Consider the following 114,429-nt stretch of genomic DNA (forward strand, 5'->3'; position numbering starts at 1 on the left):
CGGCGGGCGAGATCGCGCAGCTTGATGTTCTCCCGCTGCGAGGCCCGTACCAGGCTGTCGAAGGCCTCCGCCGCGTCGATGTTCAGGCGCTCCATGAGGATGCCGGTGGCCTGGCCGATGAGGTCCCGGGTGCGCATGGCCTCGGTGAGCTGCTCGCGCACCGTCGCCGAGTCGAGGGCCAGACTGACGTGCGCGGTGAACAGCCGCCCGATGCGGGTGGCCGCCTCGTCGAAGGCCCGCGGCTTGCGGGCGTACGCCGTGAGGACGGTCAGGCGGCGGCGGTCGGCCCGCAGCCGCAGCGCGAGCGCCGAGCGCAGCCCGAGGTCCGCGAGGTCGCCGTCGCCGTCCTCGCTCTCGCTGTCGTCCAGGTGTACGACGGGCGCGTGCCAGAGCTGGTCCCAGTAGGGACGCGCGGCGCGGGCCCCGTTCGGGGACTCGGCGGCGCGGACGACCTCGTCGGACCAGGCGACCGTACGGCGATGGTCGGAGCGGTCGAGCACGGAGATCCCGGCGTGCTCGGCACCGGGCAGGAGGTGCACGGCCAGCCGCACCGCGGTGCGCAGGGTGTTGTGCGGGGTGATCGTGTCGTGCAGCTGCCGGGCCGCCACCGTAAGTGCCTCGGCCAGCTCGAAACCGACCGGAAAGCGGGGCAAATCAGAAAACTCGGACGCAGTCACCACGAACCTCTTCGGCATGCACGACCGCCACGGCCATGCGCAGGAGAGCTCCGCAGCACATTCCCGACTGCGAGCAAAGGACGGAGAGCACTTTATCTGCTCCGTTGCGCGGAGGTGACGCCTGGCTGACGGCCCGTCCGAACAGCTTTCGCATGCGCCGTGGGCGTGGTCGAATGGACCACAGGTCAGGAAGTGGCCACCGAAACCCGGACGAGTACGCCCTCTGCCAGGTGAGTGCCGTGACCTTCCTCCCGACGTCCTGCCGGGTGCACGACCTTCCCGGCTGCACCCTGTTCACCCTGCCCCCGGAGATCGACTTCTCCAACGCCGGCCCCCTGTTCGACGCCGTCGCCGCCGCCGTGCACGTCCGCCGCGGCCGGCTGCCGATGCTGGTCCTGGACCTCACCGAAACCCACTTCATCGACTCCCAGGGCGCCCGCCTCGTCGACGACGTACGCCGCCTGCTGGGCCCGCGCACCCCGCTCCGGGTCGCCGCGTCGCCCCGCGGACTGCCGCGCCGTGTCCTGGAACTGACGGGCGTACGACGCGACGTCCCCGTGTACGACGACCTGACCGAGGCCCTGTCGGCCTAGGCTGGCGCCATGGCACCGAACATCGCGACGAACACGCCCGTGGCACTGGAAGAGTTGCTGGACTTTGTACGTCCCCGCCACCGCGCCATCCTGCTGACCCGGCGGGCCGACGGCAGCCCCCAGGGATCGCCGCTGACCTGCGGCGTCGACGACTCGGGCCGGATCGTGGTCTCCACGTACCCGGAACGGGCCAAGACCCGCAACGCCAAGCGGGACCCCCGGGTCAGCGTCATCGTGCTCAGCGACGACTGGAACGGACCCTGGGTCCAGATCGACGGCACGGCCGAGGTCATCGACACGCCCGACTCCGTGGAGCCGCTGGTGGAGTACTACCGGAACATCGCCGGTGAGCACCCGGACTGGGACGAGTACCGGGCGGCCATGCTCAAGCAGGGCAAGTCGATCATCCGGGTCACCCCGGAGCGGTGGGGGCCGGTGGCGACGGGCGGGTTCCCGGCGCGGCTCGTGTCCGAGGAGTAGAGGAGCCGGAGACGCCCGAGACGCCGGAGACGCCGGAGACGCCGGAGACGCCGGAGACGCCGGAGACAGGAGCGTCAGCCGCGCTCCACCATCGCCTCGATCCCCGCCACCAGCAGGTCCAGGGCGAAGGTGAAGTCGCGGTCCAGCATCTCCGCGACCGTGTCGCCGCCGCGGGCCGCCATGATGTCCTTGGACTCCTGGATGACCTCGGCGGTGTCCGGTGACTCGGTCACCGCGCTCATGGCCTGCTGGAAGTAGTCGTCCGGGGTCACACCGGCATCGGCGACACGGGCAAAGAAGTGGCCCTCGATCGTGCCGTAGCCGTACACGAACTGGAAGACGGCGGAGATGGCGCCCGTGACGCCGTGCGCGGGCAGCCCCGTACGGCGGATGACACGCTGCACGAGGCGGGAGAAGGCCAGCGCGTTGGGGCCGATGTTGAGATACCGGCCGGCGAGCGGCGACAGCCAGGGGTGGCGTACCAGCAGTGCGCGGTACTCCGTGGCCAGCGCCCGCAACTGGTCGCGCCAGTCCACCGCGTCCGCGGCGTCCCCCGCGTCCGCGGCCTCCGGACCGGGCAGGCGCAGCTCGCCGAAGGCCGCGTCCAGGGCGAGTTCGAGGAGGTCGTCCTTGGTGTCCACGTACCAGTAGACGGACATCGCGGTCACGTTCAGCTCGGTGGCGAGCCGGCGCATGGAGAACCTGTCGAGCCCCTCGGCGTCCAGGAGACGGACCGTGACCGTGGTGATCCGGTCCCGGTCGAGACCCGACGGCTGCCCGCCACCGCGCCCGCCCCGGCGCGCCTTGTCCTCCAGCCACACGCTGCTCCGCGCGGCCCGCTCGGCTGCCTTCACCGCCTTCACCATGGCGCACCTTCCTCGACACTCCTGCGGCCCCCGGTCACGATGCTAGGTGCAGCCACCACCGGCCGAGCTCCCAGGTCGACAGGGCAATACACCTAGGCCACCACCACCTCGGAGTCTGCCCGCTCCGCCCTGCGCAGCAACGCCGCCGCCAGGAACCCGCCGAGCAGCACGGCCACCGCCCCCACCAACTGACTGGTCTCCAGTCCGGACGAGAACGCGTCGGTGATACGGCCCCTCTCCCGCTCCCCGTCGGCGGACGCCAGCGCCGCCGGCAGCGAACTCGCCGCCACCGGAATCAGCGCGGCGAACCGCGCGTTGAGCACCGCGCCCAGTACGGCGACTCCCAGCCCGTTGCCGAACTCCGCGAGCGTGCCGTTGATTCCGGCGCCCACACCGGCCTTGTCCGGCGGGATCGCGCTCATGATGGCGTGCGCCATGGCCGGGTTCGCGACCGCGCAGCCCGCGCCGATGAGCAGGAGGCCCAGCAGCGTGCCCGTGTACCCGTGCTCCGCCAGCGTGGCGATCGACACCAGGCCCCCGGACATCAGCACCATGCCCAGCGCGATCGACACCGGCGTACCGAGCTTCACCGTCCACTTCGCCGACAGGCCCGAGAAGTTCAGGACGACGACGGACAGGGCGAGCGGCGCCGTCCGCAGGCCCGCCTCCAGAGGGCCGTAACCGAGCACGAACTGGAGGTGCTGGGTGAGCAGGAACAGTGCGCCGCCCATGCCGAAGGTGATCAGGACCGCGCCGGCGACGGCGCCCGTGAAGCGGCGGTCGCGGAAGAAGTGCAGGTCGAGCATCGGGTACGGGATACGGCTCTCCCAGTAGGCGAACAGGGCGAGGACGACCACCGCGACGGCCGCGCCGGCCAGCACCCGGGCCGACGTCCAGCCGTGTACCGGGCCGGAGATGATCGCGAATACCAGCGTGGCCATGCCGATCGTCGACAGCAGGGCGCCGAGCAGGTCCGGACGGTCGCCCCGGGGGTTCTTCGACTCGGGGACGAGCGCCACGACCGCGGCCAGGCCCAGCGCCGCGACCGGCAGGTTGATCAGGAAGATCGCGCCCCACCAGAAGTGGTTCAGCATGAAGCCGCCGATGAGCGGACCGATCGCGAAGCCGAGGGCGTTGACCGCGGCCCAGATGCCGATCGCCTTGGCGTGCTCCTCGGGCGCGAAGATCTGCATCACCACGGCCAGAGTGGTGGTCAGCAGGAGCGCGCCGCCCACGCCCATGCCGGCCCGCGCGGCGATCAACTGGCCGGTGGAGTCGGCGAGGCCGGCCACCAGCGAGCCGGCACCGAACAGGGCGAGCCCGGCGACCAGCAGCTTCTTGCGGCCGTAGCGGTCGGCCGCACTGCCCGCGGTGAGCAGCAGACCGGACTGCACCAGCGAGTACGCGTTGATCATCCACTGGATGTCGGAGGTGGCCGCGCCCAGCTCACGGGTGAGTGAGGGGATCGCGACGTTCAGCACGGTGTTGTCGAGCAGCACGGTGAGCTGCGCCAGACAGATGACGCCGAGGATCAGCCAGCGCTGGGGGTGGCCTTGGGGAATGGGGGTGGGGGTGGGAGTGGGATCAGAAGCGGGAACGGGCATGCTCTACACCGTAGAGCAGCTCCTATACGGTGTACAACGCAGATATGAAGAAGGGCGGTGCCGTGAGCCACCGCCCTTCGTTCTGCGCCGGCCGTCAGCTGCTCGCCGCCTGCGTGAGGTCGTAGAAGGTGGCCGAACCGACCGTGACCTTCTTGAAGTTGCTCTCGACCCACGAGGTGATCTGCGAGGAGGTGCCGGTGCTGCTGCCGCCCATGCCGCCGCCGGAGCCGCTCGAGATGAAGTAGTGGATCCTGCCTTCCTCCACGTACTTCTTGAACTGCGCCAATGTCGGGGACGGGTCGGTGCCGTTGAAGCCGCCGATCGCCATCACCGCGTCGCCGGTGGAGAGCTGGTAGCTCGCGGCGTTCTGGGCGCCGATGGCCGCGGCGGCCCACGTGTACTTGCCGGAGTCGGTCTCCAGCAGCTTCTTGGCCTCGGAGCTGACGCTCGCGCCGTTCAGCAGGCCGCCGACACCACCGCCGCCGCCCATGCCGCCGCCTTCGCCCATCTGACCGCCGCCGGGGAAGCCGTTGCCGTTCTGGGGGGCGCCCTTGCCGTTCTGCTGACCCTGGCCCTGGCCCCCCTGGCCCGGCATGCCACCGCCGGGGAAGCCGCCGGTGCCGCCCGTGCCGCCGCCCGGGAACCCGTTGCCGTTCTGGGTGGTGCCGTTGCCCTGCTGCCCCTGGGTGTTGCCGCCGCCGGGACCGCCGCCGTTACCGCCGAAGCCGCCCCGGCCGCCACCGCCGCCCGGACCGCCGCCGCCCATCATGCTCGCGCCGGACGGACCGGCGGTGACGATGGATCCGGTGTGACCTTCCTGGAGCGTGCTGAGGGTGTACGCCGTCGGCCCGGCCAGCGCCGCCACGACGCTCACGGCCACCGCCGCGAGGGCCGGCCGCCGGTTCAGCCGGCCCGCGAAGACCAGGCCGAGCGCGCCGACCAGGCCGCCGATCAGGACCAGCCACTTCAGCCAGGGCAGGTAGTCCGAGGTGCGGTCGAGCAGGACGTAGCTCCACACCGCGGCCGCCACGACCGAGGCCGCGAGGGTGATCGACGCCCAGATCTCGCCGCGCTTCTCCCACAGGATGCCCGCGCCCATACCGATCACGGCCGCCATGTAGGGGGCCAGGGCCACCGTGTAGTACTGGTGGAAGATGCCCGCCATGTAGCTGAAGACGACCATGGTCATCAGCAGCGAGCCGCCCCAGACGAGGAACGAACCCCGGGTCACGGACGTCCGCGCGAGCTTGCGCGTGGCCACCAGGCCCGCGACCAGCAGGATCAGCGCGGCCGGCAGCAGCCAGGAGATCTGGCCACCGATCTCGGAGTTGAACATCCGGTCCCAGCCGGTCTCGCCCCACTGGCCGGTACCGGTGCCGCCACCGCCGCCGCCGACGCTGCCGGTCTCGTCGCCGCTGAGACGGCCCAGGCCGTTGTAGCCGAAGGTCAGCTCGAGGAAGCTGTTGTTCTGCGAACCGCCGATGTAGGGGCGGGAGGACGCCGGCCACAGCTCGACGATCGCGACCCACCAGCCGCCCGAGACGACCAGCGCGACCGTCGCCAGGGCCAGCTGCCCGAGGCGCTTCCTCAGCTTCACCGGCGCGCAGACGCCGTACACGATCGCCAGCGGCGGCAGGATCAGGAAGGCCTGCAGGGTCTTGGCGAGGAAGGCGAAACCGATCGCCGCACCGGCCCACAGCAGCCACTTCGTACGGCCGTCCTCGAGGGCGCGGACGACGAGGTAGCAGGCTACGGCCATCAGCAGCGCCAGCATGGCGTCCGGGTTGTTGAACCGGAACATCAGCGCCGCGACGGGGGTGAGCGCGAGCACCGCACCCGCGATCAGACCTGCCTGCGGGCTGAACCGGCGGCGCACGGACGCGTACACGACGGCGACCGTCGCGACGCCCATGATCACCTCGGGGACGAGGATCGCCCACGAGTTCAGGCCGAAGATCCGGACCGACAGCTCCATCGGCCACAGGGCGGCCGGGGGCTTGTCGACGGTGATGGCGTTGCCCGCGTCCAGCGAGCCGAAGAAGAAGGCCTTCCAGCTCTTGCTGCCGGCCTGGACTGCCGCGGAGTAGAAGGAGTTGGCGTAGCCGGAGGCGCTCAGGTCGTAGAGGTAGAGCAGACCGGTCGCCAGCAGCAGGCCGAGGAAGGCCGGGCGCACCCAGCGGGGGTCCTCGGGGCGGCCGCGCCACAGTCTCCGTACGAAGGGCTGCTCGGGTTCGCCGGCCTCGGGGGCGGGCGACTGCACAGCCGCCGGCTCCTGGGGCGGAGCGGTCGGGGGCGGCCCCCAGGAGGTGGGCGCACCCCCCTGGTCGATCGTCCGGTCGTACTGGGTGGTCATCGTGAGTCCCCCGGGTCGGTGTCGTAAGGGCGCACCGGCTGGAGCCGCATGGTCGCGTCCCTCCCCCACTCTCGGCTTCGCTCGAGCGGGGGCACCCCCACGGTGCCGTCCGCGGCTTCGCCGGCGCGGAACCGGGTCGTGTCGTGCGTGGAGGGGTACGGCTGCTGCGCCACCGGGCGCTGGGGCAGCGGTGCGTACGGGCCGCCGGGCTGCTGCGGGGCCCGCGCCGTCGCGCAGGTCGGCGAGGACGGGGTGTGGGAGGCGACCACGGTCGAGTGGGCGCAGGCGTCGGCGTCGCGCCGGTCCGGGAACACCCACGCGCGGAAGAGCAGGAAGCGGAGCACGGTCGCCGCGAGGTTGGCGGCGATCAGCACCGCGAGTTCGGTGGAGTGCGCGGGGCTGGCGGTCGCCGTGTTCAGGGCGGCCAGCGAACCGCTGGTCAGCGCGAGGCCGATACCGAAGACGACCAGGCCCTGCGCCTGGTGCCGGACGGCGCCACCGCTGCCGCGCACCCCGAAGGTCAGGCGACGGTTGGCGGCCGTGTTGGCGACAGCCGAGACCAGCAGCGCGAGCGCGTTGGCGATCTGCGAACCGCTGAAGTTGCGGAAGGCGCTGTAGAGCAGCAGGTAGAAGAGGGTCGACAGAGCGCCGACCACGCAGAAGCCGACGAGCTGGCGGGCCAGCCCCTTGGGCACGTCCTGGATGTCACGGTCGCGCGGATCGTCGCCGAACGGGCGGGCGAGCCGCTCCAGGGACAGCGAACCGGTGGCCAGGGCCTTGCCCACACGCCACACCCCCTTCAGGTCCTCGGTCGCCGTCTTCACGATGTGCACCGTGGAGTCGGGATCGTCGACCCAGTCGACGGGCACCTCGTGGATACGGAGCCCCGCCCGCTCGGCGAGCACCAGCATCTCGGTGTCGAAGAACCAGCCGGTGTCCTCCACCAGCGGCAGCAGCACCTGGGCGACGTCACGGCGGATCGCCTTGAAGCCGCACTGCGCGTCCGAGAAACGGGCCTGGAGGGAACCGCGCAGGATGAGGTTGTACGCCCGGCTGATGAACTCCCGCTTGGGTCCGCGTACGACGCGGGAGCTACGGGCCAGCCGGGAACCGATCGCGAGGTCCGAGTGGCCCGAGATCAGCGGGGCCACCAGCGGCAGCAGCGCGTTGAGGTCGGTGGAAAGGTCCACGTCCATGTAGGCGAGGATCGGCGCCTCCGAGGCCGACCAGACGGTCCGCAGCGCACGACCGCGGCCCTTCTGCTCGAGGCGGAAGGCCTTCACCTCAGCGATCTCTGCCTCCAGCCGCTGAGACACCTGCGGCGTCGTGTCCGTCGAGGCGTTGTCCGCGATGGTGATGCGGAACGGGTACGGGAACGTGCGCTCGAGGTGCTCGTGCAGTCTGACGACGCACGGCCGGAGGTCCTTCTCCTCGTTGTAGACGGGGATCACTACGTCCAGGACAGGCGTACCGGCTGCCGCGGCCGGGAGGTGCTCCCGCGCCGGCAGGTTGCCGGGAGAAGAGTCGGTTCGCATGACAACGACTGTTGTCAAGCGCCCTGTTGCACCCATGTGGTGGCACTGTGCTGTACCTGTGAGTCGAGTTGCCAGTTCGTTTCGGGCGCCGGCTGGGGGACGGCCGGGGCAAGGGCGGGCAGATGCACGGTGAACACCGTCCGCCCGGGCACGCTGTCGACGGTGACGGCACCGCCGTGCGCGGTCGCGACGGCCTGCACGATGGCCAGGCCCAGACCGGTCGACCCGGTGGCGCGCGAGCGCGCGGAGTCACCCCTCGCGAACCGTTCGAAGACATGCGGGAGCAGGTCCGGCGGGATGCCCTGGCCGTTGTCCTGGACGTCCACGCACAGCCACGGTCCGCGCCGCTGCACACGTGCGGTGACGGTCGTACCGGGCGGGGTGTGGGTGCGCGCGTTCGCCAGCAGGTTGACGAGCACCTGCTGCAGCCGGGCCGCGTCCGCGGACACGAGGGCGGGCTCGTCGGGCAGCTCCAGCCGCCAGACATGGTCCCGTCCCGCGGCACGGGCATCGCTGATGGTGTCGACCACGAGGGGTACGAGGTCCGTCTGCTCGAACTGCAACGGCCGGCCCGCGTCGAGTCGCGCGAGCAGCAGCAGGTCTTCGACGAGCAGCGTCATGCGCCCGGCCTCGGACTCGATACGGCCCAGGGCGTGCCGGGTGTCGGGCCCGACCTCCTCACGTCCGCGTCGGGTGAGCTCGGCGTACCCGCGGATCGACGCGAGAGGTGTCCTCAGTTCATGGCTGGCGTCCGCGACGAACTGCCGGACCCGCGTCTCGCTCTGCTGGCGGGCGTGCAGGGCGCCGTGGACGTGGTTCAGCATCCGGTTGAGCGCGGCACCGACCTGTCCGACCTCGGTGTGCGGGTCGGTCTCGGACTCGGGCACCCGCTCGCTGAGGTTCACCTCGCCGGTGTGCAGGGGGAGTTCGGAGACCCGGGTGGCGGTGGCGGCGACCTTGCGCAGGGGGCGGGTGGCGACGCCGACGAGCACATAACCGGCGATGCCGGCGGCGACGAGACCGGCGGCGGTGATGCTCACCTCGACGAGGAGGAGGGTGTTGATGGTGTTGTCGACGTCCGCGGTGGGCAGCGCGACGTAGAACGCTCCGCGGCCGTTCTGGCTCTCGATGTACTTCACCAGGTAGCCGCCCAGACCGGGAATGTCCACGGTCTCGGTTCCGGTCTTCGACGCCTCGGCGAGCGCGGCCTTCTGCGCCGTGCTGAGCCGCGTGGTGGTCATGCCGCCCTGGTAGCTCTTCTCACGGGCGACGACCGCCTCGGCGATCCCGTTGCCGTCGTCGTTCATGACGGCGACGACGGTGCCCGGCTGCGTCGGGCCCCGGCTGGTGAACTGGAGCTTCTCGTCCGTCGTCAACGAGGTGCCGGACGTGCCGTCGGCGTTGCCGTTGCCGTTCAGACCGCCAGGAGTGTCGACGCCCGGCTTGGGACCGCCCACGGCCCGCATGGCGACGTCGAAGACCTGGTCGTCCAGCTGGTCGTACAGGTGGGAACGCAGGGCGAGCGTCGTCACCGTGCCGATCACCGCGCACACGACCGCGATCAGCGTGACGGCGGAGACGACGAGCCGCGACCGCAGGGTTCGTGGAGTCCGCTGCCTCTTCGGCTTCTGCCTCTGCTGCTGTCGCTGTCTCTGCCTGCTCATCGCGCTGCCTTCACCGAAGCGTCCGCAAGGGTCTCGGGGTCGCTGCGCCAGGGCTCACGACCAGGTGGAGGAGCGACACGGGGACGCTCCTCCACGACACGGGCGGCAGGCACGAAGACCGACGGCCCCACCGGATACCCGGCCTCAGCCGGCCGGCTTGATCAGGTAACCGGCGCCGCGCCGGGTGTGGATCATCGGCTCGCGCCCCGCGTCGATCTTCCTTCGCAGGTACGAGATGTACAGCTCGACCACGTTGGCCTGACCGCCGAAGTCGTAGGACCACACCCGGTCCAGGATCTGCGCCTTGCTGAGTACACGACGAGGATTACGCATGAGGAAGCGCAGCAGTTCGAACTCGGTGGCGGTGAGGTGGATGTTGTCCCCGGCCCGCGACACCTCGTGGCTGTCCTCGTCGAGGGTGAGGTCACCGACGACGAGCACGGAGTCGGAGCGCCGGTCGGCGGCACCGGAACGGCGGATCAACCCGCGCAGCCGAGCCACGACCTCTTCGAGGCTGAACGGCTTGGTGACGTAGTCGTCGCCACCGGCGGTGAGCCCGGCGATCCGGTCCTCGACCGCGTCCTTGGCGGTCAGGAAGAGAACCGGCACGTCGGGCAGCTCGCGGCGCAGCCGCCCCAGGACGGTCAGGCCGTCCATGTCGGGCAGCATCATGTCCAGGACGACGGCGTCGGGCCGGAACTCGCGGGCGGTCTGGATCGCCCCCGTCCCGTCACCCGCGCTCCGGATCTGCCATCCCTCATAGCGAAGGGCCATGGACAGCAGTTCGGTGATCGACAGCTCGTCGTCCACCACAAGCACTCGGACGGGGCTCCCGTCCGGCCTCAGCAGTTCGGTGCGCCCCTGGGGCGAGGTCGTGGTCATGGTGGACACCATGTCGGGGTCCTCTGAGAGCACGCTTTCACTAATCTGTGATTTCCCTGAGAAGCTCACAGGAGCCTCTCAGGGCAGCCCTGGGCAATTCCTACTCTGGGGACGGGGCCGACACCGCCCGTTCGAAGCCGTGGCTGTGCTCGACCCTGGCGATGTGCAGGGAGTACCGCTCGTACCAGTGCGCCCGGCCGTACTCCTTGGCCGCACGGTGCTCCGCATGGGTACGCCAGTGCTCGATGCCGGCGAGGTCCCGGAAGTAGGCGACGGTGACGGCGAGCCCGCCGGGGGTACGGGCCGAGTCCTCACCGAGGAAGCCGGGGATGTCCTTGACCAGCTCACCGAGACGCTCGGCGGTGTCTGCGTACGAGTCTCCGCCGCCGCCGTCTCCGTCTCCCTCGGTGCGTACCGAGGTGAAGACGACCGCGTAGTAAGGGGGTTGATGGGCCGGGACAGGTGCAATGCGCTGATCGCTCATGTCACCCACGATCACCCGTGCCGCCCACGGCCTCCACCCCCCTTACCGAAAGGGATCCCGCAGGGATCCAACTCTTTACCGACACGGCCCACTTCACCGCACGACCCGTCAGAAGAGCCCTTCCTGAACACTCGGCGTTCGCCTGAACTCCCGTACAGGAACGTCGAGTACGCGTGCGCCACTCTCCGCCGGGACCAGCCCCCACCCGGTCATCAACCGTGTGTCGAGCACCACGACGGCCCCGCCGCCCTCGCCCCCGCTCATCAGATGGAGATCAGGTCCGGCGGCAGCCACCAGCTCCCCCCTCACCACGCCCCCGGCGACGAGCTCTCTCACCTCTCCGACGGCGGCGGGCAGCCCGGCGAGCCCGAACACTCCCACGTGATCCACAGGCCGGAAGGGCTCACGCGTCAGCGACTCGGGCCACTCACGGAGCGCCACCGCCCGCGCGTGCAGCTCGGCGATCTCGGCGGCCCGCTCGTCCTCCGTACCGGGCAGCGCGGACCGCACCGCGCGCTTGTCGGCGTACGGAATGCGGTCCGGCACCCCTAGCGCGGCGCGCAGCAACTCCTCGGCCCGCCGCGCGGCCATCAACGGCCCGGCACCGAGCCAGCTGAAACAGACGGCCCCCTGCTCCAGCAGTCGCGCCGGCCCCCGCTCGAGCGCCGTGATGCCGACCTTGACCATGCCGGGCCCGAACCACGCCAGATATACGTGGTACGGCCGCGGGTCGTCCGCGATGGTGTCGGCGGCCACCGAGTGCGCCCGGTCCAGCCGCGCACACTCCTCGCACCGCGCCCCCGTACTCCGCCCCGACACGACCGCCCGTACCGCACACGGATGCCCGCGCGCCCCCACACACGTCCGCACACCCCCGTCCGCGACCCCGAAGGCCACCTGCTTCCCCCGCGACAGCGCGCTGCCCCGCCCGCCGTCCCACATCAGCACGGGACCGTCCGCCGACCACCGCAGTCCCGAGCACTTCCATGCCTGTGCCATCACCTTCGAGCGTAGGCGCAGCCACTGACAACGGCGGACCAAGGCCTGAGCCTTGACGCCGACGTCCAGAACTCCGCCGTCGCCCACCTCCGCCGCCGCCCCGGGCCGCCGAAATCGGCGGCTTCGTCTCCGGGTTCGGCCCCGCGATCAGCAGCCCCGAAGCAAAAGCCAGAGGCCCCGTGGATCGCTCCACAGGGCCTCTGGTCTGGTGTGCACTCGGCAGGATTCGAACCTGCAACCTTCTGATCCGTAGTCAGATGCTCTATCCGTTAAGCTACGAGTGCTTGTCTTTTGTTATTTCGTCTTCGCTCCCGGCCCTTCCGGCCCGCTCGCGGCGACAGGAAGAACATTACATGACTGCCGCCGACATGTGAAATCCGTTAGCCACACCCCTTGTGACCTGCGGAAACGCGCTTTGGAGCGGTTCTGGAGGACATACGGAACAACGAAGCCCCGGTCCAGTGGACCGGGGCTTCGTTGATCGCGCGGAGGCGGAGGGATTTGAACCCTCGATGGGCTTTAAGACCCAAACCGCATTAGCAGTGCGGCGCCATAGACCGGACTAGGCGACGCCTCCCGCACAACCGCTCACGCGAGCGCGAGTGGTGCGTGCAGATGATGACACAGTCGAGCGTCGTGTCACCAATCGGCCTCTACGGTACTAGGCAGGTGGGCCGTAGAGCAAAGCCATTCGCACCGGTGAGGCGGACGCGCAACGTACCGACGTGCACCGCGTTAGTCAGGTCATGTCGCAGGTCACCTCCGGCGGTCTCCGCCGGCTCGTCACCGCCGCCTCCCTCGCCGCGGTCACCTCCCTGTCCGGCGCGCCCACGGCCGCGTACGCAGGGGTCATCACGGAAACCGGCAGCGCCGGCGTCCGTGTCATGCCCCCGCCCGTCCCGGACGAGGATCGGGCCGGCGGCGGCGATCACCTCACTGTCACCGTGCGCCACGCGGGTGGCGGCGCGGACGGGACGTACGAGTTGTACTGCCACCCCGGCGGCGGCAGTCATCCGGACGTGGGAGGCGCCTGTCGTGCGGCGGAGCGCAATACCCGATGGGGCAGAGAGACCTTCGCGCCCGTGCCCGAGCGCAGCGTCTGCACCATGGAGTACGGCGGGCCGGCCACCGCCCATGTCGCCGGAACCTGGGCCGGGCGGCCCGTCGACGCGACGTACGACCGCAGCAACGGGTGCCAGATCGCCCGCTGGGACCGGTTCGTGCCGCTGCTTCCGGACCTGGGTCCGTAGAGGTCCATCACAGGCCCCGGCAGTGGTTCCGTCGGTGGTCCCGCCGGTCGTCCCGCCAGAGGTCCCGGCGGAGGACGATCGGAGGCCCGTCGCGGAGGGAGGTCGTTCACAGGGGTCTCCCGGTGGAGACAACGGTCTCGTAAAAGTCCCGCGAAGGTCCCGCGAAGCCCGAGGATGCGGTCACACGTTCTGTGTCACTTCGTCGTGCGAGCTCCCTCCCATCCGGCGCCGCGAGCGCGATCCCAGCCTTTAGACTCCCTCGCGTGACACGTCGCGGGCCGGTTGGCAAGATGGCCCGAGCGGTCGGCAAGGTGCGGTAACAGGGAGGAAGCGTCTCGTGAGCAGCAGGCCATCCCGAGGCGCTGCTCGCCTCGCAGCCATACTGGACGCGCTGCCCGATGCGTTGGTGCTGGTCAACGCCAACGGGACGGTCGTCAACGCCAACACCATCGCCCTGGAAGCCTTCGAGGCTCCGGGCACCGCCCTCGTCGGACGCGGGCTGCTCGATCTGCTGCCGCAGTTCGACTCCAAGCTGATCCCGGGCTCCATGCGCCGCCCCGACCACATGGACCCGGTCGGACGGACCAAGCCGACCAGGATGATCGCCCGGCGGACGGACGGGGTGGAGTTCCCCGTCGAGGTCACCAGCGCCAACCTCGAGAACGGGCAGCAGGCCTACGACGGTTACGGCTACACCGGCGACGAGCTGCTGATGCTCGTCGTACGCGACCTGTCCGGCACCGTCGACACCGAGGCCGAGCTGGCGCGTTCGCAGCGGCAGACCGAGATGATTCTGCGGGCCGCGTCCGAGGGTGTGGTGGGGACCGACACCGACGGGCGGATCGTCCTCGTCAATCCGGCCGCCGCCCAGATACTGGGCTACCGGGCCGGCGACCTCGGCGGCAAGGAGCTGCACGACCTCGTACTGCACTCGCGCGCCGACGGCTCGCCCTTCCCGTACGACGAGTCCCCGCTCGCCGACACCCTGCGCTCCGGGCGCAAGCACCGGGTGCGCGGGCAGGTGCTGTGGTCCAAGAGCGGCGACAAGGTGTCGGTCGACCTGACCACCGCGCCCGTGCGCGACGGCGACCAGCTCGTCGGCGCCGTGATGACGTTCAACGACCGGCGGCCGTACGACACCCTGGCGGAGGAGAAGGAGGCCGCGGACACGCGGCACGCGGAGGAGCTGGAGCGGCTCTCCGAGGAGCACGCCTCCGACCTCACCGCCCTGCGCCAGCAGCACGTCACCGAGCTGGAGGAGCTGCGCGAGCAGCACGAGGAGGAGCTCGCGGCCGGTGAGGAGCGGTACGCCGCGCTCGGCGAGCGGGAGAAGGACCGGTACGAGGCGCTCGCCGGGCGGCACGAGCAGTTGCTCACGCTGCTGGGGCAGTCGTTGCGCGGGCCCCTGGACGAGCTGCGCCGCGAGCTGGCCGCGCTCGCCGCGGACGACGCCGGGCAGCTGTGGCCCGAGGCCAACCAGGTGCTCCATCACCTGTCGGCGGGCTACTCACGGATCACCACCCTCATCGACAACGTCCTCGGCTACCAGCTGCTCGACGCCGGGACCGAGGGCATCACTCGCACGAAGGTCATGCTCGACGCCGTCGTCGCCGCCGGTGTCGACGGGGCCGTCGAGCTGATCGGACCCGGCCGTGTGCAGTTCGCCGTGCACGCGCCGCCCATCGAGGCCGAGGTCGACGCGCGCCTCCTCGCGACCGCGCTCGCGCATCTCGTCGCGGACGTCGCCGGGGTCGATGCGACCGGCAACGCGCCCGTGTCTGCGGGCGGTTACATGGACAACACCGTCGTCGTGGCGGCGGCGCAGCGCGGTGAGGTCGTACGGATCGAGGTGCGTGGGCCGTATGCCGGGGGAGACCCGGTGCACGAGCCGATCGTGCGCGGGATCGTGCGCGCGCACGGCGGTGTGCTGCAGACGCACGAGGTGCCGGGGATGAGCGGCAGTGCGTACGTCCTGGAGGTTCCGCTCGGCGGCGGGGCGGGGGCCGTGCCCTCTCAGGCACTGGAGCTCGGGCAGGGACACGGGCAGGGGCAGACTCATGCCTTGGAGTCCGCTGCCGGCGGGGAGCCGGGCGCCGACGACGCGGGGCCCGCGGAGGGCTCCGGTGGCGGGCGGGGGCGCCGGGCACGGCGATCCTCCGTGGACGCCTTCCTGGAGAGCGAGGTGCCGGGCGAGTCCGGTGGTGCCGAGGCGGAGGCCGCGTCGCCGACCGGGCGGCGCCGGAGGCGGGCGGCCGCCGAGGAGTCGGCGGCCGCTGCTGCCGACGCCGGGGAGGTCTCCGGCGGTACCGGGCGGCGGCGCGGGCGACCGGCCGAGATCGCGGCCGCGCCCGCGGGCGGGGGCCAGGAGGCCGCCGCGAGTGTGGTCGAGGGGGTGGCCGAGGGGGCCGTCGTCACGGCCGCCGAGCATGCCGCGGGAACCGCGGCCTCGGGGACCGGTCTGGGCGGGACCGTCCCGCCGCAGGGTGTGCCCGCACCCCCCACCGGACGGCGCGCACGGCGTGACTCCGACGAACAGCACGCGTTGCCGCCCGCACTGCCCGCGGCGTCCGCCCCGGAGCAGGCCGCCCCTGTGGACGGTACGGACCCTGACGACTCGCAGCCGACCGGACGTCGGCGGCGGGCCCTGGCCGCCGCGACGGAACGTGCCGCCGCGCAGGAGGCGGCCCCCCGTACGGTCTTCGCCCTCCCGCCCGCCGAGGCGGACCGCCCGTCCGACGGGACGGGAGAAGAGGGACAGTCCACTCCCGTGAATTCCGTCCCGGCTCAGGCTCAGGCGCCGGTACCGGTGCCCGTGCAGGGTCCTTCGGGTGACGCACTGATCGACCACGGTCGGCACGACGCCGTGCCCCACGACCAGTCCGACGACCACACCCCGCCGCAGCCGCACCCCACGAACACGCCGACCGGCCGCCGCCGACGGGCCGTTGGTCAGCCGGCGGAAGCGGACGAGACGCCCGGGATGCCCGCGCAGGGAGCGCCCACGGCGGCGATTCCGGCGCAGGTGCCCCCGGGGCAGCAGCAGCCTGTCGCCGCCGCTCCGGCAGCTCAAGCCCTTCCGACCGCTCAAGCCGCTCCGACAACTCCGGCAACTCCGGTACCTTCCGCACAGCCGGTCCCGCAGCAGCCGGTCCCGGCGCAGGGCGTCCCCGTACTGCCCGCCCCCGCCCAGCCGCTTCCCGCGGAGGCGCCTCCCGGCCAGGCAACCCCGGCCTCCGGCACCCCCGTCCCGCAGCCGTGGCGAGGCGACGACGCCGGTCCCGGCGCCGGGACCGGCGTACCCGTACCAGCACCGCCGAACGGCATCCCCGCGCCCCAGCCGCAGGCCCAGCCCCAGGCCCCGGCCGGCCAGCAACCGGCGGCCACCTTTACCCCGGCGGCCGGCACCCCCTTGCCTCCCGAGAGCGCGCCCGTGCAACCGCAGCCGCGGGCGGCGCAGCCGTTGCCCGCCGAGGCGGCGCAGGCCGCGCGGGCGGCGGCGCCGGTGGACCCGAACTCGACGCAGGGGCGAGCCATCAGCGTGCGGACGCTGGGGCAGGGCGTGCCGTTCACCCGGCAGGCGGCGCAGGTGCAGCAGCCGTCGGCGGCCACCACGCCGCCCCCGCACGGGGGAAGTGGTTCCGGTCGGCGCCGCAAGCTGGGTACGCCGCCCGACCCGGCCACGCGCCCGGAGCAGGCTGCCCGGCCGCACCCGTCGGCCGAGCAGTCTGCCGCGCCCCGGAAGGCCGCGCCGCAGGCCGCCGTGGCCAAGACCCCCGCGCCGCAGCCTGCGCAGCCGTCGCTCGCGGGGCAGTCCCGGCTGGCGTCGGCCACCGAGGGCGCCGGACGGTCGTACGCCATAGGAGCACCTGACGAGAACGCCGCCGAGGGTCCCGAGCCGCTGGACGGTCCGGGCGGAGCGGTCGAGGTCGCGGACATGCCGCGGCCGCAGCCGATGGACGACGAGCTGCCGCCGGAGCCGCTGGACAACCCGCGCCGGCTGCTGGTCTGGCCGGCCCCGGACGTCTCCACGCAGCAGGCGCTGAGCGACCGCGGCTACCGGCCCGTGATCGTGCACTCGCGCGAGGAGGTGGATGCGCAGATCGCCGCGTTCCCGGCGGCGCTGTTCGTCGATCCGCTGACCGGGCCGATCACGCGTACGGCACTCCAGTCGCTGCGGCAGGCAGCCGTGGCCGCCGAGGTGCCGGTGCTGGTCACGGCGGGGCTCGGGCAGGCGACGCGGGAGGCGGCGTACGGCGCCGATCCCGCCGTACTGCTGAAGGCGCTCGCGCCACGCGACAGTGAGCAGCACCCGCCGCGCGTGCTGCTCATCGAGGAGCACGCCGAGATCGCGCTGGCGCTGACCTCGACGCTGGAACGGCGCGGGATGCAGGTCGCGCGGGCGGCGAGCGACGCGGACGCGGTGGCGTTGGCGGGGCAGTTCCGGCCGAACCTGGTCGTGATGGACCTGCTCCAGGTGCACCGGCACCAGGCCGGGATCGTGGACTGGCTGCGCGCGAACGGGCAGCTCAACCGCACCCCGCTCGTCGTCTACACCGCCGCCGTCGACCAGGCCGACCTGCCGCGCCTCGCCTCGGGCGAGACGGTGCTGTTCCTCGCGGAGCGGTCCACCAGCGCCGAGGTGCAGAGCCGGATCGTGGACCTGCTCGCCCGTATCGGCACCAACTAGGACGGTCTCCCGGGACAGGTCCTGGTCTTCTCTGCTGGCCGCCGTGTCCGTGCCGCTGTTCTGGCTGGGCGGGAAGGTGATCGGGGCACTGTTCGTCGCGGCGATCCTGATTCACATCGCCCTGGTGGCCTCCCAAGTCGCCAACCAGACCCTGGCTCTGACCACCACCACGGCCCCGGCCACCGCCAACACCGCCTACGTCGTCTCCGGCTTCGCCGGCGGCGCCCTCGCCTCGATCCTGGCCGGCACCGCCTTCAGCCACTGGGGCTGGGGCGGGGTGTGCGCGGTGGCAGCGGTTTGGCTGGCACTGGGGTGGGCGGCGACCACCCGCCGTACGAGGGTGAGCTGACGTCGTACGGCGGTGCGGCGACGGTGAGGCGATGTCGTTCGGCGGTGCGGTGCGCGTCGCACGGCGGTGTGGTCGTCCGGTGTCGCACGGCAGGGCGGCGGGCGTCGTACTGGTGCGGTGCGCGTCGTACGTGGTGCGGTCGGCGTCGTACGGCGTGCGGCCGACGTCGTACGGCGTGCGGCGTGCGGCGTGCGGCGGGCGTCCGTCGGGGTTGCCAGGGGCTCTGAACGGGCTCAGCCGAGGTCAGCCGAGCTTGGTCACGTCGAGCTCCCCCAGCCTGTGTGCCTCGCGAATCTTCTTCTTGTCGAACTTGCCGACGCTGGTCTTGGGCACCGCCCCGACGATCGTCCAACGCTCGGGCAGCTGCCACTTGGCGATTCCGGCCTCCTCGGCGAGGAAGCCGCGCAGGGAGTCGAAGTCGGCGGTGGAACCGTCCTTCAGCACCACGGTGGCCAGCGGGCGCTCGCCCCACTTCTCGTCGGGGACAGCGACGACGGCGGCCTCGGTGACGTCCGGGTGGGACATCAGGGCGTTCTCCAGGTCGACGGAGGAGATCCACTCGCCGCCCGACTTGATGACGTCCTTGGCGCGGTCGGTGAGGGTGAGGAAGCCGTCCGGGCTGATGGTTCCCACGTCGCCCGTCTTCAGCCAGCCGTCCTCGCTGAACTTGTCGGCGGGGCGCAGGAGGTCGGCACCAGGACCGTTGTAGTAGGCGCCGGCGATCCAGGGGCCGCGCACCTCCAGCTCGCCCGCGGACTCGCCGTCCCAGGGGAGGCGTTCGCCGCCGGGGCCGCTCAGGCGGGCCTCGACGCCGGCCGGAAAACGACCCTGCGTGAGCCGGTACGCGAACTCCTCCTCCGTACCGACCACATGGGCCGGCGGACGGGCGATCGTGCCGAGCGGGGACGTCTCCGTCATGCCCCAGGCGTGGCAGACCCGCATGCCCAGCTTGTCGAAGGCCGCCATGAGGGACGGCGGGCAGGCCGAGCCGCCGATGGTGACCTGGGTGAGGGAACTGACGTCGCGGGGCTTGGCGGTCAGCTCGGCGAGCAGGCCCTGCCAGATGGTCGGGACGGCAGCCGCGTGCGTCGGACGCTCGGCCTCGATCATCTCGGCGAGAGGCGCGGGCTGGAGGAACCGGTCCGGCATCAGCAGGTTCACACCGGTCATGAAGGTCGCGTGCGGCAGACCCCAGGCGTTGACGTGGAACTGCGGGACCACCACCAGCGAGGTGTCCCGGTCGGTCAGGCCCATGGACTGCGCCATGTTGACCTGCATGGAGTGCAGGTAGATCGAACGGTGGCTGTAGATCACGCCCTTCGGGTCGCCCGTGGTGCCGGAGGTGTAACACATGGAGGCCGCCTGGCGTTCGTCCAGCTCCGGCCAGTCGTACGCGGTCGGCTTCCCGGCGATCAGGTCCTCGTACTCGTGCACCTGGACGGAGGCGGCGCCCGCGAGCAGGGCGCGGTCACCCGGGCCCGAGACGACGACGTGCTCGACCGTCCCGAGGTGCGGCAGCAACGGGGCCAGCAGCGGCAGCAGCGAACCGTTGACGATCACGACCTTGTCGGCCGCATGGTTCACGATCCAGACCAGCTGCTCCGCGGGCAGACGGAGGTTGAGGGTGTGCAGGATCGCACCCATGGAGGGGATCGCGAAGTACGCCTCCACGTGGTCGGAGTTGTTCCACATGAGAGTCGCCACACGGTCGTCGTCCACGACCCCGAGGTCCTCGCGCAGGGCGTGCGCCAGCTGGGCCGAGCGGGCGCCGATCTCGGCGTAGGAGCGACGCTGCGGCTCTCCCTCACCGGTCCAGGTGATCACCTGTGATGTGCCGTGGATCGTCGACCCATGGGTCAGGATCCTCGAGATCAGCAGCGGTACGTCCTGCATGGTGCTCAGCACGGCGTCCTCCCGGGCGTCATTGCCTACGCGGTGGTAACGGTTGCGCTGATTCTGCGCACATACCACGCGGTATGTCACTAGGCCCGGGTGATCGATCGCTTCACGCGGGGTCCCAATGCCCCCCACGTCGGCCCACTATCGAACAAGCCCCAGCTCGGGATCCTCGCGCAGCTTCCCCAGCGCCCGCGACACCGCCGACTTCACCGTGCCGACCGACACCCCGAGCACCTCCGCGGTCTGAACCTCGCTCAGGTCCTCGTAGTACCGCAGGACGACCATCGCCCGCTGCCGGTCGGGCAGCTTCGTGATCGCCCGCCACATGGCGTCGTGCAGCGCCTGCTGCTCGGCCGGGTCGTCCCCGCCGGGCACGGGCTCCGGCTCGGGCAGCTCCTCGCACGAGAACTCGTCGACCTTGCGCTTGCGCCACTGCGACGTGCGCGTGTTCACCAGCGCCCGGCGCACATAGCCGTCGAGCGCACGGTGGTCCTCGATCCGCTCCCAGGCGACGTACGTCTTGGTGAGCGCCGTCTGCAGCAGGTCCTCGGCGTCGCTCGGGTTCGCGGTCAGCGACCGGGCCGTACGCAACAGCACCGAATGGCGGGCCCTCACGTACGACGAGAATGACGGGTACGTGGGGGTCCCCCCGGTCGGGCGAAGCCGAGAGTGAGGGAGGGTCTGCCTCGCTGGTGCAGCGGCGTTCGAGGCGCTGGTGCAGACGGGTGTGGTCATGGCTCCACGCTATGAGTGCCTCCTGCTCCGGCGGATCGGCCGCAGGTCCCGAAGCGGACTCCGCCTCAGGTTGTAGGGGTGGTGCTGGCTCCACCTCCTGGAGGTGGACGAGCAGCCGGGGTCTACTGCGGGATCACCCCTGGGGGCTCAGTCGTCCGCGGCAAGGACCAGGCCCGATGTCGGCACACCGGTCCCCGCGGTCACCAGAACCCGGCCCGCGCCGGGTATTCGGTTCACGGACGTGCCGCGCAGTTGCCGTACCGCCTCCGCTATGCCGTTCATCCCATGGAGGTACGCCTCCCCGAGTTGGCCGCCGTGGGTGTTGAGCGGGAGCCGCTCCTCGGCGACGAAGCCCGGGGCCTCTCCCGGTGCGCAGAAGCCGAACTCCTCCAGCTGCATCAGCACGAAGGGAGTGAAGTGGTCGTACAGGATCCCCACGTCGATGTCGGCCGGCGTGAGCCCGGACGTCCGCCACAACTGGCGCGCCACCACGCCCATCTCCGGCAGTCCGGTCAGGTCGTCGCGGTAGAAGCTGGTCATCTGCTCCTGCGCTCGGCCGGCGCCCTGGGCGGCCGCCGCGACGACGGCCGGGGGATGCGGCAGATCGCGGGCCCGCTCCACGGAGGTGACGACGACCGCTTGGCCGCCGTCCGTCTCCTGGCAGCAGTCCAGCAGCCGCAACGGCTCGACGATCCAGCGGGAGGCCGCGTGGTCGGCGAGGGAGATGGGTCTGCCGTGGAAGTACGCAGCCGGATTGGTCGCCGCGTACTTCCGGTCCACCACGGCCACGTGCCCGAAGGCCTCCGGGGTCAGCCCGTAGGTGTGCAGATAGCGCTGGGCCGCCATCGCCACCCACGAGGCCGGGGTGAGCAGCCCGAACGGCAGGGACCAGCCCAGAGCCGTGCCTTCCGCCGACGGCTCCCGGTGCTGGACCCCCGAGCCGAAGCGGCGCCCCGAGCGCTCGTTGAAGGCCCGGTAGCAGACCACCACCTCCGCGACCCCCGTCGCCACCGCCAGCGCCGCCTGTTGGACTGTCGCGCAGGCCGCCCCGCCGCCGTAGTGCACGCGGGAGAAGAAGGACAGCTCGCCCATCCCGCAGGCCTGGGCCACGGTGATCTCCGGGTTGGTGTCCATCGTGAAGGTGACCAGCCCGTCCACGTCGTCCGGCGTCAGCCCCGCGTCCGCCAGCGCCGCGCGCACCGCCTCTGCCGCCAGCCGCAGCTCGCTGCGCCCCGAGTCCTTGGAGAACTCCGTGGCCCCGATACCGACGATCGCCGCCCGCCCGGCCAGGGCGTCCCGGTTCCTTACGCTCATCCCGCGCCTCCCGACGGGACGGTCACCGTCACCGTGCCGGTCACATGCCGGCCGATGCCGTTCGCCCCGACCACCCGGACCGTGGCGGTGTCGCCGTCGACCTCCTTCACCGTGCCGGTCAACACCATCGTGTCTCCCGGATAGTTGGGTGCCCCGAGCCGGATGGCCACCTTGCGGAGCATCGACGTGGGACCGAAGTGGTCCGTGATGTACCTGCCGACCAGGCCGTTGGTGGTCAGGATGTTCATGAAGATGTCGGGGGATCCCTTGCCGCGGGCCAGCTCCGGGTCGTGGTGCACGTCCTGGTAGTCGCGGGAGGCGACGGCTCCGGCAACGATCAGAGTGCGGGTGATCTCGATCTCCAGCGGCGGCAGTTCCGCACCCGCCGTCATGGCCTTCATGTCCTCCATGGCCTTCATGAGACCGCCTCCCTGGCGCGGAAGACCGGCAGCACCAACTCGTCGTCGTAGGAATGGAATTCGAGCCGCACCGGCATCCCTATCCGCACCTTGTCGTACGGCACCCCGATCACGTTGCTGACGATCCGCACGCCCTCGGCCAGCTCGATGAGGCCGACCGCATAGGGGCCTGCCGCGTCAGCGGCGTGACCGGATGGTGTGAAGGCCGGAAAGGACGGGTGGTGCATAACCACGTACGAGTAGACCGAGCCCTCGCCGCTCGCCTCGACCGTGTCCCAGTCCGGGCAGCCGCAGGCGTTGCAGCCGGGCAGCCAGGGGTGGCGCAGGACCCCGCAACCCGTGCAGCGCTGGATGAGCAGCCGGTGCTGCGCCACGCCCTCCCAGAAGCCGGCGTTGTCCCGGTTGACGACCGGGCGGGGGCGACGGGACTTCGGTTTCTGGCGTGCGGGCTTGTACTTGAGGATGCGGAAACGGTGTGTGCCCGCGAGCTCGGCACCCACGCGCACATCCATCCTGGTCGTGACGAAGTACCCGGTGCCCAGCTTGGTCGTCTTCCGCTCCGAGACCGACTCGATCACCGCGTCGAAGGTGACCTCGTCGCCCGGGCGCAGAGGCCGCAGATACTCCTGCTCGCAGTCGGTGGCGACGACCGAGGTGCAGCCTGCCTCGTCGAGCAGGGCGAGCAGTTCGTCGTACGCCTCCGTCCGCCCCGTGGTTCCCGTGGGTTCCGTCTGCCCTGTGGTTCCCGTCAGCGCCGTGTGGCTCGTCTGCTTCGTGCGTTCCGTCCGCCCCGTGCTTCCTGTCCGCCCCGAGTGGCTCATCCGCTCCGTGTGGCCGCCCAGGCTGCCCAGGCCGCCCATGGTCCATACCTGGAGCATGGTGGGCGGCGCGACGGCTTCAGGCCCCTCGTACGCCGGACTGGTGTCCCCCATCGCCTCGCACCAGTGCCGGATCATCGGCGCGTTGACGGGGTCCTTGCCGACACCGGCGACCACGGCCGGCCGGCCCTCGTACGCCTTCAGCCGCACGTCCCACTCGTCGCTCATCGCTCACCACCGTCCCCCTCGTCGACCCTCTCGGCCCCTCTTCGATCCGCGTCGCTTGGCGCGCTGACATATCTGGTACACCGCGACCGCCGTAGCGGTTCCCACAATCTCCGCGAAGATTTCTGACTGTCCGTCAGATCGCATGGACTGTCAAGGTCGCACCAGTCCCTTCGCCCCCTGCCCCTGCCCCTGCCCCTGCCCCTGCCCCTGCCCCTGCCCCTGCCATGAAAGCGTCTGCGCAACGGCGCCGAAGCACCGCCACGCAGACGTCACACCCTCACAGAGCACACCCCGCACGAAAGTCGAGGGGCGGGGCGGCCGGAGCCGGCGCACCGGCCGCCCCGCCCCCTCAGATCACCACCACAGCGGCGCGAAGCTGACGGCGACGTTCTCGTTGCCCTGATTGACGGCCGTGAACGCGGATCCGTTGACCTGGGCGGTATTGCTCTGGTTCGAGGCGCCTGAGCCGACCGCCTGCTGCTGCGTGGTGGACGAGTTGCCGTAGTTGTCGAGCCCGACCCCGCTGCCGGAGACGCTCGCCGCGCCGGCGTTCGATCCGTTGTCCGCGAAGGCGCCGTTGTCCGCCGCCGCGACCCCGGTGAACAGGGCGGCCGCGAGCGGCAGGGCGGAGACGGCGGCGAGAACGCGGGCAGTACGGATGCTTGCCATGTTGTTCCTCCAGAACCAATGACACATCCGGGCTCATGACCGGAAGTGCGTGAAGTACGGCTTCTTTCAAGGCAGTTGGCAGACCGCCTCGGCTTTGTGCACGACGTCGCGAGATCAGAGTTGCCCACCGAATCCCCGGCGAACCACCCCGGAAGCCGCTATTCGCCCTCAAGCGTGAGGACAAGTCGATAAACCCTCTTCGTCACCTTCCGTGTCTCAACATCCCAGATCAGGGCAGTGCGGACGCTTCCTCCCCAAGCGCCGCATGAGCTGAAGCGTTCCGTCACATTTCCAGCCATTCCCCCCGACCTGGCGCGTCGGGACCCACCCCCTTCCCTTTTTCGAACGTACGTACGAACATGAAGGTATGGCCACCACCGACCGGCAGGCCACGACGCTGGCCCTCGCACACGCCCTGTCAGCCGCCGAACGCGGCTTGGCCGTCATCCCCCTGTCCCGGACAAAACTCCCGGCCCTGCGCTCCCCCCACCGATCCGACCCGACCACACCGCCCTGCCGCGGCGAATGCGGCCACTTCGGCCACGGCGTGTACGACGCCTCGACCGACCCGGCTCGCATCCGCGCACTGTTCGCCGCCGCGCCCTGGGCGACCGGCTACGGCATCGCCTGCGGTCTGCCCCCGCACCACCTGATCGGCGTCGACCTCGACACCAAGTCCGGTACGGACTCCTCGGCGGCCCTGCGCGAACTGGCCCTGCGCCACCTGTTCACGATCCCGCCCACGGTCGTCGTCCTCACCCCGTCAGGCGGCCGCCACCTCTGGCTGACCGGCCCACCGGACGTCGTCGTCCCCAACTCCGCCGGCCGCCTCGCCCCCGGCATCGACATCCGCGGCGCCGGCGGCTACCTCGTCGGCCCCGGCTCCCGCACCGACCACGGCGTCTACGGCACCGCCCCCGGCTCCGCGCACCTCGCCCCGGCCGCCTGCCCGCCCGCCCTGCTGCGCCTCCTGCTACCGCCGCCGCGCCCCACCCACCCCGCGACGCATCCGTCGGCCGGCGACCGCGGCCAGGGCCTGGTCCAGTTCGTCCTCGCCGCGCACAAGGGCCAGCGCAACACGCGCCTGTTCTGGGCCGCCTGCCGTGCCTACGAGAACGGCATCGGCCCCGCCCTCGTAGCTCCCCTGGTCGACGCGGCGCTCAACACGGGCCTGACCGAACGCGAGGCACGGGCGACGATCGCGTCGGCGGCGCGGATGACGGGGGCATCGGCCGTGAGGGGAGGAGACACCGGCCGCCCGTCAAAACCGGAGGAGTCCGGCGGAGCACCGTCCTAGAGTGCGGATCATGTCCCTGAGCCGCGTCATCCTCACGTCCGGCCGTTCCGTCGACCTCTGTGAGCTGCGGCTCTCCTCGACGTACGGCGGAATGCTGGAGGGCTATCCCTGCCGTCCCGTCAACGACATGCGGATCAGGGGCCTTCTGCGTACGGCCGAGCGCGCCTTCCTGGCCTCACCGGTACATCTCGTCCCGCCCGCGCGCGAGTACCCGGACCAGTACGCGGGCGGCTTCGGTCCCGTCGAGGTGCTGCCCGCCGCGGCGTGCGTCGGCTCCTTCCGCGCGACCGCACTCGACCCGTCCCACGACCCGGTCATGTACCGCTCGGCCCTCACCGTCGTGTGGTTCCAGCCCAGCCCGCAGCCCCCGGCCGGCGAGGACGCGGACGCCGGGCTGCGCGAACTGGCCTGGGAGGAGCTGGCACGGGACTACGAGCTGTAGCGCCCGGCCATGCGGAAGGGGTGCCCCTCAACGGGACACCCCTTCACTCACACGCGGTGGGTGTGGGATTTGAACCCACGGTGACTCGCGCCACGACGGTTTTCAAGACCGTTCCCTTAGGCCGCTCGGGCAACCCACCCGTGCCCCGGCCCACCTGGGGCGGAGCGGCTACAGCCTACCGGGATCCGGCGCCGTCGTGGGGCGTTGCCCGCACGGGGCCGTCTTGCGCTGTCACCGGGGCAGTGGCCACCACGCCCGCCGAGTGCCTTGGTCGGTGAGGACGAAGGCCCGTCCGGTCATGGGCCGGACAGGCCTTCGTCCTCACCGTGCAGCCGGCCGAAGATCGCCGGGCGTTGCGTGAACCCCCTGGGTTCACACGCGATCGTTACGCAAGATCGCTGTGCGCAACTGCCCGGACGCCGCACGCCGGTTGGCGCAGCCGCGGTACATCGGGCGCCGGGTCCGCCGCTGTGCTGGTCTGCCTCTCAGCTGTCACCCACGCGGGAGCCCAGGGTGACCTCGACGGTGTGGGTCTTGCCGTCGCGCTCGTAGGTGATCGTGACCTTGTCGCCGGGCTTGTGGGTCCAGATCTCGCCGATGAGGGTGGGGCCGCTGTCGATCACATGGTCGTCGAGCTTGGTGATGACATCGCCCGACTTCAGGCCCGCCTTGTCGGCGGGGCCGCCGGCCTCGACGGAGGAGGCGCCGCCGGCGCCCTGGTCGGTGATCTTCGCGCCGCCCGTGGTGTCCTCCAGGGAGACGGAGGCGCCGATCTTCGCGTAGACCGGCTTGCCGGTCTTGATCAGCTGCTGGGCGACGTACTTGGCCTGGTTGATCGGGATGGCGAAGCCCAGGCCGATCGAGCCGGACTGGCTGGTGCCGCCCAGGCCGCCGCTGCCGGTGGACTGGATCGCGGAGTTGATGCCGATGACGTTGCCCTGGGCGTCGAGGAGCGGGCCGCCGGAGTTGCCCGGGTTGATCGAGGCGTCCGTCTGCAGGGCGCTCATGTAGGACGCCTGGCTGCTGGTGCCGTCGCTGGAGGCCACCGGGCGGTTCTTGGCGCTGATGATGCCCGTCGTCACCGTGTTGGACAGGCCGAAGGGGGCACCGATAGCGATGGTGGAGTCGCCGACGGCGACCTCGTCGGAGTTGCCGAGGGTCAGCGGCTTCAGGTCCGACGGGGCGTTCTTGAGCTTGATGACCGCGACGTCGTAGCCCTGCGCGTGGCCGACGACCTCGGCGTCGTACTTCTTGCCGTTGGGGAAGGTGGCCGTGAGCTTTCCGCCGTCGACCGCGTCGGCGACGACGTGGTTGTTGGTGACGATGTGGCCCTCGGTGTCGAAGACGAAGCCGGTGCCCGTGCCGCCCTCGCCGCTGGTGGACTCGGCCTCGATGGTGACGGTGCTCGGCAGCGCCTTGGCGGCCACGGCCGCGATCGTGCCCGGGTCGCGCTTGACGGCGCCGCCGCTGGTGGAGGAGGAGACGGTCGTCGAGCCGCCGGTGTCGTCGTTCTTGGCCAGCGTGTAGCCGAGGCCGCCGCCCAGGCCGCCCGCCACGAGCGCGGCCACCAGGACCGCCGCGACCAGGCCGCCGCGCCCGCCGCCGGACTTGGGCGCGGGCGGCTGCTGGTACGAGGAGCCCCAGCCGGATCCCGCACCGGCGCCGCCGTCGGCGTACGCGGGCGTGACGGGCGGCGGGGGCGGCCAGCCGCTCTCGGGAGCGGATCCGGTGTTCTGAGCGCCGTCGTGCGGGCCGTGCGGGCCCGCCGAGGCGTACGCGGGCGCGTGCCCGGCGTGCACAAGGTCCTGCTCCGGGGTGCCGGTGGTGTCCTGCGCATGCGCCGGCGCGTGCGCAGGTGCCGGTGCAGATGCCGGTGCCGGAGTCGTGGGTACGCCGGCCTCGGGCGCGGCGGCCTGCGGGGAAGCCGCGGGAGATTCCACCGGCACGGGGGGTGCAGACGGGGCCGGGGGTACCGGGGTGCCCTCGTTCTCGGTGCTCACAGCTCTTCTCCTCGATCCACGGCTAATGTTCTCGGTCGCACTCGGTCACGCTCGGTCACGCTTGTCGTCGACCCGGCGCGCTGCAGCTGTGCATGTGCTTTTGTATGCCGTCAGCTTTTCCCACGGGCCGTCAGAGCACCATAAGCGGTGGCTGTGGATGGCCGACCATTCTTTATATGCGACATTCTGCTCCGAACGGACACTTTTTCGGATCCCTCCGGCCCGACGCACGCCCCGCGCCGGTGGCACCATGACGCGGTGACCCACGCACGGCAGCACCACATTCAAGTCGTCGCCCACCGCGGGGCCTCCGAGGAGGCGCCCGAGCACACCCTTGCCGCGTACCGGAAGGCGATCGAGGACGGCGCGGACGCTCTCGAGTGCGATGTCCGGCTGACCGCGGACGGCCATCTCGTCTGCGTGCATGACCGCCGCATCAACCGTACGTCCAACGGCCGGGGGGCGGTGTCCGCCCTGGAGCTCGCGGAGCTCTCGGCACTGGACTTCGGCTCCCGGAAGAAGCGGGACCTCTGGCACGCGCGCGACGAGGAGCCCGACTGGGAGTTCCGTCCCGAGGACCCCGAGGACACCTCCGTCCTCACCCTGGAGCGGCTGCTCGAACTCGTCGCCGACTCGGGACGGCGGGTGGAGCTGGCCATCGAGACCAAGCACCCCACGCGCTGGGCCGGGCAGGTCGAGGAGCGTCTCCTGCTGCTCCTGAAGCGGTTCGGGCTGGACACCCCGGCCACCGACGTCGAGTCGGCGGTACGCGTCATGAGCTTCTCGGCGCGCTCGCTGCATCGCGTCCGGGCCGCCTCGCCGACGCTGCCCACGGTGTACCTGATGCAGTTCGTCTCACCCCGGCTGCGCGACGGACGGCTGCCGGCGGGTGTCCGGATCGCGGGCCCCTCGATCCGGATCGTGCGCAATCACCCGGCGTACATCGAGCGTCTGAAGCGGGCGGGTCACCAGGTGCACGTGTGGACCGTGAACGAGCCCGAGGACGTCGATCTCTGCGTCGACCTGGGCATCGACGCCATCATCACCAACCGCCCGCGCGCGGTGCTTGATCAGCTGGGTCGCTGACACAGCTGTCCCATGAAACGAACCTTGACCCAGGCGTTTCACTGAAGCATCCTCCGATTCGGCCATACCGACGAAATCCAGCCACTCGATAACAGGGAGTGCTCCGGCGCGTTCGGTCCGTGTTCGATCGTTGCGAATGCGTCACCGGACGAGGATTGGCCGGTTTCCGGTACAGGCCAGAGGGGCATCCACTCCGTGGCGTGGGGCGAAGGAGGTCTCGGGGGTGGCGTTGGTGGTGGCACAGGAGGTGCCCACGTCGTCGAGCATGGCCGTACCCCATGGCCCTGCGGGCGTGGGGGAAGCAAGGCACCGGATGCGTGATCAGTTGCGCAGAGGTGGCGTGTCGGAACCGGTCATCGACGACGCCGTACTGATCCTTTCCGAACTTTTGAGCAATGCGTGCAAGCACGGTCGCCCGCTGGGCGACGCGCTGGCCGAGGACGGCGATGTCCGGGCCGCGTGGCGTGTGGACGCGGGCGGCCGGCTGGTCGTCGAGGTGACGGACGGTGGCGGTCCGACCCGCCCGGCTCCGGCCACCCCTTCGGTCACCGCGCACGGCGGCCGAGGACTGAACATCATCACGGCACTGGCCGACGACTGGGGCGTCCGGGACGACGCCCGGGGCGAGGTCACCGTGTGGGTCGTCGTCCACGACGACGTCCATGATCCCGACGCCGGGTGCCGGCGCGCCGACTTCGCCGCGCGCGTCACGGCGAAGTCCGTGTCGGCGTCCGTACCGCCGCCCGCGTCGGCGTCCGTGCCGGCGATGCGGGAGTTGTCCTTCACGGACGCGTTCGAGGACCTGGACCAGGACCGATGGCGGTGACTCAAGGGCCCGCCAGGACGCGCCGGAACCCGCAGGGACCCGTAGGACCCGCCGTTCGGGTCGGAGGCTGAGCGGCGGGCACGACACCGGTCGTGGGACACCGCTCCCGTGCGTCGTCCACAGGGTCCCGTGGGTTCTCGTACGAGCGGCTAGGCTCCCGCCCGTACAGACGAGCCGTAACCGGGAGACACCCACGATGGCCAAGAAGCGACCCCAGACGACGGCCAAGCGGCCGCAGCTCAGTGATGCGGAGATCCCGGTCGTCGGCGCCCGCGAACCCTGCCCCTGCGGCAGCGGCCGCCGCTACAAGGCGTGCCACGGCCGGGCCGCCGCACAGGCCGCGGCCGAGCTGGTGCACCGCCCCTTCGAGGGGCTGGCCGGCGAGTGCGACTGGGTCGCGCTGCGCGAGCTGGTGCCCGCGGCCACGGTCGAGCTGACGCTGAAGGACGGCCTGCCCGAGGGCGTCCCCTCGGTCACGCTGGCCACGGTCCTGCCCATGGCGTGGCCCGCCCTGCGCCGCGACGACGGCTCGGTGCTGCTGGGCCTGCAGAACGACACCGCGTCGGGCGACATCAGCCGCGACCTCGCCGACACGCTGCTGCGCGCGCTGGAGGCGCAGCCCGGCACCCCGGTGCAGGGCCGCCGCGCCCCGGCGGACGGTCCGCGACTGCAGGATCTCCTCGACCCCGAAGGCACGTTCGAGCCAGTTGTGCACGACGGCTTCGGATTCTGGGTGCCGGACGCGGAGAACGCCACTCCGGAGGTGACCGCCTCCCTGGAGCGGGCCAACGCCGCGGCCATCCCGACCGTGAAGCTGACCGGCGTGGACGCCGCCTACTGGTGCGAGACCCCGGAGAAGAACCACCTGCGGTGGGTCATGCCGCACGCCGAGGAGCACCTTCTGGACGCCCTGGCGCGGCTGCACGCGGCGGGCCGCTCCAGCCTCGGCGAGGGCACCCGTCTGGTGGGTTCCTTCCGCGCTCACGGCCTGACCGTGCCGGTCTGGGACCTGCCGAGCGGTGTCGGCGCGGAGGACGTCGAGAAGCCGGCGGCCGAGTTCGCCGAGCGCCTCGCCACGGCCCTGGCCTCGGACGCACCGCTCACCCCCGACGAGCGTCGCGCGCGTGGCGGACTCACCAACCGACAGGTGACGCTCAGCTGACGCACAGGACAGGCATCCCCTCGGGCTGACCGACCGGTCAGCCCGAGGGGGTGATGCGGAAGCCGTGACTCCCGTCACAACTCCCGTCAACGGCAGGTCAGTCGGTGTCCGATCAGCCCCGTCACGGCGTGCCGCCCGGTGTCCGAATAGCCGAGGAAGACAAGAGATCGAATTTGCGTAAGGCCGATCTCTTGTTACCGTTCCATCAGCCCGGTTGCTGGTGCATCCCCCGTCGCCAGCAACCGGGTCTTTCCATGCGCGGCCCCGCTCACCGAACGCTGCCGCGCGTCAACTCCCCGTATGCAAGCCGGAGTTGCTCTCCAGGTCGCTTGCCGGACCGCTCGCCGCACCGCTCTCGGTGTCGCTCCCCGAACGCAGCAGCAGCGGGCCGCGCCCGGACCGGCCCGCGAACTCCGCGACCGCCGTGTAGGCGTCCAGCGCCCCCTGGGTGCGCTCGCGGGGCGTCTCGCAGGTCCCCGGCTCGTCCTCGGCACCCACCGCGCAGTTGATCTGCACCGTGCGCCCGCCGGGCGCCATGACGCTCAGTGCGGCGTCCAGGTCGTCGCCGGTCGCGTTGCGGTAGTAGGTGCGCGCCCAGGTGTCCTCGCCCTGCGTCAGGACACAGGTCTGCGCCTCGATGCCGTCCGGGGAGGTGAGTTCGGGGCCGCAGCGGACGGCGGTGGCCAGGCCCAGGCCGAGCAGCAGCGGGGAGCGGGCAGGACCGGCGGACGGCGCCTTCTCGTCACCGCCGACGGAGCTCGAGGGCCCTGAGGACCTTGAAGACCCTGAGGAGCCGGCGGAGTAAGAGGAGTCGGCCGCGGAACCGTCACCGTGCGCTGACGAACGTACGACCGACCGCCCCTCGTCCGCACGCCCCACCGGCCCCGCGGACGCCACCGCCAGCGGCAGCGCCACCGCGCCTGCCACAACGCCCGCGAGGGCGAGGAGACGAACGTTCATAAAAGGGAAGATAACGACCCGAGGCGGGCGCCCCGTCCGGCGCGCGCCCGACACCCCTACAACTCGGGCGCGCTCACACCCGTACGAGTGAGAGCCTCGACCACCGCGCCCACCACGGCCTCGACGTCGGGCACCCAGGGCGAGGCGGAACCGGGCAGCGGCGCGCGCTCCCAGCGGATGGCGCCCTGGCCGGTTTCGGACGGCGGCAGGGCGAGATAGCCGCCCTCGCCGTGGAAGCGAAGGGACCCGGGGACGAACTCCTGGGCGTACAGCAGCTCGCCCAGCTGCTCCATGGAGTACGGCTTGACGAGCAGCGCCCAGCGGGTGGGCGAGGCGACGACCGGGCCGAGGCGCATGCCCTTGCGATCGAGCGCGGCGAGAGCGTGCGCGGCCGCGAGGGCGGGGAGGCTCACCGCGCAGGGGGCGTTGCCGCCGGTGGCGAGGACGATCGGCGCCGTGGGGCGGTTGGTCCACCACCAGCGCACCATGCGCGCGTCGGTGGTGGCCGCGAGGAGGCCGGGATCGAAGGGATGCGCACCGGGCACCGTGCACTCCGGGTCGGGGCAGCCACAGCGGGCACGCCCCTGCGGATCCGCCGCCACGCCCGGGAGTACGGGCCACTGCCATTCCGTCGCGAAAGTCAGGGCCGTGCTGATCAACTCAGGCCCCCCGTCGCCGCGCGGGGACAGGAGCCTGCGTCGCCTTCCGAGGATCTCGCGCATGAGCGCTCGTTCCTTTCCGTTGCACGCCTGGCAACACCGTGGGCCACATCACACCATGTGTCGATCACTTCACTGTGCGTACCTGTTGGCGCATCACACCCTTGCCGAAGACAAGGGGAACCCCTATGGGCCGAACGTTGGCTGCGTCCGCGGCCGTTCCGTCCACACTGCGTCTATCAAATGCATGGGCGTGGCGTGGGGGTGGCGAAGTCTGGCGTTTCGCCGTCGCGCGTTTTTCTCTCCGCCTCCGCCACGGGAGGATGGGGCTCGGTCGTCGGTGGCTAAGACGCCCGGGTCGGTCACCAGGTTCCGGGTGGTTCCCAACCGCCCCTGGCCCTTACCGAGTACGTACCCATCACGACCGCTGTGACGCTCCGTGGAGCAAGCCCAGTCGACCGCAATCACCCGTTACCCGAGGCAGTTTTAAGCCAACTTTGCCTTTCCGCAAGGGGTGCGGGAGGGATTCATCAGAAGTCTCCCAGAACCCCATGGACACCAGGAATCCCAGCAGGACAATGCTGGACATCCCCTCACGAGTGCGTGTACATGTGGAGACACTGCTAGCGGCGCAGAATGACATGGGGGTTTGCGATGCTTTTCAGCAATACGCACCGGTCGGAAAGCCGGATGACATGAATGCCCCTCACCCTCCGAAAGTGGCTGGAATCGATTCAACGGTTCCCTCACCCGCACACACTGTCGCGCCCGCGCCCGCCGTCCCGGGCGCCTCTCCGGTCTCCTCTCCCGTCCCCTCCCCCACTCCGCCGGGCGCCCTGCTCCAGGACCGGCTCGCCGGCTGGGTCTCGGACCTCACCACCCTGCACGAACTCACCGAGCGCCTGGTCCGCACGGACTCGCTCTCCGACGCGCTCCAGGAACTGCTGCGCGCCGGCACCGCCCTGGTGGGCGCCCGGCGCGGACTCGTCGTGCTGGAACCCTCCGACGGACTCGGCCCCGACACCACCATCGGCCTGGGCCTCGCCCGCGCCGACCTCGGGCACATGGAGACCGTGCCGCGCAGCGCCATGTCCTACGGCACGCTCCTCGACACCGACGCCGGACTGCCCGGCGGCAAGAGCGAGATCGTCCAGCCCGACCTGTTCGCCGAGGACGGACTGGACCCCCGTCACCGCGAGGTGGCCGCCCGCCTCGGCTACGCCGCCAGTTACGCGCTCCCCCTGTCCACCGAGGCCGCGGGCCGCCTCGGCGCCGCCGTGTGGCTCTACGACGAGCCCGCCGAGCCGGTGGAGCGCCAGCGCCATCTCGTCGGCCTGTACACCCGCTACGCCACCGAACACCTCGCCCGGCTCGTCGAGGTGGAGCGCGCGCGCGCGTGCCTGGCGACGATGTCCGAGGAGCTGCTGCCCTCTCGGCTGCCCCGGGTCTCCGGAGTCCAGCTCGCCGTCCGGCATCGCACCGGCCCGCGCGGCGGCGGCGACTGGTACGACGCGCTGCCGCTGCCCGACGCGGCGCTGGGCCTGGCCGTCGGGTCGGTCACCGGGTCCGGGCCGAGCGTGGTCGCCGCGATGGGCCGGCTGCGCGCGTCCCTGCGGGCGTACGCCGTGATGGAGGGCGAGGACCCCGTCGCCGTCCTGTCCGACCTGGAGCTGCTGCTCAGGCTCACCGAGCCCGCCCGCTCCGCCACCGCTCTGTTCGCCTACTGCGAACCCGCGCTGCGCAAGATCACCCTGGCCGGCGCCGGGCACTGCCCGCCGCTGCTGCTCGGCGAGCGGCGTACGGAGTTCGTGGAGACCTCCGTCTCGGCGCCGCTCGGAATGCTCGCCTGCTGGGAGGCGCCCGGCGTAGAGGTCCAGCCGCAGCCGGGAGAGACGGTTCTGCTCTACACCGACGGGCTGCTGCACCGTACCGGCGACTCCGTGGACCGGGCCTTCGCCCGGCTGCATGCGGCGGCCGCGGGCATCCCCAGAGGGCTGCGGCACGACCCGGACACCGTCGCCGAGCACGTGCTGCGCACCGTGCTGCCGGACGGGCTGGACGTGGTGGACAGCGCGGAGGACGTGGTGCTGTTGGCGGCTCGCTTCGAGTGATCGGCCAGGCGATCTCCCGGTGATCCACGGATGATCCACGGGTGATCCGTCGGCGATCCCCCGGTAACAGGTCCTTGGGCCCTGGGCTCCCCTACGCACGACCGTACGATGGAGACGGTCCAGTGCCGTATCAAGGAGGATGACCGTGGCGGACGAGCTCACCCCGGAGACCCCGGAGACTGAGTCGGAAGAGCCGATCAAGCAGCGCAAGAACGGCCTGTACCCGGGCGTGTCCGACGAGCTCGCCGAGAGCATGAAGTCCGGCTGGGCCGACACGGAGCTGCGCGGCCTGGAGCCGATCCCGCAGGCCGCCGAGACCGCCGCCCGCCGTGCCGCGCTGTCCGCGCGTTTCCCCGGCGAACGCCTGGTCGTGCCCGCGGGCAATCTGAAGACCCGCTCGAACGACACCGAGTACGCCTTCCGGGCGTCGGTCGAGTACGCGTACCTCACCGGCAACCTGACCGAGGACGGCGTCCTGGTCCTGGAGCCCACCGCGGAGGGCCACCAGGAGACGATCTACCTCCTGCCGCGCTCGAACCGCGAGGACGGCGAGTTCTGGCTCTCCGGGCAGGGCGAGCTGTGGGTCGGCCGCCGCCACTCCCTCACCGAGTCCGAGGCGCTGTACGGCATCCCCGCGTCCGACGTACGCGAGCTGCCGGACGCGCTGCGCGAGGCCACCGGCCCGGTCCGCGTCGTGCGCGGCTACGACGCCGCCATCGAGGCGGCCCTGACCGACAAGGTCACCGCCGAGCGCGACGAGGAGCTGCGCGTCTTCCTCTCCGAGGCCCGCCTGGTCAAGGACGAGTTCGAGGTCGGCGAGCTGCAGAAGGCCGTCGACTCGACCGTGCGCGGCTTCGAGGACGTCGTGAAGGTCCTCGACAAGGCCGAGGCGACCAGCGAGCGCTACATCGAGGGCACTTTCTTCCTCCGCGCGCGCGTGGAGGGCAACGACGTCGGCTACGGCACCATCGCCGCCGCCGGACCGCACGCCTGCACGCTGCACTGGGTACGCAACGACGGCCCGGTCCGCTCCGGAGACCTGCTCCTGCTGGACGCCGGCGTGGAGACGCACACGCTGTACACCGCCGACGTCACGCGCACGCTGCCGGTCAACGGCCGCTTCAGCGAGATCCAGAAGAAGATCTACGACGCCGTGTACGAGGCCCAGGAGGCCGGTATCGCGGCCGTGCAGCCGGGCGGCAAGTACCGCGACTTCCACGACGCCGCGCAGCGCGTGCTGACCGAGAAGCTCGTCGAGTGGGGCCTGGTCGAGGGCCCGGTCGAGCGGGTTCTGGAGCTCGGTCTGCAGCGCCGGTGGACGCTGCACGGCACCGGTCACATGCTCGGCATGGACGTCCACGACTGCGCTGCCGCCCGGGTCGAGTCGTACGTGGACGGCACGCTGGAGCCCGGCATGGTCCTCACCGTCGAGCCGGGTCTGTACTTCCAGAGCGACGACCTGACGGTTCCCGAGGAGTACCGCGGCATCGGCGTGCGCATCGAGGACGACATCCTGGTCACCGAGGACGGAAACCGGAACCTGTCGGCGGGGCTGCCGCGTCGCTCCGACGAGGTCGAGTCCTGGATGGCGTCGCTGAAGGGCTGATACGACGGCGATGGCCGGGTACCGGTGAGGTGCCCGGCCATTCGCGTGCGCGGGGACATTCACGTGCGCGGGGGTGTTCGCGTGCGCGGCGGTGTTCATACGCGGGGGATTTCGCGCGCGGGGGGATTTCGCGTGCCTGAGGGGGAGGGTTCTCGTGAACGACTTCTGGTCCGGTGTCGGCGTCGATCTGCATCTGGAGCCCGACGGAGCGGAAGGGCGGCGTGCGGGCCTCGAACGGGCGCTGCGGGACGCCGTGCGGGACGGACGGCTGGCACCCGGGACGCTGCTCCCGGCGACCCGGCGGCTCGCGGCCGAACTGGGGATCTCGCGCAACACCGCGAAGGCGGCCTACGACCAGCTCGTCGCCGAGGGCTATCTGACGGCGCGACAGGGGTCGGGCACCCAGGTCGCCTCGCTGCCCTCGGCCGACGCCACGGCTCCGGACGTGGCGGCACGCACGCGTGCGCCCCGTCTCGATCTGCGGCCCGGCAGCCCGGACGTCGGGGCGTTTCCGGCGGCGGCCTGGCTTCGGGCGCTGCGCCGCGCCATCGCGACGGCGCCCTCACTGGCGTACGACTACGGCGACCCGCGCGGCCGGATCGAACTGCGCACGGCGCTGTCGGGGTATCTGGGGCGGGCGCGCGGGGTGCTCGCGCCGCCGGAACGGATCGTGATCACCTCCGGGTACGTGCAGGGCCTCGCGCTCCTCACGCGCGTGTTGGACGGCGCCCAGGTCGCCATGGAAGATCCCGGGCTGCCGTTCCACCGAGAGGTGGTGCGGCGCAACGGCGGGAGTGTGGTGCCGGTACGGGTGGACGAACGGGGTGTACGCCCACAGGACCTGGGGGGCGGCGACGTGTCGGCCGTCGTCGTCACCGCCGCACACCAGTACCCGACCGGCGTGACCCTGCACCCGGAACGACGGCGGGCGCTCACCGACTGGGCACGCGCGCGTGGAGGGCTGATCGTCGAGGACGACTACGACGGGGAGTTCCGCTACGACCGCCAGCCCGTCGGCGCGCTCCAGGGCATGGCGCCGGGACAGGTCGTCTACCTCGGCACCGCGTCCAAGACCCTCGGACCCGGGCTCCGGCTCGGCTGGATGGTGCTGCCACCGCCCCTGGTCGACGCGGTCGCCGACGCCAAGCTGCACAGCGACCACCACACCGAGTCCATCGGCCAGTTGGCGCTCGCCGAACTGATCGACAGCCACGCCTACGACCGTCACGTACGCGCCTGCCGCCTCAGATACCGGCGCCGCAGGGATCAGCTCCTGGCCCGGCTGGGGGCGCGCCGGGGCGTGCGCGGCGTCGCGGCCGGGCTGCACGCCCTGGTGGAAGTCGCCGACGAGACGGAGATCCTCGCCCGCGCCGAGGCGGAGGGCCTCGCCGTCGGCCACCTGGGCGAGCACTGGCACACCGCTGGCGACGAGCCACGGCCACAGGGCCTGGTCGTCGGGTACGGGACGCCCCGGGAACGGGTTTATCCCGAGGCGTTGGAGGTGCTGGGGAAGGTGCTGGAGGGGGGATGAATCCCTTGGCGGGGTGAATTCCCTTGGCGGGGCGGGCTGTTCTGGGGAGCTTGGGGGGGCTTCCTTGGGGGCGGGCTGTTCCGGGGACCTCCTTCGGGGCGGGCTGCCTCAGACGCGGCCGGCCTTGGGCACAGCCACCCCGGGCAGGGCCTCCCAGGCGCGTCCCACCCCGGCACCCTCCGGCGTCAGGCGCGGGAACCGACCGGTAGCGCGTCCAGGAACAGGGCGCCCGTGAGCAGGCCGGCGCTACCGCGTGGGCTCCATGCGCGGGTGTGGAGGTCGGTGTCGAGGGCGGACAGGGCGTCGCGACCCGTCTGCGTCGCGGTACCACCGGCCTCCAGGATCGCGCGGGCGCCCGCCTGGACGTGGCGCAGACCCATCGGGCCCGCGGTGTGGAGCAGTTCGGTGTCCTGGAGGGTGGACATCACCGTCAGCAGGGCGTCGAGACGGGCCTGTTCCTCGGTGGCGCCGGCCGAGCGTGCGGCGGCGAGCGTGTCCAACGCCCGTCGCACGTGCGGGAATCCGGCCTTCGCCTCGCCCCGGGCCCCGGCCGCACCGTACTTCGCCGACACCGACGATCCTCGCGACGGCCGCCGCGGGCCACCGCGGTCGGTGTGCGCGGCGATCCGTTTGGCGGTCGCGGCCACCTCGCGCGCCCCCGCGCGGGGGTCGAGGGCGGCCGCCGCGACCAGCAGGCCGAGCGCCCACAGGGCACCCCGGTGTCCACCGCCGGCGAGGCCCACCGAATGCTCGGTGCAGCGCCCTATCGCGCCCAGCTCCGCACGGAGCTGGGGCGTGGGCTCGCCGACGCGGCGGGCGGCGGCGGCCATCGCCGCGAGACCGGGCGCGAGCGCCTTGGCCGACCAGCGCAGGGAACAGTGGTCCCGGCGGGTGGTCCGAGCGGCGAGATCGCGCGGATCGGGCAGCCCGGGCTTGGGAGCCAGCGCCAGCTGTCCGGTCAGTGCGTCCACCGCGGCCTGCGCCAGCGTCTCGTCCTCGCGGCTCCTCATGGCCGCACCTTACGAAGAAGCGGACGACGCAGGGGACGCGCTGCCGCTCGGGGCGTCACTCGGCGGGGTGCCCGTCGGGGCGTCGCTGGGCGCGCCGCTCGGGGGCGTACCACCACCGCCGCCGCTGCCCGCGCCGGTGCTCTCGGCGTCGGGGTCGATACCGAGGGTGATGAACCCCTTGTAGCCCTTCGACGGGTCCTTCTTGTGCACGGGCTCGAGAGTCAGCAGACCGCTTGACGCTCCGCCGCCGTCGTAGACCATGTCGTTGTCGAGCGTGGTGTAGCTGCCGCTGTGCTTCGAGTACGGCTCGAGCGCGAAGATCGCCTCGGCGGCGGCGTCGTCGAAGAACAGCTGACCGGTGTAGTTGATCTTGCCGCCCTCGTACGTGCCGTCCTCCTTCGCGCCACCGGTGTGCACCCTCACGTGGATGTGGCAGGTGCGCGGGGTGTACCAGCCCGGGAAGATCGTCTCGAACTTGACGACACCGTTGCCATTGGCGATCTGGTAACCACGCAGGTAGGTGTTGTCGTTGGCGGTCGAACCGTCCTCGCTCTCCGCGGGCGCGGAGCCACCGGGGTTGGCGGTGGTGTAGCCCGAGTAGTAACCCCAGGCGTCGCAGTGCCAGATCTCCACGGCCGCACCGGCGACGGGGTTGCAGGACTCGGTGGTGTCCTGGACCGTGATGCGCAGGGTCAGCGGAACCCCGCTCTTGCCCTCGGTGATGTCCTTACGCACCAAGGCACCATCGAGGTAGTACGGGCCTTCCGTGACGCTCGACATCAGCACGCACGCACCGCTGTTGGTCGAGGTCGCCGAGGCCGTGGCGCTCGCGTCCGCCTCGGTCGTCGTGTCGGCGAACGCCGACTGGTACCCGGCGACGGCCAGACCGCCCGCCGCCACAGTGCCTCCGGTCACCGCGATGGCACGACGCCGGGTGATGGATTTGTTCTTGTGGTTTCCCGTCATGGTCGCGAACGTAGGAACGCAGGCCGTCAGGGACATGAGGTGACGGTAAGAACAAGCTGTGAATGCTGAGGAAGCTGAAACCCCGGTCAGGGTTCTCGGAATGCTCAGGACGCCGTCACCAGCGGAGCGTTCTTGCGCCACTTGAGGATCTTGTCGAAGCTCACCACCGCGCCGCCCCGGCCCGGCCTGTTGCCGATGTGCACATGGTCGGCGAGCGCCTGGATGAGATACAGCCCCCGCCCGTGTTCCGCCTCGGCGCAAGCCCCGTCGGCGTGAACCGCGTCGGCGTGAACCGGCTCGGCGTAAGCCCCGTCGGCGTGCACGGCGCGGGCACCGCGGTCGCCGGCGAAGCCCGGACCCGAGTCGGCGACCTCGATGCGGCACTTCTCGCCGTCGAGGTAGGCGGTGACGCGGTACGCCTCCGAGCAGCCGCCGTGCGCGGTGCCCCCGCCGTGCTCGACGGCGTTGGCACAGGCCTCGCTCAGGGCGACGGAGAGGTCGTACGAGATGTCGGGATCGACGCCCGCCGTCTCCATCGTGCCGAGCAGCAGGCGCCGGGCGAGCGGAACGCTCGCGGCTTCGCGCCGCAGATGGAGTGACCACCAGATGCTCATGCTCCAGCCTCCTGGCTGCGGCTCGACATACCGTTACGTATTGCCCCGAGGGCCCTTGCGTAAGCGCGGATTTGATGTGATGCCGCCCATTTAGGGGATGCGCTCGAGGGGTTAATCGGTGTATGCGGTACTCATCTACATCAGTCGCCACAGAAGGTGATCTTCCGGTTTCCGTGGAATCTTGGTCATCTTGCGGACCTGCCGTATGGAGCCGATAAGTCCAGTGCAATGATGAGGCCGCCATGTCTGCCCCCCACCCGCGCACGGCGCGCTCCGGAAGTGATCTCCGGCTGTTGCGGGCCGCGGTGTTCGCCGCGGTCTGTGTCGTGCTGGCCGCGGCCGGTCACGCCCTCGCCTCCTGCGCCACGGTTCCGCTGTGGACGCTGGGCGCGGGATTCCTGGGGGTCCTGGCGGTCGTAGCGCCGCTCGCCGGACGGGAACGCTCGCTGCCGGGGATCGCGGCGCTGCTCGCCGTCGGTCAGACCGTGCTGCACGCGTTGTTCGGGCTGGGGCAGCACACGGCCATGGCATCGACATCCACGTCCGGTGCGATGTCCATGGGATCGATGGGCTCGATGGGCTCGATGGGCTCGATGTCCGACACCGCGCTCATCGAGCGGGCCGCCCGCATCCTGTGCGGAAGCACCGCATCGGCGCTCAGCCCCGTCCAGGCCCAGCGGATTCTCGCCGACGCGCGGATCTACCCGGGAACAGGAACGGGCACCGGCGCGGGGACCGCCGCCATGCACGACCCGGCGGACGCCCTGTCGAGCACCGTCGGCTCCACGATGTCCCTGCTGCCCTCCCTGCCGATGCTGCTCGGCCACGTCCTCGCGGCCCTCGCCGCCGGCTGGCTGCTGCGCCGCGGCGACACCGCCGTGCTGCGGATCGTCGAACTCTCGGCCGAGGGAGTCGCGGACGGGGCGCTCGTACGGTCCCTGCGCGGCGCCCTCGCGCTCGTGCGCGCTCTGCGCGTCGGGCTGCCGGCCGCACCGGAGGCGGGCCCGCGCCCGGCGCGCACCGCGTCGCACAACGCGCCGAAACCACGTACCGCCGCACTCCAGCACACGGTGATCAGGCGCGGCCCGCCGGCCGCCTGCGCACTCGTCCTCGCTGCCTGACACGACGCGACCAGCCGAGCCACTCCGCGGGAGTTCCGCGAGGAGGGGGCGGCCGCCGTCGTGCGGCACACGCGCGTGCACGTGACTCCGTCCGAAGGATCACCAACGTCCGAAGGACCACCAACCCGCACGCGCATCCCTCTTCATCACCGGAATCCGGTGCCGGAATCCAGTGCCGGAATCCGCTGCCAGGGTCCACACAGGACTCCGCACCGGAGCCACACTCGAAGTGGAGTGCACCCTTCATGAAGGCTTCCCGTATCGCCGCCGCCGCCGCTGTCGCCGGCTCGGCCGTTCTCGCCCTGTCCGCCCCGGCCTTCGCGCACGTCAGCGTGCAGGCGGAGGGCACGGCCGCCAAGGGCGGCTACGCCGTCGTCGACTTCAAGGTCCCCAACGAGCGCGACAACGCCTCGACCACCAAGCTCGAGGTCACCTTCCCGACCGACCACCCGCTGGCCTCGGCGATGCCCGAGCCGATCAACGGCTGGGACGTCAAGGTCACCAAGTCCAAGCTCGACAAGCCGCTCGAACTGCACGGCGAGAAGATCACCGAGGCCGTGTCCAAGATCACCTGGACGGCCACCGGCGACGGCATCAAGGCCGGCTTCTTCCAGAAGTTCCCGATCTCCATCGGCGCACTGCCCGAGGACGCCGACGAACTCGTCTTCAAGGCGATCCAGACGTACTCCAACAAGGAGGTCGTGCGCTGGATCGAGGTGCAGGAGGACGGCGCCGAGGAGCCCGAGAACCCGGCTCCGGTGCTGGAGCTGTCCGCCGCCTCGGAGGACGGGCACTCCCACGGCTCCTCCACCGCCGAGGACGCCTCCGCCGGCACCGACGACGCCAAGGCCGCCGCGAGCAGCAGCACGGAAGCCGCCGCCTCGGCCGACAGTTCCGACACCACCGCCCGCGTCCTGGCCGTGGCCGGTATCGCCGTCGGCGTGGCGGGCGTGGCGTACGGCGTGACCGCCGGCCGCCGGCGCGGCGCCGACAGCAACGCCTGAACCTGATCGTTCGCGGTGCGCATCGGGGGTGTCCGGCCCCCCGGCCCGGCCCCCCGGTGCGCACCGGAGTTCACACATCTGGGACATTTCTCTATGCGCAAGAAGACGTTCGCCGCGGCCGCGCTGCTCGCCGCCGCCACGATGACCCTCTCCGCCTGCGGTGGCGGTGACGACAGCAACAGCCCCGTCGCCGTCGTCTCCGAGGACACCTCGCAGCAGGCCGCCACCGTCCTCGACCAGCCCTTCGAAAAGCCGGACCTCGTCCTCACGGACACCCAGGGCAAGAAGTACGACCTCCGCAAGGAGACCGCGGGGAAGCCGACGCTGGTCTACTTCGGCTACACCAACTGCCCCGACATCTGTCCGCTGACGATGAACAACCTCGCCGTCGCCAAGAAGCAGCTGTCCAAGGCCGACCAGGACAAGCTGCGGATCGTGTTCGTCACCACCGACCCGGACCGGGACACCCCGTCCGCGCTCGGCAAGTGGCTCAAGGGGATCGACCCCCAGGTCGTCGGCCTGTCCGGCGACTTCGACACCATCCAGGCCGGCGCCCGCACCCTCGGCATCTCCATCGAGCCGCCGCACAAGGACAAGAACGGCAAGACCGTCTCCACGCACGGCACCCAGGTCATCGCCTTCTCGCCGAAGACCGACGGTGGTTACCTGCTCTACGGCGAGGACGCCACCGTCGACGACTACACCAAGGACCTCCCCAAGATCATCAAGGGGGAGAACCCGTGAGGCTGCTGGGTACGGCGGCCGTGGTGACGGCCGGGGCACTGGCCCTGGCCGGCTGCGGCGGCTCCGGTTCCGACCCCGACTCCGGTTCCGGCGCCTCGGGGGCCGAGCTGTCCGTCAACTCCGCCTACATGCCGCAGCCTGTGTCCGACTCGATGGCTGCGGGCTTCCTGACGATCGCCAACAAGGGCGGCACGAAGGACGAGCTGACCTCCGTCACCAGCGACATCGCGGGCAGCGTCACCGTCCACGAGACCGTCGGGTCGTCGATGGAGGAGGTGACGTCCCTCAACGTCCCCGCGCACGGTCAACTCGTGTTCAAGAGCGGCGGAAACCACCTGATGTTCGAGAAGCTGAAGCGCAAGCCGATGCAGGGCGAGAAGGTGACCGCCGAACTGCACTTCGCCGAGTCCGGCCCCGTCACGGTTGAGATACCGGTGAAGTCGGCCACGTACAACCCGAAGACCGGGCACTGAGGGAGGGACCACCTTGACGCAGACCATCGCCCCGCGCGTCCGCACCCTGGTGCTGCTGTTCCTGGCCGTCATCGGCGCGCTGCTCGTCGGCGCCGGTCCGGCTTCCGCGCACGCCGCGCTGACCGGCAGCGACCCCGCGCAGGGGGTGGTGGTCGACAAGGCCCCGACGCAGGTCTCGCTCACCTTCTCCGAGCAGGTGGCGATGTCGGACGACGCGCTGCGCGTGCTCGACCCCAAGGGCAACCGCGTCGACAGCGGCAAGCCCGCCAACGTGAGCGGCACGACGTACTCCGTGCAGCTGCACAGCGGACTGCCCGACGGCACCTACACCGTCACCTACCAGGTCGTGTCGGCGGACAGCCATCCCGTCTCCGGCGCGTACACCTTCTCCATCGGCTCGCCCTCACAGACCACCGTCTCCGCGTCCCAGCCGACGGCAGGCGGCGGAGTGGTCGGCTGGCTGTACGGCTTCGGGCGGTACATGTCGTACGCCGGCTTCATCCTCCTGGTCGGCGGAGCAGCCTTCGTCCTCGCCTGCTGGCAGCGCGGCTCCGGAGTGCGGGCCGTGCAGAGGCTCGTCGTCTCCGGCTGGGTCGCGCTCACCGCGGCCACCTTCGCGCTGCTGCTCCTGCGTGGCTCCTACACCGGCTCAGGGAAGGTCGGCGACATCTTCGACCTGGACCTGCTCGGCGAGGTCCTCCAGACCAAGACGGGTGCGGCACTGGTCTCCCGGCTGCTGCTGCTCGCCGCGGCCGCACTGTTCATCGCCGTGCTCTTCGGGGCGTACGACAAGCGGGACCACGAGGAGAAGCAGGACCTGACGTTCGGGCTCGCGGTCGGCGGGACGGTCGTGGCGGCCGGGCTCGCGGCGAGCTGGGCCATGGCCGAGCACGCCTCGACCGGGCTCCAGCCAGGCATCGCGATGCCGGTCGACGTCGTCCACCTACTGGCCGTGGCCACCTGGCTCGGCGGGCTCGTCGCCCTCCTCGTCTCGCTGTACCGGGCACCCACCGACACTCCCGTCGACGCCTCGGCCGTACGCCGCTTCTCGACCGTCGCCTTCGGCAGCGTCGTCGCGCTGGTGGCGACCGGGGTCTACCAGTCGTGGCGCCAGCTGGGCTCCTGGTCGGCATTCACCGACACCACTTACGGCCGGCTGCTCCTCGTCAAGATCGGTCTCGTGGCGCTGCTCGTCGGCATCGCCTGGATCTCACGGCGGTGGACGGCGCGGCTGTCGGACCCGATGGCGGCCGAGGAGCCGGTGAAGCCGCACGAGGGCGAGAGCGAGGACGAGAGCGAGAGCGAGGAGGAGAGGGAGCCCGCGGGGGTACGGAAGGGTTCGGCGTCCGCAGCTGGGGAATCCGCATCCGGCGCGAAGACGTCCCCGGCCGAGCAGGCTGCGTCCGGCACGAAGGCGTCGGCAGCGGGTGACACCGAACGCGCCGCCCAACTCGCCCGCCAGCGCGCCGCCGTCGACGCCGCCCGGCAGAAGCGGCTGCGCGACGCCGACCCCGACCGCCACGGACTGCGCCGCTCGGTGCTCGCCGAGGCGAGCGTGGCCGTCGTTCTGCTGGCCGTCACCACCGTGCTGACGCAGACCGAGCCCGGCCGCACCGAGCAGGAGGCCAGGGCCGCCACCTCGTCGTCCTCTTCGTCCTCGTCCTCGGACACGTCCGCGTCGGGCGCCCTGACGCTCGACATGCCGTTCGACACCGGCGGCAAGGACGGCAAGGGCGTCGTGAGTATCGACCTCGACCCCGCGCGGGTCGGCGCCAACGAGATGCACGTCTACGTGGAGCGGCCCAACGGCCGCGGCTTCGACGTCCCCGAGGTGAAAGTCGCCTTCACCCTCACCGCCAAGAGCATCGGGCCGCTGCCCGTCGTCCCCGACCACATCACGACCGGGCACTGGGCGGCGAGCGGAGTGCAGATCCCCATGGCCGGCGACTGGAAGATCGCCGTGACCGTGCGGACCTCCGACATCGACCAGGTGACCGTTTCCAAGAACGCGCAGATCGGCTGAACCACACCATGGCTGACCAGTCCATTCCGGACGCCCGTACGCCCGAGGCCGCCGTCGAGGGGGGCACCTCCGACAAGGTGCCCTCTCAGGACGGCCTCACGCGGCGGAAGCTGCTCGGCACCGCCGGTGTCACGGGTCTCGTCCTCGGCGCGGCGGGCGGAGCCGTGGGCTATGCCGCCGCGCCCGCCCCAGCGACCCCTCTCACCTCGCTGGGCGCCGACCGGGCGATGTTTCACGGGAAACATCAGGCCGGCATCACCGAGGGCCTCCAGGCCCGTGGCCATCTCGTCGCCTTCGACCTGGCGGCCGGCGCGGGCCGCAAGGAGGCGGCCGCGCTGCTGCGCCGCTGGTCCGCCACGGCCCAGCGGCTGATGGCGGGCGAGGTTGCCGCGCACGACGACACTGACGTGGCCCGGGACGCCGGCCCGTCCTCCCTGACGATCACCTTCGGCTTCGGATACAGCTTCTTCGCGAAGACCGGACTGGAGAAACAGCGCCCGGTCGCCCTCGACCCGCTGCCCGACTTCTCCTCCGACCACCTCGACAAGGCCCGCAGCAACGGCGACCTGTGGGTGCAGGTCGGCGCAGACGACGCCCTCGTCGCCTTCCACGCCCTGCGCGCCGTCCAGAAGGAGACGGGCAGCGCGGCGCGCATCCGCTGGCAGATGAACGGCTTCAACCGCTCGCCCGGCGCGACCGCCCACCCCATGACCGCCCGCAACCTCATGGGCCAGATGGACGGCACCCGCAATCCCAAGCCGTCCGAGTCCGACTTCGACCAGCGGATCTTCGTGCCCGCGTCCGGCGCGAAGGACCCGGCGTGGATGGCCAACGGCTCCTACGCCGTCGTACGCCGTATCCGCATGCTCCTCGACGACTGGGAACAGCTCTCCGTCAAGGCCCAGGAGCAGGTCATCGGGCGTCGCAAGTCCGACGGCGCCGCGCTGTCCGGGGGCACCGAGACGACCGCCATGGACCTGGAGAAGCGGGACTCCAACGGAGACCTGGTGGTTCCCCTCGACGCGCACGCCCGTATCACCCGGCCCGACCGGAACGGCGGCGCGGCGATGCTCCGGCGGCCCTTCTCGTATCACGACGGCTTCGACACGGACGGGGTGCCGGACGCGGGGCTGCTCTTCATCTGCTGGCAGGCCGACCCGCTGCGCGGCTTCGTGCCCGTGCAGCGCAAGCTCGACCGGGGCGACGCGCTGTCGAAGTACATCCGCCACGAGGCCAGCGGACTGTTCGCCGTGCCGGGCGGGGCGGCCGAGGGGGAGTACGTGGGGCAGCGGCTGCTGGAGGGTTGAGGGTCACCTGGGTCGAGCCCCTGGCGGCCCTTGGTCGCCCTTGGTCACCCTTGATCGCCCCAGGTCGTCCTTGATCGCCCCGGGAGCGACTCGGAGCGGCTCGGGTGAGATACCCACGCCGGGCTCGGCAAGGCCCATTAGTGTGAGGTCATGCCAGCCAGTTATGCGTATCTCGGTCCCGAGGGCACCTTCACCGAAGTCGCCCTGCGCATGCTTCCGGAGGCGGCGACCCGGGAGCTGATCCCGTACGTGTCGGTGCAGTCCGCGCTCGACGCGGTGCGCACCGGCGAGGCCGAGGCCGCGTTCGTGCCGATCGAGAACTCCGTCGAGGGCGGGATCACCACCACCCTCGACGAGCTGGTCGCGGGCGCGCCGCTGATGATCTACCGCGAGGTGCTGCTGTCCATCACCTTCGCGCTGCTGGTCAGGCCGGGTACGAAGCTGTCCGACATCAAGACGGTCACCGCCCATCCGGCCGCCCAGCCCCAGGTGCGCAACTGGCTGGAGGCGAACCTCCCGAACGTGGTCTGGGAGTCGGCCGCCTCGAACGCGGACGGCGCCCGCCTGGTCCAGGAGGGCCGCTACGACGCCGCCTTCGCGGGCGAGTTCGCGGCCGCCCGTTACGGTCTCGAGCCGCTGGAGACCGGAATCCACGACGCCGAGAACGCGCAGACCCGGTTCGTGCTGGTCGGCCGGCCCGCCCGGCCCGCGGCACCGACCGGCGCGGACAAGACGTCCGTCGTGCTCTGGCAGCGCGACGACCACCCCGGCGGCCTGCGCGACCTGCTGGGCGAGTTCGCCACCCGCGGCATAAACCTCATGCTGCTCCAGTCCCGCCCGACCGGCGCCGGCATCGGCAACTACTGCTTCTGCATCGACGCCGAGGGCCATATCTCCGACCGGCGGGTGGCGGAGGCTCTGATGGGGCTGAAGCGGATCTGTCTGGAGGTGCGGTTCCTCGGTTCGTACCCGCGTGCGGACGTGGGCGCCGAGGACGTGCGCGCTCTGCGGCCCGGGACGTCGGACGAGGAGTTCGTGTCGGCGGCGGACTGGGTGGCGCGGTGCCAGGACGGCCGGTTCTGACCGGTCTTACCTGCCGCCTTTCGTTATCCACAGGAGTTTTCCACAGGCCTGCTTCTCGACCTGGGGACAAGTCGACAACGAAGTGCCACCTAGTCGACAAATCGCCCTGGAGGCCCCAATCCTGTCCACAGCCCCCCCACGTCACCCTTCGTCCACCCGTTTCCTTCGATCAATCCTTTGAGGCGACCCATTTCCACTCGAAAGTGGGCGCGAAGTTGGTTTGGGACGCGAATTCCTCGCCCGGCATGCCCGATTCGGAATGATCAATTCCGACGTCCACAGATCTTTCGCACAGCCTGTGGATAACTTTCCGGAGCCGTCGCCTCCTGTGGACAACCTCGCCCCCAAGTCCCGTTCTCCACAAGGAGATCGAGTCAACCCACCGGCGCCGGCCTGCCCTGTTCCAGGGAGTGAGACGCCTTTTATTGACACTCCTGAGCACACAGGGCCATCGGTCCATAACGGAACGTACGTCGTCATTCGGAATAGTGAGTCGTGGGCCGTCCCCCCGCACCGGTAGCCTTGACCGCGTGATTGACCTTCGCCTGCTCCGTGAGGACCCCGACCGTGTGCGCGCCTCCCAGCGCGCCCGTGGAGAGGACGTCGCGCTCGTCGACGCTCTCCTGTCTGCCGACGAGCGGCGCAGGTCGTCCGGCGTCCGCTTCGACGAGCTCCGTTCCGAGCAGAAGGCGCTCGGCAAGCTGATCCCCAAGGCCTCGGGTGACGAGAAGGCCGACCTGCTCAAGAAGGCGAGCCAGCTCGCCGCCGACGTCAAGACGGCCGACGCCGAGCAGCACGAAGCGGACGAAGAGACCAAGCGCCTCCTGCTCCAGCTCGGCAACCTCATCCACCCCGACGTACCGGTCGGCGGCGAGGAGGACTTCGTCGTCCTGGAGACGCACGGCACCATCCGCGACTTCGGCGCCGAGGGCTTCGAACCCAAGGACCACCTGGAGCTCGGCGAAGCGCTCGGCGCCATCGACGTCGAGCGCGGCGCGAAGGTGTCCGGCTCGCGCTTCTACTACCTGACGGGTGTCGGCGCGCTCCTGGAGCTCGCTCTCGTCAACGCGGCGATCGCCCAGGCCACCGAGGCCGGCTTCACGCCGATGCTGACCCCGGCACTGGTCCGCCCGCGCGCCATGGAGGGCACCGGCTTCCTCGGCCAGGCCGCGGAGAACGTGTACCACCTGGAGAAGGACGACTACTACCTGGTCGGCACCTCCGAGGTCCCGCTCGCGGCGTACCACATGGACGAGATCCTCGACGCCGACAAGCTCCCGATGCGGTACGCGGGCTTCTCGCCGTGCTTCCGCCGCGAGGCCGGAACGTACGGCAAGGACACCCGCGGCATCTTCCGAGTGCACCAGTTCGACAAGGTCGAGATGTTCTCGTACGTCGCTCCCGAGGACGCCGAGAACGAGCACAAGCGGCTCCTGGAGTGGGAGAAGCAGTGGCTGACCGGCCTCGAACTGCCCTTCCAGGTCATCGACGTGGCGTCCGGCGACCTCGGCGCCTCGGCGTCCCGCAAGTTCGACTGCGAGGCGTGGATTCCGACCCAGGGCAAGTACCGCGAGCTGACCTCCGCGTCCAACTGCGACGGCTTCCAGGCCCGCCGGCTGTCCGTGCGGATGCGCGACGGCAAGAAGGTCCAGCCGCTCGCGACGCTCAACGGCACGCTGTGCGCCGTACCGCGCACGATCGTGGCGATCCTGGAGAACCACCAGCTGGCCGACGGCTCGGTGCGCGTGCCCGAGGTGCTGCGCCCGTACCTGGGTGGCCGTGAGGTCCTGGAGCCGGTCGCCAAGTGAGCACGGGTTTCCCCTACCGGCTCGTTGCCACCGACCTCGACGGAACGCTCCTGCGCTCCGACGAGTCGGTCTCGCGGCGCACCCGTGAGGCGCTCGCCGCGGCCACCGCGGCGGGCGCCGCGCACATCGTCGTGACGGGACGCGCCGTCCCCTGGACGCGGCACATCCTCGACGACCTCGGCTACCGGGGCCTCGCGGTCTGCGGCCAGGGCGCGCAGGTGTACGACGCCGGCGAGCACCGTCTGCTGACGTCGGTGACCCTGGACCGGCAGCTGGCGGGGGTGGCCCTGGCCAAGATCGAGGCCGAGGTGGGCCCCCTGTTCCTGGCAGCGAGCCGCGCCGGCCTGGACGGCGAGGTGCTGGTGGGCCCCGGCTACGCGGTCACGGGCGCGTTTCCCGCCACTCCGTTCACGGACGCGTCCGACCTCTGGACCGCTCCGCTGAACAAGATCTACATACAGCATCCGACGCTCACGGACGACGAGCTCGCCGAGGCGTCCCGCCAGGCCGCAGGCGGTTTCGTCACGGTCGCGATGGCGGGCGCGGGCATCGTGGAGCTGCTCCCGCTGGGTCTGTCGAAGGCGACCGGCCTGTCGCTGGCCGCGCGCCGTCTGGGCCTGAAGGCCACGGACACGATCGCCTTCGGCGACATGCCCAACGACATCCCGATGTTCGCCTGGGCCTCGCGGGGCGTGGCGATGGCCAACGCCCACGAGGAACTGAAGGCGGTCGCCGACGAGGTGACGTCCTCGAACGAGGACGACGGGATCGCGGTGGTACTGGAACGGTTGCTCACCCTGTAGCGACCGCGTCTGGCGGAGGATGCACGGATCGAACGTGCGCGGGGGTGACCCCGACCACGACTTGCTTCTGATGGAACACAGCGCAAGCCGGTGCCTTACCACTCGGCCAATCCTCCGGGTGGGCGGCCCACGCGAGAGCGAGTCGCGTGCTCGAAGCGGCCGCCCCGGACAGCTCCCCATACGAGGCGGGCTCGACGGAGCGTAGCTACTCCGGAGTCCGCCGCGGGCTGCCCTGTCGGGAGCTGGACGTACTGTCGTGCATGGACATCGCCCGGCTCCTCTCCCAGAATGTGGCGCCGGCTCGTACCCGGCGGCGTGAACACACCCACTGTGCCTGGCCGCCGAGTCGGGCGCCACTGAATATCGGCTGCCGCAGGGCTGTTACCGGCGCCGCCACCTGCGCCGACGGGCCTTGCTGAAGAACCATCCGGCGGGCGGCTCGTCGGAGCGCCAGGGCTGTGGCTCGGGCCCCTCCGCACGCCAGCGGGCGGCGAGCATACGGGCCCGTGCGGACGGCTCGGCCGTCTGGGCGGCCCGTATGAACTCCTCGTCCAGGGCGAGGTCGTCCCACACGTCCTCGCCCGGTCCGCCCTGCCCGCGGCTGTCGCTCCGCGGCGTCTCCTCTGCCATCCCCGGCCCTCCTAGCCGTGCATCCGCTTTGCCCAGTGTGCCCGGACAGAGGTGAAGCCCCTGTCAAGACCGGGACTCCTACTCCTCCCCGGCCAGTGTCAGCGAGCGCAGTTTCTGCCCCGCGTACCAGGTGGCCAGCACTGTGACCGCGACCAGCAGCACCGTCGCCGTCGTCAGCCCGACGTCGGAGGTGACGAGTTGCCCGCCGGCGACCTTGTGGGCGACGGCCAGCGACCACTGCTGGACGCTGAGCGTGCGCGCACCCGGCACCAGGGAGCCGAACAGCGCCTCCCAGACGAGGGCGTAGACCAGCCCGAAGACCACCGCGTGCCGGGACACCGTGCCCAACAGCAGGAAGAGCGCCGCGTACGCGATGGAGGCGACCAGCGCGGCGACCGTGTAGGCGACGGCGATCTGCTGCCCGTTGCCGTTCAGGATCAGCCCGGCGATCAGGGTCGGCAGCGCCGAGAACACCATCGTCACCGCGATCGCCACGATCAGCTTGGTGAAGATGATGGTCGGCCGCTTGAGCGGCTTGGACAGCAGGTACACCACCGAGCCGTCGTCGATCTCCGGCCCGATCGCTCCGGTGCCGGCGATGACGCCGATGATCGGCACCATCGTGGCGAGCGCCAGCCCGCCGAGCACGTCCGACGCCGTCTGGTCGTCGGCTCCGGTGAGGCCCCGGACGGCCACGGAGATCACGATCAGCAGCAGCGGCAGCGCGCCCAGGACAAGGGCACGTCGGCGGCCGAGCAGGGCCCGGTAGGTGAGCCGGGCGACTGTGGGGTCGTACATCTTCGGCCTCCTACGCCGCGACGAGATACGAGAAGACGGACTCGAGGGACTCGTCGGACGGCGAGACCGTGAGCAGGCGGATGCCGTGATCCCTGGCCACCCTGGGGAGCAGGGCGGTGAACCGGCCGAAGTCGACGGCCTGGATGCGCAACGCGCCCTCGGCGAGGTCGACTTCGATGCCGGACGTCGACGGGTCGGCGATCAGCGCGGCCGCGAGGGCGCGGTCGTCGCTGGAGCGCACCAGGTAGCGGTGTGGGCGGTCGGTCATCAGTCGGCGGATCCTGCGGAAGTCGCCACTCGCCGCGTGCCGGCCGGCGACGATCACCTCGATGTGCCAGGCGAGTTGCTCGACCTCCTCGAGGATGTGTGAGGAGAACAGCACCGTGCGGCCCTCGTCGCCCATGCGCCGCAGCAGCTCCATGAGCTGCATGCGCTGGCGCGGGTCCATGCCGTTGAAGGGCTCGTCGAGCAGGAGCAGGGAGGGCTCGTGGACCAGCGCGGAGGCCATCTTCACGCGCTGCCGCATGCCCTTGGAGTAAGTGGCGATCTTCCGGTCCTGCGCGTACTCCATCTCGACGGTGGCCAGCGCCTTCTGGGCGGCCTTGGCGCCCAGTCCGTGCAACTCGGCGTTGGCGACGACGAATTCGCGGCCGGTGAGGAAGTCGTACATCGCCTCGCGCTCGGGGACGATGCCGATGTGCCGGTAGATCTGCTCGTTGCGCCACACCGGCTGTCCGTCGAGGGTGACGGAGCCGGTGGAGGGGGCCAGGAAGCCGCCCATCATGTTGATGAGGGTGGACTTTCCGGCACCGTTGGGGCCGAGCAGGCCGGTGACGCCGGGGCCGATCGTCATCGTGATGTCGTTGACGGCGACCACGTTGCCGAACCAGCGGGAGACGTGGTCGATGCTGAGCGTGGTCACAGTCCGGCCTTTCGGTAGCGGCGCATGAGGAGGCCGTAGCAGGCGGCGACGAGGCCCAGGACGGCGAGGACGTACACCACGCCCTCCCCGTGCGACGGGCCGATCCCGCCGGGGTACGACGAGCTCGCGCCCAGGAAGGCGGACTGCACTCCGTCGATGAGCGTGATGGGCGAGAACAGGCCGACCCAGGGGATGACGTCGGTGCTTCCCTGGTTCTCGGCGATGGCCTGGAGGGTGGAGACCGCTCCGTAGGAGATGGTCAGTACGGCGATGACGGCGGCGATGCCGAAGCCACGGCGCGGGGTCACGGCGGCGATGACCAGGCCGAGGCCGGCGAAGAGCAGCGAGAGCAGTGCCACGGCGACGAGTCCCTGCGCGAATCCCTCGGTCTGGTCGGTGAAGTCGAGCTTGGCCAGCAACGCGCCCACGTACAGCACGAGCAGCGGCGCGGCGGTGAGGACGAACAGCGCCGAGGCCAGTGCCGCGTACTTCGCCCGGACGTAGTCGGCGGTCTCGATGGGCCGCGAGAAGTACAGCGGGACGGTCTTGAAGCGCAGGTCGCGGGAGACGGACTGGGGCGCCTGGGACGCGACGTACAGGCTGATGACGGCCTGCATGACGATCGCGTACCGCGTGTAGTCCAGAGGCAGGTCCTTCGCCTTGGTGGCGACCGCGACGGCGACCATGATGGCCGCGGGCACGCACATCACCACGAACAGCAGCATCGGCAGCACCTTGGACTTGACCGAGCGGCCGAGGCCGTAGGCGCCGCGCAGGGACTGCGAGTACAGGGAGCGGCGGGCGTAGGCACGGCCCAGGCGCGGGCCGTCGTAGGTGCGGTAGCCGATGTCGTGGATGCGCGTGTCGTGGACGGGGGTCCGGTCACCCGCGCGAGTACTTGCTACGGGCTGCTCAACCGCCATGGCCGACCGCCTCCTTCCGCTGTTCGCCGCTGTCCGTGTCGTTCGTGAAGACCTCGGAGATGTGGTGCCGGCGCTGTTCCATGCGCACCAGGCCGAGGCCGAGGTCGGCGACGACGTCGCGGACCAGGTCGTACGTCTCCTCGCCCTGGGCGGTGAGCAGCAGGACGTGGCCCGCGCCCGGCAGTCCGCCGCTGCCGTCGAGGACCTCCACCCCGCGCGCGTGGAGCGCGTCGCGCACCGCGCGGGTGCCGTCGGGGTGCTCGTCGGTGTCGGTGACCTCGATGGCGAGGGTGGTCGTGGTCTGGGTGAAGTCGGTGGTGGAGCTGGAGCGCAGCAGTTTGCCGCCGTCGATGACGACGACGTGGTCGCAGGTGCGCTCCAGTTCGCCCAGAAGGTGCGAGGTGACCAGGACCGAGATGCCGAAGTCCGTGTGGATGCGGCGGATGAGGCCCAGCATGTCGTCGCGGCCGACGGGGTCGAGGCCGTTGGTCGGCTCGTCGAGGAAGACCAGCTGCGGGTCGTGGACCAGGGCCTGGGCGAGCTTCACGCGCTGCTTCATGCCGGTCGAGTAGCCGCCGATGGGGCGGTAGCGCTCCTCGTACAGCCCGACGTGGCGCAGCGTGTCCGCGGTGCGCTCGCGCGCGGCGGTGGGCGGCAGGCCGGACATGCGGGCCATGTGCACGACGAACTCGGTGGCCGAGACGTCGGGCGGCAGGCAGTCGTGCTCCGGCATGTAGCCGACGCGCTCCCGGATGGCGGCGCCCTTGGTGGCGACATCGAGTCCGAGCACTTCGGCTCGGCCCTCGGTGGCGGGGGACAGACCCAGCAGGATCTTGATCAGTGTGGACTTGCCGGCCCCGTTGGCTCCGACGAGTCCGGTCACACCGGGCCCGACGTCCACGGAGAGCCGGTCAAGCGCGGTCACCCGGGGGAACCGCTTGCTCAGGCTTTCGGTCGCGATCACAGTCACGCCTTCGACGGTAGTGACGCGCACCACGCCGGACATCACCCCGCAGAGCCGTCTTGGTATCAGCCTCGAGTCGTACGGGGGTCTCAGGGTCACCCTGAGGTCGAACAACGTCCGGCCGGTTTTCCACATCGTCTCCGCTGTCCACAGGCTCACCCACGCCTATTGACGCCACCTCTAACAACTGCCACATTCACCAGTGTCAAGTTACGAACACGTACCGCAGTCGGCGGCTGGGACGGGTGGGGCGTTGGCATGACGACGGCAGAGACACGCGAACTCTCCGAGGAACTGCGGGGATTCAGGCGGGTGCAGCGCCTGGCCTACGAGTGCGCGGAGGCGGTGGCGAGCCGGCTGCGACCGGGCGTGACCGAGCGCGAGGCGGCGCGCATGCAGCGGGAGTGGTTGCGCGGGCGCGGGGTGCGGGACTGGTTCCACCTGCCGTTCGCCTGGTTCGGCGACCGCACGGCGTTCGTGAACTTCCGTGTCCCGCTGCAGTTCTTCCCGACCGACCGCCGACTGGAGCCCGGGATGCCCTTCATCCTGGACATGGCCCCGGTGTACGAGGGATACACGGCGGACATCGGCTATTCGGGCTCGCTCGGGGTCAATCCGGTGCAGGACAGGCTGATGGCCGACCTGGAGAGCCATCGCGCGCTGATCCTGCGCGAGGTGCGCGAACGGCGGTCGCTGCGCGAGATCTACGAGGACGTGGACCGTCTCATGGTGCGTCAGGGCTACGCCAACCGGCACCGCGCGTACCCCTTCGGTGTGATCGCGCACAAGGTCGACCGGGTGAAGCAGCGCCGCTGGTCACCGCACGTCTTCGGATTCGGGACCCAGTCCCTCAAGGGGTTGCTGGGGGACGCGGTCCACGGCCATCGCGAGGGCTGGTCGCCCCTGTGGTCGCCGTACCGCTTCTCCGACCACCCGCCGCAGCCGGGCCTGTGGGCGGTCGAACCGCACCTCGGTATCCGGGGGACGGGCGCGAAGTTCGAGGAGATCCTGGTGGTCACGGACTCCCGGGACCCCGGGGAGAGCGCCTTCTGGCTGGACGACGATCTGCCGCATGTGCGGCGCTGGGCGGAGGACAGGTGACGAGGGTGACGACACTGAAGGGCGCGCGGGAGCGCTGGGTGCGGACCGGCGGGGTCGAGCTGTGCGTGGCCGAGCTGGGCGACCCGGAGCAGCCGACGGTGGTCCTGGTGCACGGCTATCCGGACAGCAAGGAGGTCTGGTCGGAGGTGGCCGTCCGCCTCGCCGACCGCTTCCACGTGGTGCTGTACGACGTCCGGGGCCACGGCCGCTCCACGGCACCGCAGCCCCTGCGCGGAGGCTTCACCCTGGAAAAGCTGACGGACGACTTCCTGGCGGTCGTGGACGCCGTCAGCCCGGACCGGCCGGTGCACCTGGTGGGGCACGACTGGGGGTCGGTGCAGTCCTGGGAGTTCGTCACGGTCGGGCGCACCGAGGGACGGATCGCGTCCTTCACGTCGATGTCGGGGCCGTCGCTCGACCACTTCGGGCACTGGATCAACGCGCGAGTGAAGCGGCCTACGCCCCGCAGGGTGGGCCAGCTCCTCGGCCAGGGCGCGAAGTCCTGGTACGTGTACCTGCTGCACACGCCCGTGCTGCCCGAACTGGCCTGGCGCGGCCCGCTCGGCAAGCGCTGGCCGAAGATCCTCCAGCGCCTGGAGAAGGTGCCGGGGGGCGACTACCCGACCTCGTCACTGCCCTCGGACGCCGTGCGCGGAGCGTGGCTGTACCGGGACAACGTACGGGCACGGCTGCGCAGGCCGCGCGACGACGCCTACGCGCACGCGCCCGTGCAGCTCATCACGCCGCTCGGCGACGCGTTCCTGTCGGAGCGGCTCTACGACGAACTGGAGCAGTGGGCTCCGCGGTTGACCCGCCGCACACTCCCTGCCAAGCACTGGGTCCCCCGCACCCACCCTGATCAACTCGCCGCCTGGATCGCCGAGTTCGCGACGGGCGTCGAGGGCGGGCGGCCACAGGCGAAGGCCACCGGCCGGTACGCCGAACGCTTCGGTGGGCAGCTCGTGCTGGTCACCGGCGCCGGCAGCGGCATCGGGCGAGCCACGGCGTTCGCGTTCGCCGAGGCCGGCGCACATGTGGTGGCGGTCGACCGGGACGGGGAGGCCGCGGCCCGCACCGCCGAACTGTCCCGTCTGATCGGCGCCCCGCGAGCCTGGGCCGAGACGGTCGACGTCTCCGACGAGCAGGCCATGGAGAAGCTCTCCGAGAAGGTCGCCGCCGAGTACGGCGTGGTCGACGTGCTGGTGAACAACGCGGGTATCGGCCTGTCGGGCTCCTTCTTCGACACGACACCGGACGACTGGCGCAAGGTCCTGGACGTCAATCTGTGGGGCGTCATCCACGGCTGCCGCCTCTTCGGCCGGCAGATGGCCGAGCGCGGCCAGGGCGGCCACATCGTCAACACCGCGTCTGCGGCGGCGTACCAGCCCTCCAAGGTCCTGCCCGCCTACAGCACCTCCAAGGCGGCGGTCCTGATGCTGAGCGAGTGTCTGCGTGCGGAACTGGCCGGTCAGGGCATCGGCGTGACGGCGATATGCCCCGGCATCGTCAACACCAACATCACGTCGACGGCGACCTTCGCGGGAACGGACGCGGAGGAACAGCAGCGCCGCCAGAAGCGGACCGCACGCCTTTACGGCCTTCGCAACTACCCACCGGAGAAGGTCGCCGACGCGATCCTGCGTGCGGTGGTCCGCAACGAGGCCGTGGTTCCGGTGACTCCAGAGGCGCGCGGTGCGCATCTGCTGACGCGGTTGATGCCGGGGGCGTTGCGGGCGTTGGCGCGGGTGGAGCCGCCGGTGTAGGGGACGGGAGTTACGGGTCCGCTCGTGGACCGCGGTATTCGTTCAGGGGAGTTGAGGTCCCAGATCGAGTACGTCACCTTTCCTTGCCCGGAGTTCATCGCCAAGCATGTCTTCGTCGGCCACCTCGACGGCCCACAACGCGCGAACGACGCGAACGCGGTCGAGGCGGCGTCCCTCGTGCGTCGATCGGACCCCTCCCCCAGCAAACCCTGGAGGCCGAACCGCCGTGCGCGATGCGCCCGTTGGCCACCCACTCTTGTCGTCAGCGCCTCGGCACGACGGGCCTCCGCATCCACGGGACGGGACGCGTTCCGCGGCACTGCTCGGCGAGACAATGCGGGCCAGTGAGCGACTGGTTGGGCAGTAACAGGCTGCCGTTCCTCTCGAAGTGGCCGTCCAATGCGAGGTGCAGTCCCGAACCTTGGACCAGATCGCCGCAAGTCCTGCCTCACAAGTCGATCTTGACGAACCCGCCCGAATCAACGCCCAGTTGTCCACAGATTCTTCAATTTGCCTGTGGATAACTACAGTTGGTTGTGGATCAAACATCCACGGCAAAACAATATGCGTGATCCATGTCTCGCGCGGCATGCTGTCGAAATGGACGAAAGACGCACCGTGAAGGTGTCGAAGTACCTCTCGAAGCACTTGCGCCACCAGCCCGAGCGCATCGGCCTGACGCTCGACGAAGGCGGCTGGGTCGAGATCGAGACGCTGATCGCGGCGGCCGCCGCGCACGGGTTCCGCATCACCCGGGCCGAACTGGACCACGTGGTCGCCGCCAACGACAAGAAACGCTTCGCGATCGAGGGCACCCGGATCCGCGCCAGCCAGGGCCACAGCGTCGAGGTCGACCTCGGACTCCCGCCGACGACCCCGCCGCCGTACCTCTACCACGGGACCGTGGCCCGCAACCTGGACGCCATCCGCGCCGAGGGCCTCAGGCCCATGAACCGGCACGACGTGCACCTCTCGCCCGACCGTGAGACAGCGACCCGCGTCGGCGCCCGCCGAGGGCGGCCCGTCGTGCTCTGCGTGGACGCCGCGGCCATGCACCGCGACGGCCACATCTTCCACGTCAGCGCGAACGGAGTGTGGCTGACGAAGGCCGTACCGCCGCGGTATCTGCGGTTCCCCCAGGCACACTGAGCACGCTGAGCCACTGCGACCCGGCGCGTGACGACGTGCCCGCCTTCCTCCGCGCGTCTTCGACGGCCTCGCCCACGTCAGGGCGCGCCGCCTTCCGCCGGGCTACTTCCCGATCGTGCCGCTGCCCGAGAACGTGCGGTCAAGGAGTACATGCCGATGATCGGCCTCAGTCCGTGGCTGAGCAGCCGCGTACGGTGACCGTTTCACGTGAAACACATTCGGGCGCATACGCTCGGAGCATGAGTCTGCGTCTGAGCACCGTGATCCTCCCGTACCGCCGCTGGCACGAGGGCGGCCGTTCGGCATGGATGCGTGCCGAGCAGCTCGGCTTCCACACCGCGTACACCTATGACCATCTGTCCTGGCGCAGCTTCCGGGACGGTCCCTGGTTCGGGGCGATCCCGACGCTGACGGCCGCCGCGGCCGTGACCGATCGACTGCGTCTGGGCACCCTGGTCACCTCGCCGAACTTCCGGCACCCGGTGACCCTCGCCAAGGAACTGATCTCCCTCGACGACATCTCCGGGGGCCGCGTCACCCTCGGAATCGGCGCGGGCGGCACCGGCTTCGACGCCACGGCGCTCGGCCAGGATCCCTGGACCCCGCGCGAGCGGGCCGACCGGCTGGCCGAGTTCGTCCCGCTCCTCGACCGGCTCCTGACGGAGGACTCGGTGTCGTACGAGGGCGACTTCTACTCGGCGCACGAGGCGCGCAACATCCCCGGATGCGTGCAGCGCCCGCGGCTGCCCTTCGCCGTAGCCGCCACCGGTCCGCGCGGGCTGAGGCTCGCGGCACGGTACGGGCAGGCGTGGGTGACCACCGGCGACCCCAAGCTGTACGAGAACGGCACCTCTGACGAGTCGGTCCGGGCCCTGCGTGGCCAGGTCGAGAAGCTGGCCGACACCTGCGCCGCGCTCGGCCGCGACGTGAACGGGCTCGACAAGATCCTGCTCACCGGTTTCACCCCCGACCGCGGACGTCCGCTGGAGTCACTCGACGCGTTCGTGGACTTCGCGGGCCGGCACCAGGAGCTCGGCTTCACCGAGCTGGTGATCCACTGGCCCATTCCCGACTCGGACTTCGCCGCGGACGAGAAGGTCTTCGAGCAGATCGCCATGGAGGCACCGGCGCAACTGCGCTGACCTCGACGCCACGTCATCTGTGTCTCATCTGTGCGGAGTCCCGCACGCCCGTGCGAGCATATGCGCGAGAATGACCGGGTGACCTCAGCGACTAGAGAGACCGAGACCCCGGCCGCGGCCGTTCCGCCCCGGCTGATCGCCACCGATCTCGACGGCACCCTGCTGCGCGACGACAAGTCGGTGTCGCCGCGCACGGTCGCCGCCCTCGCCGCCGCAGAGGAGGCGGGTATCGAGGTCTTCTTCGTCACCGGCCGCCCCGCCCGCTGGATGGACGTCGTCAGCGAACACGTCCACGGTCACGGCCTGGCGATCTGCGGCAACGGGGCCGCCGTGGTCGACCTGCACGGCGGCCCCGGCACGCACCGGTTCGTGAAGGTGCGGGAGCTGGCGCGCGCGAACGCGCTGGACGCCGTACGGCTGTTGCGCGACGCGGCGCCCGGCACGGTGTACGCGATCGAGCAGACGTACGGCTTCTACCAGGAGCCGGGCTACCCGAAACTGCACATGGAGATCCCCGACAATCTGGCGCCCGCCGAGGACCTGCTGGCGCCGGACGGTCCCGGTGCCGCCGAGCCGGTGCTGAAGATCCTCGCGTACCACCCCGACCTCGATCCCGACGCCTTCCTGACCGTCGGCCGCCTCGCGATCGGCGGTCGCGCCAACGTCACCCGCTCCAGCCCGAGCGCCCTGCTGGAGATCAGCGGCCCCGGCGTGTCCAAGGCCAGCACCCTCGCCCTGTGCTGTGCTGAGCGGGGCATCTCCCACGAGGAGGTCGTCGCCTTCGGGGACATGCCGAACGACGTCGAGATGCTGACCTGGGCGGGCCAGTCGTACGCCATGGGCAACGCCCACCCGGACGTGGTCGCCGCTGCCTCCGGGCGGACGGTCGCCAACAACGAGGACGGGGTGGCGGTCGTGATCGAACGGATGCTGGCGGAACGGGTGTAGCCGCCCACGACTGTCCGACGGCGAAGTCCTGCCCGACCGGACCGCGTCTGATCGCTCAGTACGGGCTGTGCGGGCCGGCTCCCGGCCGCTGCGGGCTCGGCTCAGTACGGCGCCTGCCACACCACCGTCGTACCGCTGCCGTCGTCCCCGATACCCGGCCCGTACCGGCTGTCTCCGCCCAGGGACTCGGCGCGCCGCTCGAGGTTGCGCAGGCCGCTGCGCCGGCCGCCCGCGGGGATGCCGACGCCGTCGTCCGCGACGGTCAGGCGGACGCCGGGCCGCCCGTCCGGCAGGGTGAGGGTCGCGTCCACCACGACGTCGATCCGGGAGGCCTCGGCGTGCCGGAAGGCGTTGGAGAGTGCCTCGCGCAGAGCGGCGATGAGATTCGTGCCGGTGAGATCGCCGACCAGGTCGTCGACCGCTCCGACGAAGTGGTGCGAGGGCGTGAAGCCGAGCGGGACGGCGGCCATGTTGATCTCACGCAGCACGCGCCTGCGCAGCCCCGACGGAGCCTGTACGGGACCCTGCTCGAGCGCGAAGATCGCGGTACGGATCTCCTGGATGGTGACATCGAGTTCGTCGACCGCCTTGCCGACGCCCTCCTGCACCTCGGGCACGACGGACCTGCGCCGGGCGCTCTCCAGCATCATCCCCGTCTCGAACAGCCGCTGGATGACGAGGTCGTGCAGGTCGCGGGCGATGCGGTCACGGTCCTCGTACACCGCGAGGCGCTCCCGGTCGCGCTGTGTCTCGGCCATCATCAGGGCGAGCGCCGCCTGTGAGGCGAACTGCACCGCGAGGGCGCGCTCGGTCTGCCTGAACGGTCGCTCTCCGCGCGCGCGTGGCGTGACGAGGGCGCCCAGAACGCGCCCGTCGCTCTGCAGGGGCAGCATCATGGTCGGCCCGTAGGCGTGGGTGAACCCGATGGCCGTGCGCGGGTCGTCGGCCGCGTCGTCGACGAAGACCGCCTGTCCGTGGAGGAGTTCGGCGACGATTCCGCTCTCCGGCGGGATGACGGCGCCCAGCAGGGCAGACGGCTTACCGGAGGCCACGGCGACGATCTCCAGGCCGCCTTCATCGGCGGGCAGGAGCACGACTCCGGCGGCCGATCGGGAGAGTTGGCGGGCCTGTTCGGCGACGATCTGAAGGGCGTCTTCGGCGTCGCCACCGGACAGCAGGGCGGTGGTGACGGCGACCGATCCGTCGATCCAACGCTCACGCTGCCTGGCGGCCTCATACAGACGGGCGTTGCCCACGGCGATGCCCGCCTCCGTGGCCAGCACCCGGACCATGTCGAGGTCGTGGTCATTGAACGGCTCCCCGCCGCGCTTCTCGGTCAGGTACAGGTTGCCGAAGATGTCGCCGTGGACGCGGATGGGGACGCCGAGGAAGCTGCGCATCGGCGGATGGTGCCTGGGGAAGCCGCAGGAGCGCGGGTCCGTGGTCAGGTCGGCGAGCCACACCGGTTCCGGGTCGCGGATGAGCGCGCCCAGCAGCCCCTTGCGCCCGTCCGGCAGTCGCCCGATCCGCCGGGCGGTCGCCTCGCCGACCCCGTGGTGAACGAAGTCGGACAGCCCTTCCCCGTCCTCGGCGACGACGCCGATGGCCGCGTACCGGGCTTCCGTCAGGTCCGCCGCCGTCTCACAGATCCGGTCCAGCGTCGAGTGCAGCTCCAGGCCACTGCCGACGGACCGCATCGCCTCCAGCAACCGCGGCACCCGCGCGGCCAGCTCGGCCGACAGGTCCGACGGGGGCTCGAGGGGCGATGCGGTGGACATACCCCGAGCCTAATTAGCGTCATTTGAGACGGAAAGTCGGCTTCGCTCCACCGGCTGCCGCCAAGGCACCAAGCGCCGTCCCCATCACCGCGCCCCCACCAGCAGCTCCGACTCCGCCTCCCGCCGCACCATCCTGCGCAGCGGCCCCGCCACGGCGGCCAGTTCCGCGTAGGACCCTCGCTGCACCACTCGCCCCTCGTCCAGTACGAGGATCTCGTCCACCGCCTCGAGGCCGGCCAGCCGGTGGGTGATGAGCAGGGTCGTACGGCCCTCGGTGGCGGCCAGCAGATCGGCGGTGAGCGCGTCGGCCGTAGCCAGGTCGAGATGCTCGGCGGGCTCGTCGAGCACGAGCACGGGAAAGTCGGCGAGCAGCGCACGGGCCAGCGCGAGGCGCTGCCGCTGCCCGCCGGACAGCCGGGCCCCGTGCTCGCCGATCAGCGTGTCGAGCCCATCGGGCAGGCTGTCCGCCCAGTCCAGCAGCCGGGCCCGGCCGAGCGCGTCACGCAGGTCGTCCTCGGTCGCGTCCTTCCTGGCGAGGAGCAGGTTCTCGCGTACCGAACTGTCGAAGAGGTGCGCGTCCTGCGCGCACAGTCCGACGTGCCGCCGTACGTCGTCGCCGTCCAGCGCGGACGCGTCCACCCCGCCCAGCGTGTACGAGCCCGCCTCCGCGTCCAGGAAACGCAGCAGCACCTGCGCGAGCGTCGTCTTGCCGGAGCCGGACGGCCCGACCACGGCGATCCGGCGCCCTTCCTCCAGCGTGAGGTCGACTCCGCCGAGCGCGTCCCGGTCCTGGCCGGCGTGCCGGGCGGTCAGCCCCTTGACGACAACCGGGAACGGCGACGCGGGCGCCTGCCGGGGCTGCTCCGCTTCGCGCACGGGCTCGGGGGCGTCGAGCACCTCGTACACGCGCTCCGCGCTCCTGCGGACCCGCTGCCGGAACTGCGCGGCGAGCGGCAGTCCGAGGACGGCCTCGAAGGCGGCCAGCGGGGTGAGGACGACGACGGCCATCGCCACCCCGCTCAGCCTCCCGTCGGCGACCGCCCGGGCGCCCAAGAGGGCGGCGGCGGCCACGGTCAGGCCGGAGAGCAGCGCGGTGAAACCGTCGCCGAGCGCGGTGGCGGCGGCGGCACGCGAGGCGATCCGGGTGAGCACGGTGTCGGCCTTCCGGGTCTCGGCGGTACGGGCGGGCAGGGCGCCGGCGACGGTGAGCTCCGCCGTGCCGGTGAGCAGGTCGGCCACCCGGATGGCGAGCGCACCTCGGGCCGGGGCGAGCCGACGTTCTGCGCGCCGGGCCACGGCACTGGTCACCAGCGGCACGCCGACCCCGGCCCCGAGCAGTCCGGCCGCGAGTACGGCACCCGCCTCGGGCAGCAGCCAAGCCGTGAAGGCGACGGACCCGGCGGACACGAGCACGGCGGCTCCGGCGGGCAACAGCCAGCGCAGCCAGTAGTCCTGCAGGGCGTCCACGTCGGCGACGAGCCGCACCAGCAGGTCGCCCCGGCGGGTCCGGCGCAACCCGGCGGGCGCCAGTCGCTCCAGCCTCCGGTAGACGGCGACCCGGGTGTCGGCCAGCATCCGCAGCACGGCGTCGTGCGACACCAGCCGCTCGGCGTACCGGAAGACGGCCCGCCCGATCCCGAAGGCCCGCGTGGCCGTCACGGCCACCATCAGGTAGAGCACGGGAGGCTGCTGCGAAGCCCGCGAGATGAGCCAACCGGAGGTGGCCATCAGCCCGACGGCACTCCCGAGCGCGAGGCTGCCGAGCAGCAGCGCCAGCGCGAGCCGCCCTCTCCGGGCACCGGCCATGGCCCGGACGCGAGCCAAAGCACCGTGTGCGCTCGTCGTGGGCCGCGCTTCGGCCTCGGTGGCGAGGGACGTTCCCACGGACTCCGCCGCTGCCGGACGCGCCCCGGCGCCCCTGGCCCCTGCCGCCCCGCGGACCGCAGGACCCGCCTCCTCCAGCCGTACCGCCCGGTCCGCCACGCCCAGCCGCACCACCCGGTCCGCCACGGCCAGCAGCGCCGGCCGGTGCACCACGAGCAGCACGGTTCGGCCCACCGCCAGCCGTCGTACCGCCTCGACGACCTCGGCCTCGGTCTCCCCGTCCAGCGCGGCCGTCGGCTCGTCGAGCAACAGCACGGGCCGGTCCGCCAGGAACGCCCGGGCCAGTGCGAGCCGCTGCCGCTGCCCGGCGGACAGACCCGCACCGTCCTCCCCGAGCACGGTGCCGGTACCGGCCGGGAGGGCGTCGACGAACTCCAGCGCCCCCGCGTCCCCCAGCGCCCTGCGCACCGCGCCATCGTCCGCGTCGGGCCGCGCCAGCCGTACGTTCTCGGCGATCGTCCCTGCGAAAAGGTGGGGTCGCTGCGGCACCCATGCGATCCGGGAGCGCCACTGTTCGAGGTCGAGGCCGGTCAGGTCGGTGCCCCCGACCCGGACCCGTCCCTGGGCCGGCGTCACGAAGCCCAGCAGGACGTGCAGCAGCGTCGACTTGCCCGCACCGCTCGGCCCCACGAGTGCGACTGTCTCGCCGGGTTCGACGGTGAAGGAAGTGTCGGTCACGGCGTCCCTGGACCGCCCGGGATACCGGACCGTCACCCCCTCGAAGGCCATGCCTCCCGTCGGCACGGCGGCCGTTCCCGACACCGGGACAGGCGTCTCCAGCACAGCGAAGATCTCCTCCGCCGCCGCGAGCCCCTCCGCCGCCGCGTGGTACTGCGCCCCCACCTGGCGCAGCGGCAGGTACGCCTCGGGCGCCAGCACAAGGATGACCAGACCGATGTACAGGTCCATCTCGCCGTGGACGAGCCGCATACCGATCGTCACGGCGACCAGGGCCACCGAGAGCGTCGAGAGCAGCTCAAGGGCGAAGGAGGAGAGGAAGGCGATCCGCAGCGTGCGCATGGTCGCCTGCCGGTACTCGCCGGTGATGCGCCGGATCGACTCCGCCTGTGCCTTGGCGCGCCCGAACACCTTCAGCGTCGGCAGCCCCGCGACCACGTCGAGAAAGTGCCCCGAGAGCCGCGACAGCAGCCGCCACTGATGGTCCATCCGGGACTGGGTGGCCCAGCCGATCAACATCATGAACAGGGGGATGAGCGGCAACGTGCCGACGATGATGGCCGCGGAGACCCAGTCCTCGGTGACGATCCGCGCGAGCACCGCGACCGGCACGACCACCGCGAGCCCCAGCTGTGGCAGATAGCGGGAGAAGTAGTCGTCGAGGGCGTCTACTCCCCGCGTGGCGAGGGCCACCAGCGATCCGGTCCGCTGTCCGCTCAGCCATCCGGGACCGAGTGCCGCCGCCCGCTCCAGCAACCGCCTGCGCAGCTCCGACTTCACGGCCGCGCTCGCACGGTGGGCCGCGAGTTCGGTGAGCCAGGAGATCAGGGCACGGCCACCCGCGACGGCCACCAACAGCAGCAGGGGAGTCCGGAGCTCGCCGACCGACATCCCGTGCTGGAACGCGCCGACCACCACCTCGGCGATGAGCATCGCCTGCGCGATGACCAGCCCGGACCCCACGGCACCCAGGCCGACCACCGCCACCAGGAAGAAACGAGTGGCTCGGGCGTACCTCAACAGACGCGGATCGATCGGTTTCACGTGAAACATGCCCTTCGGTCCAGAGGGGTGTGTTTCACGTGAAACACACCCCTGGTCGGACTCAGTGCGCGGCTTCGGCTATGTGCTGCGTGCCGATCCGCTTACGGAAGACCCAGTAGGTCCATCCCTGGTAGATCAGGACGATCGGCGTGGCGATCCCCGCGCACCAGGTCATGATCTTCAGGGTGTACGGACTCGACGAGGCGTTGGTGACCGTGAGGCTCCAGTCCGCGTTGAGCGAGGACGGCATGACGTTCGGGAAGAGCGACAGGAAGAGCATGGCCATGGCGGCCACGATGGTGACGCCGGACAGGGCGAACGACCAGCCCTCACGTCCCGCCTGGTTCGCCACGAGCGCCGCGACGATCGACGCCCCCGCCACGACCAGCGCGACCAGGCTCTCGCCGTCACCGCTGTCGACCTGTGTCCACACAAGGAAGACCAGCGCCAGTACGGCCGACACCAGACCGACCCGGAGAGCCAGCGCCCGTGCCCGTTCCCGGATGTCCCCGACGGTCTTGAGCGCGGTGAACACCGAACCGTGGAAGGTGAACAGCGTCAGCGTCACCAGACCGCCGAGGAGCGCGTACGGGTTGAGCAGATCCCAGACGTTGCCGACGTACTCGAAGTTCTGGTCGATCTTCACGCCCCGCACGATGTTGCCGAAGGCCACGCCCCACAGGAACGCCGGGATCAGCGAGGTCCAGAAGATCGCCGTCTCCCAGTTGCGCTGCCAGTTCTCCTCCGGCCGCTTGGCCCGGTACTCGAAGGCGACGCCCCGGACGATCAGGCAGACCAGGATGACCAGCAGCGGCAGGTAGAAGCCGGAGAACAACGTGGCGTACCACTCGGGGAACGCGGCGAAGGTCGCGCCACCCGCCGTGAGCAGCCACACCTCGTTGCCGTCCCAGACAGGGCCGATGGTGTTGATCAGCACCCGCTTCTCGGGCCGGTCGCGGGCGAGCAGCTTGGTGAGGATGCCGACCCCGAAGTCGAAGCCCTCCAGGAAGAAGTAGCCGGTCCACAGGACGGCGATCAGGACGAACCAGACGTCGTGCAGTTCCATGACTGTGCAGCTCCCTCGGCCTAGTACGAGAAGGCCATCGGCTTGTCGGCGTCACGGGGGTCGCCGCCGATCTTCGTGGGCGGGTTGAGGTCGGCCTCGGTGAGCTCGGGCGGGCCCGCCTTGACGTACTTCACGAGCAGCTTGACCTCGACGACGGCGAGGATGGCGTACAGCGCGGTGAAGACGATCATCGAGGTGAGGACCTCGCCCTGAGAGACGCCGGGGGAGACCGCTTGCCGGGTCTGGAGCACGCCGTAGACGACCCACGGCTGGCGGCCCATCTCGGTGAAGATCCAGCCCCAGGAGTTGGCGATCAGCGGGAAGCCCAGGGTCCAGATCGCCACGAGCCAGTACAGCTTGCTGAGCTTCGGGTTGAGGGCCTTGTTCCTGAAGAGGACCAGATGCGGCACCTCGTCGTCGCCGACCCGCAGGTGCTGGGGCAGCATGAACTTCTTGCGGGTCAGCCAGAGTCCGGCCAGGCCGATGGCGAAGGACGCCATACCGAAGCCGATCATCCAGCGGAACGCCCAGAAGGTGACCGGAATGATGGGCCGGTAGTCGCCGGGGCCGTACTTCTCCTGCTCGGCCTTGTTGGTGTCGTTGATGCCGGGAACGTACGAGCTGAAGTCGTCGTCGGCGAGGAACGACAGTATCCCCGGGATCGAAAACTCGACGGTGTTGTGGCCCTTGCTGACGTCTCCGTAGGCGAAGACCGAGAACGGCGCGGAGTTCTGGCCGTCCCACAGTGCCTCGGCGGCGGCCATCTTCATCGGCTGCTGCTTGAACATGACCTTGCCGAGGGTGTCACCACTGAGCGCCGTGAGCAGTCCGGCGATGACGACGGTGACGAGGCCCAGCCGCAGCGACGTCTTCATCACGGAGACGTGCTTCTTGCGGAACAGATGGAAGGCGGCGATGCCGACCATGAACGCGCCGCCGGTCAGGAAGGACGCGGAGAGCGTGTGGAACGCCTGGGCGAGTGCGGTGTTCTGGGTCAGCACATGCCAGAAGTCGGTGAGTTCGGCTCGCCCCTTCGCCTTGTTGATCCGGTAGCCGACGGGGTGCTGCATCCACGAGTTGGCCGCGAGGATGAAGTACGCCGACAGGATCGTGCCTATGGAGACCATCCAGATGCAGGCCAGGTGGATCTTCTTGGGCAGCTTGTCCCAGCCGAAGATCCACAGGCCGATGAAGGTGGACTCGAAGAAGAAGGCGATGAGGGCCTCGAAGGCGAGCGGTGCGCCGAAGATGTCACCGACGAAGCGGGAGTAGTCCGACCAGTTCATGCCGAACTGGAACTCCTGCACGATGCCGGTGACCACACCCATCGCGATGTTGATCAGGAAGAGCTTGCCCCAGAACTTCGTGGCCCTGAGGTACTTCTCCTTCTCGGTGCGCACCCAGGCGGTCTGCAGGCCGGCCGTGAGAGCGGCGAGCGAGATCGTCAGCGGGACGAACAGGAAGTGGTAGACGGTGGTGATGCCGAACTGCCAGCGCGCCAGTGTCTCCGGCGCCAGAGCCAATTCCACGTCGTCAGTCTCCTTACGTCGCCGTGCTACAGAGGCAGTTTGCCCCATTTTGTTACGCACATCAGCGGAGCAACCGGGACAGGCTTGTGAACGCGTTCACATTCACAAGCAATTATGACGCATGGCCGTTCGAAGCCGAAGAGGTGGGGGGTCTCTTGGCGCGGAGGCCGCGAAGAGGACTACTACGACACGGGCGTCCGTTCCACGTGGAACGGACGCCCGGTAGGTCGTCGCACTGTTTCTTTGCGGAGCCCTACAGCTCCTTCCGGAACCCTTCCGTCACCTTCAGGAAGATGTCGTTCGCCTCGTTCTCCCCGACCGTCACCCGCACGCCCTCGCCCGGGAACGGCCGGACCACGACGCCCGCCTGCTCGCACGCCGCCGCGAAGGCAACCGTGCGCTCGCCCAGCCGCAGCCACACGAAGTTGGCCTGGGTCTCCGGGACGGTCCAGCCCTGGGCGCGCAGCGCGTCGACCACGCGCGTGCGCTCGCACACCAGGGAGCCGACCCGGCCGAGCAGTTCGTCCTCGGCGTTCAGCGAGGCGATCGCCGCGTCCTGCGCGAGCTGGCTCACACCGAAGGGCACCGCCGTCTTGCGCAGTGCCGCCGCCACCGGCTCATGGGCGATGGCGAAGCCGACGCGCAGGCCGGCGAGACCGTACGCCTTGGAGAACGTGCGCAGGACGCAGACGTTCGGCCGGTTGCGGTACAACTCGACACCGTCCGGCACCTCGATGTCGCGGATGAACTCCCGGTACGCCTCGTCGAGCACGACCAGCACATCGCTGGGCACCCGGTCCAGGAAACGTTCCAGCTCGGCCCGCCGCACCACCGTGCCCGTCGGGTTGTTGGGGTTGCAGACGAAGATCAACCGGGTGCGGTCGGTGATCGCGTCCGCCATCGCGTCCAGGTCGTGCACGTCGCCCGGCGTCAGCGGTACCTGCACCGACGTGGCACCGCTGACCTGCGTGATGATCGGGTACGCCTCGAAGGACCGCCAGGCGTACATCACCTCGTCGCCCGGTCCGGAGGTCGCCTGGACCAGCTGCTGGGCGACGCCGACGGAGCCGGTGCCGGTGGCCAGGTGGGAGACCGGCACGGCGAAGCGATCGGCCAGCTCGTTCATCAGGGCCGTGCACGCCATGTCCGGGTAGCGGTTGAAGGCGGAGGCCGCGGCCGTCACGCTCTCCATCACACCCGGCAGTGGCGGGTAGGGGTTCTCGTTGGAGGACAGCTTGTACGCCACCGGTCCCTCGGCCGCGGCGGGCTTGCCCGGCTTGTAGGTGGGGATCCCCTCCAACTCGGCGCGCAGCTTGGGGCTCGTCTCGCTCACCGCAGTCCTCCTCGTGACCACCACCGCTTCCAATACTCATCACCTTATGAGGATTCGGCGCGGCTGCGTACCGGTGGTCCCCAACCCGTCGGCACGCCGACCCGCCTCCAGGTTCACCTCATTCGCCACACCAGCATCAGGGGCATCGCCGCATGAAGGCGCATGAAGGCGCACGAACCACGGGGCGCGTCGTACATATATCTACGCGCCGGTAGCTCACGCCGTGGCGCGCATCCCCCGTGAAGGTGAGTTGAGACCTCTTCGAGACATCGGACACTTGGCAGGTCCGTGCCTGCCGACAAGTCACGTATCGGCATTGAATCATCCAACTGGCTTGTTTTCTAAGGCCGTCAGCCACAAATGACCATGCAAAAACGTGCCTGTCAACGCATGCATATGCGTCCGCCCTACCCCACCGCATGAGCCCTACTATCGGCTCGCCATGACAGCAGCAGGGAAGCACCAGGTGAGCCGCGCGGAAACCTCACGCCGAGGCAGCCGGCCGGGCCGGGCGGGCATCAGGGATGTGGCCGCCGCCGCCGGAGTCTCCATCACGACCGTCTCCGATGCCCTCAACGGCAAGGGCCGGCTCCCCGACGCCACCCGACGCCATGTCCGCGAAGTCGCCGACCGACTGGGCTACCGCCCGTCGGCCGCGGCCCGAACCCTCCGTACCGGCAAGTCCGGCCTCATCGGCCTGACCGTGACGACGTACGGGGATGAACCTTTCACTTTCACCGAGTTCGCGTACTTCGCGGAGATGGCCAGAGCCGCCACCTCCGCCGCGCTCGCCCGCGGCTACGCCCTCGTCATTCTGCCCGCGACCTCGCGCCACGACGTGTGGTCGAACGTCGCCCTGGACGGCACGGTCGTCATCGACCCCTCCGACCAGGATCCGGTCGTCAGCGAGCTGGTCCGCCAGGGTTTACCGGTCGTCTCCGACGGCCGCCCGGCCGGCTCGCTCCCGGTCACCGCATGGGTCGACAACGACCACGAAGCCGCCGTCCTCGGCATCCTCGACCACCTGGCCGCCGCGGGCGCCCGACGGATCGGCCTGCTCACGGGGACGACGACAGACACGTACACCCACCTGTCGACCACCGCGTACCTGCACTGGTGCGAGCGCGTCGGCCAGGATCCGGTGTACGAGGCCTATCCGGCGCACGACCCGTGCGCGGGCGCCGTCGCCGCCGACCGACTGCTCGCCCGGCCCGACCGCCCCGACGCGGTCTACGGTCTGTTCGACCCCAACGGCACCGACCTGCTCGCCGCCGCCCGCCGCTACGGGCTCCGCGTCCCGGACGACCTGCTGCTGGTCTGCTGCAGCGAGTCCACCGTGTACGCCAACACCGACCCGCCCGTCACCACGCTCTCCCTGAAGCCGCGCCGCATCGGCACGGCGGTGGTCCAGCTCCTCATCGACGCCATCGAGGGAGTCGAGTCGGACCGACCGGTCGAGCAGGTGATACCCACCGAGCTGATCGTGCGTACCTCGTCGCAGCGACGGCCGCCACGCACGACGATCAGCCCGCCGAGGGCTCCCGAGAAGGGGTAGGGCGGCGACTGCGGGGCGCGCCGGGGCGATCGGGGCCTCGGCCGTGGCGCGCCGCGCCGGGGGCTGGGCATCCGGCAGCAGCGGGGCTCGGTCGGCGCCACATCGGGCCGAGGAGGCGGCCGGGTCCCGGGCGGGTGAACATGGCTCCGTCCCCGACAGGGGGAAGCAAGCGGCGGCCCGGTTGACGGAAACGCCCCCGGATCCGGTCCGCGGGCAGCCCGAACCCGATTGACGGGGGCAGGCCGGGCCGGACCCTTCGTAGGACATAGCTGTGAAATCGGTGCCCGGCTTGCCCGTCGGCCGGTCGATGCCCGCGTCAGCAGGTGGTCGAAGCCCTGCCCAATCGGGGCGAAAGCCGCGGTGAACCGGAGTCTCGCTCTGATTCACCACCCCTGGGTCATCACACGGCCCGATCCGCATTCCTATGATGGGCCCACGGCACCCCGGGCCGCTGCGACCAGGCAGTCCGAAGCGGTGCAGATGCGGCGCGATGGTGGAGGGGTCTGATGACTCAGGGGGCCGGTCAGGGACCCGAGGTGGAACGGACGGCGACGTTGCGCGACTTCCGGGTACCCGCGTACGTCCATGAGACCGGTCCGTACGCCCACAACGCTCACCCCGGCGAGTCCGCCACCCCCGTCGAGGATCCGGTGGAGCTCCCCGAGGGGTACACACCCACCCAGCGCGACCTGCCCGTCATCAACCGGGGTGACACCCTTCAGGTGGCCGTCGAGCCGGCGGCGGCGGTCCCGCAGCCCGCAGTCGGCCCGGGCCCGCTGTACGTCGTCGGCGACGTGCACGGCTATCTCGACGAGCTGGTGGCCGCCCTCCAGGCACAGGGCCTGATCGACTCGGCGGGCCAGTGGTGTGCGGGCACCGCTCGGCTGTGGTTCCTCGGCGACTTCACCGACCGCGGGCCGGACGGCATCGGCGTCATCGACCTCGTGATGCGACTGTCCGCAGAGGCCGCCGCGGCCGGCGGCTACTGCAAGGCCCTCATGGGCAACCACGAACTGCTGCTGCTCGGCGCCAAGCGGTTCGGCGACACCCCCGTCAACTCCGGTGCGGGCACCGCCACCTTCCAGGCGGCCTGGCTGCTCAACGGCGGCCAGAAGACCGACATGGACCGCCTCCAGGACCACCACCTGCAGTGGATGGCCCGCCTCGACGCCGTCGAGGCGGTCGACGGCCACCTGCTCGTCCACTCGGACACCACCGCCTATCTCGACTACGGCGACTCGATCGAGGCGGTCAACGACACCATCCGCGAGACCCTCACGCGCAACGACCCGGACGAGGTCTGGGACCTGTTCCGCAAGTTCACCAAGCGCTTCTCCTTCCGCGACGAGGGCGGCGCCGACGCCGTGCGCTCCCTGCTCGATACGTACGGCGGCACCCGCATCGTTCACGGCCACAGCCCGATTCCCTACCTGCTGGGCGAGGTCGGCTCCGAGGACGACGAGGACGACACCGGTCCCGTGGTCGACGGCCCGCACGTCTACGCCGAAGGCCTGGCCATCGCGATGGACGGCGGCGTGACCATGGCTGGAAAGCTGCTGGTCCAGCAACTGCCGCTGACTGCCTGAACGTTCACCGGACATATGTCCGACCGTAGGCGTCCGCGCAGGCCGGCACCCAATTCTGGAAACCCCCTGTCACCCTGAGCCGTAGCCGCTCTACTATCGGCTTATCCGTAGCAGGCTCCCCTCCGTTTCTGCCCGACGGCTCGTCGCCATGCGAGCCTCAAGCCCTACGGAGCATCGGGGGATGCACATGAACAGCGTTCCGCAGCACCTGCTGAGCGAGGACCGCCAGGAGTACGAGCGGATCCTCGGTGAGGTGCTGCGCTCCGCACCAAACCGCCCGGAACTGGCCGCTGTCGGACAGCGGCTCAACTCCGAACAGCTGCGCACCATGGCGCTGAACGCCACCGTACTCATCACGGCGGCGGCGGCGACCGAGTACCAGCATTACGTGAAGGTCCGCGAGGAACTGCGCCAGCCGGCGCCGTCCACCCCATCGTCGTCCGTGCCCGAATCCGGCTCCGCGGAGCCGGGCGCGAGTGCACTGGGGCTCGCCGCCACCATGGGGGAGGTCGCCGAGACCGCCGGGGCGGGCGCCGTCGCGGTCGTCGCGGTCCTGGCCCCCGTCCTCGCCGGAACCGCCGCGGCGATCTTCCTGCTCGTGGGCTATCTGCTGAAGATGCTCGACCCCGAGCCGGCATTCGCCCAGACCATGATCACCGCCGGATGGGTGTTCGGCGCCATGACGGCGGCCGCGATCCTTGTCGCCACCGTAGGGCTGCTGCTCACCGCGCTGCGCAACCGGCCCTCGCTCGATACCGGACCACAAGCCGAGCTGAACGAGGAAGTGGCCCGGGCCAGGGAAGCCTGGCGCGAGGCCCTGCTGGAACGGGGCATTCTGCCGTTCCTGCGGGAGGCACTCGCCCAGCCCGGCACGACAGCCGCCGGGCGGCGTACGCCCCCGCCGACGCCGACGGGTCGCATGCCGCGCCTCGGCTACGACCGTCCGGGCTTCACCAGCCCCGACGACGGTCCGGGCGCAGGCCCGCGCCCGAGCTACTCGAGCCCGGACTTCACCAGCCCGGACTTCGGCGGACCGGAGCACCAGCCGGATTAGTCCCTCGGCTTGCGCCCCCGCAGGGAAGGCGCAGGCCGGGCAACCGGCCTCCACACCAACGACGGACCCAAGCAGGGGTGGCTGACAGAACATCCGGTTCCGCCTGTCCCGCACCCCACCGCGGGCGGTCCGAGCCTCCGCGCCGGCCCGCGGCGACGGTGCTCAAGCCAGACCACGCGAGCCGGACGGCCCCGGGAGTCACAGCACCCGGGACCGCCACCGCCGTCAGTCCGCGATCGGCAGGTACACCGAGGCACGTCATTGCTCGGCCGATCGCCACCGTCGCCTGCCGAGTGGTGCACGCTCATGCCGACGGCGGCTTCAGCTTCTCGGCGACGTCCGTCGCGGCCCGTACGAACTCGCGGACGCGCTCTGTCGTGTTCCCCTCCAGCCAAACCGGCCCCCGTTCGATCTGCTGTGCGTCATGAATGGGCACATAGGAAACGTCAGGCCGAGGGTAGTAACGGCGGGCATGTTCTCCGACCGGAAGGACGCCCCTGCCCATCGCAACCAGCGTGAGCATCTCGGAGAACGACTCTCCAGCCGGCCCCTTCGGGACCAGCCTGCCCGACGGGGTGTGGTCCGGTGTGCGATCCCGCTTGAACGCCGCTGAGGTCACCTCCGGGTACTGCACCACGGGGTGTTCCGCGAGCACCTCTAGCGACACCGACTCCTCGCCGGCGAGCGGATGCCCGGCGGCAACGGCGAGTACCCGCTTCTCCGACAGCAGTACTGGCCCACGGGCCATTCCGTCGAACGGGTACGAGGCGATGAGAACGTCGACCGAGCCGTCGAGGAGGCTCGCACGGGAGTTGGACAGCTGAACCTCTCTTACAGCGACCCTGCAGTCGGGGTGTCGTTCGCTGAACAGAGCGACCGCTTTGAGGAGTGCAGGTGCCGTCAGCTCACCGAGGAAGGCGACCCGTAGTTCTCCCGTGACACCACGGCTGGCATCGGCGGCTCTTCGGACCGCGGCCGCCATCCCGGCGACCAGCGGCACCAGGTCGTCGGCCAGCTGCCGCCCTGTCGCGGTGAGTCGAACGGTTCTACTGGTCCGCTCGAACAGCATGCCGCCGATCCGCCGCTCGAGCTTCTTGATCACCTGGCTGACCCGCCCGGTTGTGACGTGCAAGCGCTCGGCGGCACGGCCGAAGTGCAGCTCCTCGGCGAGCGTCAGGAAGATCTCGATCTCCACCCGCTCCAGCATGATCCCCCCGGCGTTTAATCAAGCTCAACGATCGTATTCCGATCCTGTCTTGATGGCGGATTTCCCCCAGCGGATCGTAAGAGGCGTCCGCCTGCACGCCACCCTTCCAAGGAAGGCCCCCTATGAACGCCTCGGACATCACCACCTATCCGGCCGGGCTCGACGACGAGCCGCGGGAAGCCGGCGAGCATCTGCGCACCGTCATCGACGCCGCCCTGCCGAAGGTGAAGGCCTTCGACCATCTGGTCCTCAACGTCGGAGATGTCGAGCGGTCCCTGGGCTTCTACACCGGGCTCCTCGGGCTGGATCCGGTGCGTGTGGCCGAGTGGCGGGCCGGCAAGATCCCGTTCCCCTCGGTGCGGATCACCCCTGAGACCATCATCGACCTGGTCAGCCGCCCTCGGGGAGAGTCCAACGTCGACCACATCTGTCTCACCGTGGAACCGCTGGACTGGGACGAATTCATCAAGTCGGGAGCCTTCACCGTCCTCGAAGGCCCGGTTCAGCGCTTCGGCGCACGCGGCACCGCCACGTCGGTCTATGTCCGGGACCCGGACGGCAACACCGTGGAACTCCGCTGGTACCCGCAGGACGCCACAGCCTGACCGCGCTCGGGCTCCCGGTCCGGGTAGGCAACGCCCGGACCAGGAGCCGCGGAACGAACTCAATCGGCCGCCGGGCCGCGTCAGTCCGCCATGGGCAGGTACACCCTGTTACCGCTCGCCGCGAACTCCTTCGACTTCTGGAGCATCCCCTCAGCGATCTCCTCGGGAGACGCCCCCTCTGTCGCAGCACCACCGAACCGCTCTGCGATGCTTTGGCTGATCTTCATCGAGCAGAACTTCGGCCCGCACATCGAGCAGAAATGGGCCGTCTTGGCGGGTTCTGCCGGCAGGGTCTCGTCGTGGAACTCCCGTGCCGTGTCAGGGTCGAGGGCGAGGTTGAACTGGTCCTCCCAGCGGAACTCGAAGCGGGCGTCGGACAGCGCGTCGTCCCATTCCTGCGCACCTGGGTGCCCCTTGGCGAGGTCGGCTGCGTGGGCGGCGATCTTGTAGGTGATGACGCCGGTCTTGACGTCGTCACGGTTGGGCAGGCCCAAGTGTTCCTTGGGCGTGACGTAGCAGAGCATCGCCGTGCCCCACCAGGCGATCATCGCGGCACCGATGCCGGAGGTGATGTGGTCGTACGCCGGCGCGACGTCCGTCGTCAGCGGGCCGAGCGTATAGAACGGAGCTTCATCGCAGATCTCCTGCTGAAGGTCGATGTTCTCCTTGATCTTGTGCATCGGGACGTGGCCCGGGCCCTCGATCATCGTCTGAACATGGAAACGCTTCGCGATCCGGTTGAGTTCCCCGAGCGTCCGCAACTCCGCGAACTGAGCCTCGTCGTTGGCATCCGCGATCGATCCCGGCCTGAGGCCGTCGCCGAGCGAGTACGTGACGTCGTAGGCAGCGAGGATCTCGCACAATTCCTCGAAGTTCTCGTACAGGAACGACTCCTTGTGGTGCGCGAGGCACCAGGCCGCCATGATCGAGCCGCCGCGCGAGACGATGCCGGTCTTGCGGTTGGCCGTCAGCGGCACGTACGGCAGCCGGACGCCCGCGTGGACGGTCATGTAGTCCACGCCCTGCTCAGCCTGTTCGACGACCGTGTCCTTGTAGATCTCCCAGGTCAGCTCCTCGGCCTTGCCGTCGACCTTCTCCAGAGCCTGGTAGAGCGGCACCGTGCCGATGGGGACAGGGGAATTGCGCAGCACCCACTCGCGAGTGGTGTGGATGTTACGGCCGGTGGACAGGTCCATGACCGTGTCGGCGCCCCAACGGGTCGCCCAGGTCATCTTCTCGACCTCCTCCTCGATGGAGGAGGTCACCGCGGAGTTGCCGATGTTGGCGTTGACCTTCACCAGGAACCGCTTGCCGATGATCATCGGCTCGATCTCCGGATGGTTGACGTTCGCGGGCAGCACGGCCCGACCGGCAGCGATCTCCTCACGGACCACTTCCGGCGCCACGTTCTCCCGGATGGCCACGAACTCCATCTCGGGCGTGATCTCGCCGCGGCGTGCGTAGGCGAGCTGGGTGACGGCTCGGCCGTCGCGACTGCGGCGGGGCAGTCGCGGTCGCCCGGGGAAGACAGCGTCGAGGTTACGCAGACCGCCGCGCGGCGAGGTGTGCTTGATTCCGTCGTCCTCGGGGCGCACGGGACGGCCCGCGTACTCCTCGGTGTCGCCGCGGGCGGTGATCCAGTTCTCCCGCACCGGCGGCAGACCCCTGCGGACATCAGTGCCGAGCAGTGGATCGGTGTACGGGCCCGACGTGTCGTACAGCGTGACCGACTGCCCGTTGGTGAGGTGCACCTGGCGGACCGGCACCCGCAGATCGGGGCGTGAGCCCTCGACATACGCCTTGTGCCAGCCCAGCGACTTCCCGGCCTCGTGGGGCTGTTCGCCCTGAACGGAGGCAGGCGTGCGTGCGTCCTTGTTGGTCATGAGACCTACTCCCTACGCCGGCATTACCCGGTAACAGGTTCGGCGGTCGACGCAGCGGTTTCCGTCGGCAACGTTTCATGTGAAACAGCACTCGTTCCACGTGAAACATTGCGAAGACGGACGTCAGCGCCCTCTCAGCCCGGTGCTCCGAGCTCCCGCGTGTGCAAAGGTGCCTCCACGCTAGCGTCATTTGTGGCGCGGTGAACAGTGGGCCTCTGCCGCTCTTGCGATGATCGGTCGGTGACCACGACACACGAGCCCCCGTACCCACCGCCCGAGCCTCCTCCCGGACCGGGCGCCCGCCACGGCAGCGGACACGCCAACGGCCCTGGACACGGCGGTGGTTCTGGCGACGGGCACAACCACGGACATGGGCACGGGCTGGGGAACGGGCACCGGCAGGGACCGGGTCCCGGCGGTCACGGTCCGGGCTCACATGGCGAGCACAGACCGGGCTCAGGGGGCGGGCACGGTTCTGGATCCGGTGGCGAGCACGGTCATTCACACAGTCACGGCCCAGCCGCCCCCGTATCCAAGCACCTGCGCAAGGTCATCGCGGCGATCCTCGTACCCTTCGCGGCGGCGGTGGTGGTGGGACTCGTGGTGCTGTGGCCCGGTGGTACCCCGGCGCACGAACGCACCGGGGTCGGGTTCGACCGGCAGACCCAGCAGGCCACGGTCACCAAGGTGGAGAGCGTGAGCTGCGCGTCGGTGAACGCCTCGGGGGGCACTCCGACCGGCGATACCTCGACCGCCGAGGGCTCATCCGCCCAACAGGAGGCGAACGGCACCTGCAAGAAGGCGACGATCCAGGTCGACACCGGCTCGGACAAGGGCCGTACGTTTACCGAGATCGTCCAGCCGGACCAGACACGGCAGTTGCACCAGGGCGAGAAGGTCGTGGTCGCCTACGAGCCCTCCGCACCGAAGGACCTGCAGTACTCGGTCACCGACGTCAACCGTCGGATCCCGATGACGGTGCTCGCGGGCATCTTCGCGCTCGCCGTCGTGGTTGTCGGTCGGTTGCGGGGCGTCATGGCGCTGGTCGCGCTGACCATCAGCTTCCTGATCCTGAACTTCTTCATCCTGCCCGCCATCCTGCAGGGCTCGAACCCGCTGGTCGTGGCGGTGGTGGGGGCGAGCGCCATCATGCTGATCGCCCTGTATCTGTGCCATGGCCTGTCGGCCCGTACGTCCGTGGCGGTACTCGGTACCCTGATCTCGCTGATTCTGATCGGCGTCCTCGGTTCGCTGTTCATCGACTGGGCCTCGCTCACCGGCAACACCGACGACAACACCGGCCTGATCCACGGCCTGTATCCATCGATCGACATGAGCGGTCTGCTGCTCGCCGGCATCATCATCGGTTCGCTCGGCGTCCTCGACGACGTGACGGTGACACAGACATCGGCGGTCTGGGAGCTGCACGAAGCCAATCCGTCGATGGGCTGGCGTGGGCTGTACCGCGCGGGCATCCGCATCGGCCGCGACCACATCGCGTCCGTCGTCAACACGCTCGTCCTCGCCTACGCGGGTGCGGCGCTGCCGCTGCTGCTCCTGTTCTCGATCGCGCAGAGCAGCGTGGGGACGGTCGCCAACAGCGAGCTGGTCGCGGAGGAGATCGTGCGCACGCTCGTGGGCTCGATCGGCCTGGTCGCGTCGGTGCCGGTCACCACCGCGCTCGCGGCGCTGGTGGTCGCGGCCGACCGGCCGGGCCCGGAAGGCGCCGTCGCGACGGCACCGACGGACGTCCAGCCGGCTCCGGCACGCGGCGGAAGGGGCCGACGGCGCAAGCGGTGACGTATGCGCGGCAACAGACGTACGCCCAGCATCACCCGAACGCCTCGGCCCCCGTCACCCGAACGCCCCCACCCTGGGCGCGGAAACACCTGGGCCCGACCCTACAAAAGCGTTCCTGCACGCCCCCACGCCCTCGCTGAAGCGTCCGAGGTCCCCAGTGCCGTAACGCTTCAGCCCGCGCTCTGCTCCTCCGCCAGGATGCGGTCCAGGGCCTCGTCGAGGTGGGCATCGAAGTCGGCGAGGGAGCCCTCCTGGCCCAGCGGCACCAGCTTGTCGGTGCGGTCGAGAAAGGCCACGAGGGGTGCCGTCGACGAGCGGAACAGCGCCTGGTCGACCCCGACCTGAAGCCGGATCAGGACCTCGCCCAATGAATCCGGTTCGACGGGCGAGACCCGTACATCCCCCTCACCGCACGGCCGGCCCACCCCGTCGATCAGGAGCTCCCGCCCGAAGGCCCAGGTCACCGGGGCGTCGCCGGGAAGGTGAAAGGTCAACCGCACGGCGTACGGATCACAGGACTCGTAGCGCAGCTCCACGGGGATGCGGAAGGAGAGCTCCTCGGACACGAGAAAGCTCATCATGACCTCTGCCTGTACGGACTCGCGCATCGCCTACCCCGTCATATGCCGTCGACTGGCCGGGAATGAACCCCTGACATTTGGTGGCATCTTGCTGAACGTACACGGCAGATCACAAGGAGTGATTTTTCAGATGCTGATAGAGAGCGCGAGTGACCCCAGCAGACGTCCGATCTCGGCCTGCAACTGCTGCGCGGCTGGGAGCAGCCGGTCCGCCTGATGACAAGGCAGCGAAATGGCCATCGTCGCGGCCGCCGCGCCCAGCGTGATCGGAATGGCCGCGCACACCGTTCCCAGCGCGTACTCCTGACGCTCGGTCACCGGTCCCATCCGCCGCATCCGTTCCAGCCGCCGCAACAGAGTGTGATTGTCACGCACCGTGTACGGGGTGAGGGACTGCGCGGGATAGCGGTCCAGATGGTCGCGACGGGCATCGTCGTCCAACTGGGACAGCAGACACTGCCCGATGGCATGCGCGTGCCCGGTCTCACGGAAGTCGGCCCACTCCTCGACAGCCGGATTGGCCGGGGTGTCGGAGACACACATGACCTCGATCTCGCCCTCGCGGTACACGGCGTAGTACACGGGCACACCGATGGAATCGCGCCACTGCGCGAGCGCGTCGACGACCGTGCTGCGACGTTTCTGCGCCGCCCCGCTGCTGCTCAGCCGCTCGGCCGCTTCGCCGAGGAAGAACAGACCTCTGTCGCGGCGCAGATAGCCTTCGTGCACGAGGGTGCGCAGCAGGTGGTAGGCCGTGGGGAGGGCGAGTCCGGTCTCGCGGGCCAGCTGTTTGGCCGGGGCTCCGTGCTCGTGCGCCGCGACGGATTCCAGGAGGCGCATCGCGCGCTGCACCGATCCGATGAGGGTGGTCGTCGCGGAGTGCGGCTGCTCGGGGACCGACGTCGTGGGCGGACGCTGCACCAGAGGGATCGCGGAACGCGACCGTGTGGGGGGTGAATGCGAATCTGCGGATGCGGTGTCAACGGTGGCCAAGGGTCACTCCCGTTGCGCGAGGGGGCAGCCCGTGCGGGGCCACACGGGTGGGGGGTACGCCGCTCGCGGGGGGTCTTCCCCGCGTCGAGTTCCGGACTTTATCCGTCTGCCACCGCTCGCAGACGGGCTGCCCGGGAAACTTCCCTCGCCCGAGGGAACCGGCGATTCCTGTTACCGGTCCCCGGTTTCCCGTTGCCTCACCAGTCGTTGCGCGACGAGGAGCTCGACGTGAACTTCCGCACGACGTAGATCAGTCCGCCGACCAGAGCCACGAAGATCAGCGCCTTGAAGAGCAGGCCGATCACGATGCCGACGACCGTGGCTATGACGCTGCCGAACACGAAGAGGGCGATGACCGGCACCGCGATCCACTTCACCCACCACGGCAGTCCCGCGAAGATCTCTCGCATCGCCCTCGTCCTTTGCTTCTTCGCCCGGTTGTTCCGGGGCCTGTTGATGTCCTGCCTCGATGCTAGGGCCGGGAAGGGGTCCGGCGGGGGCCTCGCATCCCTTGTCCTCCCCTGACCGTTCCCCTAGGGAACCCCGAGACGGGCGCTCAGGCTTCGGGCGGAGAGAAGACCACCAGGACCCTGAGGTCCTCGCTGATGTGGTGGAACTTGTGGGCGACTCCGGCCGGCACGTACACCACGCTGCCGCGCGCCACCTGGGTCGTCTCCGAGCCGACGGTGATCGAGGCGCGGCCGCTCACCACGAAGTACACCTCGTCCTGGTTGTGCGGAGTCTGCGGATCGTGATCGCCGGCATCGAGCGCGTACAGGCCGACCGACATGTGCCGCTCCCGCAGAAACTGCAGGTAGGCACCGTCGTGGGCGGCGCGCTCCGCCTCCAGTTCGTCCAGCCGGAATGCCTTCATCGCTCTTGTCCGCCCTCGCACCACTGCTCGTATCCGATCTCTTCTGCGACGATCAGACACATGAAGAATTTCGTAGTCAAGACGATCGCCAACGCGGGTGCCCTGGCGGTCGCCGTGTGGCTGCTCGACAAGATCACCCTGACCGGTGACAGCACGGGCAAGAAGGTCGGCACGCTGATCCTCGTCGCCCTGGTCTTCGGCCTGGTGAACTTCCTGGTCAAGCCGGTCGTGAAGGTGCTGACCTTCCCGCTGTTCATCCTCACGCTCGGCCTGATCACCCTCGTCGTCAACGCGCTGATGCTGCTGCTGACCTCGTGGGTGTGCGACAAGCTCGACCTGAGCTTCCACGTCGAGGGCTTCTGGACGGCCGTCGTCGGCGGCCTGATCATCTCGGTCGTTTCCTGGGCCCTCAACGTCGTCCTGCCCGACGGCAAGGACTGAGCTCGCGATGCCCTACCGAGTCTGCTTCGTGTGCACCGGCAACATCTGCCGCTCGCCGATGGCCGAGTCCGTCTTCCGCGCGCGCGTGGCGGAGGCCGGGCTCGACGACCGGGTCGAGGTCGACAGCGCCGGCACCGGTGGCTGGCACGAGGGCGACGGCGCGGACCCGCGCACCGTCGCCGTCCTCGAGGACAACGGCTACGGCAGCGGTCACACCGCCCGGCAGTTCCAGGCGTCCTGGTTCTCCCGCCTCGACCTCGTGATCGCCCTCGACTCTGGCCACCTCAAGGTGCTGCGCCGCCTCGCGCCCACCGAGGAGGACACTCGGAAGGTACGGCTGCTGCGCTCGTACGATCCTGCCGTCGACGACGACCTCGACGTCCCGGACCCCTATTACGGGGGCATGGACGGCTTCGAGGAGTGCCTTGAGATGGTGGAGGGGGCGAGCACAGGACTGCTCGCCGCGGTACGAGAACATGTGGAAGGACGGACGGCATGAGCGACTCCGCCAAGGACAAGGGAAGCGGTACGGCGGGTGGCCGCACCGCGGGTGACGGGACGCGCGCGGTACGGGCCGGGCTGCCGGAGCCGGTCAAGCACGAGCCGACGCTGCCGGGGCCGGTCTTCGCCGCCCATTTCCACCTGCCGGGCGACCCCACGGGCCCGTACACCTACGGCCGCGACGAGAACCCGACCTGGACGCTTCTGGAGCGGGCCATCGGGGAGCTGGAGGCGCCGGGCGAGGACGGCGTCGAGACGCTCGTCTTCGCCTCCGGGATGGCCGCCATCTCCTCGGTCCTGTTCTCCCAGCTGCGCGCGGGCGACGCGGTCGTCCTGCCCAGCGACGGCTATCAGGCGCTGCCCCTGGTGCGCTCCCAACTGGAGGCATACGGCATCGAGGTGCGCACCGCCCCGACCGGCGGCGACGCCCAGCTCGACGTCCTCGACGGCGCCAGGCTGCTGTGGATCGAGTCCCCGTCGAACCCGGGGCTCGACGTGTGCGACATCCGACGGCTCGTCGAGGCGGCACACGCGCGTGGTGCCCTGGTAGCCGTCGACAACACCCTCGCGACACCCCTCGGACAGCGCCCGCTGGAACTCGGCGCCGACTTCTCGGTGGCCAGCGGGACCAAGCAGCTCACCGGGCACGGCGACATCCTCCTGGGCTACGTCACCGGCCGCGATGCCGAGGTCATGGCTGCTGTACGCCGCTGGCGCAAGATCGTCGGCGCGATCCCCGGGCCCATGGAGGCCTGGCTCGCGCACCGTTCGATCGCCACGCTCCAGCTGCGCGCCGACCGGCAGAATGCCTCCGCCCTCACCCTCGCCGAGGCCTTGCGGAAGCGGCCCGAGGTGACCGGGCTGCGCTATCCGGGGCTGCCCGACGACCCGTCTCACAAGATCGCTTCGCAGCAGATGCTGCGCTTCGGGTGCGTGGTGTCGTTCACGCTGCCCACACGCGCGCGTGCCGACCGTTTTCTCGACGCGCTGCGGCTCGTGGACGACGCGACGAGCTTCGGCGGGGTGCGTTCCACGGCCGAGCGGCGGGGGCGCTGGGGTGGCGACGCGGTGCCGGAAGGTTTCATTCGCCTGTCGGTCGGTGCCGAGGATCCCGCGGACCTGGTGGCGGATGTGCTGCGTGCGCTGGAGGAGTCGGCAGACTGACCGGTTTACGGACGCCGCCGGTGTCCTGCTACGTACAACGGACGGTCCGAGCCTCCCCCCTCGTGGCTCGGACCGTCCTCGGTTCCGCGCGCCGAGAACCGCGCGAACAAGGCTAGTTGACTCTGTGTCAGTGTCCAATCACAGTAGCGACAGAGACCTATCGACATATTTATAGTTGGGGCCGGCCGGCACTTGGAGCAGGGCAGCGAGAGGGGAGGGCGTGGCGTGGATCTCGCCTTGCTACGCACCTTCGTGACCGTGCACCGCGCCGGATCCTTCACCCGCGCCGCCGCTCTGCTCGGACTCTCCCAGCCGGCCGTCACCTCCCAGATCCGCACCCTGGAACAGCAAGTAGGCCGACCCCTGTTCCTGCGGCAGGCCCGTGGGGTGACACCGACGACCATCGGCGACGAACTCGCCCACAAGGCCGCACCCCATCTCGACGCCCTGGTGGAGATCGCCGAAACCGGGCTGGACGACGAGTCCTCCTTACGCACCCTGCACCTGGCCGGGCCCCCGGAGTTCACCGCCGAGCGGGCTCTGCCCGCGCTCACGGAGCTGACCGGCCACGACGGTCAGAGCCTCACTCTGCGCGCCTCCTTCGGCAATGCCGAAGAGACCCTCGAAGGACTGGCAGCCGGACACCATGATCTGGCCATCAGCACGGCCCGTCCGCGCGGCGCCCTGCTCACTGCGACTCCGCTGTGCGACGAGGAGCATGTCCTGGTCTCCGCCCCGCACTGGGCCGAGCGCATCGGGTCCGGGAAGCCGCGCCGCAAGGGCGCACCCGCCCTGAAGAACCTCCCCGTCGTCGAGGTCCACGAGTCGCTGCCCTTCGTCTCCCGCTACTGGGCCTCCGTCTTCGACTCCCGGCCCGCCACCTCAGGCACCGTCGTCGTCCCCGACCTGCGCGCCGTCCTCGCCTGTGCGTGTGCCGGCGCCGGGCTCGCGGTGCTGCCGCGCTATCTGTGCGCCTCCGCCCTGGAACGCGGTGACGTGGTCGCATTGCACGAACCCGCGGTGGCACCACTGCGGACCTACTTCCTTGTGGTCCGCACCGGAACGCTGGCAATGCCGCATATCGCGCGGGCCCACGAGTGGCTGCAGCGGGCCGCCGCCGACTGGTGCTGAGGCGGATCTTCCGCGATGTCACGGGGAGGGCTCGTTCAATGACGTTTCGCGATGTTTCACGTGGAACCAGCCGGGCCACATTTCTCCCATGACCGTCCGACCCGTGGTCAAGCGCACTGCCCGAGCCGTTCTCCTGGACGGCGACGACCTGATCCTGATCAAGCGCACCAAGCCCGGCGTGGATCCCTACTGGGTCACACCCGGAGGCGGGGTGGAACCGGAGGACGCGACTGTCGTCGAAGCCCTGCACCGCGAGGTGTACGAGGAACTCGGCGCCAAGATCACCGATGTCGTGCCCTGCTTCGTGGACACCGTCGAACACATCGGCGCGGACGGCGGCGCGACCGGGGTGAAGGTGCAGCACTTCTTCGTCTGCCGACTGGGGTCGATGGACCCGGCCCTGCGGCACGGCCCCGAGGTGGACGAGCCCGCCGGCGAATACGAGATCGTCAGGGTGCCGTTCACCCGGGTCGGAATCGCCTCCGTTCACCTGGTGCCGCTGTCACTGCGGCATTACCTGGACGGCAATATCGAGGGCGTACGTGCCATGCACGCCCCCGACCTGGGCTGACGCCCGTGTGAACGGCTCAGTTCCCGGCGACGACGAGCTCCTCCACCGAGTCGTGGCGTATCCGCTCCGACGGGATTCCGATGTCCCTGAGCGCGTCCACACCGCTGCGGATCATTCCGGGCGGGCCCGACAGGTAGGCGTCGTACTCGTTCCAGGGGCCGTACGCGCGGATCGCGTCGGGAAGCTGGAGGTGCGCCTGCTGGTCGACGATGGTGCGCACAGAGAGCCAGGGATGGGACTGCTGGAGCCTGAGCATCGTGTCGATGTCGTAGAGGTCGTGGCCGGTACGGGCGCCGTAGAACACCTCGACCGGTCGGCGTTCGCCGTGTTCGGCGACATCCTCGACCAGGGCCTTGATCGGAGCTATGCCGGTTCCGCCGCCGAGGCAGAGCAGCCCGCTGTCAGTGGTGTGGTCGACGGTCATCGAGCCGGTCGACGGGCCAAGACGGATGACGTCGCCGGGCCGGGCGCGGTGCACCAGGGCGTTGGAGACCCAGCCCGCGGGGACCGCCTTCACGTGGAACGTCAGCAGTCCGTCGGAGCGGGGCGAGGAGGCGAAGGAGTAGTGCCGCCACACTCTGGGCCACCAGGGCGTCTCCAGGCTGGCGTACTGCCCGGCGAGGAACGGGTAGGGCTGGTCCGGGCGGACGGTGACGACCGCGACGTCCGGGGTTCTAAGGTCGTGCGAGACGACCTCCGCGTACCACCAGGCCGGGGCGCGCAGTTCGTCGACGGCCGCCGCGTCAATCATGACCTGGGAGATCGTCGTGTACGCCCGGACCCAGGCCGCCTCCGTCTCCGTGTCCCAGACGGCGGAAGCGTACTTGTTGAGCGCTCCGATGAGGCACTCGCCGACGGCCGGGTAGTGCTCGGCCCGCGTGCCGTACTTGCGGTGGCCCCGGCCGAGGTTCTGCAGGTAGTCGACGAGGACGGGCGCGTTGTCGATGTGCTCGGCGGCGGTGAGCAGTGCCTTCAGCAGCCGGTCGCGCTGGGTGTCCATCGCGGCGGGGAACAGCGAGCGCAGGTCGGGGTGGCGTACGAAGAGCAGCGCGTAGAAGTACGAGGTGACCTTGTCGGCCACGGGAGCGACCTCGGCCATGGTGCGGCGGATGAGGATGGCGTCCGGGGACGCCTTCTCTTCGGCCGCGGACCGTTGAGCGGGCACACGACGCTCGGCGGGCGGGGTTTCGACGGGCGCGGGCGGCGCTACGGTCGGCGCGGCGGGCGTCTCGGCCGACGCAGCCGGAGCCGGCGCCGTGGTCGGAGCGGCCCACGCTTCAGCGGGCGCCGACGACGCTTCGGCGGGTCCGGGCGCAGCAGGCGGTGCCCAGGTGGCGGGGTGCGGTGCGGCGTCTGTCGGCGGTGTCCGCGTGTCGGCGGCTGACACATCCTCCGCCGACCGTATTCGGGGGTCGGTCGACGCTGCTGCGCGGTCGACGATGCGTGCCGCGCCTTCTGTCGGCGGTTCGCCGCCCGCGGATGACGCCTGGGTTCGGCCCATCGGGCGCATCGCGGCCAGGCGGCTGCCCTCGGTCGTCTCCCGTTCGCTGCCCGGAGCCGACTCCGGCTGCTTGCGCGGGGCGAACCAGCCGCCTCCGCCTCCGGAAGTGCCGTTGTCGGCCGACGCGGTGGTCGGAGCGTCCATGGTGAGCCTCGCCTCGAACATCTTTCGGTCGGTCTGCGCACTTCCTCAGTCGGAAGATGCCTGTTTTCCCCCGTAGACGGCTTGCAGTTCCTGTTCGTGCCGCGACCAATGCGGCCGCATTCAACCCGTAATCCAGCTCCGCCCCGACAGGTGGGGCGAGAGTGTGACATGAGCCGCAGTGCACACGGCAGCGTCCCACTCCGTGCGGTCGGCCCAGTCGCATAGCCGAATATGCGGGTCTTCGATCTCTCCGTTCCCTTAGGCTGCATCGCCCTGCTCTCGGCTCGCACAGGATGTGTGCACCCCCGCGCCGGAGCGAAACCGGGCGCGAACCGGAGTCGACCCTACCGGCCACTGCCCCGCGCACAAGTCCCGTCCTCACCCGGGACAGGCAGCTGCGTCGGGCGAACCGTGAATTCGTCAATTACCGGGCGCCACACACCAATTCATAGGCATCCCACAGATCTTCCCCCTCGTAGGAGTGGGTCGCGAGACCGGACAGATGGCTGTCCCCATTGACCGCGACTGAGACGGACACCACGCCGAACAGGTCCTTGTCCGACATCGAATCGCCGTACGCGACGCAGTCGGAGCGCGCCACTCCGAACTCCTTGCAGAGCCGCTCGGCGATCCGCACCTTGGCCGCGGCATTGAGAACTCCGGCCGGATCCACGGGCTCGGTGAAAGGAATCGCTGGAAAACGTGACCCGTACGCAGCGTGGGCACCCCAGCCCAGAAGCCGTTCCACGAAGAAGGACGGTGAGAGTGACACGACGGCACAGTAATCGCCCTTCTGTCTGATCGCCGCCCAGACCTCGCGGATGCGGGCGAGCCACGGCGCCCCCTCGAAGGCCGCCGTCACATGCGACTCGGTGAGATGCGCCCAGAGCGCGTGTACCTGCGCCGCATACTCCGGCGGGCCGATCCGCCCCGCCGAGACCGCCAGATCCAGCGCCATCGTCTCGGCTTCGAGTCCGAGTTGCCGTGAGATCTCCACCGGAGCGGAAGTGCCGTGCAGCAACGTGCCGTCGAGATCGAAGAGATGAAGTGTCGCCATGGGCCCCGAGGTTAGTGGGATGCCCTGTCAGCCCTGGGTGAGGCCGTCGGACGCCTGCCGTTCGCCGGTGTTTCACGTGAAACACCCCCTACCTGTCCGCGTACTGTGGGGTCGGCCACGACATGGCCAAAAGCACGTGCGTCTCCCTCGAAACAGGTGGACGCCGAGGGCGCCGGTCAGACAGCCTGACCGGCGTGCCAACTCCTTCCCCCGCCACTCTCCCTGTCCGTCGTCTGACGCTTCGCGATCTCTCCGCCTGCGCCGACTTGTCCGAAGACCGGGGATGGCCCCGGGAGGAGCACAAGTGGGGTTTCCTGCTCACGGCCGGAAAGGGCTACGGCATCGACGACCCTGGCGGCGGCCTCGTCGCCGCTTGTGTGGTCACCGAGTACGGTCCGCGGGACCGCCCCGATCTGGGGGCCATCGGCATGGTGCTGGTCGCCGAGCGGCACCAACGCCAGGGCGTCGGGCGTCGACTGATGCGCCACGTCGTCTCCGCGATGAGCCCCACCCCACTGACCCTCCACGCGACACCGAACGGTCGTCCGCTGTACGAAGAGCTGGGCTTCAAGGTCACCGCGCGGGCCGAGATGGTGCGCGGGCACTTCACGCCTGGTGGAACACAGTCCGGCATCGCCACGCGTGCGGCCACCGCCAAGGACCTGACCGCGATCCTCCGGCTTGACGAGGAGGTGTTCGGCCTCGATCGCACACACATCGTCACGCGTCTGCCCGCCTTCGCCGACCGGCTGCGCGTAGCAGTGGAGAACGGCCGGATCATCGGTTACGCCGCCGCCTGGCCCAACATGGACACCCACGTGGTGGGTCCGCTGATCGCCCGGGACACGGAGACGGCCAAGGCCCTTGTCGCCTCCCTCGCCGCCCGCACCGACCGCCCACTGCGGACCGACATCGACGTACGGCACGAGGAGCTGCTGGCGTGGATGAAGGACCGGGGCCTTACGCCCGTCGCCTTCAACGCGGTCATGACGTACGGCATCCCGGAACTGCCGGGCGACTGGAACCGGCGCTTCGCTCCCGTGACGGTGGCGGCGGGCTGACCACCGCCTCACGACGGAAGCGCCGGTCCCCCGTCGGGAACCGGCGCTTCCTGCGGTGGACGGCGCCGTCAGGCGACCGTCTCCACGGCGGCCGTGGCGAAACCGTGATCCTGCTCCGGCGCGCCGCCGCCGACCCCGATCGCGCCGATCAGACGGCCGTCGCGGCGCACGGGCACGCCGCCCGCGATGAACAGCAGCGGCCGGTCGAGTGCGGTGGGCAGGGTGTGGAAGAGGCCTCCGGGCTGTACGGCGTCGACAAGGTCGGCGGTGGGGGCGTCGAGCTGGAGCGCCGTGTACGCCTTGCGGGTGCTGGTCTCCCCGGAGATCAGCACGGCCCGGTCGTCCCGCCGGAAGGCGAGGAGATGGCCACCGGCGTCCAGCACGGTGACGCTGACCATGACTCCGGCGGCCTCGGCGGCACGCCGGGCCGTGGTGACGAGAACCTCCGCGTCCTGGGTGGTCAGGGGGGCGACGGCGGTGTTGCTCATGAGGTTTTCTCCTTGTGGATGTTTCTTGAGGCTCGGTGGAGCGCAAAGCACGGGGACGGCCTCGGCCGCGCATCCGGAGCGACTCAGTGGTGAACGGCCGTCGGCTGCTCGACGGGAGCGGAGCCCGCGACGACGGCGCTGGGCGCACCGGCACGGCGCTCAAGGCCGGCCGAGAGGAAGGCCAGCAGCAGGGCACCGGCGGCGAGGGCGGCGCCGACCCAGTTGGGGGCGGTGTAGCCGAGGCCGGCCGCGATGGCGAGACCGCCGAGCCAGGCCGAGAGGGCGTTGCCCAGGTTGAAGGCGCCGATGTTCACGGCCGAAGCCAGCGTCGGGGCGCCGTGCGCCTGGTCGAGGACGCGCTTCTGCAACGGCGGGACGGTGGCGAAGCCCAGAGCACCGATCAGGACGATCGTGACGGCTGCGAGGGCCTTGTTGTGCGCGGTGAGCGTGAACAGGGCGAGGACGACGGCCAGGGCGCCGAGGGAGACATACAGCATGGGCATCAGGGCGCGGTCGGCGAACCTGCCGCCGACGAGGTTGCCGCCGACCATCCCGAGGCCGAAGAGGACCAGCAGCCAGGTGACGGAGCCGTCGGCGAAACCGGCGACATGGGTCATCATCGGCGCGATGTAGGTGATGGCCGCGAAGACGCCGCCGAAGCCGAGGACGGTCATCGCCATCGCAAGCAGAACCTGAACGTTCTTGAAGGCGGCCAGCTCGTGGCGCAGGTGTACGCCCTCGGGCCTGGGCATCTCCGGGACCAGCCTGGCGATGCCTGCCAGGCCGACAACGCCGAGGGCGGCGACGATGCCGAAGGTGACACGCCAGCCGAGGTTCTGCCCGACGAGGGTGCCCAGCGGGACGCCGACGACGTTGGCAACGGTCAGGCCGGTGAACATCATCGCGATTGCGCCGGCCTTCCTGTCCGGGGCCACCAGGTCGGCCGCGACGACCGAGCCGATGCCGAAGAAGGCGCCGTGGGCGAGCGAGGCGACCACGCGGCCGATCAGCATCACGGCGAACGTGGGGGCGACCGCGGAGAGCAGATTGCCTGCGATGAACAGGACCATCAGCAGCATCAACGTCCTCTTGCGGGAGACCTTGGTGCCGAGGGCGGTCATCAACGGGGCGCCGAACATGACGCCGAGCGCGTAGCCGGTCACGAGCAAGCCGGCGGTGGGGATGGAGACCCCGAAGTCGCTCGCGACCTCGGGCAGCAAACCCATGATCACGAATTCGGTGGTGCCGATTCCGAAGGCCCCGATCGCGAGGGCCAGAAGCGCGAGAGGCATGGAGGGTCCAACCTTCCCAAACGATTGCAGGTGCGCCTTGTCTTCGGAAACAATAGTTGCATACGCTGGCTATCTGCAAGCGCAGACTATTGCGAGCGTGGTCTATCCTGGACTCAGCCGCTCCGGGACGGAGGAGACCCCCATGACTGCGACGGACCCCGCGCTCACCGCTCTCGCCCAGGGCTGGTGTGCCCTCTCCCTGCTTCACGGGAGGATCGAGGCCCACATCGAGCGCGCACTGCAGGCTCGGCACGACCTGAGCGTGCGCGAGTACTCCCTGCTCGACGTGCTCAGCCGACAGCACGACGGTGTCGGGGGGCATCTGCAGATGAAGCAGGTGGCCGACGCGGTCGTCCTCAGCCAGAGCGCCACCACCCGGCTGGTCACCCGACTCGAGGACCGCGGTCTCCTCGAGCGCTACCTGTGCCCCACCGACCGTCGCGGCATCTACACGAACGTCACCGAGGCCGGCCTCACACTTCTGTCGGAGGCCCGGCCCACCAATGACGGCGCCTTGCGTGAGGCGCTCGACGAGGCCGCGAAGAATCCCGAGCTTGCACCGCTGGTCCGGGTCGTGGAGTCGCTGAACGTGCCCGCATAAGGTGCGGGCATGGGAGATCTTGAGATACGGCCTGCCACCACGGACGACATCCCGGCGATTGTCGCGATGCTCGCCCACGACCCGCTGGGCGCCCAGCGGGAGTCACCGGACGACCTGACCCCGTACCTCGCAGCGCTGGAGCGCCTGAGCGCGGATCCGAACCAGCATCTGGTCGTGGCGGTGCGTGAAGACCGCGTCATCGGCACTCTTCAACTGACGGTCATCCCCGGGCTCTCCCGCAAGGGTGCTGCCCGCTCGATCATCGAAGGCGTACGGATCCACGCCGACGCGCGTGGCAGCGGCCTGGGAACGCAGCTCATCGAGTGGGCGGTCGACGAATCCCGGCGCCAGGACTGCCAGTTGGTGCAGCTGACATCCGACATCTCCCGCACGAATGCCCACCGCTTCTACGAGCGGCTCGGCTTCACGGCATCCCACGTCGGCTTCAAGCTCCAGCTCTGAACGTCAGAGGCGCCCTGTTTCACGTGAAACAGGGCGCTCTCCCACTCGTCGACGCGTCACTGGCGAGCGGCTGAAAGCGTCTCTGAGACTCTTAAGGATCCTGGGTCATCGCGTGGCCTCGAAGGGTGGAAGCGGTGACGAGCGCGGACGAGTCCGGGCCGATCCTTGGGTAGAGCCCGTGTGCGGCGTCACTGGCGGTGACGCGGTGCCGGCGTCTGGACTGTGCCCGGCTCTTTCGAGTCGGACACACCCTGGGATCGCCGCCCCGCCGGACGCTGAACCGATCACCGCAGGTGAAGCACGATGCCAGTGGTGGGGACCGCGCGCATTTCAAGCACGCGGCGGGTATCAGGTAGAACGACAGGCAGTCCATATGGTTACGCCTGAGCCTGAATCAGCTTTCGGCAGCTTCACCAAGCCAATCGCCGCCGTTGGAGACCCTTACTTGATGCCTCGCCATCCGTCGGGGTCCACGCCGCCGGGCACCGAGGCTTCCTCGTCGTACGGCTGGCGCGTAAACACGAACGACCCGAGGTCCAGGTGGTCCACGGACCCGTCCGAGCGCCGTACGGCCCGCAGAATCTCGCCGGTGAAGTAGCCCTCCAGCCCCGTCCAGGTGCCGTCGCCGTTCGCCCGGAACCGCGAGCGTCGGCCGTTGCCGGACAGCGGCTCCAGCGACACCAGCCCGTCGGCCGTCAGCCGCAGCGCGAAAGCATGGGTGCCCCAGTACCACTGCCCCGCCAACTCCAGAACCGCGGGATCGACTTCGGGCAGCGGCCGCCAAGGCTCGGGGATCCGCGGCTCGGCCTCGGCGACGATACCGACGAGATCGGCACCCACAGCGCCCAGCAGCGGCCCGGAGGTGCAGTTGGCCAGCACCACCGCGGCAACGTCGTCCGCCACACTGATGGTGAGGTTCGCGAGGAAGCCCGGCAGAGAACCGGAGTGACCGACGAGCAGCCGTCCGTCCCGCTGCTGGATCTGGATGCCGAGACCGTAGCTGACACCGTCCGCCACGTCCGCGGCCTCGGCCGGTGCTGCCGGCGTCCGCATCTCCCGCACGGTTTCGGCGCTCAGCACCCGGTCGTCGCCCCGGGTCAGGAAGGCAGCGAAGCGAGCCAAGTCCCCTGTCGTGGACCAAAGTTGACCGGCGGGGGCCATGCGGCCGAGATCCTGCACGGGCTCCGGCAGCAGGGCGTCGGCCCACGGGTGTACGGCCCACCCGCCCGCATGCGGCGACTGCGGTCGCGCACTCGTCCGGTCCAGGCCCAAAGGTTCAAGCACTTCCCGCCGAAGAACGTCCTCCCACGGAGCGCCACGCAGCTCCTCCACCAGCGCGCCCAGCAAGGTGTAGCCGGGGTTCGAGTAGTGGAACCGACGGCCGACAGGGTGCAGGAAAGGCCGCTCGCCCAGCACATCGGCGAGCTCGGGCCGCAGTGATCCCGGTGTGCGCTCCCACCACGGCGCGGGCGACTCGGCCGCGAGCCCGCTCGTGTGGGCGAGCAGGTCGGCGATGGTGGCGTCCCCCACGCCGGTGCCCGGCAGATGCTTCTCCAGCGGATCACCCAGGTCGAGCACGCCTGCGTCGCGCAGCCGCAGGACAAGAACGGCGGTGAAGGTCTTGGTGATCGAGCCGATCCGGTACTGCACGTGCGCGTCCGGCGCATGCCCGCCCACCGAGGTGCGGGCGCCGTGCCACACGGCCTGCCCGTCCCGTACGACCGCCGCGACCAGCGACGGCGCCCGCCCCTCGGTCTGAGCCACGGCGATCCGGTGAAGCAGCGCACGGCGCGTACCAGGAAGCAGTTGTTCTTGAGAAGACGTCATGGGCCCAGTCCACCCTGACCGGCACCCTGCGTCGAGTGCATTTCGCCGGAGCCCTCGATCAGGTCTGAGCCATGTCCACGAACCGCGAGTAGTGGCCCTGGAAGGCCACCGTGATCGTCGCCGTCGGGCCGTTACGGTGCTTGCCCACGATGATGTCCGCCTCGCCGGCGCGCGGCGACTCCTTCTCGTAGGCGTCCTCACGGTGCAGCAGGATCACCATGTCGGCGTCCTGCTCGATGGAGCCGGACTCACGCAGGTCGGAGACCATCGGCTTCTTGTCCGTGCGCTGCTCGGGACCACGGTTGAGCTGAGAGAGCGCGATCACCGGAACCTCCAGCTCCTTGGCGAGGAGCTTGAGGTTACGAGACATGTCCGAGACCTCCTGTTGTCGGCTCTCGGAACGCTTGGACCCACCGGACTGCATCAGCTGCAGATAGTCGATGATCACGAGCTTGATGTCGTTGCGCTGCTTGAGCCGACGGCACTTCGCGCGGATCTCCATCATCGACAGGTTCGGGGAGTCGTCGATGAAGAGCGGCGCGGACGACACCTCGGGCATCCGGCGTGCCAGCCGTGTCCAGTCCTCGTCCGTCATGGTGCCGGAGCGCATGTGGTGCAGGGCTACACGGGCCTCGGCGGACAGCAGACGCATCGCGATCTCGTTGCGGCCCATTTCGAGGGAGAAGATGACGCTCGGCAGATTGTGCTTGATCGACGCGGCCCGGGCGAAGTCCAGCGCGAGGGTGGACTTACCCATGGCGGGACGCGCGGCGATGACGATCATTTGACCCGGGTGCAGGCCGTTGGTGAGTGAGTCGAGGTCGGTGAAGCCGGTGGGCACACCGGTCATCTCGCCGCTGCGGGAGCCGATCGCCTCGATCTCGTCGAGTGCGCCCTCCATGATGTCGCCGAGCGGCAGGTAGTCCTCGCTCGTGCGCTGCTCTGTGACCGCGTAGATCTCGGCCTGGGCGCGGTTGACGATCTCGTCGACGTCGTCGTCGGCCGCGTATCCCATCTGGGTGATACGCGTACCGGCCTCGACGAGACGGCGGAGCACCGCTCGCTCGTGAACGATCTCCGCGTAGTACTCGGCGTTCGCCGCCGTCGGCACGGTCTGGACGAGCGTGTGCAGATACGATGCGCCGCCGACCTTGTTGATCTCGCCACGTTTGGTGAGCTCGGCGGCGATGGTGATGGGGTCGGCCGGCTCACCCTTGGCGTAGACGTCAAGGATCGCCTGGAAGATCGTTTCGTGCGCGGGCTTGTAGAAGTCGTGGCCCTTGAGGACCTCCACGACGTCGGCAATGGCATCCTTTGACAGGAGCATGCCTCCGAGGACGGACTGCTCGGCGTCCAGGTCCTGCGGCGGTACACGCTCGAAGGACGTACCCCCGCCGTCCCACTCGCCGTCGTCCCGGCCACGGTCGTGCTGTTCGCCTCGGCCCCGGCCCCCCTCGCCACGTCGACGGGCGGCGGGCAGACGATCACTAGGACCACTGTCGGCCCACGGATCGTCCAAGGGCTCGGAAATGCTCACCGAGCCACCTCCTCCCGTCCGCGAAGCGGACCTCACCGTGCCCCTCTGTTCTACGGCACGGCACTGACAAATAAGAGGCCCTTCTCCAGTTCTGCCGCGTCGGTTTTGTGATGGTTCCACGGCCGACGCGTGGAGCGGGCGCCGGACCACGGTAGGCCTGTCGGCACCGTCAGCCAATCTGGTTATCCACAGGCCATGTGGACGACGGGCCGGATGCTGTGGACAACTCCGCGAAACCTGTGCACGACCCGGTGGACGGGCCTGTGAACAAGCTCCCACCCCCTCGGAATTGAGCGCCCTGACCTGCAACTTTCCCGTCCACCGGCTGTGCAGAAGAAAAACTTTCCCGGTCGGATCAAGATCGCTTCGAACGGTGCACGAAAGTCCACACAGCGAGAAGGTGCGTAAGGGTCAGTTTTGCATTGCATCTCTTACCTGTGGACGATTAGATTGGTGCTCATGACACAGGCTCCCGCGCCCCCCAGGGCCACCGTGCGACAGCACGACCGCGAGATCGTCGCGCTGGCCGTCCCGGCCTTCGGCGCACTGGTCGCCGAGCCCCTTTTCGTCATGGCCGACAGCGCGATCGTCGGCCATCTGGGCACGGCACAACTCGCCGGACTCGGCGTCGCCTCGGCCCTTCTCACGACGGCCGTCAGCGTCTTCGTCTTCCTCGCCTACGCCACCACAGCGGCCGTGGCCCGCCGCGTCGGCGCCGGCGACCTCCAGGCGGGCATCCGCCAGGGCATGGACGGCATCTGGCTGGCGTTGCTGCTCGGAGCCGTTGTCATCGGCACCGTCCTGCCCTCCGCTCCGGCCCTCGTGAAACTTTTCGGCGCCTCGGATACAGCCGCTCCGTACGCGACCACATATCTGCGTATCTCGTCGCTGGGCATCCCTGCCATGCTGGTCGTGCTCGCCGCCACCGGAGTCCTGCGTGGTCTGCAGAACACGAGAACCCCTCTCTACGTCGCCATCGCGGGCTTCGTCGCCAATGCCGCCCTGAACGCGGGCCTCGTCTACGGCGCCGGCCTCGGCATCGCGGGCTCCGCCTGGGGCACCGTCATCGCCCAGTGCGGTATGGCTGCGGTCTACCTGGCGGTGGTCGTCCGCGGAGCCCGAAGGCATGGCGCCTCGCTGCGTCCCGACGCAGCCGGGATCAGGGCCTCCGCGCAGGCCGGCGCGCCCTTGCTGGTCCGCACACTCTCCCTGCGGGCAATCCTGATGATCGCCACGGCAGTCGCTGCCCGCCTCGGCGATGCCGACATCGCGGCCCACCAGATCGTCCTGTCGCTGTGGAGCCTGCTGGCCTTCGCCCTGGACGCCATCGCCATTGCGGGGCAGGCCATCATCGGCCGCTACCTCGGCGCCGACGATGCCCAGGGCGCCCGCGAAGCCTGCCGTCGCATGGTGCAGTGGGGCATCGTGGTCGGCTTCGTGCTCGGCATGCTCGTGGTGATCGCCCGGCCGCTCTTCCTGCCACTGTTCACCAGCGACATGGCGGTCAAGGACACTGCCCTGCCCGCCCTCCTCATGGTGGCGCTCTCCCAGCCCATCTGCGGCATCGTCTTCGTTTTGGACGGAGTCCTGATGGGAGCAGGTGACGGCCCCTACCTGGCCTGGGCGATGGTGCTCACCCTGGCGGTCTTCACTCCGGTCGCGCTGCTCGTCCCGGTTCTCGGCGGTGGCCTCACGACGCTGTGGGGAGCCATGACGCTGATGATGACGGTGCGCATGCTGACCCTCTGGCTACGCGCCCGCTCCGGGCGGTGGATCGTCACGGGCGCCACGCGCTGACCGTTTCACGTGAAACAGGCGTTTCACGTGAAACAGGTTCTCTACCCCGTCGGCTCCGGGTCCTGCTGAGTGCCGCTCGTGCCCGAGCACGATGAAGGGGGCCGCACCCTGACGGGTACGGCCCCCTTCTCGGCTTTCAAGCCAAGCGCAGCGATCAGGCCGCGACGACCTCGATGTTGACCTTGGCGGCAACCTCGGGGTGCAGACGCACGGACGTCTCGTGGGCGCCCAGCGTCTTGATCGGCGCGCCCAGCTCGATGCGGCGCTTGTCCACCTCGGGGCCACCGGAAGCCTTGATCGCCGAGGCGATGTCGGCCGGGGTGACGGAACCGAAGAGACGACCGGCGTCGCCGGAGCGGACGGCCAGGCGGACCTTGACACCCTCGAGCTGGGCCTTCACGGAGTTGGCCTGCTCGATGGTCTGGATCTCGTGGATCTTGCGAGCACGACGGATCTGCTCGACGTCCTTCTCGCCACCCTTGGTCCAGCGGATAGCGAACTTCCGCGGGATCAGGTAGTTGCGAGCGTAACCGTCCTTGACGTCGACGACGTCGCCCGCGGCACCGAGGCCAGAGACCTCGTGGGTGAGGATGATCTTCATTAGTCGGTCACCCTTCCCTTATCGCGCGGTGGAGGTGTAGGGCAGCAGCGCCATCTCACGGCTGTTCTTCACGGCCGTGGCGACGTCACGCTGGTGCTGCGTGCAGTTGCCGGTCACGCGGCGGGCACGGATCTTGCCGCGGTCGGAAATGAACTTCCGCAGCATGTTCGTGTCCTTGTAGTCCACGTACGTGACCTTGTCCTTGCAGAAAGCGCAGACCTTCTTCTTAGGCTTGCGCACAGGCGGCTTCGCCATGGTGTTTCTCCTGTGTGATCAAGAAGTTGGGATACGACCCGCCTTCGGCCCGGTCGGGCCCGAAGGGCCCTGCCCGTAGGCCTAGAAGGGGGGTTCGTCCGAGTAGCCGCCACCGCCGCCGGAGTTTCCACCCCAGCCGCCGCCACCGCCGCTGCCCTGCTGGCCGCCGGCGGGAGCGCCGGAAGCCCACGGGTCGTCGGCAGGAGCGCCGCCGCCCTGCTGGCCGCCACCGGGGCCACCGCCCCAGCCGCCGCCACCCTGGCCGCCACCGCCGCCGTAACCGCCCTGGCCGCCCTGACCACCGCGGCCGGCGGTCTTGGTGACCTTGGCCGTGGCGTTGCGCAGGCTGGGGCCGACTTCCTCGACATCCAGCTCGTAGACCGTGCGCTTGACGCCGTCGCGGTCCTCGTAGGACCGCTGCTTCAGCCGGCCCTGCACGACGACGCGCATGCCTCGCTGGAGCGACTCGGCGACGTTCTCCGCCGCCTGACGCCAGACCGAGCAGGTCAGAAAGAGGCTTTCGCCGTCCTTCCACTCGTTCGTCTGGCGGTCGAAGGTGCGGGGGGTCGACGCGACGCGGAACTTCGCGACCGCCGCACCGGACGGGGTGAAGCGCAGCTCGGGGTCATCGACAAGATTGCCGATGACCGTGATGACGGTCTCGCCTGCCATGGGGGAACCTCTCGGCGGGTTTGCTGCTGGCTGCTGGTGCTGCTACTCGAATCCCGAGATCAGCTGAGCGGAAGAGCTCAGTGGGTCTCGGGGCGGAGGACCTTGGTCCGGAGGACCGACTCGTTCAGGTTCATCTGGCGGTCGAGCTCCTTGACGACCGCAGGCTCGGCCTGCAGGTCGATGACCGAGTAGATGCCCTCGGGCTTCTTCTTGATCTCGTACGCGAGACGACGACGGCCCCAGGTGTCGACCTTCTCCACCTTGCCGTTGCCCTCACGGACGACGGAGAGGAAGTTCTCGATCAGCGGGGAGACAGCGCGCTCCTCGAGATCGGGGTCGAGGATGACCATCACCTCGTAGTGACGCATGTGTAACCCACCTCCTTTGGACTCAGCGGCCACGGTCGTTCCGTGGCAGGAGGGTTGTGATGCGTACGCAACGGTATCGTCCGCCACTGACAATCGGGGGTCGACTGACGACGTCCCGGTTGGCCTGGGCGGACCCCTGGCTCTGCCTGGGCAGACACCGGTGCAGACGCTACAGACTACCTGCACACCCGCTTCCGGTTGAAATCCGGCCGTGGAGACCGTCAATCTGTACACATCGGGTGTGTGCGGCGCTACGATGCGCCGCCTTCCGCAGGAGGTGCCCCATGACACAGGCATTGCGACCCAACACCGCCGGCGGCCTTTTCGCCACGGACGGAAAACCCCACCCGCTCCAGGACACGCTGCTCGCAGTGACCTTGGTGCTGGGCATCACGGCTTTCGTCTCGGCGATGTTCCACAACCTGCACTTGCTCAGCTCCTGGGCCGGCCTGGTGGGCATCTTCACCGGCGCCTACGGGCAGTGGATCTCCGAGACGACCCGCGAGCGCTTCGGGCTGATCCTGGGCCTCGGTGCCTCAGCCATCGGGTTCTTCCTCGGCATGGCAAACGGCGGACTCTTCGGCGGACTCTTCTGAGCCCCGTCGAAGCATCCTCGAACACCGCGTAAAGCACCGCGTATCGCCCCGGCCGCTCTCCGGGCCGGGGCGGGGCTTCCATGTGCCCAGTCGGGCCGCTCGCAAGGCGCAGTAGGCTTCGGCGCGAGAGCCGGAGCCCCTGTACCCATGGGGACACACCAGCCCGAGGAGCGCCCCGAATGAGCCTGACCCTGAGGACCATCAGTCGCGAGCAGCATCTGGCATACATCCAGAGTCTGCCGTCGGCGAGTCACATGCAGGTTCCGGCCTGGGCGGACGTGAAGGCGGAGTGGCGCTCCGAGAACCTCGGCTGGTTCGACGACCGCACCGGCGAGATGGTCGGCGCGGGCCTGGTCCTCTACCGGCAGCTCCCCAAGATCAAGCGCTACCTGGCCTATCTGCCCGAGGGCCCGGTCATCAACTGGTTCGCGCCGAATCTCACCGACTGGCTGGAACCGATGCTCGCGCACCTCAAGCAGCAGGGCGCCTTCTCCGTGAAGATGGGGCCGCCGGTGATCATCCGGCGCTGGGAGGCCGCATCCATCAAGGCCGGCATCCAGAACCCGGACGTGAAGCGGCTGCGCGACATCGAGGCTGACTTCATCGAGCCACGTGCCTTCGAGGTGGCCGACAAGCTGCGCCGCATGGGCTGGCAGCAGGGCGAGGACGGCGGCGCCGGGTTCGGCGACGTGCAGCCCCGCTACGTCTACCAGGTGCCGCTGGCCAACCGCTCCCTGGAAGAGGTTCACAAGAACTTCAACCAGCTGTGGCGCCGCAACATCAAGAAGGCCGAGAAGGCCGGTGTCGAGGTCGTCCAGGGCGGCTATCACGACCTGGAGGAGTGGCAGCGGCTGTACGAGATCACAGCCGTGCGCGACCACTTCCGGCCCCGCCCGCTGTCGTACTTCCAGCGCATGTGGACTGCCCTCAACACCGAGGACCCCAACCGCATGCGGTTGTACTTCGCCCGGCACAACGGCGTGAACCTGTCGGCGGCCACGATGCTGATCGTCGGCGGCCACGTCTGGTACTCCTACGGCGCCTCCGACAACATCGGCCGTGAATTCCGCCCCTCCAACGCGATGCAGTGGCGGATGCTGCGCGACGCCTACGCGCTCGGCGCCACCGTCTACGACCTGCGCGGAATCTCCGACTCGCTGGACGAGACCGACCACCTCTTCGGCCTGATCCAGTTCAAGGTCGGCACGGGCGGGCAGGCCGCCGAATACCTCGGCGAGTGGGACTTCCCGCTGAACAAGCTGCTCCACAAGGCGCTCGACATCTACATGTCGCGCCGCTGACGTCGCGTTCAGTGCTTCCATACCTCTGATACACCGCAGCCACGAGAAAGGTTCCAGGTCCGGCCATGGCGCTCACCCTCTACGTCGACACCGCGCGCTGGCGGGCGCACCACAAGCACGTGCAGGAGCAGTTCCCGGGGCTCGTCCCGGTCTGCAAGGGCAACGGCTACGGCTTCGGCCATGAGCGGCTGGCGGAGGAGGCCACGCGGCTCGGCTCGGACGTCCTGGCCGTCGGCACGACGTACGAGGCCGCGCGCATCAAGGACTTCTTCGGCGGTGATCTGCTGGTGCTGACGCCGTACCGGCGCGGCGAGGAGCCCGTACCGCTGCCCGACCGCGTGATCCGCTCGGTGTCGTCGATCGACGGCGTGTACGGCCTGGTCGGCGCCCGGGTGGTCATCGAGGTGATGTCGTCGATGAAGCGCCACGGCATCAGTGAACAGGACCTGGCCCAGCTGCACTCCGCCATCGAGAACGTCCGCCTCGAGGGCTTCGCGATCCATCTGCCGCTGGACCGCACCGACGGCTCGGACGCCGTCGAGGAGGTCATCGGCTGGATGGACCGGCTGCGCGCGGCCCGGCTGCCGCTGCACACGATGTTCGTCAGCCACCTCAAGGCGGAGGAACTCGCCCGGCTGCAGCAGCAGTTCCCGCAGACCCGCTTCCGTGCCCGCATCGGCACGCGACTGTGGCTGGGGGACCACGAGGCCACCGAGTACCGAGGCGCCATCCTGGACGTCACGCGCGTCTCCAAGGGCGACCGGTTCGGCTACCGGCAGCAGAAGGCGGCCTCGGACGGCTACCTGGTGGTCGTGGCGGGCGGTACGTCGCACGGGGTGGGTCTGGAGGCCCCCAAGGCCCTGCACGGCGTCATGCCGCGCGCCAAGGGCGTCGCCCGCGCCGGCCTCGCCACGGTGAACCGGAACCTTTCACCGTTCGTCTGGGGCGGCAAGCAGCGCTGGTTCGCCGAGCCGCCGCACATGCAGGTCTCCATCCTGTTCGTGCCCGCGGACGCCCCGGAGCCGAGGGTCGGCGAGGAGCTGGTGGCCCATCTGCGGCACACCACCACGCAGTTCGACCGGATCATGGACCGCTGACCGGCGCGGGTAAGCCCCTGAGCGGTACGGCAACGCCGAAAGGCCGGACACGGAAACTCCGTGTCCGGCCTTTCGCATGCCTCGCCTGACATCTTGTTCGCTCAGAGCGAACTTTCGCCGGGCCGCTGCTTGCCCCACTCCACCTGCGGCCCGTCGAAGTAGGCCGCGTGCCGCGGCGGATGGGCCGCCGGGCCGAGAACGAACACGTCCTCCGCGCCGTCGAGCACCCCGCCCGAGGGGTCGTCGTCGCCTGCCCGGCGCACCACGTCCCGCTCCGGCATGAAGATGTCCCGTACGACCACGACGCACAGGTACAGCGTCCCCAGCAGGTGCAGGCCGATGGCCCAGTGGTAACCGTCGGTCGGCAGTCCCTTGTGGGCGTCTCCGCTGGTCGTGTACGCAAGGTACATCCAGATCCCCAGGTAGTACGCCACCTCGCATGCCTGCCAGATCAGGAAGTCCCGCCACTTCGGTCGGGCCAGCACGGCCAGTGGCACCAGCCACAGGACGTACTGCGGGGAGTACACCTTGTTGGTGAGAATGAACGCCGCGACGATCAGGAAGGCCAGCTGGGCGAAGCGCGGCCTGCGCGGGGCGGTGAAGGTCAGCGCCGTGATGCCCCCGCAGCAGAGCAACATCAGGACCGTGGCCAGGGTGTTGACCGTGTCGGTGCTGAGCGGATTGGTCGAGTTCTGCGCCATGATCAGCCAGAAGGAACCGAAGTCGACGCCTCGCTCCTGGCTGAATGTGTAGAACTTCGACCAGCCCTCGAAGGCGAAGAGCATCACCGGCAGGTTCACCACGAGCCAGGAGACGACCGCGCCGCCCAGGGCCTTGCCGAAGTCCCGCCACTTGCCCGCGCGCCAGCACAACAGGAACAGCGGCCCCAGCAGGAAGACGGGATAGAGCTTGGCCGCCGTCGCGAGCCCCAGCAGGACGCCGAAGGCGAGGGAGCGGCTCCGTGACCACATCAGCATCGCCGCGGCCGTCAGGGCCACCGCCAGCAAGTCCCAGTTGATGGTCGCGGTCAACACAAAGGCGGGCGCCAGGGCGACCAGCAGGCCGTCCCAGGGGCGACGGGCGTGCGTACGGGAGACGCAGACCACGATGACGGCCGCGCAGACCATGAGCATCCCGGCGTTGACCATCCAGTACCACTGCTCCTGGTGCTGGATGGTTCCGCTGCCGGGCGTCAGCCAGGCGGCCACCTCCATGAACACACCGGTCAGCACCGGGTACTCGAGGTACTGCATGTCGCCGGAGAGCTTGTCGAAGTACGGCACGAGCCCGTCGGCGAACCCGCGTCCCTGGTAGAGGTGCGGGATGTCCGAGTAGCACGCATGCGTGTACTGGGAACTGGCACCGAAGAACCAGCCGCCGTTGTAGCAGGGTGCCTTCTGGACCAGACCGAGGGCGAACATGCCGATCGCCACGAGCGCGACGACTCGTACGGGAGTCCACCAGGACGTCCCGAGCAGGGCATGCCGTCCGAGGGGACCGCCGATCAGCTCGCTGCCCGCCGCGGCGACCTCGTCGTCCCTGGTCGGCCGCACCGGATCGGGCTCGTGCACGCTCGTCGGCGTCGATTCTGCACTGGGCATGAGGCACATCCTGCCGTACGCACCTAGGAATACGCCGAGGACCGCCGCACCTGGGCCGGTGCGGCGGTCCTCGTTTCACGTGAAACATCCGGGCGTTTCACGTGAAACACCCATGGCAGGGGATAAGGCGACTATCCGGTTGAGCCTCCGAAGAGGCCTCCGTTGCCGTTGGCGTTGCCTCTGGTGTTGCCACTCGTCTCCGTGGCCGTCGGTGACGAGGTCACACCACCGTCGGTGCTGCCGCCGTCCGTGCCGCCCGTGCCGGTACCGCCATTGCTGCAGTTCCAGCCGAAGTTCCCGCAGGTGTTACTCGCCGAAGGCGAGGGGCTGGTCAGCGTCTCCGAGGGCGTGGGACTCGGTGTCGGGCTGGCCTCCTCGGTCTCGCTGGCCGACGGCGTGGGAGTCGGCGACGGCTCCTCGTTCACGACCTCACCGATGGACTCGGGGGCCGGGAACCGCTGTGCCTTCTCGCCCTTCAGCGCCTCTTCCATGTAGTCGTGCCAGATCTGGGCCGGGAACGAGGCACCGTGGATCTTCTTCTGACCGCCCGTTCCGTACATCTCGAGGAACGTGCGGTTCTTCTTGGTCTCGTCGTCGTCCAGGCGGAACATGGCGATCGACGTGGACAGCTGAGGCGTGTAGCCCACGAACCAGGCGGACTTGTTGCCGTCGGTGGTACCGGTCTTGCCGGCCACCTCCCGCCCGGTGAGCTGGGCGGCAGTACCCGTACCCTTCTCGACCACGGTCTTCAGGACGTCCGTGACGTTGTCCGCGACCTTCGCGGTGAAGGCCTGCTTCGTCTGGACCTTGTGCGCGAAGACCACGCCGTCCTTGCTGGTGACCTTCTCGACGGAGTACGGGTCGCGCTGCTCGCCGCTGGCCGCGAAGGTGGCGTACGCGCCCGCCATGCGGATCGCGCTCGGGTCGGAGATACCGATGGAGAACGACGGGTAGCTGGTGCCGGTCAGGCTGCTTTCGAGCAGGCCTGCGTCGACGGCCGACTCCTTCACCTTGTCCAGACCGACGTCCATGCCGAGCTGGACGAAGGCGGAGTTCACCGACTCCCTCATCGCCTCGCGGAGGTCGATGTTGTACTTGGGCGCGGAGCCGTACGAGTAGTGGTCGTCATTGGTCTGCAGCCACTCCTCGCCCTTCTCGTTCTTCCATACATCACCCTTGTAGTCCTCGATCTTCAGCTTGTTCTTGCCACTGAACAGGCTCTTCGGGGAGACGATGGTGCGCTCGTCCTGCGCCTGCTCCTCGGGGCCGTCAGGATCGCGCACACCCCATTTCATGGCCGCGGCGAGCACGAACGGCTTGAACGTCGAACCGACCTGGGCACCGGTCGCGTCGGCGTTGTTGGTGAAGTGCTTGGTCGCGTCCTCACCGCCGTAGATGGCCTTGATGGCGCCGGACGCCGGATCCACGGAGGCCCCGCCGAACTGGACGAACGTGTCCTCCGGGCGCTCCTTGGGCTTGATCTTCGCCTTTCGGACCTTCGTGACGGCTGCTTCGAGTTCGTTGACCTTCTTCTTGTCGAAGGTCGTGTAGATGGAGTAGCCGCCCTGCGTCAGCTTGTCCTGGGTGATCCCGGTCTCTTTGCTGTGGGTGACCACGTAGCTGTTGGCGAGGTCGACGAGGTAGCCGATCTGGCCGCTCAGCTCGGTGTTCGACCGCGGGTTCTTCCAGTTGGGCAGCGTGGTGTACTTGGCCCGCTCCGTGGCGCTCAGATGGCCGTACTCGACCATCTTGTCGAGGGTGTCCTGCATCTGGAGCAGGGCCCGCCTGCTGTTGGCCGTGGCTGTGGCGGACGAGTCGAAGGTGGTCGCGCCGGCGGGGTCGTAGTACGTGGCGCCCTTGAGCATCGCCGCCAGGAAGGCGCACTCGCCCGGGTTCAGCTTGATGGCGTCCTTGTTGAAGTACGCGCGGGCCGCTGCCTGGATCCCGTAGGCGTTGCGCCCGTAGTACGCGGAGTTCAGGTAGCCGGCCATGATGTCGTCCTTCTTGACAGTGGCCCCGACCTTTATGGAGATGAAGATCTCCTTGAACTTACGCGTGACGGTCTGCGACTGGTCGTCCAGCCGCGCGTTCTTCACGTACTGCTGGGTGATGGTGGAGCCACCCTGCGTCTCGCCGCCCCTGGCCATGTTCAGCACGGCGCGGGCGATGCCCTTGGGGTCGATGCCGCTGTCGGTGTAGAAGGTCTTGTTCTCCTGCGACACCACGGCGTACTGCATCGCCTTGGGGATCTGCGACAGGTTGATGATCTGGCGGTTGGTCTCACCGCCCGTGGCGACCATCTGGCTGTTGTCGGACCAGTAGTAGACGTTGTTCTGGGCCTCCGCGGTATCCGCGACGTTCGGGACGCTCACCATGGCGTACCCGATGCCCGCGACAGCCACCAGGCTGCCGATGAAGCCGATACACAGGCCGGAGACGAGCTTCCAGGACGGCACCCAGCGGCGCCACCCGTACTTGCCGGCGCGCGGGTAGTCGATGAGGCGCTTCTTGCCGGAGGCAGTCGCGCGCCCTCTGCCCCGTCCGGGACCGTTCGGGCCGCCGGGGCCGCCGCGGCGGCCGCCGGTTCCGTTCTCGGCCGCTCTACGGCGGCCGCCACCTCTCTGTGCCGCACGCCTGGCCTCGGCGCGGCCGCCGTACGACGGATCCTCGGCTCCCGGCTCATAGGAACCCGACCCGTACGAATCGGACAGAGACCCGGTGGCGCCTCGCGGTGCCGCACGGCGGCCGGAGGACGAGCCGGACTGGCCGCGTCGGGCCGCGGCACGTCCGCCTCCCTGCGGCTGCGGCGGTTTGCGGCGGTGCTCGCTCATCGAACGATTACTCCTCGGGCAGGCGCACCCTTGCGCGCCTGGAAACGGCGGCTGGTTTCCGGTCCCCCCGAAGTACGGATGTGGTCGGTCGCGCATTCACCCGTACTGCACCGAGGACAAGGACGTCCCCAGGCGTCACTCGGTTCCCGGTGGTGTGCATGGCGGACAGACTACGCACCGCCAAAACCTGCCGGGCCCCGAAGTTCACCCCAAATCAGGCAACTCGCTTCCAACGAATCGGTGATGTGATCCCGTTCACCTTCTCCCCTCTTGTCGCATACGGAAGGCCGTTCTATCGTCATGATGTATCGAGTCGATACATCAGCTCGACATAAAGACCGTCACGGACCGTCCGCGGCAGAGAGGAGGCGACGATGAGCCGGCGTTCCGGGATCCTCGAGTTCGCCGTACTCGGCCTGCTCCGCGAGTCTCCGAAGCACGGCTATGAGCTGCGCAAACGACTCAATACGTCACTGGGTGTGTTCCGTGCGTTCAGCTACGGGACGCTGTACCCCTGCCTCAAGACGCTGGTCGCCAACGGCTGGTTGATCGAGGAGACGGGGAACGCTCCCGAGGACGCCCTCGCCGCTCCACTCGCGGGGCGTCGCGCCAAGATCGTCTATCGGTTGACGGCGGAAGGTAAGGAGCACTTCGAGGAGCTGCTCTCGCAGACGGGACCCGACGCGTACGAGGACGAGCACTTCGCCGCTCGCTTCGCCTTCTTCGGGCAGACGTCGCGCGACGTACGCATGCGCGTACTGGAGGGCCGCCGCAGCCGGCTGGAGGAGCGTCTGGAGAAGATGCGCGCCTCCCTGGCGCGCACCCGGGAGCGCCTCGACGACTACACGCTTGAGCTCCAGCGCCACGGAATGGAGTCCGTGGAGCGCGAAGTGCGCTGGCTGAACGAGCTCATCGAGAGCGAGCGGGCCGGGCGGGACCTGAAAGGTTCCGCCTCCGGGGGGCTCGCTCAGCAGGACACGACATCTGGAGCGCCGGGCGGCCTGCCCCGGCCGGGGGACGGCCCCCGGCCGGATACGCCCGACGACACCACCACGTGAGTCCCACTCAGGGCCTCACTCGTACACACAGGGAGCAACCGGAATGGGTTCGGTTCGCGTAGCCATCGTCGGCGTGGGCAACTGCGCCGCCTCGCTGGTGCAGGGCGTCGAGTACTACAAGGACGCCGACCCGGCGTCCAAGGTCCCGGGCCTGATGCACGTGCAGTTCGGCGACTACCACGTCGGTGACGTCGAGTTCGTCGCCGCGTTCGACGTCGACGCGAAGAAGGTCGGTCTCGACCTCTCCGACGCCATCGGCGCCAGCGAGAACAACACCATCAAGATCTGCGACGTCCCGAACAAGGGCGTCACGGTCCAGCGCGGCCACACCCTGGACGGTCTCGGCAAGTACTACCGCCAGACCATCGAGGAGTCGGCCGAGGCTCCGGTCGACGTCGTCCAGGTCCTCAAGGACAAGCAGGTCGACGTCCTCGTCTGCTACCTGCCCGTCGGTTCCGAGGACGCGGCGAAGTTCTACGCCCAGTGCGCCATCGACGCCAAGGTCGCCTTCGTCAACGCCCTCCCGGTCTTCATCGCCGGCACCAAGGAGTGGGCGGACAAGTTCACCGAGGCGGGCGTCCCGATCGTCGGCGACGACATCAAGTCGCAGGTCGGCGCGACCATCACGCACCGTGTGATGGCGAAGCTGTTCGAGGACCGCGGTGTCCGTCTCGAGCGCACCATGCAGCTCAACGTGGGCGGCAACATGGACTTCAAGAACATGCTGGAGCGCGACCGCCTCGAGTCGAAGAAGATCTCGAAGACGCAGGCCGTCACCTCGCAGATCCCCGACCGTGACCTGGGCGAGAAGAACGTCCACATCGGTCCCTCGGACTACGTGCAGTGGCTCGACGACCGTAAGTGGGCGTACGTCCGCCTCGAGGGCCGTGCCTTCGGTGACGTTCCGCTGAACCTGGAGTACAAGCTCGAGGTCTGGGACTCCCCGAACTCCGCGGGTGTCATCATCGACGCCCTGCGCGCCGCGAAGATCGCCAAGGACCGCGGCATCGGCGGTCCGATCCTGTCGGCTTCCTCGTACTTCATGAAGTCCCCGCCGGTCCAGTACTTCGACGACGAGGCCTTCGCCAACGTCGAGAAGTTCATCAAGGGCGAGGTCGAGCGCTAGCGAGACACAGCCGCTGTGGGGCCGGCGAGACCGAGCGCCACAGCGCTGACACTGCTCCTGCCAGGGCGGTTGAGGGTCCCCGGGTCGATGACCCGGGGACCCTCCGCATGTGTGAGGCTGTGCCCCATGTCCGTCGTCCGCGATCTGCGTGTTCTGCTGCGCTTCCGGAACTTCCGGCGTCTGCTGGGCGTAAGGCTGCTCTCCCAGGGCGCCGACGGCGTCTATCAGGTGGGTCTCGCCACGTACGTCGTGTTCTCGCCGGAGAAGCAGACCTCAGCCACCGCGATCGCCTCCGCGATGGCGGTGCTGCTGCTGCCGTACTCCCTGGTGGGCCCCTTCGCCGGCGTCCTGCTGGACCGCTGGCGCCGTCGTCAGGTCTTTCTGTACGGCAATCTGCTGCGCGCCCTGCTGGCCGCGGTGACAGCTGCCCTGATGATCAGTCACGTCCCGGACTGGCTCTTCTACGTCTCCGCCCTGTGTGTCACCGCCGTCAACCGCTTCGTCCTCGCGGGACTCTCCGCAGCGCTGCCCCGGGTGGTCGACACCGAGCGCCTCGTGATGGCCAACTCCCTCTCCCCGACCGCCGGAACGCTTGCCGCGACCGCGGGCGGCGGCCTCGCCTTCGTCGTACGGCTAGTGGTCGCCGACACCGACGCCGCCGTGGTGCTGCTGGGCGCCGCGCTGTACCTGTGCGCGGCCCTCGCGTCCCTGCGCATGGCGCCGGAACTGCTGGGTCCCGACCGCGCACTGGTACGGCCACGGCTGATGGCGGCGCTGGACGGTACCGCGCGGGGCCTTGCGGCCGGGGTACGGCATCTCGCCGAGCCGAGCAGAAGGGAGGCTGCCTGGGCGCTGGCTTCGATGACGCTGATGCGGTTCTGCTACGGCGCCCTGACCGTCATGGTCCTGATGCTCTGTCGGTACGGCTGGTCGTCCGGTTCGGACGAGGGACTGGCGCTGCTGGGGGTGGCCGTGGGCGTCTCGGGAGCGGGTTTCTTCGCGGCGGCCGTGGTGACACCGTCTGCGGCAGGGCGGCTGGGGCCGGGCCGCTGGATCGTCGTCTGCTCCGCGTCCGCCGCTGTTCTGGTGCTCACTCTGAGCCTGCCCTTCGCCGAAGCCCCCATGTTCGCCGCGGCATTCGTCCTGGGGCTCATCACCCAGGGCGCGAAGATCGCCACGGACACAGTGGTGCAGTCCTCGGTCGAAGACGGCTTCCGTGGCCGGATCTTCTCCGTGTACGACGTTCTGTTCAACGTCGCCTTTGTCGGCGCCGCCGCGGTGGCCGCCGTGATGCTGCCGCCGGACGGCCGCTCGGTACCGCTGGTGGTCTTCGTGGCCGTGGTCTACGGAGTGGTTGCTATGACTATGGCCCGCTTTGAGCTCCAGTAAGTGTCACATCAAAGCCACAGAGTGCCCTCGAGAGAGCAAAGTGGCCAGTGGGGCCCGATAACTTACGTGCGTCTTACTTCGCGCCAAGCGCATCCATGTTCTAGGGGGACCCCCAACGTGACTACTCCGCCGCCCCACGGCCAGAACCCGTACGCCCAGACGCCTCCCCCGCCTGCGGGGCAGCAGGCGGTCCAGCCTGGGGTTCCGCCGCAGGGCGCTCCGTATGCCCCGTTCCCCGCTCAGGGGGCTCCGGTTCCCCCGCCCCCGGCTCCGGCCAAGCGCGGGGGCAAGAAGCCGCTGCGCGTCATAGCCGGTGTCCTTGTTGCCATCATCATCGCCCTCGTGAAGTTCGGCGGGGCGTGGGGGCTGGGCTGGTTCTTCAGCCGCAGTGACGCGGAGACGACCTCGGTCGGCGCGTGCATGCACAACGACGGCACGGACTCCGACGCCGACCTCAACGAGGTCGACTGCTCTTCCGGTGACGCCCAGTACAAGGTCGTAGAGAAGTTTGACGACACCAGTGACGACACCAAGTGCGAGACCGTCACGGACGCGACGATCTACTACGTCCAGTCCGGCAACGCCCACGACGTGGTGCTCTGCCTCAAGGAAGTCAAGTAAGGCCTAGCTCGGTACAGATGTCAGGGGCGGTGTTTCACGTGAAACACCGCCCCTGACGTCTGTGAAACGGGGGGCATGTTTCACGTGAAACATGCCCCCCGTTTCACGTGCTCTCAGCTCTGCTCGGCCCACCACTCCTTGAGTGCCGCCACCGCCGCGTCGTGTTCCATCGGCCCGTTCTCGAGCCGGAGCTCCAGGAGGTGCTTGTAGGCCTGGCCGACAGCCGGGCCCGGGCCGACGCCCAGGATCTCCATGATCTGGTTGCCGTCGAGGTCGGGCCGGATGGAATCCAGCTCCTCCTGCTCCTTCAGCTGTGCGATGCGCTCCTCCAGACCGTCGTACGCCCGCGAGAGCGCGGCCGCCCTGCGCTTGTTGCGCGTGGTGCAGTCCGAGCGGGTCAGCTTGTGGAGGCGGTCGAGGAGGGGGCCCCCGTCACGGACATAGCGGCGGACGGCGGAATCCGTCCACTCGCCGGTGCCGTAGCCGTGGAAGCGCAGGTGGAGTTCGACCAGACGCGAGACGTCCTTCACCAGCTCGTTGGAGTACTTGAGTGCCGTCATGCGCTTCTTGGTCATCTTCGCCCCGACCACTTCGTGGTGGTGGAACGAGACCCGGCCGTCCTTCTCGAAGCGGCGCGTGCGTGGCTTGCCGATGTCGTGCAGCAGCGCGGCCAGACGGAGGGTGAGGTCGGATCCGTTCTCCTCCAGCGCGATCGCCTGCTCAAGGACGATCAGCGTGTGCTCGTAGACGTCCTTGTGCCGGTGGTGCTCGTCACTCTCCAGGCGCAGCGCGGGCAGCTCGGGGAGCACGTGGTCGGCCAGGCCGGTGTCGACGAGCAGGCTCAGTCCCTTGCGCGGGTGGGCGGAAAGGATCAGCTTGTTCAGCTCGTCCCGCACCCGCTCCGCCGAGACGATCTCGATGCGGCCGGCCATCTCCTTCATGGCGGTGACGACCTCGGGGGCGACCTCGAAGTCGAGCTGGGCGGCGAAACGCGCGGCCCGCATCATCCGCAGCGGGTCGTCGGAGAAGGAGTCCTCCGGGGTGCCGGGGGTGCGCAGCACTCGTGCGGCGAGATCCTCGCGCCCGCCGTGCGGGTCGATGAACTCCTTGGCCGGCAGCGCCACAGCCATCGCGTTCACCGTGAAGTCGCGCCGGACGAGGTCCTCCTCGATGGAGTCGCCGTACGAGACCTCGGGCTTGCGCGAGGTCCGGTCGTACGCCTCGGAGCGGTAGGTGGTCACCTCGATCTGATAGCCGTCCTTCTGCGCCCCGACCGTGCCGAAGGCGATCCCGACCTCCCAGAGGGCGTCCGCCCACGGCCGCACGATCTTCAGTACGTCCTCGGGGCGGGCGTCGGTCGTGAAGTCCAGGTCGTTGCCGAGTCGGCCGAGCAGCGCGTCCCGGACCGAACCGCCGACCAGGGCGAGCGAGAACCCGGCCTCCTGGAAGCGGCGGGCGAGGTCGTCGGCGACAGGGGCGACCCGCAGCAGCTCACTGACCGCGCGGTGCTGCACCTGGCTCAGGGCACTGGAGGTGTCTTCGTTGGCGTTCGGCACAACAGAAGAGGGTACGTGGCCGAGACGGCCGGGAGCGCCTCCATTAAGCGCGCACGGACATATGCATGGATACATCCACAACATCTGCCCTTGTGACGTACATCGCCGCTCCTCTTTATACGGGCATATACGGGGCGGCCCGCCGATGTCCTCCGATCTTGTGGAGCAGTCCGCGGCACTTCCCCTCAGCGGGCATCGTTACCATGCGTGGACGCACATTCCGACGACCACTGACGACGACGAGGGACGGGCGAGCGCGTGGCCGAGGCGGCAGACTTCCAGGGGATGACTCCCTCACCTGCCCGCCGGTGGCTGCGGCGCACCGGAGCGCTGCTTGCCGGTGCGCCTCTGTTGGCCGGTCTGCTCCAGCTGCCCGCCGCCCCGAGCGCGCAGGCAGCCGGGCAGGACTCCGCGCAGGCTGCCTCAGGCTCCCGCACGGTGTCAGTCTCCCTGGACACACTCACCCCGTCCGTGCCCACCGACGGAGACACCGTGACCGTCTCCGGCACGGTGACGAACAACGGCAAGCAGACGGTCAGCGACGCCCATGTCGACGTGCGGGTGGGGTCGGTACTGACCACCCGCTCGGCGATCGACACCGCCGCCGAACGCACCGGATACATCCCCGGCACGGACGGCTCGGAGATCGGCGGTGAGTACGTCGAGGAGTTCGCCAAGCTCACGCCCGGTGTCGCGGAGCACTTCAGCATCTCCGTACCGGTCGACAAGCTGGACCTCGGCGAGGACGGCGTCTATCCCCTCAGCGTCTCGCTCTCCGGGCAGACGGCCGCACAACCGTGGGAACAGGTGCTGGGAATCCAGCGGACGTTCCTGCCGTGGCAGCCGGACGA

General features: G+C 69.8%; 98 protein-coding genes, 4 tRNA genes, 2 pseudogenes and 1 riboswitch (2 of these 105 cut by a window edge). Of the genes and pseudogenes, 50 read left to right on the forward strand and 54 right to left on the reverse strand.

The genetic code is table 11. The features are described from left to right. Positions 1–695, reverse strand: partial view of an ANTAR domain-containing protein gene (locus tag ACFY16_RS10845; protein ID WP_390646771.1) — the 5' portion only. The gene continues 28 nt to the left of window position 1, outside the view; only the first 695 of its 723 coding nucleotides appear in the window; its start codon is at positions 693–695; its stop codon lies beyond the left edge, outside the window. A gap of 221 nt (positions 696–916) precedes the next feature. Between ACFY16_RS10845 and ACFY16_RS10850 the strand changes: the two genes are divergently transcribed. Next, on the forward strand, positions 917–1,270 hold the full coding sequence (locus ACFY16_RS10850) for an STAS domain-containing protein (protein WP_390646772.1): 354 nt from the start codon (positions 917–919) through the stop codon (positions 1,268–1,270). A gap of 9 nt (positions 1,271–1,279) precedes the next feature. Beyond that, positions 1,280–1,750, forward strand: coding sequence for a PPOX class F420-dependent oxidoreductase (locus tag ACFY16_RS10855; protein WP_390646773.1), 471 nt, complete (start codon positions 1,280–1,282; stop codon positions 1,748–1,750). A gap of 74 nt (positions 1,751–1,824) precedes the next feature. Here the strand turns inward: ACFY16_RS10855 and ACFY16_RS10860 are convergent, their stop codons facing one another. The 10 genes from ACFY16_RS10860 to ACFY16_RS10905 form a co-directional block, all read right to left on the reverse strand. Then, complete coding sequence (locus tag ACFY16_RS10860) at positions 1,825–2,616, reverse strand: TetR/AcrR family transcriptional regulator (RefSeq protein ID WP_390646774.1); 792 nt, start codon at positions 2,614–2,616, stop codon at positions 1,825–1,827. Positions 2,617–2,708: 92 nt separating this feature from the next. Beyond that, positions 2,709–4,220 (reverse strand): MFS transporter, encoded by a 1,512-nt coding sequence (locus ACFY16_RS10865; protein WP_390646775.1) that lies wholly within the window; start codon positions 4,218–4,220, stop codon positions 2,709–2,711. 94 nt (positions 4,221–4,314) lie between these two features. Further along, a complete protein-coding gene (locus tag ACFY16_RS10870) occupies positions 4,315–6,573 on the reverse strand; it encodes a glycosyltransferase family 39 protein (RefSeq protein WP_390646776.1) in 2,259 nt (752 codons plus the stop codon). Then, positions 6,570–8,108: a glycosyltransferase gene (locus ACFY16_RS10875; protein WP_390646777.1), complete on the reverse strand. Its 1,539-nt coding sequence runs from the start codon at positions 8,106–8,108 to the stop codon at positions 6,570–6,572. The genes ACFY16_RS10870 and ACFY16_RS10875 overlap by 4 nt, the downstream gene beginning before the upstream one ends. 14 nt (positions 8,109–8,122) lie before the next feature. After that, positions 8,123–9,772, reverse strand: coding sequence for an ATP-binding protein (locus ACFY16_RS10880; protein WP_390646778.1), 1,650 nt, complete (start codon positions 9,770–9,772; stop codon positions 8,123–8,125). A 144-nt stretch (positions 9,773–9,916) separates the two neighbouring features. After that, positions 9,917–10,654, reverse strand: a complete 738-nt coding sequence (locus ACFY16_RS10885) for a response regulator transcription factor (RefSeq protein WP_152894310.1) — start codon at positions 10,652–10,654, stop codon at positions 9,917–9,919. 100 nt (positions 10,655–10,754) lie between these two features. Continuing rightward, positions 10,755–11,138: an antibiotic biosynthesis monooxygenase family protein gene (locus tag ACFY16_RS10890; protein ID WP_390646779.1), complete on the reverse strand. Its 384-nt coding sequence runs from the start codon at positions 11,136–11,138 to the stop codon at positions 10,755–10,757. A gap of 108 nt (positions 11,139–11,246) precedes the next feature. Further along, positions 11,247–12,137 carry a DUF2797 domain-containing protein gene (locus ACFY16_RS10895; protein WP_390646780.1) on the reverse strand — a complete coding sequence of 297 codons (891 nt, stop codon included), beginning with the start codon at positions 12,135–12,137 and terminating at the stop codon, positions 11,247–11,249. Positions 12,138–12,348: 211 nt separating this feature from the next. Continuing rightward, a tRNA-Arg gene (locus ACFY16_RS10900) sits at positions 12,349–12,421 on the reverse strand. 202 nt (positions 12,422–12,623) lie between these two features. Next, positions 12,624–12,714 (reverse strand) — tRNA-Ser (locus ACFY16_RS10905). Positions 12,715–12,883: 169 nt separating this feature from the next. On the opposite strand from ACFY16_RS10905, the gene ACFY16_RS10910 reads away from it, so the two are divergent. The 3 genes and pseudogenes from ACFY16_RS10910 to ACFY16_RS10920 form a co-directional block, all read left to right on the forward strand. After that, the gene (locus ACFY16_RS10910; protein WP_390647234.1) at positions 12,884–13,387 is read left to right on the forward strand and encodes an SSI family serine proteinase inhibitor; all 504 of its coding nucleotides are present in this window, start codon (positions 12,884–12,886) and stop codon (positions 13,385–13,387) included. A 337-nt stretch (positions 13,388–13,724) separates the two neighbouring features. Next, positions 13,725–18,074, forward strand: a complete 4,350-nt coding sequence (locus ACFY16_RS10915) for a PAS domain-containing protein (RefSeq protein WP_390646781.1) — start codon at positions 13,725–13,727, stop codon at positions 18,072–18,074. A gap of 31 nt (positions 18,075–18,105) precedes the next feature. Next, a pseudogene (locus ACFY16_RS10920) lies at positions 18,106–18,423 on the forward strand (hypothetical protein); the annotation flags it as partial. 243 nt (positions 18,424–18,666) lie between these two features. Here the strand turns inward: ACFY16_RS10920 and ACFY16_RS10925 are convergent. The 6 genes from ACFY16_RS10925 to ACFY16_RS10950 all read right to left on the reverse strand — a co-directional run bounded on the left by ACFY16_RS10925 (position 18,667) and on the right by ACFY16_RS10950 (position 24,505). Beyond that, the gene (locus ACFY16_RS10925) at positions 18,667–20,328 is read right to left on the reverse strand and encodes a long-chain fatty acid--CoA ligase (RefSeq protein WP_390646782.1); all 1,662 of its coding nucleotides are present in this window, start codon (positions 20,326–20,328) and stop codon (positions 18,667–18,669) included. A gap of 135 nt (positions 20,329–20,463) precedes the next feature. After that, positions 20,464–21,057: a SigE family RNA polymerase sigma factor gene (locus ACFY16_RS10930; protein ID WP_390646783.1), complete on the reverse strand. Its 594-nt coding sequence runs from the start codon at positions 21,055–21,057 to the stop codon at positions 20,464–20,466. 147 nt (positions 21,058–21,204) lie between these two features. After that, positions 21,205–22,371 carry a lipid-transfer protein gene (locus ACFY16_RS10935; protein ID WP_390646784.1) on the reverse strand — a complete coding sequence of 389 codons (1,167 nt, stop codon included), beginning with the start codon at positions 22,369–22,371 and terminating at the stop codon, positions 21,205–21,207. Further along, positions 22,368–22,763: a MaoC family dehydratase gene (locus tag ACFY16_RS10940; protein WP_390647235.1), complete on the reverse strand. Its 396-nt coding sequence runs from the start codon at positions 22,761–22,763 to the stop codon at positions 22,368–22,370. Before ACFY16_RS10940 ends, ACFY16_RS10935 begins: the two co-directional genes overlap by 4 nt. A gap of 23 nt (positions 22,764–22,786) precedes the next feature. After that, positions 22,787–23,836 carry a bifunctional MaoC family dehydratase N-terminal/OB-fold nucleic acid binding domain-containing protein gene (locus tag ACFY16_RS10945; protein ID WP_390646785.1) on the reverse strand — a complete coding sequence of 350 codons (1,050 nt, stop codon included), beginning with the start codon at positions 23,834–23,836 and terminating at the stop codon, positions 22,787–22,789. 354 nt (positions 23,837–24,190) lie between these two features. Beyond that, a complete protein-coding gene (locus ACFY16_RS10950) occupies positions 24,191–24,505 on the reverse strand; it encodes a hypothetical protein (RefSeq protein ID WP_390646786.1) in 315 nt (104 codons plus the stop codon). Positions 24,506–24,872: 367 nt separating this feature from the next. Between ACFY16_RS10950 and ACFY16_RS10955 the strand changes: the two genes are divergently transcribed. Then, positions 24,873–25,802 (forward strand): bifunctional DNA primase/polymerase, encoded by a 930-nt coding sequence (locus ACFY16_RS10955; RefSeq protein ID WP_390646787.1) that lies wholly within the window; start codon positions 24,873–24,875, stop codon positions 25,800–25,802. 10 nt (positions 25,803–25,812) lie between these two features. Further along, the gene (locus ACFY16_RS10960) at positions 25,813–26,244 is read left to right on the forward strand and encodes a hypothetical protein (RefSeq protein ID WP_390646788.1); all 432 of its coding nucleotides are present in this window, start codon (positions 25,813–25,815) and stop codon (positions 26,242–26,244) included. Between the two features lie 54 nt (positions 26,245–26,298). Here ACFY16_RS10960 and ACFY16_RS10965 read toward each other — a convergent pair. After that, positions 26,299–26,383: transfer RNA gene (locus ACFY16_RS10965), tRNA-Ser, on the reverse strand. 346 nt (positions 26,384–26,729) lie between these two features. Further along, positions 26,730–28,244 (reverse strand): S1C family serine protease, encoded by a 1,515-nt coding sequence (locus ACFY16_RS10970; RefSeq protein ID WP_390646789.1) that lies wholly within the window; start codon positions 28,242–28,244, stop codon positions 26,730–26,732. A 258-nt stretch (positions 28,245–28,502) separates the two neighbouring features. Between ACFY16_RS10970 and ACFY16_RS10975 the strand changes: the two genes are divergently transcribed. The 3 genes from ACFY16_RS10975 to ACFY16_RS10985 all read left to right on the forward strand — a co-directional run bounded on the left by ACFY16_RS10975 (position 28,503) and on the right by ACFY16_RS10985 (position 31,318). Next, on the forward strand, positions 28,503–29,330 hold the full coding sequence (locus tag ACFY16_RS10975; protein WP_390646790.1) for a glycerophosphodiester phosphodiesterase: 828 nt from the start codon (positions 28,503–28,505) through the stop codon (positions 29,328–29,330). A gap of 136 nt (positions 29,331–29,466) precedes the next feature. Next, positions 29,467–30,156 carry an ATP-binding protein gene (locus ACFY16_RS10980; protein ID WP_390646791.1) on the forward strand — a complete coding sequence of 230 codons (690 nt, stop codon included), beginning with the start codon at positions 29,467–29,469 and terminating at the stop codon, positions 30,154–30,156. 196 nt (positions 30,157–30,352) lie between these two features. Next, on the forward strand, positions 30,353–31,318 hold the full coding sequence (locus tag ACFY16_RS10985) for a DUF5926 family protein (RefSeq protein WP_390646792.1): 966 nt from the start codon (positions 30,353–30,355) through the stop codon (positions 31,316–31,318). Between the two features lie 288 nt (positions 31,319–31,606). Here the strand turns inward: ACFY16_RS10985 and ACFY16_RS10990 are convergent, their stop codons facing one another. Then, on the reverse strand, positions 31,607–32,278 hold the full coding sequence (locus ACFY16_RS10990) for a hypothetical protein (protein WP_390646793.1): 672 nt from the start codon (positions 32,276–32,278) through the stop codon (positions 31,607–31,609). 56 nt (positions 32,279–32,334) lie between these two features. After that, entirely contained in the window at positions 32,335–33,000 is a 666-nt protein-coding gene (locus ACFY16_RS10995) for a bifunctional DNA primase/polymerase (RefSeq protein WP_390646794.1), read from the reverse strand. Between the two features lie 515 nt (positions 33,001–33,515). On the opposite strand from ACFY16_RS10995, the gene ACFY16_RS11000 reads away from it, so the two are divergent. From ACFY16_RS11000 to ACFY16_RS11010, 3 genes are all read left to right on the forward strand, one after another. After that, the gene (locus ACFY16_RS11000; RefSeq protein ID WP_390647236.1) at positions 33,516–35,048 is read left to right on the forward strand and encodes a PP2C family protein-serine/threonine phosphatase; all 1,533 of its coding nucleotides are present in this window, start codon (positions 33,516–33,518) and stop codon (positions 35,046–35,048) included. Between the two features lie 139 nt (positions 35,049–35,187). Then, on the forward strand, positions 35,188–36,654 hold the full coding sequence (locus ACFY16_RS11005) for an aminopeptidase P family protein (protein ID WP_390646795.1): 1,467 nt from the start codon (positions 35,188–35,190) through the stop codon (positions 36,652–36,654). A 154-nt stretch (positions 36,655–36,808) separates the two neighbouring features. Further along, positions 36,809–38,185, forward strand: a complete 1,377-nt coding sequence (locus ACFY16_RS11010) for a PLP-dependent aminotransferase family protein (RefSeq protein ID WP_390646796.1) — start codon at positions 36,809–36,811, stop codon at positions 38,183–38,185. A 185-nt stretch (positions 38,186–38,370) separates the two neighbouring features. On the opposite strand, the gene ACFY16_RS11015 is transcribed toward ACFY16_RS11010, so the two are convergent. The 3 genes from ACFY16_RS11015 to ACFY16_RS11025 form a co-directional block, all read right to left on the reverse strand. Then, the gene (locus ACFY16_RS11015) at positions 38,371–39,195 is read right to left on the reverse strand and encodes a triphosphoribosyl-dephospho-CoA synthase (protein ID WP_390646797.1); all 825 of its coding nucleotides are present in this window, start codon (positions 39,193–39,195) and stop codon (positions 38,371–38,373) included. Positions 39,196–39,204: 9 nt separating this feature from the next. Next, complete coding sequence (locus ACFY16_RS11020) at positions 39,205–40,161, reverse strand: intradiol ring-cleavage dioxygenase (RefSeq protein ID WP_390646798.1); 957 nt, start codon at positions 40,159–40,161, stop codon at positions 39,205–39,207. Between the two features lie 104 nt (positions 40,162–40,265). Beyond that, positions 40,266–40,775, reverse strand: a complete 510-nt coding sequence (locus ACFY16_RS11025) for an ATP-binding protein (protein ID WP_390646799.1) — start codon at positions 40,773–40,775, stop codon at positions 40,266–40,268. A gap of 242 nt (positions 40,776–41,017) precedes the next feature. On the opposite strand from ACFY16_RS11025, the gene ACFY16_RS11030 reads away from it, so the two are divergent. The 9 genes from ACFY16_RS11030 (at position 41,018) to ACFY16_RS11070 (ending at position 51,141) form a co-directional block, all read left to right on the forward strand. Further along, a complete protein-coding gene (locus tag ACFY16_RS11030; protein WP_390646800.1) occupies positions 41,018–41,896 on the forward strand; it encodes a hypothetical protein in 879 nt (292 codons plus the stop codon). Between the two features lie 245 nt (positions 41,897–42,141). After that, positions 42,142–42,900, forward strand: a complete 759-nt coding sequence (locus ACFY16_RS11035) for a YcnI family protein (protein WP_390646801.1) — start codon at positions 42,142–42,144, stop codon at positions 42,898–42,900. Positions 42,901–42,993: 93 nt separating this feature from the next. Beyond that, positions 42,994–43,644, forward strand: a complete 651-nt coding sequence (locus tag ACFY16_RS11040) for an SCO family protein (RefSeq protein ID WP_390646802.1) — start codon at positions 42,994–42,996, stop codon at positions 43,642–43,644. After that, complete coding sequence (locus ACFY16_RS11045; RefSeq protein WP_390646803.1) at positions 43,641–44,117, forward strand: copper chaperone PCu(A)C; 477 nt, start codon at positions 43,641–43,643, stop codon at positions 44,115–44,117. Before ACFY16_RS11040 ends, ACFY16_RS11045 begins: the two co-directional genes overlap by 4 nt. Positions 44,118–44,130: 13 nt before the next feature. Next, a complete protein-coding gene (locus ACFY16_RS11050) occupies positions 44,131–46,140 on the forward strand; it encodes a copper resistance CopC/CopD family protein (protein ID WP_390646804.1) in 2,010 nt (669 codons plus the stop codon). A gap of 8 nt (positions 46,141–46,148) precedes the next feature. Further along, positions 46,149–47,447 (forward strand): iron uptake transporter deferrochelatase/peroxidase subunit, encoded by a 1,299-nt coding sequence (efeB, locus tag ACFY16_RS11055; protein WP_390646805.1) that lies wholly within the window; start codon positions 46,149–46,151, stop codon positions 47,445–47,447. Between the two features lie 150 nt (positions 47,448–47,597). Then, positions 47,598–48,530, forward strand: coding sequence for a prephenate dehydratase (pheA, locus tag ACFY16_RS11060; RefSeq protein WP_390646806.1), 933 nt, complete (start codon positions 47,598–47,600; stop codon positions 48,528–48,530). A 530-nt stretch (positions 48,531–49,060) separates the two neighbouring features. Continuing rightward, complete coding sequence (gene serS / locus ACFY16_RS11065; RefSeq protein ID WP_390646807.1) at positions 49,061–50,338, forward strand: serine--tRNA ligase; 1,278 nt, start codon at positions 49,061–49,063, stop codon at positions 50,336–50,338. Then, complete coding sequence (locus tag ACFY16_RS11070; protein ID WP_390646808.1) at positions 50,335–51,141, forward strand: HAD family hydrolase; 807 nt, start codon at positions 50,335–50,337, stop codon at positions 51,139–51,141. Before serS ends, ACFY16_RS11070 begins: the two co-directional genes overlap by 4 nt. A 10-nt stretch (positions 51,142–51,151) precedes the next feature. Here ACFY16_RS11070 and ACFY16_RS11075 read toward each other — a convergent pair. The 6 genes from ACFY16_RS11075 to ACFY16_RS11100 all read right to left on the reverse strand — a co-directional run bounded on the left by ACFY16_RS11075 (position 51,152) and on the right by ACFY16_RS11100 (position 55,378). Beyond that, positions 51,152–51,257: transfer RNA gene (locus ACFY16_RS11075), tRNA-OTHER, on the reverse strand. 265 nt (positions 51,258–51,522) lie between these two features. Further along, the gene (locus tag ACFY16_RS11080) at positions 51,523–51,771 is read right to left on the reverse strand and encodes a hypothetical protein (protein ID WP_390646809.1); all 249 of its coding nucleotides are present in this window, start codon (positions 51,769–51,771) and stop codon (positions 51,523–51,525) included. Between the two features lie 78 nt (positions 51,772–51,849). Further along, the gene (locus ACFY16_RS11085) at positions 51,850–52,569 is read right to left on the reverse strand and encodes an ABC transporter permease subunit (protein WP_390646810.1); all 720 of its coding nucleotides are present in this window, start codon (positions 52,567–52,569) and stop codon (positions 51,850–51,852) included. A gap of 10 nt (positions 52,570–52,579) precedes the next feature. Next, the gene (locus ACFY16_RS11090) at positions 52,580–53,491 is read right to left on the reverse strand and encodes an ABC transporter ATP-binding protein (RefSeq protein ID WP_390646811.1); all 912 of its coding nucleotides are present in this window, start codon (positions 53,489–53,491) and stop codon (positions 52,580–52,582) included. Continuing rightward, the gene (locus ACFY16_RS11095) at positions 53,488–54,414 is read right to left on the reverse strand and encodes an ABC transporter permease (protein ID WP_390646812.1); all 927 of its coding nucleotides are present in this window, start codon (positions 54,412–54,414) and stop codon (positions 53,488–53,490) included. The genes ACFY16_RS11090 and ACFY16_RS11095 overlap by 4 nt, the downstream gene beginning before the upstream one ends. Further along, positions 54,404–55,378, reverse strand: a complete 975-nt coding sequence (locus tag ACFY16_RS11100) for an ABC transporter ATP-binding protein (RefSeq protein ID WP_390647237.1) — start codon at positions 55,376–55,378, stop codon at positions 54,404–54,406. Before ACFY16_RS11100 ends, ACFY16_RS11095 begins: the two co-directional genes overlap by 11 nt. Positions 55,379–55,636: 258 nt before the next feature. Here ACFY16_RS11100 and ACFY16_RS11105 point away from each other — a divergent pair, with 258 nt between their 5' ends. The 6 genes and pseudogenes from ACFY16_RS11105 (at position 55,637) to ACFY16_RS11130 (ending at position 61,481) form a co-directional block, all read left to right on the forward strand. Continuing rightward, a complete protein-coding gene (locus ACFY16_RS11105) occupies positions 55,637–56,479 on the forward strand; it encodes a M24 family metallopeptidase (RefSeq protein ID WP_390646813.1) in 843 nt (280 codons plus the stop codon). Positions 56,480–56,484: 5 nt separating this feature from the next. Further along, complete coding sequence (locus ACFY16_RS11110; RefSeq protein ID WP_390646814.1) at positions 56,485–58,242, forward strand: SDR family oxidoreductase; 1,758 nt, start codon at positions 56,485–56,487, stop codon at positions 58,240–58,242. Between the two features lie 600 nt (positions 58,243–58,842). Then, a complete protein-coding gene (locus tag ACFY16_RS11115) occupies positions 58,843–59,391 on the forward strand; it encodes an RNA 2'-phosphotransferase (RefSeq protein ID WP_390646815.1) in 549 nt (182 codons plus the stop codon). 17 nt (positions 59,392–59,408) lie between these two features. After that, positions 59,409–59,589 (forward strand): annotated as a pseudogene (locus ACFY16_RS11120) (hypothetical protein); the annotation flags it as partial. Positions 59,590–59,630: 41 nt separating this feature from the next. Further along, positions 59,631–60,533, forward strand: a complete 903-nt coding sequence (locus tag ACFY16_RS11125) for an LLM class flavin-dependent oxidoreductase (RefSeq protein ID WP_390646816.1) — start codon at positions 59,631–59,633, stop codon at positions 60,531–60,533. Between the two features lie 60 nt (positions 60,534–60,593). Then, a complete protein-coding gene (locus ACFY16_RS11130) occupies positions 60,594–61,481 on the forward strand; it encodes an HAD hydrolase family protein (RefSeq protein ID WP_390646817.1) in 888 nt (295 codons plus the stop codon). Positions 61,482–61,582: 101 nt separating this feature from the next. Here ACFY16_RS11130 and ACFY16_RS11135 read toward each other — a convergent pair whose 3' ends face one another. From ACFY16_RS11135 to hisC, 5 genes are all read right to left on the reverse strand, one after another. After that, positions 61,583–63,259 carry a GAF domain-containing sensor histidine kinase gene (locus ACFY16_RS11135; protein ID WP_390646818.1) on the reverse strand — a complete coding sequence of 559 codons (1,677 nt, stop codon included), beginning with the start codon at positions 63,257–63,259 and terminating at the stop codon, positions 61,583–61,585. 84 nt (positions 63,260–63,343) lie between these two features. Then, the gene (cydD, locus tag ACFY16_RS11140; RefSeq protein ID WP_390646819.1) at positions 63,344–66,874 is read right to left on the reverse strand and encodes a thiol reductant ABC exporter subunit CydD; all 3,531 of its coding nucleotides are present in this window, start codon (positions 66,872–66,874) and stop codon (positions 63,344–63,346) included. A gap of 52 nt (positions 66,875–66,926) precedes the next feature. Then, on the reverse strand, positions 66,927–67,931 hold the full coding sequence (cydB, locus tag ACFY16_RS11145; RefSeq protein ID WP_390646820.1) for a cytochrome d ubiquinol oxidase subunit II: 1,005 nt from the start codon (positions 67,929–67,931) through the stop codon (positions 66,927–66,929). 20 nt (positions 67,932–67,951) lie between these two features. Then, positions 67,952–69,460, reverse strand: a complete 1,509-nt coding sequence (locus ACFY16_RS11150; RefSeq protein WP_390646821.1) for a cytochrome ubiquinol oxidase subunit I — start codon at positions 69,458–69,460, stop codon at positions 67,952–67,954. A 253-nt stretch (positions 69,461–69,713) separates the two neighbouring features. Further along, positions 69,714–70,793: a histidinol-phosphate transaminase gene (hisC, locus tag ACFY16_RS11155; RefSeq protein WP_390646822.1), complete on the reverse strand. Its 1,080-nt coding sequence runs from the start codon at positions 70,791–70,793 to the stop codon at positions 69,714–69,716. Positions 70,794–71,235: 442 nt separating this feature from the next. Here hisC and ACFY16_RS11160 point away from each other — a divergent pair, with 442 nt between their 5' ends. From ACFY16_RS11160 to ACFY16_RS11170, 3 genes are all read left to right on the forward strand, one after another. After that, on the forward strand, positions 71,236–72,348 hold the full coding sequence (locus ACFY16_RS11160) for a LacI family DNA-binding transcriptional regulator (RefSeq protein WP_390646823.1): 1,113 nt from the start codon (positions 71,236–71,238) through the stop codon (positions 72,346–72,348). A 506-nt stretch (positions 72,349–72,854) separates the two neighbouring features. Continuing rightward, the gene (locus ACFY16_RS11165; RefSeq protein ID WP_390646824.1) at positions 72,855–73,934 is read left to right on the forward strand and encodes a metallophosphoesterase family protein; all 1,080 of its coding nucleotides are present in this window, start codon (positions 72,855–72,857) and stop codon (positions 73,932–73,934) included. A gap of 181 nt (positions 73,935–74,115) precedes the next feature. Then, on the forward strand, positions 74,116–74,988 hold the full coding sequence (locus tag ACFY16_RS11170) for a hypothetical protein (RefSeq protein WP_390646825.1): 873 nt from the start codon (positions 74,116–74,118) through the stop codon (positions 74,986–74,988). 304 nt (positions 74,989–75,292) lie between these two features. On the opposite strand, the gene ACFY16_RS11175 is transcribed toward ACFY16_RS11170, so the two are convergent. Continuing rightward, a complete protein-coding gene (locus ACFY16_RS11175) occupies positions 75,293–76,183 on the reverse strand; it encodes a LysR family transcriptional regulator (RefSeq protein ID WP_390646826.1) in 891 nt (296 codons plus the stop codon). Positions 76,184–76,317: 134 nt separating this feature from the next. Here ACFY16_RS11175 and ACFY16_RS11180 point away from each other — a divergent pair, with 134 nt between their 5' ends. Further along, on the forward strand, positions 76,318–76,800 hold the full coding sequence (locus ACFY16_RS11180; RefSeq protein ID WP_390646827.1) for a VOC family protein: 483 nt from the start codon (positions 76,318–76,320) through the stop codon (positions 76,798–76,800). A gap of 80 nt (positions 76,801–76,880) precedes the next feature. On the opposite strand, the gene thiC is transcribed toward ACFY16_RS11180, so the two are convergent. After that, positions 76,881–78,683, reverse strand: coding sequence for a phosphomethylpyrimidine synthase ThiC (thiC, locus tag ACFY16_RS11185; protein ID WP_390646828.1), 1,803 nt, complete (start codon positions 78,681–78,683; stop codon positions 76,881–76,883). Beyond that, a riboswitch (TPP riboswitch) is annotated at positions 78,676–78,852 on the reverse strand. (Overlaps the previous gene by 8 nt.) A gap of 71 nt (positions 78,853–78,923) precedes the next feature. On the opposite strand from thiC, the gene ACFY16_RS11190 reads away from it, so the two are divergent. Further along, on the forward strand, positions 78,924–80,483 hold the full coding sequence (locus tag ACFY16_RS11190; RefSeq protein WP_390646829.1) for a YibE/F family protein: 1,560 nt from the start codon (positions 78,924–78,926) through the stop codon (positions 80,481–80,483). A gap of 170 nt (positions 80,484–80,653) precedes the next feature. Here the strand turns inward: ACFY16_RS11190 and ACFY16_RS11195 are convergent, their stop codons facing one another. The 4 genes from ACFY16_RS11195 to ACFY16_RS11210 form a co-directional block, all read right to left on the reverse strand. After that, complete coding sequence (locus tag ACFY16_RS11195) at positions 80,654–81,091, reverse strand: SsgA family sporulation/cell division regulator (protein ID WP_390646830.1); 438 nt, start codon at positions 81,089–81,091, stop codon at positions 80,654–80,656. Positions 81,092–81,190: 99 nt separating this feature from the next. Further along, positions 81,191–81,988, reverse strand: coding sequence for an IclR family transcriptional regulator (locus tag ACFY16_RS11200; protein WP_390647238.1), 798 nt, complete (start codon positions 81,986–81,988; stop codon positions 81,191–81,193). 266 nt (positions 81,989–82,254) lie between these two features. Continuing rightward, positions 82,255–82,467: a DUF5326 family protein gene (locus ACFY16_RS11205; protein WP_390646831.1), complete on the reverse strand. Its 213-nt coding sequence runs from the start codon at positions 82,465–82,467 to the stop codon at positions 82,255–82,257. Positions 82,468–82,613: 146 nt separating this feature from the next. After that, positions 82,614–82,931, reverse strand: coding sequence for a cupin domain-containing protein (locus tag ACFY16_RS11210; protein ID WP_390646832.1), 318 nt, complete (start codon positions 82,929–82,931; stop codon positions 82,614–82,616). A gap of 60 nt (positions 82,932–82,991) precedes the next feature. On the opposite strand from ACFY16_RS11210, the gene ACFY16_RS11215 reads away from it, so the two are divergent. The 5 genes from ACFY16_RS11215 (at position 82,992) to ACFY16_RS11235 (ending at position 86,739) form a co-directional block, all read left to right on the forward strand. Further along, complete coding sequence (locus tag ACFY16_RS11215) at positions 82,992–83,372, forward strand: phage holin family protein (RefSeq protein ID WP_390646833.1); 381 nt, start codon at positions 82,992–82,994, stop codon at positions 83,370–83,372. A gap of 7 nt (positions 83,373–83,379) precedes the next feature. Beyond that, positions 83,380–83,871 carry a low molecular weight protein-tyrosine-phosphatase gene (locus ACFY16_RS11220; RefSeq protein ID WP_390646834.1) on the forward strand — a complete coding sequence of 164 codons (492 nt, stop codon included), beginning with the start codon at positions 83,380–83,382 and terminating at the stop codon, positions 83,869–83,871. Continuing rightward, positions 83,868–85,037 (forward strand): cystathionine gamma-lyase, encoded by a 1,170-nt coding sequence (locus ACFY16_RS11225; RefSeq protein ID WP_390646835.1) that lies wholly within the window; start codon positions 83,868–83,870, stop codon positions 85,035–85,037. Before ACFY16_RS11220 ends, ACFY16_RS11225 begins: the two co-directional genes overlap by 4 nt. Positions 85,038–85,262: 225 nt before the next feature. Then, positions 85,263–86,168: a LysR family transcriptional regulator gene (locus ACFY16_RS11230; protein WP_390646836.1), complete on the forward strand. Its 906-nt coding sequence runs from the start codon at positions 85,263–85,265 to the stop codon at positions 86,166–86,168. An 88-nt stretch (positions 86,169–86,256) separates the two neighbouring features. Then, positions 86,257–86,739, forward strand: a complete 483-nt coding sequence (locus ACFY16_RS11235; RefSeq protein WP_390646837.1) for an NUDIX domain-containing protein — start codon at positions 86,257–86,259, stop codon at positions 86,737–86,739. Between the two features lie 16 nt (positions 86,740–86,755). Here the strand turns inward: ACFY16_RS11235 and ACFY16_RS11240 are convergent, their stop codons facing one another. Together ACFY16_RS11240 and ACFY16_RS11245 are read right to left on the reverse strand one after the other, a co-directional pair. Continuing rightward, positions 86,756–88,384: a globin domain-containing protein gene (locus ACFY16_RS11240; protein ID WP_390646838.1), complete on the reverse strand. Its 1,629-nt coding sequence runs from the start codon at positions 88,382–88,384 to the stop codon at positions 86,756–86,758. A gap of 424 nt (positions 88,385–88,808) precedes the next feature. Beyond that, a complete protein-coding gene (locus ACFY16_RS11245; protein ID WP_390646839.1) occupies positions 88,809–89,441 on the reverse strand; it encodes an HAD family hydrolase in 633 nt (210 codons plus the stop codon). Between the two features lie 194 nt (positions 89,442–89,635). On the opposite strand from ACFY16_RS11245, the gene ACFY16_RS11250 reads away from it, so the two are divergent. After that, on the forward strand, positions 89,636–90,502 hold the full coding sequence (locus tag ACFY16_RS11250; protein ID WP_390646840.1) for a GNAT family N-acetyltransferase: 867 nt from the start codon (positions 89,636–89,638) through the stop codon (positions 90,500–90,502). Positions 90,503–90,570: 68 nt separating this feature from the next. On the opposite strand, the gene ACFY16_RS11255 is transcribed toward ACFY16_RS11250, so the two are convergent. Both ACFY16_RS11255 and ACFY16_RS11260 read right to left on the reverse strand, forming a co-directional pair. Next, on the reverse strand, positions 90,571–90,990 hold the full coding sequence (locus tag ACFY16_RS11255; RefSeq protein ID WP_390646841.1) for a heme-binding protein: 420 nt from the start codon (positions 90,988–90,990) through the stop codon (positions 90,571–90,573). Between the two features lie 83 nt (positions 90,991–91,073). Then, complete coding sequence (locus ACFY16_RS11260) at positions 91,074–92,282, reverse strand: MFS transporter (RefSeq protein WP_390646842.1); 1,209 nt, start codon at positions 92,280–92,282, stop codon at positions 91,074–91,076. 142 nt (positions 92,283–92,424) lie between these two features. Here ACFY16_RS11260 and ACFY16_RS11265 point away from each other — a divergent pair, with 142 nt between their 5' ends. Then, positions 92,425–92,883 carry a MarR family winged helix-turn-helix transcriptional regulator gene (locus ACFY16_RS11265; protein ID WP_390646843.1) on the forward strand — a complete coding sequence of 153 codons (459 nt, stop codon included), beginning with the start codon at positions 92,425–92,427 and terminating at the stop codon, positions 92,881–92,883. A 9-nt stretch (positions 92,884–92,892) separates the two neighbouring features. After that, positions 92,893–93,345, forward strand: coding sequence for a GNAT family N-acetyltransferase (locus tag ACFY16_RS11270; protein ID WP_390646844.1), 453 nt, complete (start codon positions 92,893–92,895; stop codon positions 93,343–93,345). Between the two features lie 441 nt (positions 93,346–93,786). On the opposite strand, the gene ACFY16_RS11275 is transcribed toward ACFY16_RS11270, so the two are convergent. Together ACFY16_RS11275 and dnaB are read right to left on the reverse strand one after the other, a co-directional pair. After that, the gene (locus tag ACFY16_RS11275) at positions 93,787–95,172 is read right to left on the reverse strand and encodes a serine hydrolase domain-containing protein (RefSeq protein WP_390646845.1); all 1,386 of its coding nucleotides are present in this window, start codon (positions 95,170–95,172) and stop codon (positions 93,787–93,789) included. 58 nt (positions 95,173–95,230) lie between these two features. Further along, positions 95,231–96,709 (reverse strand): replicative DNA helicase, encoded by a 1,479-nt coding sequence (gene dnaB / locus ACFY16_RS11280; protein ID WP_390646846.1) that lies wholly within the window; start codon positions 96,707–96,709, stop codon positions 95,231–95,233. A gap of 459 nt (positions 96,710–97,168) precedes the next feature. Here dnaB and ACFY16_RS11285 point away from each other — a divergent pair, with 459 nt between their 5' ends. Further along, a complete protein-coding gene (locus tag ACFY16_RS11285; protein ID WP_390646847.1) occupies positions 97,169–98,506 on the forward strand; it encodes an MATE family efflux transporter in 1,338 nt (445 codons plus the stop codon). Between the two features lie 154 nt (positions 98,507–98,660). On the opposite strand, the gene rplI is transcribed toward ACFY16_RS11285, so the two are convergent. From rplI to rpsF, 4 genes are all read right to left on the reverse strand, one after another. Continuing rightward, the gene (gene rplI, locus ACFY16_RS11290; RefSeq protein ID WP_030665943.1) at positions 98,661–99,107 is read right to left on the reverse strand and encodes a 50S ribosomal protein L9; all 447 of its coding nucleotides are present in this window, start codon (positions 99,105–99,107) and stop codon (positions 98,661–98,663) included. An 18-nt stretch (positions 99,108–99,125) separates the two neighbouring features. Next, positions 99,126–99,362, reverse strand: a complete 237-nt coding sequence (gene rpsR, locus ACFY16_RS11295) for a 30S ribosomal protein S18 (RefSeq protein WP_003949403.1) — start codon at positions 99,360–99,362, stop codon at positions 99,126–99,128. Positions 99,363–99,443: 81 nt separating this feature from the next. Beyond that, positions 99,444–100,034: a single-stranded DNA-binding protein gene (locus ACFY16_RS11300; RefSeq protein WP_390646848.1), complete on the reverse strand. Its 591-nt coding sequence runs from the start codon at positions 100,032–100,034 to the stop codon at positions 99,444–99,446. Positions 100,035–100,111: 77 nt separating this feature from the next. Beyond that, positions 100,112–100,402 (reverse strand): 30S ribosomal protein S6, encoded by a 291-nt coding sequence (gene rpsF / locus ACFY16_RS11305; protein WP_004950685.1) that lies wholly within the window; start codon positions 100,400–100,402, stop codon positions 100,112–100,114. 284 nt (positions 100,403–100,686) lie between these two features. Between rpsF and ACFY16_RS11310 the strand changes: the two genes are divergently transcribed. From ACFY16_RS11310 to ACFY16_RS11320, 3 genes are all read left to right on the forward strand, one after another. Next, positions 100,687–100,998: a hypothetical protein gene (locus ACFY16_RS11310; protein ID WP_390646849.1), complete on the forward strand. Its 312-nt coding sequence runs from the start codon at positions 100,687–100,689 to the stop codon at positions 100,996–100,998. Positions 100,999–101,177: 179 nt separating this feature from the next. Beyond that, positions 101,178–102,299, forward strand: coding sequence for a peptidoglycan bridge formation glycyltransferase FemX (gene femX / locus ACFY16_RS11315; RefSeq protein WP_390646850.1), 1,122 nt, complete (start codon positions 101,178–101,180; stop codon positions 102,297–102,299). 65 nt (positions 102,300–102,364) lie between these two features. Beyond that, positions 102,365–103,396: an alanine racemase gene (locus tag ACFY16_RS11320; protein ID WP_390646851.1), complete on the forward strand. Its 1,032-nt coding sequence runs from the start codon at positions 102,365–102,367 to the stop codon at positions 103,394–103,396. Positions 103,397–103,497: 101 nt separating this feature from the next. Here the strand turns inward: ACFY16_RS11320 and ACFY16_RS11325 are convergent, their stop codons facing one another. Continuing rightward, the gene (locus ACFY16_RS11325; protein WP_390646852.1) at positions 103,498–104,997 is read right to left on the reverse strand and encodes a glycosyltransferase family 87 protein; all 1,500 of its coding nucleotides are present in this window, start codon (positions 104,995–104,997) and stop codon (positions 103,498–103,500) included. Positions 104,998–105,128: 131 nt separating this feature from the next. Beyond that, positions 105,129–107,828: a transglycosylase domain-containing protein gene (locus ACFY16_RS11330; protein ID WP_390646853.1), complete on the reverse strand. Its 2,700-nt coding sequence runs from the start codon at positions 107,826–107,828 to the stop codon at positions 105,129–105,131. A gap of 374 nt (positions 107,829–108,202) precedes the next feature. Between ACFY16_RS11330 and ACFY16_RS11335 the strand changes: the two genes are divergently transcribed. From ACFY16_RS11335 to ACFY16_RS11350, 4 genes are all read left to right on the forward strand, one after another. Then, positions 108,203–108,886, forward strand: a complete 684-nt coding sequence (locus ACFY16_RS11335; RefSeq protein ID WP_390646854.1) for a helix-turn-helix transcriptional regulator — start codon at positions 108,203–108,205, stop codon at positions 108,884–108,886. A 43-nt stretch (positions 108,887–108,929) separates the two neighbouring features. Beyond that, entirely contained in the window at positions 108,930–110,012 is a 1,083-nt protein-coding gene (locus tag ACFY16_RS11340; RefSeq protein WP_390646855.1) for an inositol-3-phosphate synthase, read from the forward strand. Between the two features lie 126 nt (positions 110,013–110,138). Beyond that, positions 110,139–111,401 carry an MFS transporter gene (locus ACFY16_RS11345; protein ID WP_390646856.1) on the forward strand — a complete coding sequence of 421 codons (1,263 nt, stop codon included), beginning with the start codon at positions 110,139–110,141 and terminating at the stop codon, positions 111,399–111,401. Positions 111,402–111,518: 117 nt separating this feature from the next. Then, positions 111,519–112,022 carry a hypothetical protein gene (locus tag ACFY16_RS11350; protein ID WP_390646857.1) on the forward strand — a complete coding sequence of 168 codons (504 nt, stop codon included), beginning with the start codon at positions 111,519–111,521 and terminating at the stop codon, positions 112,020–112,022. Positions 112,023–112,135: 113 nt separating this feature from the next. Here the strand turns inward: ACFY16_RS11350 and ACFY16_RS11355 are convergent, their stop codons facing one another. Then, positions 112,136–113,578 carry a CCA tRNA nucleotidyltransferase gene (locus ACFY16_RS11355; RefSeq protein ID WP_390646858.1) on the reverse strand — a complete coding sequence of 481 codons (1,443 nt, stop codon included), beginning with the start codon at positions 113,576–113,578 and terminating at the stop codon, positions 112,136–112,138. Between the two features lie 258 nt (positions 113,579–113,836). Here ACFY16_RS11355 and ACFY16_RS11360 point away from each other — a divergent pair, with 258 nt between their 5' ends. Further along, a protein-coding gene (locus tag ACFY16_RS11360; RefSeq protein ID WP_390646859.1) for a DUF6049 family protein crosses the window boundary here: on the forward strand, positions 113,837–114,429 show its 5' portion. The gene runs 1,807 nt beyond the window's last position; 593 of the gene's 2,400 nt are visible here — the first part of the coding sequence; the start codon lies at positions 113,837–113,839; the stop codon falls past the right edge of the window.

It is taken from the genome of Streptomyces sp. NPDC001315 (assembly GCF_042896175.1).
Taxonomy (GTDB): Bacteria; Actinomycetota; Actinomycetes; order Streptomycetales; family Streptomycetaceae; genus Streptomyces.

Coding starts and splice junctions, on each gene's coding strand:
- ACFY16_RS10855 (WP_390646773.1), top strand. CDS start 1,280: ATGGCACCGAACATCGCGACGAACACGCCCGTGGCACTGGAAGAGTTG.
- ACFY16_RS10860 (WP_390646774.1), bottom strand. CDS start 2,616: ATGGTGAAGGCGGTGAAGGCAGCCGAGCGGGCCGCGCGGAGCAGCGTG.
- ACFY16_RS10865 (WP_390646775.1), bottom strand. CDS start 4,220: ATGCCCGTTCCCGCTTCTGATCCCACTCCCACCCCCACCCCCATTCCC.
- ACFY16_RS10870 (WP_390646776.1), bottom strand. CDS start 6,573: ATGACCACCCAGTACGACCGGACGATCGACCAGGGGGGTGCGCCCACC.
- ACFY16_RS10875 (WP_390646777.1), bottom strand. CDS start 8,108: ATGCGAACCGACTCTTCTCCCGGCAACCTGCCGGCGCGGGAGCACCTC.
- ACFY16_RS10880 (WP_390646778.1), bottom strand. CDS start 9,772: ATGAGCAGGCAGAGACAGCGACAGCAGCAGAGGCAGAAGCCGAAGAGG.
- ACFY16_RS10885 (WP_152894310.1), bottom strand. CDS start 10,654: ATGACCACGACCTCGCCCCAGGGGCGCACCGAACTGCTGAGGCCGGAC.
- ACFY16_RS10890 (WP_390646779.1), bottom strand. CDS start 11,138: ATGAGCGATCAGCGCATTGCACCTGTCCCGGCCCATCAACCCCCTTAC.
- ACFY16_RS10895 (WP_390646780.1), bottom strand. CDS start 12,137: ATGGCACAGGCATGGAAGTGCTCGGGACTGCGGTGGTCGGCGGACGGT.
- ACFY16_RS10910 (WP_390647234.1), top strand. CDS start 12,884: ATGTCGCAGGTCACCTCCGGCGGTCTCCGCCGGCTCGTCACCGCCGCC.
- ACFY16_RS10930 (WP_390646783.1), bottom strand. CDS start 21,057: ATGACCACACCCGTCTGCACCAGCGCCTCGAACGCCGCTGCACCAGCG.
- ACFY16_RS10935 (WP_390646784.1), bottom strand. CDS start 22,371: ATGAGCGTAAGGAACCGGGACGCCCTGGCCGGGCGGGCGGCGATCGTC.
- ACFY16_RS10940 (WP_390647235.1), bottom strand. CDS start 22,763: ATGACGGCGGGTGCGGAACTGCCGCCGCTGGAGATCGAGATCACCCGC.
- ACFY16_RS10945 (WP_390646785.1), bottom strand. CDS start 23,836: ATGAGCGACGAGTGGGACGTGCGGCTGAAGGCGTACGAGGGCCGGCCG.
- ACFY16_RS10950 (WP_390646786.1), bottom strand. CDS start 24,505: ATGGCAAGCATCCGTACTGCCCGCGTTCTCGCCGCCGTCTCCGCCCTG.
- ACFY16_RS10955 (WP_390646787.1), top strand. CDS start 24,873: ATGGCCACCACCGACCGGCAGGCCACGACGCTGGCCCTCGCACACGCC.
- ACFY16_RS10960 (WP_390646788.1), top strand. CDS start 25,813: ATGTCCCTGAGCCGCGTCATCCTCACGTCCGGCCGTTCCGTCGACCTC.
- ACFY16_RS10980 (WP_390646791.1), top strand. CDS start 29,467: ATGCGTCACCGGACGAGGATTGGCCGGTTTCCGGTACAGGCCAGAGGG.
- ACFY16_RS10985 (WP_390646792.1), top strand. CDS start 30,353: ATGGCCAAGAAGCGACCCCAGACGACGGCCAAGCGGCCGCAGCTCAGT.
- ACFY16_RS10990 (WP_390646793.1), bottom strand. CDS start 32,278: ATGAACGTTCGTCTCCTCGCCCTCGCGGGCGTTGTGGCAGGCGCGGTG.
- ACFY16_RS10995 (WP_390646794.1), bottom strand. CDS start 33,000: ATGCGCGAGATCCTCGGAAGGCGACGCAGGCTCCTGTCCCCGCGCGGC.
- ACFY16_RS11000 (WP_390647236.1), top strand. CDS start 33,516: ATGCTGGACATCCCCTCACGAGTGCGTGTACATGTGGAGACACTGCTA.
- ACFY16_RS11005 (WP_390646795.1), top strand. CDS start 35,188: ATGACCGTGGCGGACGAGCTCACCCCGGAGACCCCGGAGACTGAGTCG.
- ACFY16_RS11015 (WP_390646797.1), bottom strand. CDS start 39,195: ATGAGGAGCCGCGAGGACGAGACGCTGGCGCAGGCCGCGGTGGACGCA.
- ACFY16_RS11020 (WP_390646798.1), bottom strand. CDS start 40,161: ATGACGGGAAACCACAAGAACAAATCCATCACCCGGCGTCGTGCCATC.
- ACFY16_RS11025 (WP_390646799.1), bottom strand. CDS start 40,775: ATGAGCATCTGGTGGTCACTCCATCTGCGGCGCGAAGCCGCGAGCGTT.
- ACFY16_RS11030 (WP_390646800.1), top strand. CDS start 41,018: ATGTCTGCCCCCCACCCGCGCACGGCGCGCTCCGGAAGTGATCTCCGG.
- ACFY16_RS11035 (WP_390646801.1), top strand. CDS start 42,142: ATGAAGGCTTCCCGTATCGCCGCCGCCGCCGCTGTCGCCGGCTCGGCC.
- ACFY16_RS11040 (WP_390646802.1), top strand. CDS start 42,994: ATGCGCAAGAAGACGTTCGCCGCGGCCGCGCTGCTCGCCGCCGCCACG.
- efeB (WP_390646805.1), top strand. CDS start 46,149: ATGGCTGACCAGTCCATTCCGGACGCCCGTACGCCCGAGGCCGCCGTC.
- pheA (WP_390646806.1), top strand. CDS start 47,598: ATGCCAGCCAGTTATGCGTATCTCGGTCCCGAGGGCACCTTCACCGAA.
- ACFY16_RS11080 (WP_390646809.1), bottom strand. CDS start 51,771: ATGGCAGAGGAGACGCCGCGGAGCGACAGCCGCGGGCAGGGCGGACCG.
- ACFY16_RS11085 (WP_390646810.1), bottom strand. CDS start 52,569: ATGTACGACCCCACAGTCGCCCGGCTCACCTACCGGGCCCTGCTCGGC.
- ACFY16_RS11095 (WP_390646812.1), bottom strand. CDS start 54,414: ATGGCGGTTGAGCAGCCCGTAGCAAGTACTCGCGCGGGTGACCGGACC.
- ACFY16_RS11105 (WP_390646813.1), top strand. CDS start 55,637: ATGACGACGGCAGAGACACGCGAACTCTCCGAGGAACTGCGGGGATTC.
- ACFY16_RS11115 (WP_390646815.1), top strand. CDS start 58,843: ATGGACGAAAGACGCACCGTGAAGGTGTCGAAGTACCTCTCGAAGCAC.
- ACFY16_RS11125 (WP_390646816.1), top strand. CDS start 59,631: ATGAGTCTGCGTCTGAGCACCGTGATCCTCCCGTACCGCCGCTGGCAC.
- ACFY16_RS11130 (WP_390646817.1), top strand. CDS start 60,594: ATGCGCGAGAATGACCGGGTGACCTCAGCGACTAGAGAGACCGAGACC.
- ACFY16_RS11135 (WP_390646818.1), bottom strand. CDS start 63,259: ATGTCCACCGCATCGCCCCTCGAGCCCCCGTCGGACCTGTCGGCCGAG.
- cydD (WP_390646819.1), bottom strand. CDS start 66,874: ATGTTTCACGTGAAACCGATCGATCCGCGTCTGTTGAGGTACGCCCGA.
- cydB (WP_390646820.1), bottom strand. CDS start 67,931: ATGGAACTGCACGACGTCTGGTTCGTCCTGATCGCCGTCCTGTGGACC.
- ACFY16_RS11160 (WP_390646823.1), top strand. CDS start 71,236: ATGACAGCAGCAGGGAAGCACCAGGTGAGCCGCGCGGAAACCTCACGC.
- ACFY16_RS11165 (WP_390646824.1), top strand. CDS start 72,855: ATGACTCAGGGGGCCGGTCAGGGACCCGAGGTGGAACGGACGGCGACG.
- ACFY16_RS11170 (WP_390646825.1), top strand. CDS start 74,116: ATGCACATGAACAGCGTTCCGCAGCACCTGCTGAGCGAGGACCGCCAG.
- ACFY16_RS11180 (WP_390646827.1), top strand. CDS start 76,318: ATGAACGCCTCGGACATCACCACCTATCCGGCCGGGCTCGACGACGAG.
- thiC (WP_390646828.1), bottom strand. CDS start 78,683: ATGACCAACAAGGACGCACGCACGCCTGCCTCCGTTCAGGGCGAACAG.
- ACFY16_RS11195 (WP_390646830.1), bottom strand. CDS start 81,091: ATGCGCGAGTCCGTACAGGCAGAGGTCATGATGAGCTTTCTCGTGTCC.
- ACFY16_RS11205 (WP_390646831.1), bottom strand. CDS start 82,467: ATGCGAGAGATCTTCGCGGGACTGCCGTGGTGGGTGAAGTGGATCGCG.
- ACFY16_RS11210 (WP_390646832.1), bottom strand. CDS start 82,931: ATGAAGGCATTCCGGCTGGACGAACTGGAGGCGGAGCGCGCCGCCCAC.
- ACFY16_RS11215 (WP_390646833.1), top strand. CDS start 82,992: ATGAAGAATTTCGTAGTCAAGACGATCGCCAACGCGGGTGCCCTGGCG.
- ACFY16_RS11220 (WP_390646834.1), top strand. CDS start 83,380: ATGCCCTACCGAGTCTGCTTCGTGTGCACCGGCAACATCTGCCGCTCG.
- ACFY16_RS11225 (WP_390646835.1), top strand. CDS start 83,868: ATGAGCGACTCCGCCAAGGACAAGGGAAGCGGTACGGCGGGTGGCCGC.
- ACFY16_RS11235 (WP_390646837.1), top strand. CDS start 86,257: ATGACCGTCCGACCCGTGGTCAAGCGCACTGCCCGAGCCGTTCTCCTG.
- ACFY16_RS11240 (WP_390646838.1), bottom strand. CDS start 88,384: ATGGACGCTCCGACCACCGCGTCGGCCGACAACGGCACTTCCGGAGGC.
- ACFY16_RS11245 (WP_390646839.1), bottom strand. CDS start 89,441: ATGGCGACACTTCATCTCTTCGATCTCGACGGCACGTTGCTGCACGGC.
- ACFY16_RS11255 (WP_390646841.1), bottom strand. CDS start 90,990: ATGAGCAACACCGCCGTCGCCCCCCTGACCACCCAGGACGCGGAGGTT.
- ACFY16_RS11260 (WP_390646842.1), bottom strand. CDS start 92,282: ATGCCTCTCGCGCTTCTGGCCCTCGCGATCGGGGCCTTCGGAATCGGC.
- ACFY16_RS11265 (WP_390646843.1), top strand. CDS start 92,425: ATGACTGCGACGGACCCCGCGCTCACCGCTCTCGCCCAGGGCTGGTGT.
- ACFY16_RS11270 (WP_390646844.1), top strand. CDS start 92,893: ATGGGAGATCTTGAGATACGGCCTGCCACCACGGACGACATCCCGGCG.
- ACFY16_RS11275 (WP_390646845.1), bottom strand. CDS start 95,172: ATGACGTCTTCTCAAGAACAACTGCTTCCTGGTACGCGCCGTGCGCTG.
- ACFY16_RS11285 (WP_390646847.1), top strand. CDS start 97,169: ATGACACAGGCTCCCGCGCCCCCCAGGGCCACCGTGCGACAGCACGAC.
- rplI (WP_030665943.1), bottom strand. CDS start 99,107: ATGAAGATCATCCTCACCCACGAGGTCTCTGGCCTCGGTGCCGCGGGC.
- rpsR (WP_003949403.1), bottom strand. CDS start 99,362: ATGGCGAAGCCGCCTGTGCGCAAGCCTAAGAAGAAGGTCTGCGCTTTC.
- ACFY16_RS11300 (WP_390646848.1), bottom strand. CDS start 100,034: ATGGCAGGCGAGACCGTCATCACGGTCATCGGCAATCTTGTCGATGAC.
- rpsF (WP_004950685.1), bottom strand. CDS start 100,402: ATGCGTCACTACGAGGTGATGGTCATCCTCGACCCCGATCTCGAGGAG.
- ACFY16_RS11310 (WP_390646849.1), top strand. CDS start 100,687: ATGACACAGGCATTGCGACCCAACACCGCCGGCGGCCTTTTCGCCACG.
- femX (WP_390646850.1), top strand. CDS start 101,178: ATGAGCCTGACCCTGAGGACCATCAGTCGCGAGCAGCATCTGGCATAC.
- ACFY16_RS11320 (WP_390646851.1), top strand. CDS start 102,365: ATGGCGCTCACCCTCTACGTCGACACCGCGCGCTGGCGGGCGCACCAC.
- ACFY16_RS11325 (WP_390646852.1), bottom strand. CDS start 104,997: ATGCCCAGTGCAGAATCGACGCCGACGAGCGTGCACGAGCCCGATCCG.
- ACFY16_RS11330 (WP_390646853.1), bottom strand. CDS start 107,828: ATGAGCGAGCACCGCCGCAAACCGCCGCAGCCGCAGGGAGGCGGACGT.
- ACFY16_RS11335 (WP_390646854.1), top strand. CDS start 108,203: ATGAGCCGGCGTTCCGGGATCCTCGAGTTCGCCGTACTCGGCCTGCTC.
- ACFY16_RS11340 (WP_390646855.1), top strand. CDS start 108,930: ATGGGTTCGGTTCGCGTAGCCATCGTCGGCGTGGGCAACTGCGCCGCC.
- ACFY16_RS11345 (WP_390646856.1), top strand. CDS start 110,139: ATGTCCGTCGTCCGCGATCTGCGTGTTCTGCTGCGCTTCCGGAACTTC.